General features: G+C 58.1%; 89 protein-coding genes and 4 pseudogenes. 42 read left to right on the forward strand and 51 right to left on the reverse strand.

Features of this window, described 5'->3' with window-relative positions:
- The first annotated feature begins 478 nt into the window (after positions 1–478).
- Positions 479–3,385: an NACHT domain-containing protein gene (locus E1958_RS03090; protein WP_133510563.1), complete on the forward strand. Its 2,907-nt coding sequence runs from the start codon at positions 479–481 to the stop codon at positions 3,383–3,385.
- Between the two features lie 680 nt (positions 3,386–4,065).
- Here E1958_RS03090 and E1958_RS03095 read toward each other — a convergent pair.
- Complete coding sequence (locus E1958_RS03095; RefSeq protein ID WP_133510564.1) at positions 4,066–4,797, reverse strand: ion transporter; 732 nt, start codon at positions 4,795–4,797, stop codon at positions 4,066–4,068.
- A gap of 523 nt (positions 4,798–5,320) precedes the next feature.
- Here E1958_RS03095 and ampD point away from each other — a divergent pair.
- The 6 genes from ampD to lptB all read left to right on the forward strand — a co-directional run bounded on the left by ampD (position 5,321) and on the right by lptB (position 10,069).
- Positions 5,321–5,890, forward strand: coding sequence for a 1,6-anhydro-N-acetylmuramyl-L-alanine amidase AmpD (gene ampD / locus E1958_RS03100; protein ID WP_133510642.1), 570 nt, complete (start codon positions 5,321–5,323; stop codon positions 5,888–5,890).
- Between the two features lie 120 nt (positions 5,891–6,010).
- Positions 6,011–7,357 (forward strand): OmpP1/FadL family transporter, encoded by a 1,347-nt coding sequence (locus E1958_RS03105; RefSeq protein WP_133510565.1) that lies wholly within the window; start codon positions 6,011–6,013, stop codon positions 7,355–7,357.
- 1 nt (position 7,358) lies between these two features.
- A complete protein-coding gene (gene kdsC, locus E1958_RS03110; protein ID WP_133510566.1) occupies positions 7,359–7,880 on the forward strand; it encodes a 3-deoxy-manno-octulosonate-8-phosphatase KdsC in 522 nt (173 codons plus the stop codon).
- A gap of 307 nt (positions 7,881–8,187) precedes the next feature.
- The gene (gene lptC, locus E1958_RS03115; RefSeq protein ID WP_133510567.1) at positions 8,188–8,823 is read left to right on the forward strand and encodes an LPS export ABC transporter periplasmic protein LptC; all 636 of its coding nucleotides are present in this window, start codon (positions 8,188–8,190) and stop codon (positions 8,821–8,823) included.
- Positions 8,820–9,347, forward strand: a complete 528-nt coding sequence (gene lptA, locus E1958_RS03120; RefSeq protein WP_133510568.1) for a lipopolysaccharide transport periplasmic protein LptA — start codon at positions 8,820–8,822, stop codon at positions 9,345–9,347. The genes lptC and lptA overlap by 4 nt, the downstream gene beginning before the upstream one ends.
- A complete protein-coding gene (gene lptB, locus E1958_RS03125; protein WP_089725385.1) occupies positions 9,344–10,069 on the forward strand; it encodes an LPS export ABC transporter ATP-binding protein in 726 nt (241 codons plus the stop codon). Before lptA ends, lptB begins: the two co-directional genes overlap by 4 nt.
- A 210-nt stretch (positions 10,070–10,279) precedes the next feature.
- Here the strand turns inward: lptB and ruvB are convergent, their stop codons facing one another.
- From ruvB to E1958_RS03250, 25 genes are all read right to left on the reverse strand, one after another.
- Positions 10,280–11,338, reverse strand: a complete 1,059-nt coding sequence (ruvB, locus tag E1958_RS03130; protein ID WP_133510569.1) for a Holliday junction branch migration DNA helicase RuvB — start codon at positions 11,336–11,338, stop codon at positions 10,280–10,282.
- Positions 11,339–11,722: 384 nt separating this feature from the next.
- Positions 11,723–12,331, reverse strand: coding sequence for a Holliday junction branch migration protein RuvA (ruvA, locus tag E1958_RS03135; RefSeq protein WP_133510570.1), 609 nt, complete (start codon positions 12,329–12,331; stop codon positions 11,723–11,725).
- On the reverse strand, positions 12,328–12,897 hold the full coding sequence (ruvC, locus tag E1958_RS03140; RefSeq protein WP_243725228.1) for a crossover junction endodeoxyribonuclease RuvC: 570 nt from the start codon (positions 12,895–12,897) through the stop codon (positions 12,328–12,330). Before ruvC ends, ruvA begins: the two co-directional genes overlap by 4 nt.
- Entirely contained in the window at positions 12,878–13,228 is a 351-nt protein-coding gene (locus tag E1958_RS03145; protein ID WP_133510571.1) for a hypothetical protein, read from the reverse strand. Before E1958_RS03145 ends, ruvC begins: the two co-directional genes overlap by 20 nt.
- A gap of 174 nt (positions 13,229–13,402) precedes the next feature.
- Positions 13,403–14,056, reverse strand: a complete 654-nt coding sequence (locus E1958_RS03150) for an apolipoprotein L family protein (protein ID WP_133510572.1) — start codon at positions 14,054–14,056, stop codon at positions 13,403–13,405.
- 38 nt (positions 14,057–14,094) lie between these two features.
- Positions 14,095–14,556 (reverse strand): Panacea domain-containing protein, encoded by a 462-nt coding sequence (locus E1958_RS03155; RefSeq protein WP_133510573.1) that lies wholly within the window; start codon positions 14,554–14,556, stop codon positions 14,095–14,097.
- Between the two features lie 1,173 nt (positions 14,557–15,729).
- On the reverse strand, positions 15,730–16,032 hold the full coding sequence (locus tag E1958_RS03160; protein ID WP_133510574.1) for a DUF1318 domain-containing protein: 303 nt from the start codon (positions 16,030–16,032) through the stop codon (positions 15,730–15,732).
- On the reverse strand, positions 16,029–16,316 hold the full coding sequence (locus tag E1958_RS03165) for a YnbE family lipoprotein (RefSeq protein ID WP_243448282.1): 288 nt from the start codon (positions 16,314–16,316) through the stop codon (positions 16,029–16,031). Before E1958_RS03165 ends, E1958_RS03160 begins: the two co-directional genes overlap by 4 nt.
- 45 nt (positions 16,317–16,361) lie before the next feature.
- Positions 16,362–19,655, reverse strand: coding sequence for an intermembrane phospholipid transport protein YdbH family protein (locus E1958_RS03170; RefSeq protein ID WP_133510575.1), 3,294 nt, complete (start codon positions 19,653–19,655; stop codon positions 16,362–16,364).
- Positions 19,656–19,685: 30 nt separating this feature from the next.
- Complete coding sequence (locus E1958_RS03175) at positions 19,686–20,201, reverse strand: hypothetical protein (protein ID WP_133510576.1); 516 nt, start codon at positions 20,199–20,201, stop codon at positions 19,686–19,688.
- Positions 20,194–20,664, reverse strand: a complete 471-nt coding sequence (locus E1958_RS03180; protein ID WP_133510577.1) for a hypothetical protein — start codon at positions 20,662–20,664, stop codon at positions 20,194–20,196. Before E1958_RS03180 ends, E1958_RS03175 begins: the two co-directional genes overlap by 8 nt.
- Positions 20,665–20,839: 175 nt before the next feature.
- Complete coding sequence (locus tag E1958_RS03185; RefSeq protein ID WP_133510578.1) at positions 20,840–21,940, reverse strand: AAA family ATPase; 1,101 nt, start codon at positions 21,938–21,940, stop codon at positions 20,840–20,842.
- Positions 21,937–23,025 carry a DUF262 domain-containing protein gene (locus E1958_RS03190; protein WP_165741521.1) on the reverse strand — a complete coding sequence of 363 codons (1,089 nt, stop codon included), beginning with the start codon at positions 23,023–23,025 and terminating at the stop codon, positions 21,937–21,939. The genes E1958_RS03185 and E1958_RS03190 overlap by 4 nt, the downstream gene beginning before the upstream one ends.
- A gap of 787 nt (positions 23,026–23,812) precedes the next feature.
- Positions 23,813–23,995, reverse strand: a complete 183-nt coding sequence (locus E1958_RS03195; RefSeq protein WP_133510580.1) for a PIN domain-containing protein — start codon at positions 23,993–23,995, stop codon at positions 23,813–23,815.
- A 132-nt stretch (positions 23,996–24,127) separates the two neighbouring features.
- Positions 24,128–24,865, reverse strand: a complete 738-nt coding sequence (locus tag E1958_RS03200; protein WP_165741523.1) for an FkbM family methyltransferase — start codon at positions 24,863–24,865, stop codon at positions 24,128–24,130.
- A gap of 32 nt (positions 24,866–24,897) precedes the next feature.
- Positions 24,898–25,116 carry a nitroreductase family protein gene (locus E1958_RS03205; protein WP_089725362.1) on the reverse strand — a complete coding sequence of 73 codons (219 nt, stop codon included), beginning with the start codon at positions 25,114–25,116 and terminating at the stop codon, positions 24,898–24,900.
- Positions 25,109–26,116, reverse strand: a complete 1,008-nt coding sequence (locus tag E1958_RS03210; protein ID WP_207787551.1) for an NAD(P)H-quinone oxidoreductase — start codon at positions 26,114–26,116, stop codon at positions 25,109–25,111. Before E1958_RS03210 ends, E1958_RS03205 begins: the two co-directional genes overlap by 8 nt.
- Before the next feature lie 178 nt (positions 26,117–26,294).
- Positions 26,295–26,885, reverse strand: a complete 591-nt coding sequence (locus tag E1958_RS03215; RefSeq protein ID WP_133510582.1) for a Uma2 family endonuclease — start codon at positions 26,883–26,885, stop codon at positions 26,295–26,297.
- A gap of 177 nt (positions 26,886–27,062) precedes the next feature.
- Positions 27,063–27,572: a hypothetical protein gene (locus E1958_RS03220; RefSeq protein WP_133510583.1), complete on the reverse strand. Its 510-nt coding sequence runs from the start codon at positions 27,570–27,572 to the stop codon at positions 27,063–27,065.
- 82 nt (positions 27,573–27,654) lie between these two features.
- Positions 27,655–28,710, reverse strand: coding sequence for an AAA family ATPase (locus E1958_RS03225; protein ID WP_133510584.1), 1,056 nt, complete (start codon positions 28,708–28,710; stop codon positions 27,655–27,657).
- A gap of 648 nt (positions 28,711–29,358) precedes the next feature.
- Positions 29,359–29,685 (reverse strand): type II toxin-antitoxin system VapC family toxin, encoded by a 327-nt coding sequence (locus E1958_RS03230; RefSeq protein WP_243725229.1) that lies wholly within the window; start codon positions 29,683–29,685, stop codon positions 29,359–29,361.
- Between the two features lie 66 nt (positions 29,686–29,751).
- On the reverse strand, positions 29,752–29,967 hold the full coding sequence (locus E1958_RS03235; protein WP_133510585.1) for a type II toxin-antitoxin system VapB family antitoxin: 216 nt from the start codon (positions 29,965–29,967) through the stop codon (positions 29,752–29,754).
- A 129-nt stretch (positions 29,968–30,096) separates the two neighbouring features.
- A complete protein-coding gene (sucD, locus tag E1958_RS03240) occupies positions 30,097–30,972 on the reverse strand; it encodes a succinate--CoA ligase subunit alpha (RefSeq protein WP_133510586.1) in 876 nt (291 codons plus the stop codon).
- Positions 30,972–32,141, reverse strand: a complete 1,170-nt coding sequence (sucC, locus tag E1958_RS03245) for an ADP-forming succinate--CoA ligase subunit beta (protein ID WP_133510587.1) — start codon at positions 32,139–32,141, stop codon at positions 30,972–30,974. Before sucC ends, sucD begins: the two co-directional genes overlap by 1 nt.
- Positions 32,142–32,499: 358 nt before the next feature.
- Positions 32,500–33,528, reverse strand: a complete 1,029-nt coding sequence (locus E1958_RS03250; protein ID WP_165741525.1) for an Rpn family recombination-promoting nuclease/putative transposase — start codon at positions 33,526–33,528, stop codon at positions 32,500–32,502.
- Positions 33,529–33,982: 454 nt separating this feature from the next.
- Between E1958_RS03250 and E1958_RS03255 the strand changes: the two genes are divergently transcribed.
- From E1958_RS03255 to E1958_RS20755, 3 genes are all read left to right on the forward strand, one after another.
- Positions 33,983–34,165: a hypothetical protein gene (locus tag E1958_RS03255; protein ID WP_133510589.1), complete on the forward strand. Its 183-nt coding sequence runs from the start codon at positions 33,983–33,985 to the stop codon at positions 34,163–34,165.
- A gap of 216 nt (positions 34,166–34,381) precedes the next feature.
- Positions 34,382–34,630, forward strand: a complete 249-nt coding sequence (locus tag E1958_RS03260) for a hypothetical protein (protein ID WP_133510590.1) — start codon at positions 34,382–34,384, stop codon at positions 34,628–34,630.
- An 86-nt stretch (positions 34,631–34,716) separates the two neighbouring features.
- Positions 34,717–37,947, forward strand: a complete 3,231-nt coding sequence (locus tag E1958_RS20755; protein WP_207787949.1) for a toll/interleukin-1 receptor domain-containing protein — start codon at positions 34,717–34,719, stop codon at positions 37,945–37,947.
- Between the two features lie 473 nt (positions 37,948–38,420).
- On the opposite strand, the gene E1958_RS03270 is transcribed toward E1958_RS20755, so the two are convergent.
- The 3 genes from E1958_RS03270 to phoR form a co-directional block, all read right to left on the reverse strand.
- Positions 38,421–38,735, reverse strand: coding sequence for a nucleotidyltransferase domain-containing protein (locus E1958_RS03270; protein WP_133510591.1), 315 nt, complete (start codon positions 38,733–38,735; stop codon positions 38,421–38,423).
- Entirely contained in the window at positions 38,732–39,142 is a 411-nt protein-coding gene (locus tag E1958_RS03275) for a ribonuclease HepT family protein (protein ID WP_133510592.1), read from the reverse strand. Before E1958_RS03275 ends, E1958_RS03270 begins: the two co-directional genes overlap by 4 nt.
- Before the next feature lie 322 nt (positions 39,143–39,464).
- Positions 39,465–40,805, reverse strand: coding sequence for a phosphate regulon sensor histidine kinase PhoR (gene phoR, locus E1958_RS03280; RefSeq protein ID WP_133510593.1), 1,341 nt, complete (start codon positions 40,803–40,805; stop codon positions 39,465–39,467).
- 15 nt (positions 40,806–40,820) lie between these two features.
- Here phoR and E1958_RS20090 point away from each other — a divergent pair, with 15 nt between their 5' ends.
- A complete protein-coding gene (locus E1958_RS20090) occupies positions 40,821–40,988 on the forward strand; it encodes a hypothetical protein (RefSeq protein WP_166664583.1) in 168 nt (55 codons plus the stop codon).
- A gap of 268 nt (positions 40,989–41,256) precedes the next feature.
- Here the strand turns inward: E1958_RS20090 and phoB are convergent, their stop codons facing one another.
- The 4 genes from phoB to E1958_RS03300 all read right to left on the reverse strand — a co-directional run bounded on the left by phoB (position 41,257) and on the right by E1958_RS03300 (position 44,983).
- A complete protein-coding gene (gene phoB / locus E1958_RS03285) occupies positions 41,257–41,943 on the reverse strand; it encodes a phosphate regulon transcriptional regulator PhoB (protein WP_133510594.1) in 687 nt (228 codons plus the stop codon).
- 291 nt (positions 41,944–42,234) lie between these two features.
- Positions 42,235–43,737: a sodium/proline symporter PutP gene (putP, locus tag E1958_RS03290; RefSeq protein WP_133510595.1), complete on the reverse strand. Its 1,503-nt coding sequence runs from the start codon at positions 43,735–43,737 to the stop codon at positions 42,235–42,237.
- Positions 43,738–43,964: 227 nt separating this feature from the next.
- Positions 43,965–44,666 (reverse strand): hypothetical protein, encoded by a 702-nt coding sequence (locus E1958_RS03295; RefSeq protein ID WP_207787576.1) that lies wholly within the window; start codon positions 44,664–44,666, stop codon positions 43,965–43,967.
- Positions 44,667–44,755: 89 nt separating this feature from the next.
- Entirely contained in the window at positions 44,756–44,983 is a 228-nt protein-coding gene (locus E1958_RS03300; RefSeq protein ID WP_133510596.1) for a hypothetical protein, read from the reverse strand.
- A gap of 66 nt (positions 44,984–45,049) precedes the next feature.
- Between E1958_RS03300 and E1958_RS03305 the strand changes: the two genes are divergently transcribed.
- The 6 genes from E1958_RS03305 to E1958_RS03330 all read left to right on the forward strand — a co-directional run bounded on the left by E1958_RS03305 (position 45,050) and on the right by E1958_RS03330 (position 50,419).
- A complete protein-coding gene (locus E1958_RS03305; protein WP_133510597.1) occupies positions 45,050–45,604 on the forward strand; it encodes an NUDIX hydrolase in 555 nt (184 codons plus the stop codon).
- Positions 45,605–45,743: 139 nt separating this feature from the next.
- Complete coding sequence (locus tag E1958_RS03310; protein WP_133510598.1) at positions 45,744–47,507, forward strand: TAXI family TRAP transporter solute-binding subunit; 1,764 nt, start codon at positions 45,744–45,746, stop codon at positions 47,505–47,507.
- A 24-nt stretch (positions 47,508–47,531) separates the two neighbouring features.
- Positions 47,532–48,215 carry a hypothetical protein gene (locus E1958_RS03315; RefSeq protein WP_133510599.1) on the forward strand — a complete coding sequence of 228 codons (684 nt, stop codon included), beginning with the start codon at positions 47,532–47,534 and terminating at the stop codon, positions 48,213–48,215.
- A gap of 17 nt (positions 48,216–48,232) precedes the next feature.
- Entirely contained in the window at positions 48,233–48,997 is a 765-nt protein-coding gene (locus E1958_RS03320) for a hypothetical protein (RefSeq protein WP_133510600.1), read from the forward strand.
- A 139-nt stretch (positions 48,998–49,136) separates the two neighbouring features.
- Positions 49,137–49,829 (forward strand): type 1 glutamine amidotransferase, encoded by a 693-nt coding sequence (locus E1958_RS03325; protein WP_133510601.1) that lies wholly within the window; start codon positions 49,137–49,139, stop codon positions 49,827–49,829.
- A 260-nt stretch (positions 49,830–50,089) separates the two neighbouring features.
- Complete coding sequence (locus E1958_RS03330) at positions 50,090–50,419, forward strand: UPF0175 family protein (RefSeq protein ID WP_089723950.1); 330 nt, start codon at positions 50,090–50,092, stop codon at positions 50,417–50,419.
- Between the two features lie 47 nt (positions 50,420–50,466).
- On the opposite strand, the gene E1958_RS03335 is transcribed toward E1958_RS03330, so the two are convergent.
- Positions 50,467–51,414: a Gfo/Idh/MocA family protein gene (locus E1958_RS03335; protein ID WP_133510602.1), complete on the reverse strand. Its 948-nt coding sequence runs from the start codon at positions 51,412–51,414 to the stop codon at positions 50,467–50,469.
- 43 nt (positions 51,415–51,457) lie between these two features.
- Positions 51,458–52,987: a glutamate synthase-related protein gene (locus E1958_RS03340; RefSeq protein ID WP_133510603.1), complete on the reverse strand. Its 1,530-nt coding sequence runs from the start codon at positions 52,985–52,987 to the stop codon at positions 51,458–51,460.
- A gap of 490 nt (positions 52,988–53,477) precedes the next feature.
- Here E1958_RS03340 and darT point away from each other — a divergent pair, with 490 nt between their 5' ends.
- Together darT and darG are read left to right on the forward strand one after the other, a co-directional pair.
- Positions 53,478–54,119 carry a type II toxin-antitoxin system toxin DNA ADP-ribosyl transferase DarT gene (gene darT / locus E1958_RS03345; RefSeq protein WP_133510604.1) on the forward strand — a complete coding sequence of 214 codons (642 nt, stop codon included), beginning with the start codon at positions 53,478–53,480 and terminating at the stop codon, positions 54,117–54,119.
- 13 nt (positions 54,120–54,132) lie between these two features.
- Positions 54,133–55,179, forward strand: a complete 1,047-nt coding sequence (gene darG / locus E1958_RS03350) for a type II toxin-antitoxin system antitoxin DNA ADP-ribosyl glycohydrolase DarG (protein ID WP_133510605.1) — start codon at positions 54,133–54,135, stop codon at positions 55,177–55,179.
- 21 nt (positions 55,180–55,200) lie between these two features.
- Here darG and treZ read toward each other — a convergent pair whose 3' ends face one another.
- The 3 genes from treZ to E1958_RS03365 form a co-directional block, all read right to left on the reverse strand.
- Entirely contained in the window at positions 55,201–57,051 is a 1,851-nt protein-coding gene (gene treZ, locus E1958_RS03355; RefSeq protein WP_133510606.1) for a malto-oligosyltrehalose trehalohydrolase, read from the reverse strand.
- Positions 57,052–57,055: 4 nt separating this feature from the next.
- Entirely contained in the window at positions 57,056–59,200 is a 2,145-nt protein-coding gene (locus E1958_RS03360) for an HAD-IIB family hydrolase (protein WP_133510607.1), read from the reverse strand.
- A 166-nt stretch (positions 59,201–59,366) separates the two neighbouring features.
- The gene (locus E1958_RS03365; protein ID WP_243448301.1) at positions 59,367–59,999 is read right to left on the reverse strand and encodes a DUF2934 domain-containing protein; all 633 of its coding nucleotides are present in this window, start codon (positions 59,997–59,999) and stop codon (positions 59,367–59,369) included.
- A gap of 447 nt (positions 60,000–60,446) precedes the next feature.
- Here E1958_RS03365 and E1958_RS03370 point away from each other — a divergent pair, with 447 nt between their 5' ends.
- The 4 genes from E1958_RS03370 to E1958_RS03385 all read left to right on the forward strand — a co-directional run bounded on the left by E1958_RS03370 (position 60,447) and on the right by E1958_RS03385 (position 66,297).
- Positions 60,447–62,177: an alpha-amylase family protein gene (locus E1958_RS03370; RefSeq protein ID WP_165741562.1), complete on the forward strand. Its 1,731-nt coding sequence runs from the start codon at positions 60,447–60,449 to the stop codon at positions 62,175–62,177.
- Positions 62,178–62,489: 312 nt separating this feature from the next.
- Positions 62,490–64,595: a DEAD/DEAH box helicase gene (locus tag E1958_RS03375; protein ID WP_207787577.1), complete on the forward strand. Its 2,106-nt coding sequence runs from the start codon at positions 62,490–62,492 to the stop codon at positions 64,593–64,595.
- A 62-nt stretch (positions 64,596–64,657) separates the two neighbouring features.
- Complete coding sequence (locus tag E1958_RS03380) at positions 64,658–65,275, forward strand: DUF2290 domain-containing protein (protein WP_208108566.1); 618 nt, start codon at positions 64,658–64,660, stop codon at positions 65,273–65,275.
- A gap of 215 nt (positions 65,276–65,490) precedes the next feature.
- A complete protein-coding gene (locus tag E1958_RS03385; RefSeq protein ID WP_133510612.1) occupies positions 65,491–66,297 on the forward strand; it encodes an HAD-IIB family hydrolase in 807 nt (268 codons plus the stop codon).
- A gap of 232 nt (positions 66,298–66,529) precedes the next feature.
- On the opposite strand, the gene E1958_RS03390 is transcribed toward E1958_RS03385, so the two are convergent.
- Positions 66,530–66,871: a hypothetical protein gene (locus E1958_RS03390; protein WP_133510613.1), complete on the reverse strand. Its 342-nt coding sequence runs from the start codon at positions 66,869–66,871 to the stop codon at positions 66,530–66,532.
- Between the two features lie 50 nt (positions 66,872–66,921).
- Between E1958_RS03390 and rfaE1 the strand changes: the two genes are divergently transcribed.
- Positions 66,922–68,379 carry a D-glycero-beta-D-manno-heptose-7-phosphate kinase gene (gene rfaE1, locus E1958_RS03395; RefSeq protein ID WP_133510614.1) on the forward strand — a complete coding sequence of 486 codons (1,458 nt, stop codon included), beginning with the start codon at positions 66,922–66,924 and terminating at the stop codon, positions 68,377–68,379.
- Between the two features lie 61 nt (positions 68,380–68,440).
- Here rfaE1 and E1958_RS03400 read toward each other — a convergent pair whose 3' ends face one another.
- On the reverse strand, positions 68,441–68,998 hold the full coding sequence (locus E1958_RS03400) for a Uma2 family endonuclease (RefSeq protein WP_133510615.1): 558 nt from the start codon (positions 68,996–68,998) through the stop codon (positions 68,441–68,443).
- A 297-nt stretch (positions 68,999–69,295) separates the two neighbouring features.
- Here E1958_RS03400 and E1958_RS03405 point away from each other — a divergent pair, with 297 nt between their 5' ends.
- A complete protein-coding gene (locus E1958_RS03405) occupies positions 69,296–70,165 on the forward strand; it encodes a class I SAM-dependent methyltransferase (RefSeq protein WP_133510616.1) in 870 nt (289 codons plus the stop codon).
- 169 nt (positions 70,166–70,334) lie between these two features.
- Here the strand turns inward: E1958_RS03405 and E1958_RS03410 are convergent, their stop codons facing one another.
- Together E1958_RS03410 and trkA are read right to left on the reverse strand one after the other, a co-directional pair.
- Entirely contained in the window at positions 70,335–71,786 is a 1,452-nt protein-coding gene (locus E1958_RS03410; RefSeq protein ID WP_133510617.1) for a TrkH family potassium uptake protein, read from the reverse strand.
- Positions 71,787–71,792: 6 nt separating this feature from the next.
- Positions 71,793–73,166, reverse strand: a complete 1,374-nt coding sequence (gene trkA / locus E1958_RS03415) for a Trk system potassium transporter TrkA (protein ID WP_133510618.1) — start codon at positions 73,164–73,166, stop codon at positions 71,793–71,795.
- A 354-nt stretch (positions 73,167–73,520) separates the two neighbouring features.
- Between trkA and folP the strand changes: the two genes are divergently transcribed.
- Positions 73,521–74,330: a dihydropteroate synthase gene (folP, locus tag E1958_RS03420; protein WP_133510645.1), complete on the forward strand. Its 810-nt coding sequence runs from the start codon at positions 73,521–73,523 to the stop codon at positions 74,328–74,330.
- A gap of 64 nt (positions 74,331–74,394) precedes the next feature.
- Positions 74,395–74,520: an addiction module protein gene (locus tag E1958_RS20760; protein WP_207787579.1), complete on the forward strand. Its 126-nt coding sequence runs from the start codon at positions 74,395–74,397 to the stop codon at positions 74,518–74,520.
- A 906-nt stretch (positions 74,521–75,426) separates the two neighbouring features.
- Here the strand turns inward: E1958_RS20760 and E1958_RS03430 are convergent.
- Positions 75,427–76,182: a M15 family metallopeptidase gene (locus E1958_RS03430; RefSeq protein ID WP_165741564.1), complete on the reverse strand. Its 756-nt coding sequence runs from the start codon at positions 76,180–76,182 to the stop codon at positions 75,427–75,429.
- Between the two features lie 416 nt (positions 76,183–76,598).
- Here E1958_RS03430 and glmM point away from each other — a divergent pair, with 416 nt between their 5' ends.
- On the forward strand, positions 76,599–77,939 hold the full coding sequence (glmM, locus tag E1958_RS03435; RefSeq protein ID WP_133510620.1) for a phosphoglucosamine mutase: 1,341 nt from the start codon (positions 76,599–76,601) through the stop codon (positions 77,937–77,939).
- Positions 77,940–78,068: 129 nt separating this feature from the next.
- On the opposite strand, the gene pyrF is transcribed toward glmM, so the two are convergent.
- The gene (gene pyrF / locus E1958_RS03440) at positions 78,069–78,791 is read right to left on the reverse strand and encodes an orotidine-5'-phosphate decarboxylase (RefSeq protein ID WP_133510621.1); all 723 of its coding nucleotides are present in this window, start codon (positions 78,789–78,791) and stop codon (positions 78,069–78,071) included.
- 810 nt (positions 78,792–79,601) lie between these two features.
- On the opposite strand from pyrF, the gene nagZ reads away from it, so the two are divergent.
- From nagZ to soxZ, 12 genes and pseudogenes are all read left to right on the forward strand, one after another.
- Positions 79,602–80,648 (forward strand): beta-N-acetylhexosaminidase, encoded by a 1,047-nt coding sequence (nagZ, locus tag E1958_RS03445; protein ID WP_133510622.1) that lies wholly within the window; start codon positions 79,602–79,604, stop codon positions 80,646–80,648.
- Between the two features lie 28 nt (positions 80,649–80,676).
- A complete protein-coding gene (locus tag E1958_RS03450) occupies positions 80,677–81,234 on the forward strand; it encodes a hypoxanthine-guanine phosphoribosyltransferase (RefSeq protein ID WP_133510623.1) in 558 nt (185 codons plus the stop codon).
- A gap of 84 nt (positions 81,235–81,318) precedes the next feature.
- Positions 81,319–82,059 (forward strand): S-methyl-5'-thioinosine phosphorylase, encoded by a 741-nt coding sequence (locus E1958_RS03455; RefSeq protein ID WP_133510624.1) that lies wholly within the window; start codon positions 81,319–81,321, stop codon positions 82,057–82,059.
- 639 nt (positions 82,060–82,698) lie between these two features.
- Entirely contained in the window at positions 82,699–82,923 is a 225-nt protein-coding gene (locus E1958_RS03460; protein ID WP_133510625.1) for a DUF433 domain-containing protein, read from the forward strand.
- Positions 82,923–83,300, forward strand: a complete 378-nt coding sequence (locus E1958_RS03465; protein ID WP_133510626.1) for a DUF5615 family PIN-like protein — start codon at positions 82,923–82,925, stop codon at positions 83,298–83,300. The genes E1958_RS03460 and E1958_RS03465 overlap by 1 nt, the downstream gene beginning before the upstream one ends.
- Before the next feature lie 1,118 nt (positions 83,301–84,418).
- A pseudogene (gene tnpA / locus E1958_RS03470) lies at positions 84,419–84,649 on the forward strand (IS200/IS605 family transposase); the annotation flags it as partial.
- 292 nt (positions 84,650–84,941) lie between these two features.
- A complete protein-coding gene (locus E1958_RS03475; protein ID WP_207787580.1) occupies positions 84,942–85,469 on the forward strand; it encodes a DUF6398 domain-containing protein in 528 nt (175 codons plus the stop codon).
- 30 nt (positions 85,470–85,499) lie between these two features.
- Positions 85,500–85,586 (forward strand): annotated as a pseudogene (locus E1958_RS21145) (type II toxin-antitoxin system RelE/ParE family toxin); the annotation flags it as partial.
- A gap of 15 nt (positions 85,587–85,601) precedes the next feature.
- Positions 85,602–85,820: pseudogene (locus E1958_RS03485) on the forward strand (HigA family addiction module antitoxin); the annotation flags it as partial.
- A gap of 167 nt (positions 85,821–85,987) precedes the next feature.
- A complete protein-coding gene (locus tag E1958_RS03490) occupies positions 85,988–87,325 on the forward strand; it encodes a M48 family metalloprotease (protein WP_243448302.1) in 1,338 nt (445 codons plus the stop codon).
- 330 nt (positions 87,326–87,655) lie between these two features.
- Entirely contained in the window at positions 87,656–88,129 is a 474-nt protein-coding gene (gene soxY, locus E1958_RS03495) for a thiosulfate oxidation carrier protein SoxY (protein ID WP_133510629.1), read from the forward strand.
- 39 nt (positions 88,130–88,168) lie between these two features.
- Positions 88,169–88,483, forward strand: a complete 315-nt coding sequence (gene soxZ, locus E1958_RS03500) for a thiosulfate oxidation carrier complex protein SoxZ (protein ID WP_133510630.1) — start codon at positions 88,169–88,171, stop codon at positions 88,481–88,483.
- A gap of 48 nt (positions 88,484–88,531) precedes the next feature.
- Here the strand turns inward: soxZ and E1958_RS03505 are convergent, their stop codons facing one another.
- Together E1958_RS03505 and E1958_RS03510 are read right to left on the reverse strand one after the other, a co-directional pair.
- On the reverse strand, positions 88,532–89,464 hold the full coding sequence (locus tag E1958_RS03505) for a lysophospholipid acyltransferase family protein (protein ID WP_243725230.1): 933 nt from the start codon (positions 89,462–89,464) through the stop codon (positions 88,532–88,534).
- Between the two features lie 420 nt (positions 89,465–89,884).
- Positions 89,885–93,241: a leucine-rich repeat domain-containing protein gene (locus E1958_RS03510; protein ID WP_133510632.1), complete on the reverse strand. Its 3,357-nt coding sequence runs from the start codon at positions 93,239–93,241 to the stop codon at positions 89,885–89,887.
- 1,042 nt (positions 93,242–94,283) lie between these two features.
- On the opposite strand from E1958_RS03510, the gene E1958_RS03515 reads away from it, so the two are divergent.
- Positions 94,284–94,892, forward strand: coding sequence for a hypothetical protein (locus E1958_RS03515; protein ID WP_133510633.1), 609 nt, complete (start codon positions 94,284–94,286; stop codon positions 94,890–94,892).
- A gap of 32 nt (positions 94,893–94,924) precedes the next feature.
- Here the strand turns inward: E1958_RS03515 and E1958_RS03520 are convergent, their stop codons facing one another.
- Positions 94,925–95,740 carry a symmetrical bis(5'-nucleosyl)-tetraphosphatase gene (locus E1958_RS03520; RefSeq protein WP_133510634.1) on the reverse strand — a complete coding sequence of 272 codons (816 nt, stop codon included), beginning with the start codon at positions 95,738–95,740 and terminating at the stop codon, positions 94,925–94,927.
- Positions 95,741–96,056: 316 nt separating this feature from the next.
- On the opposite strand from E1958_RS03520, the gene E1958_RS20095 reads away from it, so the two are divergent.
- Positions 96,057–96,230, forward strand: coding sequence for a hypothetical protein (locus E1958_RS20095; protein WP_165741566.1), 174 nt, complete (start codon positions 96,057–96,059; stop codon positions 96,228–96,230).
- A gap of 179 nt (positions 96,231–96,409) precedes the next feature.
- Here the strand turns inward: E1958_RS20095 and E1958_RS03525 are convergent, their stop codons facing one another.
- The 4 genes and pseudogenes from E1958_RS03525 to E1958_RS20100 form a co-directional block, all read right to left on the reverse strand.
- Positions 96,410–97,075 (reverse strand): protein-L-isoaspartate O-methyltransferase family protein, encoded by a 666-nt coding sequence (locus E1958_RS03525; RefSeq protein WP_133510635.1) that lies wholly within the window; start codon positions 97,073–97,075, stop codon positions 96,410–96,412.
- Between the two features lie 349 nt (positions 97,076–97,424).
- On the reverse strand, positions 97,425–99,503 hold the full coding sequence (locus E1958_RS03530) for a glycosyltransferase (RefSeq protein WP_243448303.1): 2,079 nt from the start codon (positions 99,501–99,503) through the stop codon (positions 97,425–97,427).
- Between the two features lie 4 nt (positions 99,504–99,507).
- Positions 99,508–99,759, reverse strand: a pseudogene (locus E1958_RS03535) (integrase core domain-containing protein); the annotation flags it as partial.
- A gap of 25 nt (positions 99,760–99,784) precedes the next feature.
- Positions 99,785–100,444: hypothetical protein (locus E1958_RS20100; RefSeq protein WP_166664584.1), on the reverse strand; the 660-nt coding region annotated here is incomplete at its 5' end.

Here is a 100,444-nt window from a genome sequence, read left to right on the forward strand (position 1 = left end):
CTGTGGTTATTGCTGGGTTTTGGCCGTCCCTGGCCGTAACCCAGCCTACGGCCTACGGTCCCTTTTTAGACAGTCTCTCAGGATTTGATGGGCACGCTTCGCTTTATCTCTCTATGGGGAACCCTGGTTTGCAGGGCTTCATGCCATGACAAAGCCCGCGACCCTATTGCTCGGACGCTCCGCTTTGCCCATCCTACCCGGCTCCCTCGCCCCCTTGGAGGGTGTCGCAAAAGGGTAGGGCGGGAAAGCGCAGCGCATCCCGCCTTCCGTGGTTTTCTGATCGGATGGTGACAATCCATCAACGGCGGATGGCATCAGCGGCGGATGGCGGCCAGGCTCCCTCCTGCGTCGGGACGGGGCCTGGCCTTATCCGCCCTACGGGCTACGGGCTCACCCTATCCTACACCCGATGAGAGGCCCGCGTGGGCCTGGTAATGAGCGCCATGAGACCACTTATTGACCATAGGAAACCGAACTAATGTCACTGCTCGACTGGTTTTTACTCGTCTTGCTGGTAGCCGCCGGCGGCATGGGATTGTGGGCCTTTTATTTCTGGTGGAAGCGAGATCGCTATACCCGAGAACGCTTTGCCTTTTCCGGCTTTTCCGCCCTCCTGGGTTTCGGGATATTGATCCTGGGCGGCCTGTCGTTCAATACCTCCATCGTCGGCGGCCCGCTGTTTATATTGCTCAAGCTTTTCGAGCTGACCCCCTGGTCCGCACCGCCATCCTTGACCCCCCTGGAAGCGGTGTTGATCGTCCTTCTATTCGGCAGCCTGGTTTATGCCTATGTCCGGGTCTTCACCGCCTGGACAGGCCGCAAGAGCCTGGCGCAGCACGAACAGGAGCAGAACCGCGAAGCCGCCAGTGTGTTGCGGGACATCAAACTGCTGCTCAGTCCCAGACCGGAAGCCCGGCAAAGACGGGCGCCCTATCAGGGGGCTGCCGAACCGGACCCCGACCTGTTGGAACGGCCAGAATCCCTGGTCTGGCACGAACGGGCCCGCCAATTGTGGCTGTTACGCAACCGTAGCTATCGATTCGAGGGCGAATACGACCCGGCCCATAACTGCTGGCTGGGCGAAGAAAAGCACACCGGCGCACTGGCGGTGCTGGCCTGTTATCACCAGGCCCCGCAAGACCTGTCCGAATTGGTGGACTATGCACGCAAGGTCGCAGACAACCAAGGTCGAGCCGGGATCGAGCTGATTGTGGCCTTGAAAGACCAGGCCCCCGCGCCTGAGGAGACCTTTGCGGATTGCAGCCTTACCTATACCAGTGAAGCGGCATTGCTGGTAGATTCAGTGGATTTCTCGAATTATTTCGAGGACATCCGCTACCGGGTCGAACGCGCCCGGCTGACGGACAGCGATCTGACCTTGCAGGATGTTTACACCCCGTCGTCCTATCGCCTGGAAAGCGAGAAAAACAAGATCCGGGACCAGACCCTGGAGGCATTCATCCATGACTGGCTGCAAGCTAATACCCAACGTCAATTGGCCCTGTTAGGCGAATACGGCCAGGGCAAGAGCACGGCTTCACTCCTGCTCTGTTATCACCTTATCAAACAAGCCGAAACCGGAGCCGATGTCCGGATCCCTGTCCTGATCGAGCTGCGGGGCAAGAATCTGCGCACCCTGACGCCGGAGGAATTATTGGCAACCTGGGCCTATCACTATGATATCAGCGTTCAAGCCTTGCTCCATTTACATCTGGCTGGACGCCTGTTGTTGATCTTCGATGGGTTCGACGAAATGGATCTGAGCGGCGATACCGAGGCCCGGATCAATCACTTCCGCACCCTATGGCGTCTGAATTACCCGGAAGCAAAGATCATAGTCACCGGGCGCCCCAATTTCTTTCTCGGTAGCAAGGAGTTCAGGCGCGCCCTGGGCAACGCGGAACAGACCCACACCCTCTATCTGGCCCCTTTCAATCTCGACCAGATTGCCGATAGCCTGCGCAAGGCGGACGCTTCCACCCGCACCGAGATCCTGGAGCTGGCGCGGCGGGACGGGAAATTTCATGAGGTAGTGGCGCGACCCTCCTTGTTGTATGCCGTGTCCCTGCTATGGCGACAGGAACAGCTGTCCGAGCGCCGCCATATCGACTCGGCCCTGGTGATCGATCTCTTCATCCGCCAAACCCTGAAACGCCAGCAGGGAAAACAGGACGAACGCCCCTTCATGATACTGAACAGTGCCGAGCGACACTATTTCATGACCGGAATCGCCGCCTATATGGCGGCCAAGAATCTGCCCAATCAGATCGATGGACACCAACTAGAGGAGGCCGTGGACCGGTTGGTCGCCGCAATCCCCGATACGGTGTCCCAAAGCGTGGGGGCGGTAGGGAATGAGGATTCCCATCCACTCCGCAGTACAGCGCGCCGCGAATGGCAAACCAAGCGATCTGAGATCATGCACGCAATCAATACCGACGTGCGTTCTTGCGGCTTGCTGGTTACGGATCCGACCAAGGACGGGAATTTTAAATTCGCCCACAAATCCTACCTGGAGCTCTTACAGGCCCAGACCATCAGCCGCCGCTTCTCGACGAATGAAACGGAACAGCGCAGTGGACATTCCATTGCCAATACCTGGAAGCTAGGCATCGGCAATCTACAGGGGTCGGACGAGGCCATGGGTTTCCTCGCCGAGCTCTTGCAGGAAACCCTGCATAAGCGGGGGATATCCGAGGAGCCGGCGGTAGCAAAAGGTCTATGGGACATCTTGGTTGTCGATAAATCTTCATCCCGCCAGACGATTGTCGGCTTTTTCAAATCCAAGTGGACGGCAGCAGCCGACAGCCTGGCCTGCCAATTGGTCAGCCGGTTCGGTATAGAGATGAGTGACATTCAAGCGGATGGGGTATTCGTACTTGTAAGCAAAATCGCGAGCACAGCCGCAACAGTAGTCGCAGCCGCAGTCATAGCTTTTATCGCAGGTTTAGTCATAGTCAAAGGCACAGTCGTAGGCATAATCGCAGCCTTGGTCGTAGCCTCGCTTGCACTTGCAGGCGCAGTAGCAGTAGCAGGTGAAATCATCGCACTCGTAGGCACATTCACAGCTGCAATCATGGGTATGGTCATGGAGCCCAGGACGAATGCTGAGTTGTTGCCTGTTCTGGTTGTGATGGCAGTTGGGGCATTGTTATTCAGCTTGGTCATGGGTTTGGCAGCAGATTTTTTAGCAGATCATAAAACGACTATTTTTAAGCGCCTGCAATTATGGTATCGGGCCTGTCAGGATCTAGGTCTGCCGTCCAGCGCGATTGAGAAAACCGCAGGCAAAGGCATGACGGCATTACTGGAGGATGCGCAGGCCCGGCATGACGGGGGGACGTCAGATCAACCGGACAATGATATAAAGCAACCGGTTGTGTAATTTGAACCCTTTAAGAGGCAGAGGGCTTCCGGGTGTCGGCTGGCTCCCCTTGTCATTTCAAGCCTAGCGAGAAATCCTTGTCCCGATGGAGGAGGGATCTTGTGCCTAATCAATACCACTAGGATGAATCCTCGGTGTGAGTTGGGTTTGAAGATCCCTCGCTACGCTCGGGATGACAGGACCGTAGGGCGGGAAAGCGCAGCGCATCCCGCCTTCAGCGCTGAGTCCGCTGGAGCGGACAAGACGACGTTCCCACGCTGGAGCGTGGGAACGAGCGCAGGGATCTGGCGCTCCAGCGTCGATTAAGCGCCTCGATAGGCTAACAGCCGACGCCTATGAGCACAGAGGAGCTGAGTCCGCTGGAGCGGACAAGACGGCGTTCCCACGCTGGAGCGTGGGAACGAGCGCTACAATCACCGCGGCCAATGCAGCTTCATAGCAGGCGCGCCTTACCCGACCTACGCGGGCTCACCGCATCATTGATGCGGTTCGCGCCATCTCGCGGTGCCATCCTGTAAGACCTACTGCGCTCACCGCATCCTACGGTCGATGCGAGTTCGTAGGATGGGCAAAGCAAGCGTCCATCAAATTGATCGCAAGGTTTTCGGCTGGCTCCCACGCTCCAGCGTCATGAACCCTTGGCCGCTGACACTACCCTTTTGACGACTACTCGGCGGTGATTATGGCTTGTCATCCAAAGCGGTCGATTCCTTCTCGTGGTCTTCCAGTTTGACCCTTGACAGCGCGGATGCCAGCAATCCTGTCGGAATGGCGACGATACATAGACCAAGCATTAATATGATAAAGGTAAATAGCTTGCCGCCTATCGTTATCGGATACATATCACCATAACCCACCGTTGACAAAGTGGCGACGGCCCACCATAGGCTGTGGAAGATGCTTTTGAAGGTCTCGGGTTGGGCCTCATTTTCGAAATAATAGATCCCGACGGCCGACAGGTATAACAGCATGAGGGTGATCAGGCTGAATAGGATAATCTCTTCTCTGGCGATGGTAAGCGCCCTTGATAATTGATGTATGGCCTTGTTGTATCGGAGCAGCTTCATCAACCGAAACAGGCTTAACAGACGAAACATCCTTAACGACCGCAGGTCGACGCCGGGTAAAAGATAAAAGGGAACGATGGCGATCAGATCGATGAGCCCGTAAAAGCTCAGGGCATAACTCATCTTGCGCTCCGCCACATACAGCCTGAGGAAATATTCACAGGTAAAGATGATTGCTATGATGACTTCCGTAACCTCAAGCAATTTTCTGGTGCCGGCATCGAGATCGGGCAAGGTTTCGATGGAAAAGGTGATGACAGAGAACAGGATCAAGGCTTGCACAATCAAATCGAATGTGCGACCTGGTAGGGTATCGTTGCTCTCCACGATTGCCTTTATATCCACGGTTGGTTCCTCGTGCTTTCTATTGGGGATAAGATAATAAAATGTTACTGCCGCCGGTTACCCGACGCCACTTCCCGTTGCAGCTCGGCTCGGGAGTAGCATGATTCAGTAGGGTACAAAACCAGAATCCTGGATGGGCAGTAAGCACAGCGAGCCACACCGACCAGTCGTCGGCGGTGTAGGATAGGCCCGGCCCGGCCACGGACCTACCCAACTCGATGAGGCCAAGGCTGTGGGCTGCGGAATAGCTGAAGGCTGGCGACTGGTTAAGGCTATTTCATGGCGGTGGGATAGTCCGGCTTGGATTGAGTATGGGAAACTTGTATCCTATTCGACTCGGATCTGGAAGTCCCCCGGTAGTGGTAGCGCGGTCCGGGGTTATTTGGCGAGATCCCTCCTGCGTCGGGACGAGTCCGGCGGGTTGGGTTAGGGCGCGTTCAGCCCTGTCCCTGGGCTTCGGGATCGAACAGGTTCCCGTTTGAAACTTGCCCATCACCGCTCCCCGAACATTGAGGGACTGAACATGCCCGACGGCTGGTTGCCCCAAGCCCGGCGCGCGCCTTGCCCGAACTGGGATGAACGTCCCCCGGGCGTGGCCGTGGAGCTGCTGGTGATTCACGGCATCAGCTTGCCGCCCGGGGTGTTCGGTGGCCCCTGGATCGATGATCTGTTTCAGAACCGCCTGGACCCGGAGGCCCATCCCTGTTTTCGGGCCATCGCCGGGCTGCGCGTCTCCTCCCATCTGCTCATCCGCCGCGACGGCGAGTTGATTCAGTACGTGGATCTTTACAAGCGCGCCTGGCACGCGGGGGTTTCGCGCTTCGCGGGCCGCGCGGCGTGCAACGATTTCGCCATTGGGATCGAGCTGGAGGGTACGGATGAGGTTCCCTACGCGGAGATCCAGTATCGGGTACTGGCCCAAGCGACTCAGGCTATCCGGGCCCGTTTCCCGGACATCGGCTTGGAACGCATCGTCGGCCACAGTGACATCGCGCCCGGCCGTAAGACGGATCCGGGAGCGGCCTTCGACTGGGAGTATTTTCACACCCTCATCGGAAGGGTTGATGAGGGTAGCGTCCTGCATGTAGGGTAGGCGGAATGCGGTGAGGCGGGAGTTCATGGAAGCACCCGCGTTGCCGAGGCGGCAAACGGTTACGGCATCATATGCCCGGCGCCGGGACAACCCATAACGATAATGAAGAGGTGATGAATCATGAGGCAATCGTCGGCGTTCCGCCGGACTCAAGCGGCTATGCTGGGTGGGCTTGTGGGCGGGCTTTGTCTGCAATTGGGAGCGACGGCCGCAATGGCCTCGGGCTTTTCCATCCCGGAGGCCTCCGCCCTGGGGACCGCCATGTCCAATGCGGTGGTCGCAAACCCGGAAGAAAAGGGAGCATTCGCCTACAACCCCGCCGCCATGGGGTTCCACGACCGGACGAGCGTCTCTCTGGGGGCCCTCTTCATCGGGCCGAGCTTCAGCGTCGACACGGCCACGGGACACCATGACGGCGCCGGTGCCGACTGGGTCACCGCCCCCCTGTTCCAGGCCGCCATCCGGGTCCATGACCGCTGGCGGATCGGCCTGGGTATCAGTGCCCCGTTCGGATTGGAGACCCGTTGGGAAACCGGGACCTTTCCCAAGCTGAGTGGGGCGGCGCCGGTTACGGTGGCCCCGGGCGTCACCCTGCCGCTACCCTTCGGTGCCCACCCGACGAACAGCAAATTGGAAACCGTGGCCTTGGTTCCGACGCTGGTCTACAAGGTGAACGAGGATCTCAGTGTGGCGGCCGGTCTGGACTACTATAAGACCAACTCCGCACGGCTCGATTCTCAGCTGACCGGCATGAGCGGGGACGGCGACGGTTGGGGCTGGAATGCCAGCGTCCTGTATCGCCGTGGCGCGTGGAGTTTCGGTGCCGTCTATCACTCCTCCTCTACCTCGAAACTGACGGGACACTATAAGCCCCTGAATTCCACGCTCGCCTTCCTGGGCACGATAAAACCGGGCTCCGGCTTACCGGTGGCCCAGGCGGCAAAGCTGGACCTCAATCTGCCCTGGCGTCTGCAACTCGGCGCCCGCTATGCGTTCACCGATAGGTTGGCGGTCGAGTTCGACTGGACCCGGATCGGCTGGAGCGAGTTCGACCGGATCGAGATCAAGAGCAGGGCCACCGGCAGGACCCTGTTCTCCGAGGTCAATGCGTGGGAAGATACTAACGCCTACCGTCTGGGCCTGACCTATGATGTCCTACCCGGCACCCAGCTACGCTGCGGCTATGCCTTCGACGAGACGGGGCAGAAAAAGGACCACTACAGTGCCCGCGTACCCGACAACGATCGCCATCTCTTCAGCTTCGGTGTCGGTCAGGATCTGGGTCAGGGTTGGGCCCTTGACGTCGGCTACATGTACGTGAAGTTCAAGGACCGACACTACCGGAGCAGCAACACCTATACCCCGGTGGCGGATCTCGGGAAAGAAATCAACGGCACCGACGCCATCAACGGCAATTACGAGGGCAACGCCCACCTGTTCGCATTGGAGCTGAGCAAGACCTTCTGACATGCAGGATATTCTCGGGCGGGCAAGCCAGGTCCGGTTGGTGATCTTCGACGTGGACGGGGTCCTGACCGACGGCAGCCTCTTCCTCGGCGATGACGGTCAGGAGTACAAGGCGTTCCACTCTCGGGACGGTCACGGCATGAAGATGCTGCAACAGACCGGCGTCACCCTGGCCGTCATCACGGGCCGGACCTCGGAAGTGGTGCGCCTGCGGATGGAGCACCTGGGGATAACGCATGTCTATCAGGGACAGGACGACAAGCTGCGGGCCTATGAAGCACTCAAGACGATCCTGAACCTGAGCGATGAACAGATCGCCTATGTGGGAGACGACGTGGTCGACCTGCCGATCATGCGCCGAGTCGGTCTCGCGGTCGCCGTCGCCGATGCCCACCCCCTGGCCCGGAACCATTCCCATTGGCAGACCCACTTCCCTGGTGGACGGGGCGCCGCGCGTGAGGTGTGCGACCTTATCATGGAGGCCCAGGGTACCCTGGACGGGATGATCGCGCCTTATCTCTAGTACAGCAGTACCGAAGTGCCGATAACATGGGAATCATTTTTTGCCGCAAATGAACGCCAATCGGTCGCAAAGGATCACATGATCTTTTCTGTCCACAGATTACGCAGATTCTCACAGATTGTTTCGTTTTTAATCTGCGAAAATCTGTGTAATCTGCGGATAGATCGAAGCGACAGCGATAAGACAACCCCTAAAGTTACAAGATCCCTCCTCCGTCGGAACAAGGATTTCTCGCTTCGCTCGAAATGACAACCAGAAAAATTACATGAAATGTGGTACTAGCCCAACGACGACAAGGTAACCTGGTATGCTGTCGGCGCGCCAACGTATTCTGGTCCTGGCCATGGCGTCAGTGGGAGCACTTGCCTGGTGGCTACGCCAGGGCGGGGAGACACCGAGTCCGAATACAGACGGCTCGGAACGCCGTCCCGATTACACAGTCGACAACTTCGATGTGACGAGGATAGACGAATCCGGGGCACCACATAGGCATCTGACCGCTACTGAGCTGCGCCATTACCCCGACGATGACACCAAAGAGCTGGAAATCCCCCGCCTGACCCTGTACGTGGAAACGGGTCCGCCCTGGCTGGTACGTTCCGAGACGGCCTGGATCTCGAGTGACGACAATCTGATCCGGATGCATGGTGAGGTGCACATCGACCGCGCGGCCGGGGTCGGGACGCAGCCGGTGCATATGAAGACCCGCGAGCTGGTGGTGAAGCGGGACGAAAATTACGCCCACACGGACCAGCCGGTGCGGATCACGAGTGAGACCGACTGGGTGACCGCGGAAAACGGCGCCCAGGTGTGGCTGGAAGAGAAGTTGCAGATCAAGCTGTTGGGACGGGTTCGAGGCGAGCTGGTTATCTCCCGAGCCGATGAGGAAACGCCCCCAAGGTCGAACAACCAGTCGAACGACCACCCGAGGCAACCGCAATGATGCCAAGAATCGCCTCCCGCGCCCTTACCGTCCTGGCGATGCCGATCCTGGTGCCGGCATTACTCCTCGTCCCCCGGTGCCTGCCGGCCCTCGAAGACGACCCCGAGGGGCCACTCTACCTGGAAGCGGACAGCGCGGAACTCTTCGAGGCCATATCTTTAAGCATCTATAGGGGAGACGTCTTCGCCAGGCAGGGCAATATGGAACTCCGGGGTGATCAGGTCATGGTGCACCATGATCCGGAGCGCAGACCCGAGTTCATCATCGTAATCGGTACCCCCGCGACCTATCTGCAACGGGAGGAAGGAGAGGAGAAAGACATCGAGGCAGCAGCCCTGCATATGGAGTACGACACAGCCAAGGACGAAATCACCCTCATCGGCCAAGCCGTCGTGTTCCAGGGCGAGGATACCTTCCGCAGCGACCATATCATCTATGATCGGGCCCGGGCCCGGATCAAAGCGGGAACCGTCGCCGAGGGGAAGGAGCGGGTAAAGATCCGTATCTCTCCGTCGCCTCAATGACGACCCTCCGAGCAACCCATCTGGTCAAGAGCTACCGTCGTCGTACGGTCCTGAAAGGCGTTAGCATCGGTGTCAACTCGGGCGAAGTCGTGGGCCTGCTCGGACCCAACGGCGCGGGTAAGACCACCTGCTTTTATATGATTGTCGGACTGATTCACGCCGACGAGGGGACCATCTATCTCCAGGAGCGCAACATCACCCTGCTCCCGATGCACGCCCGCGCCCGGCAGGGCCTGAGTTATCTTGCCCAGGAACCGTCGGTCTTCCGCAAGCTCACCGCCAGGGACAACCTGATGGCGATCCTCCAGACGCGCCGGGACCTCAACCGGCAGGCGCAGGAGAACCGCGGGCTAGAGCTGCTCGAAGAGCTGGGTATCGCCCATGTGGGTGAATCGCTGGCCCTGAGCCTCTCGGGCGGTGAACGCCGGCGCCTGGAGATCGCGCGCGCGCTGGCAATGGATCCGCAGGTAATGCTGCTCGACGAGCCCTTCGCCGGTATCGACCCCATCGCCGTGAGGGACATCAAAAACATCGTCGCCCATCTGCGGGACCGCAACATCGGCGTCCTGATTACCGATCACAATGTCCGCGAGACCCTCGATATCTGTGACCGGGCCTATATCATCAATGAGGGCAAGGTCATCGCCGAAGGCGGGCCGCGGGAACTGCTGGAAAACGCGGAGGTGCGTGCGGTCTACCTGGGCGAGCACTTCACCCTGTGAACGGATCGGGAACCTACCCCCGGCGCAACCTGCCCGCGCGGACCTCACGTCGGGTGTAGGATGCGGTGAGCGCGGTGGGTCTTACAGGATGGCACTATGAGAGGACGCGAACCGCATCAATGGATGGCCCGCTCAGCGTCCAAAGATGCGGTTCGCGCCACCCAGCAGTGCTATCCTGAAAAATCTCCCGCGCTCACCACATCCTACGGGCTAGCCCTCTTCTCCGCTCCCGAACAAGTCCCGCATCTCGGCCTGCGGTAAGACCCCCGGTGGCGCGGCTAGGCCGAAGTGCCCATAGGCCGCCGGGGTCGCCATCCGTCCCCGGGGCGTGCGCATGAGAAATCCCTGCTGGATGAGGTAGGGCTCGAGTACATCCTCGATGGTGCCCCGTTCCTCGCCGATGGCCGCCGCCAGGCTCTCCACCCCGACCGGTCCGCCAGCGAACTTCTCGATCACCGCCTGCAGCAGCCGCCGGTCCATGTGGTCGAAGCCCAAGCCGTCCACCTTGAGCATGGACAACGCCTGGTCCGCCACTTCTGCCGTGATGCGGCCCCCGGCCTTGACCTGTGCATAGTCCCGCACCCGCCGCAGCAACCGGTTGGCAATGCGGGGCGTGCCGCGGGAGCGACGCGCGATCTCCCGGGCGCCGTCCGCCTCGGTCGGGAGGCCCAGGATAGCGGCGGAACGCTGGACGATAAGGGTAAGCTCCTCCGGCGAGTAATACTCCAACCGCTGCACGATCCCGAAGCGGTCACGCAGGGGCGAGGTCAAGAGCCCGGCGCGGGTCGTCGCGCCTACGAGCGTAAAGGGAGGCAGATCCAACCTGATGGAACGGGCGGCCGGTCCCTCCCCGATCATGATGTCGAGCTGGTAGTCCTCCAGGGCGGGATAGAGGACCTCCTCGACGACGGGGCTCAGGCGGTGGATCTCATCCACGAACAGGACATCCCCAGGCTCCAGATTGGTGAGCAGGGCGGCGAGATCCCCCGGCTTCTCCAGCACCGGACCGGAGGTCTGACGCAGGCCCACCCGCAGCTCGTGGGCGATGATGTGGGCAAGTGTCGTCTTGCCCAGTCCCGGCGGACCGAAGATGAGGACATGATCCAAGGCATCACCACGCCCACGGGCGGCCTGGATGAAGATCTCCATCTGCTCGCACACCGCCGGCTGGCCGATATAATCGACCAGGCGCCGGGGCCGGATGGCCCGGTCCAGAGCCTGGTCCTCGGACTCGGCTTCCGGACGGATCAGGCGGTTGGGATCACTCATGCCGGTGTCGTCTTGGCCTAGGTCCTATTGACATTTAACGCTAACCGACTGTTTTCATATGTTGAATGACTGCAACATTCCGGCGGTCCGCACAGCGGACCCTACAGTCAATCAGATGGTTAGCGTAGGGTCCGCTGTGCGGACCTTCTAAATGTCAACACGACCTAGTACAGATGCTCTTACTTACCGATAACATTGAGAGCAGGCAGGATCTTCACGGAAGATTTAGCCGTAAATAAACGCGAATAGATTAAGAATCATCAATGATAGCGAATCGATTTCTTCCGATTTGCGTTCATTCGCGTTCATTTGCGGCAAAAAAGAATTCCCAATGGAAGAACCAAACCGATGTTATCGCTACTTCGGCACTGCTATACCAGGGTGTCAGGGTGTGTTCACCGCTTTAAGTGCGGCGCGAATGATCTCCTCGGAGGTCTTGGTCCCGTCGTCCGCTGCACGGGCCATACGATTGGCGTCGGCGGGCTTGTAGCCGAGGGCCGTGAGCGCACCGATGGCATCGACTAACGCAGAACCTTCACTGCCACCGGTCGATGGCGAGGACGCAACACCGACCGGCGACCCGGTAGGCACCGCATCTACGCGATCCCGCAGCTCCATAACCAGGCGCTGGGCCGTCTTCTTACCGATGCCGGGTAATCGCATCAAGGCGGTGGTGTCTTCCTGTCGGACACACAGGGCGAACTGCCGGGCGTCCATGCCGGAGAGAATGGCCAGGGCCATGCGCGCGCCGACGCCGTTGACCTTGAGCAGATTGCGAAACAGGGCACGGTCTTCCTCGCGCAGAAAGCCGTAGAGCAGCTGGGCGTCCTCGCGCACGGTCAGGTGGGTGACCAGCGTGACCTGCTCCCCGACGGGCGGCAGATCGTAGAAGGTGGACATGGGGGCCTCGAGCTCGTAGCCGACGCCGTTTACCTCGAGCATAAGCTGGGGCGGATGTTTGGAGACGATCTCACCGCGGAGCCTGCCGATCACGGTCGAAAATCCCTCCAGGATGCTGTGGCCCTGCGGCGCGCCGGTATCCCCATGGAGTGGGCATGACACAGGGCGAGGGCCAGGGCATCGGCCTCGTCCTCCGGTGGCGTTTCCGCGAGGGAGAGCAGGAGCCGCACCATGTGTTGTACCTGGGCCTTCTCCGCACTCCCGGTGCCCACCACGGCGAGCTTGACCGATTTGGGGCTGTACTCATGGACCTGTATATCCCCCTTGAGCCCGGCGCAGAGCACCGCCCCCCGGGCCTGACCGAGCTTCAGGGCGGCGGTCACATCGCGGGCAAAGATGAGCTGCTCCACCGCCATTTCATGGGGCCGATACTCCTCCACCACCTGGGCAATGCCGTCGAAGAGCACACCCAACCGCCGCGGCCAGGGCAGATGATCGACCCGAATACAGCCGCCGGCAACGCGGACGCTACGCCTGCCGTCCGTGTCGATTATCCCGAATCCGGTCGTGCGGGAGCCTGGATCGATGCCTAAGATGCGGTGGCGCAGCTGGGGTTGGGGCAGTATTGGTTTGGTTCTTTCAGCTGCCAGCAGAGTCACTGACCTCGGTGCTTGGTGTAAGAACCTGCTTTAAAAGCAGGTACGAGACAAAACCAAACAGCACATTTACTCCGAAAACGATTAATACAGGCATGGGAAATTGCAGACTGAAAAAATGAGAAAGCGATAAAAAACCGAACGCAATTATTGTTTTCAACACACCTGCGTGCCCTTTTTTCGCTGAAAGCACGAGAAGCAAAGCAAAACATGCCGCTATGATCGCCACGGATAAGGTAGCTATCGGTTGTTGCACATTCAGGAACTCGAAGACTCCGATTATCGTCAGGCCTGAAAAAATCGTAGTTACTACATAGGCAAGACTCATGAGCATTGTCAGCCCTCCAACCTGACTAAATAAACTGCAATACTTTTAATATTACCGTCCAAAACACTCGATAAAAACGACAATCCAGCAGCAATAGAGTCTTTCAAAGATTTGACTGTACTCTGAGAGATAACGGTATTTGCAAGGCGTTTAGGAGCTATACCTGAGCGTATGATTTTCTTAAGCTCCCCATTGGAAATTCCAGGTCTGTTCGCTCTTATGGATTCTCTTGCCAGCTTGGCTCTCGCTTGGCGACTTACCATTCCTGTGACTGCCGTTCGCACACTCACTCCCGCTCTTTATCAGAATATTCATGGCTTTTACAGCAGCTACTGCGGAGGTACCTACCCCAAGTAAAGATATTCCATCGACCACTTTCATAGTCGTTTGGTATGCTGGGCTATTGTCCAAAATATGGTTCGCTTTAGGATCGGTAAGTGCATTATACGTTCGATAGACCGAAGCTGCACAAGAAACGCCGGTAGCGACTGTCGCAGCATAGCCCGATGCTGATATAGCAAGACTCGTACCGCCAGTAAAAGGAGAGGCCGCCGTTGAACCGAATGTCACTACTCCCGCTATTACAGCAGCAGAGCAATTGATTAAGCTCAAACCTGCTTCACCAGTTACTTGTTTATAATTTATCCCGGCTGATTTGACTTTTTCAGTTTCTATTGCAACCACAACATAGTCGGCATCTTGAAAACATGCGCGTGGTTCTCGTAGCTTTATGGATGTTCCATTAAGGTCTACAACTACTCCCCTTGTTGATAACCCTGAGGAATCAATCCAAGCCAATAGTTTTTTTCTAGCTGATTCCGGCAACTTGGTCATGAATATATCCTTTATGGAACACAGAATAATGGCAGAATTCATTCACTTTTGTACGGAATAGGATTTGATGACCCCCGCGGGTCCTCCCATTCAGGGCAATGAGTATGCGTATAATCGCGTAGCACCCAACGCCCCATCGAGCCAAACTGTTCCCACACAGCGTCGAGGACATCCAATTCAGCTTCGCTGAGTTCGTCCAAGTCCTCCGGAGATACGGGGTTCCGTAACCTCAGCTCGTAATCCGCTTGGTCGGAAATCCAATCGGTCCAGCCGCCGGGGGAAGACTCGACATCGCCGTCCATATGGTTGAGCGTGTTCGATAGCGCAGGTCCATGAGGCATGGCAACTAGGAGATCTCCGGAGATTGGGGCACCGTAGCGATCCATTGCCTCTCTATCGGCAAGATACAGCAGCTTCATGAGCTTCAGGTGAGACATGGTCCCACCGCGTTTGTGCAGCAGGTAGGCTGCCATCTGGGCCGCTTTGCGCTCGTTGAACATAAGTAGGCTCTCTCGAAAACATGGAAACGAACCAACAACATCATAGCTCGGTATATAGTCACACGGGACCTGATATTTTCACTTTGCCTTAAAATATCGCCGAGAACCTTTCCACTGCCCACTGGCCCCTTTTGTGACTCCGAGTTCTCCGACTCCACGGATGATTCATTCAGAACATATTCAGTCACACCCTCGAAAATTTGAGAGGATAACGAGTGTAGTTTTCCACGTCCAAGTAGATGAAATTTTTGATCATTTCTTCTTCCTCGCCAAGTATTCATTGTAATATTTCTTTCTGGTGTCGAATAAAGACCAGACAGAAAAAACCACGCCGGCGGCACCGAGGATCAACGAAGCTATTATTATAGCATTTGTCATCATTTTCGCGCCTCAGTAAATAGTTCTGACTTGGATATCCGGTCATAGATAGACAACTGGAAACAAAACACGCCAGGATGACACGCGGTACACCAATCCTATTCTCCGGTCCGTGGACGAAAATTCTTTGTGCCTTTGCGGTTCAAAAAACGGGCCAAATTGAGAATGGGAAAAGAAATCCGGTAGCTTCCGTGAAGCTTAATGCCATTAAGTTAGCTGCCGGCCGCTAGTCGTGGTAGGTCGGGTTAGGCGCACCTTTCAAGGCCAGTATGTGCCAGCGAGGCCAAACGCGCCGTAACCCGACAATGCGGTCTCTCGAATCCGCGGATGGCGCCGCTGTACGCCGCCGGCTTCGATTGAATCCGCATCTTCTACGGAGCAAACAGGTACCCACCATCGAATGTCGGGCTAGGGCGCGTTCGAAAGCGTTTGCATCCCTCACCACCGAAAGACGCGCCTAACCCGACCTACAAGACTTAACTTAACGGCATTGCCGTGAAGCTGAGGAACAGGCAGGGAGACAGTCGTCTATTGTCGGTCACCTTCCTCCCGTAATTGTTCAGAACCCCCTTATTTTTGCCATCCATGGCTCTGGATTCCGGCAATCCCTACCGGAACGACAAGAGAGGGTCTGAACGATTATTTCCTCGGATGGAAAACGAAATTATCTGTGGAAATCTGCGTAATCTGCGGATTAAAAAGATTGCGGCCGGCAGCACCCCCTACCTATCGGGAGTGCTACGCTGCCGATCCTGAAGGGCTAATCGATACCGGGCGCAGGGACGCCCATCTGCATCACCGCCCGCCCAGCTTCTTCCCGAAATCCCGTTCGACCACGTCCAGGCCCACCTTCAGCTGTTTGGCGATCTGACGGTATTTCTGCTTGCGGGCGGCGTTAGTTTGGTTGACCAACCGCTTGACCTCCGGCGTTCCCTTCTGCGCTCGGAGATAGCCTCTGCTGGTTTCGGCGACGAGTCCCTTTTGTTTGGCCTCGCCGACGGATAGGGCATAAGCAACGGCGGGTAACAGGAGTGCGAGCGTCAAGGCGACGACCCAAGCGACCCGCTTGACGCCACTGATACCGACTTGTTTCTTCATGGCTTCGTCTCCGTTCCGAAGAGCTCCGGGTTCTCCGCCAGGGTACGCTCGACGGTCTCGTCGAGCTTGATTCTGACCTCTTGCTCGATTTTCACATTGACATTGATCTCAATGGGCTTGTCAGGCGCCTCGACCTTGACGCGCGGTGAACAGCCTACGCCGACGGTTGCCGCGAGTAGGACCCAGACCATCCTTGACATGCTGGGTACCCCCTTAGATCGGACCCGCAGGCCCCGCGTCATGGTTTCCTGGCTGCCCCACTGGCCGGTGCCGATTATCCGCATAGGCGTTGTCCTCTTGGGTTTAGCCCGTGCAATGATTGCCCCCTTCTACTTGAAATAGCGGGACATGAGTTCCCCGAACCTTTCGGCGAAGGTTGCGATCGCCAGGCTACGGCGGATAATCGTATCAAGCTCCCCGGTCAGATTGAAGTTCAGCTTGAACGGGTGACCATCGTAGAGGTCGGGATTGGCGCCGGCGAGCGAGATCGAGAGCTGCAGGTTATCCTGGGTCCTGCCGTTCAGCCCGATAGACAGAGACTCGTAATGGAAATTCCGCAGGGCCTCGAACAGCAGCTCCGTTTCGCTGCTGTTATCGAAAAACCCTGGTTTTTCCTCGGGTCGATAGCGCAACAGGCCAGGCGTCTCGGCGCTGATCGAGCCCTGGTCGACGGCGATCTCGGAGCCGCGGATGCGCAGCGGCACCCGTCCGCTCAAGAACCCGGTGCCCCACAGCCCATCGACCGGGATCAGCCGGAGCAGGGGATTCAATCTGATGGCCTCGAACTTCAGAACGATGGAGTGCTCCGCCGCAAGCTGGTCGAACTGCAAAGCAAGCGGTTCTATTTGCACCCCACCACCACCCCAGGTGAAGTCGAGCTGCTCGATACGGACGGATGGGGCCTCTCTGGTGTGGAACCGAATCAGGCCATTGCGCAAAGGTATGCCGATGTCCAGGAGATCGACCCGGATTTCCTGGGTGTCCAGCTGGTTTCGAACCGTCCGACCCGCGCGCCGGAGCCGCGTATTGAGCCCCCTGACCGATAGCCCCGGCGCATCGAATCCCAGATCATCCAACGCCAGGCGCAAGTGGGTAGCGGGAACCCCTGCGATCCAGGAAAGACCGCCGCTCACGGCCAAGGAGCCGCGCGCCTCGCTGATGAGCTTTCCCAACGCGGGGACCAGGTCGCCCGGTTGCAGCCCTTGCGGCGAGAATCGGATCTTATCCAGCCGGTAGCTCAGCTCGCCGATGGCCAACCCAAAGTGGTGCTTACCCTTGGCGGAGAGCTTGAACGGCACCCGGCGCCCTCGGGCGACCAGCTCGAACGCCATGGTTTTGTCTAAACGCCCCTTCGCCTTGCCCGCCAGGACCAAGGCCGGGAAATCGGGGGGGCTCGCAAGGCTGGTTGCGACCGCGTGCTGCAAGGTCACCGAGGTCGCTCGATCCTGGAGCAAGGCCAGCCTGATGTCCGAAACGGCCACCGCCTGCTCGGCGAGCTTCAAGTGTCCTCCCTGGGTGTTCAGTACCAGCTTGAGTGCCTGCGTGGTTGGATCGAATGTCGCAGACAGCCTTGCCTGGGGCATGGTACCGGCAAGCTCGAGGGGGTCGTCTTGCCCGTGCTCGACCGCCAGGACCGCAGGATGGCTCGGTAGGGTCAAGGCCAGTGACCAGGTCTGCTTGGTAGGATCGAATCGCAACAGCGGCCTTCCCCTGGCCTGGCGGACACACAGATCGACCGGACGCAGCCACCGGACTCCCCCCAAATCCAGGCGCTTTGCCCGTACCGATACGCAATCCTTCACTGCGAGCACCAGGCCCTCATCCGTATGCGTCAAGCCTCCCTCCAACTCGATTTCACCTCCGGTCAGGCGCTCACCGCCGTAGGTGACGTCGGCGACATCCAACTGCGTGGAGACCCGTCCGCGCATATGCGACGCTGTTCCGGCCAGTCGTGCGTCCAGCGCCCCCATGCGGATTTCCATTCCGTCGTGGGTCCAGCTGATGGGATCGAGCCGGAGCCGTTCCAGATCAAATCGAAACCCGTCTTCCGGGGCCTGCTCCACACGGCCGGATACCGTCCCCGCGATCTTGGGTTGGGACGGAACTTCGAGGGCAAAGCCGACTGCGCCCGCGGCGGTCTGTCGCGCCAGGTCGGTACTCGCTGTGAGCCTGAGGCCGTGTCCTGCAACGTCGGAGAGCCGAAAGCCTGCGGGCGGGTCGAGGCCGACCAGGCGACCGGTTACCTCCCAGGGTGATGCGGGTACGGCCAGGAGTGAGGCCTCGGATAAGGACAGGTCCAGGTCGAGGGCACCCGACGCCTCCGCTACCAAGTCGGGAAGGGCGCCATCCTGGATTCGGAGGGAAATCCGACCGCTCGCTGACGCTGCTTCCAGCCAGCGTTCGGAGAGGATGGGCAAGGCCCCCTCGATCCGGGCCTGCAAGGATGCCCGACCGGCAAGGCCGACACCGGATTCCGCCAGCTCATCCGGAGCAGCCAGATCCAGCTCCGATGCGTCCAGATCCAATCCAAAGGCAAGCCCCTTACCCTGGGTCTTGGCGGCCTGGACCTCGAGCGCGACCTCATCCACCGCCTTCGCTGCCGAGCCAGGAAGGGCCCCATCCTCGATTCGGAGGAAAATCCGTCCGCTCGCTGACGCTGCTTCTAGCCAGCGTTCGGAGAGGACGGGCAATGCCCCCTCGATCCGGGCCTGCAAGGATGCCCGACCGGCAAGGCCGACACCGGATTCCGCCAGCTCATCCAGAGCAGCCAGATCCAGCTCCGATGCGTCCAGATCCAATGCGAAGGCAAACGCCTCACCCTGAGTCTTGCCGGCCTGAACAGCGAGCATCACAGGCGATCCGGCCAGATGCACCGCCAGGCTGCCGGTGCCGGAGAACTGCTCGCCCCCGTTCCACTCCACACTGGCCTGGCCTGCTCCATGGGTGTCCAACCCCTCGGGAAGCCACCCTTCGGCGCCCGCTAATGCCACCTCCAGCTTCGCCGCACCGTCCTGTTCCAGTCGCCCCTTCACTGCGAGCGCCCCGCGCGCCTCCTGCTCGTGCGCCTCCTGCCCACGCTTCTTCTGGTACTGCAATTCCAGGTGGGCGTCGAGTGCCCAGGCCCCCACATCTATTTGCGTCAATGTGCCGCGCAGCGGAATCCGCAGCGCCCCCATCCCCGTTTCCAGGTTCAAGCGACTGGCCCGCAGCTCCAGGCTCGCGACGGGGAGCGCAGGCATCTTCAAATTGGCCTTGTGCCCTGGCGTCTCGGGCAGGGATACCCCCGCGAGCTGGGGGACACCGTCATCCCCTGAGATGAAACGCAGCTCCGCACCCTCGACCAGGACCTTGTCCAGGGATTGATCGCGCACCAACCGGATCGGATGAAACAGCAGGGTAAGCCGCTCCACATTTTGCTCCCGGCCCAACCCGAAGCGGATGTCCGAGAGCGACAAGCGGCCGGGAGAAAGACCTTCGACGGCGAAATCCAGATCGCCGAGGCCGCTCGCGGCGAGCTGACCCTTCGCCCAATCCAGCAGGAACACCCCGGCCAGGATCAGGGCCGCGGCAAAGGCGGCAAGGGCCGACAAGGACAACGCCAGGACTCGGAGCCTTCTTTTCATCCCCCATGAGCTCTCGCGATTCCAGAGCTATCACTGCGCCTTGTGCCTGCTCGTCTCCAGGTGTGGTCCGACATAGCCGATACAGCACCTGTGCTCCTCCCGGTTCTCCAGCCAATAAAGCCGGGATCCCTGCGGCCGGATGTCGCAGTGCATCACGAAGTAGACTTCGCCTTGCCGCGGACAGGTGGCCAGGCGTTGCCTCGCAAGTTCCTTATTGTCCATGGTTTTCCGGGATTCCGGGCGCGCGCGAAAACCATACTCCGGACCGCCCTCAGCACGGTCGGCCCAACGTTCGCATGTGTGGTTCAAGGCATACAAACGTCCCGTCACGGAGTACAAGGTGCCCGGTTTGGATAGCTTCCACAACGTCTTTTCCTGATACTCCACGCAAAGATCCAGCCGCGGAAACAGCAGTTCCCAATGCTCGATCAGCTGGGCTACCCCGGTCACCTTGGCGCTCGCCGACTTTCGCCAATCATCGATAACCCGGTCCACATGATCCGGCATCGAGGCATGACGTACCCGATGCCGAACCAGGTCACACACTATGAGAGCCGTGTCGTGCAGATACTGAAGAGATCGGAATCTCCGTTGCCCGCCATCGCTCCTCCGAGGGTAGGCTGACGGCGATGCCGTCCCAGGTCAGGGCCACGCCGAGGGCCTCGCAGCTGATCGCTTCATCGATGCGGAAATCCGAGCGTTCGAATTCGCCGGTTTCCGCGGACGACTCGAAGAGTCCTTTTGCGACGGGTGACTGATCGATCAATCCCGCGGCAAGTATCCGCAAGTCATCATGTGGACCCTCGAACACCCATTCCTGAAAACCATATTCGTCCGGTATCAGATCGAGCTCGTAGAGTGGCCGATTCGTATGGATCGTCGTGCCACACATCCCCTCGTCGATCAGATCCGCGATGGTCTGCACCATGTCAGACAACCATTGCGCAGCCGTCGCCCGAGACTGCGCCTCGCGCACGGAAAGATCATTGAACACCAGTTGCGGCCTCACTCCGCTACCTCCTGTTACAGCAGCACCGAAGTACCGATAACCTGGGAATCATTAGATAACGCCAATCAACGCCAATTGGTCGCAAAAGATCACATGATCTTGCTCTGTCCACGGATGACACGGATAGGTCGAAGCGACCGCATCATTTTCCCATACTCAACAGGACCTAGCGCCGTCACCCCCGAGCACGCCGCGATGACAGGGCCGCCAGGCTCTTGATGCCTTCGTCGAAGAAGCCCTCCGGCCAGCGGTCGAGCCTGCCTTCCGCATCGATGCGGGGCGAGTCGATCTCGATAGCGCCGAGCTCCGTGCGGGTGAAATAGTGAAAAACCGCCAGCTCCGGGGCCAACAGGCCCGCTTTCACCGCGATCCGAATGCCGTTGAGCACATGGTCGCTGTGGGTCTCCACGACCACCTGGACCCCGGCCGCCGCCGCCAGCGCCATCAGCTTGCCGATGATGGTCTGCCCCCGCGGATGCAGATGGGCCTCCGGATTCTCCAGCATCACCAATCCGCCGGGTGGCAGCGAGAGTAGTGCCACGATGATGGGCAAGGTATAGCTCAACCCGAAGCCCACGTTGGTAGCGCGATAGCTACGCGAGTAACCGAGTTCCCCACGGAACGCGAAGGTCAATGTGCTCTCGTCCAGCTCCCTGAATATCTTTGGTTCCAGGCGGGTTCCCGGCGATAGCTCGTTCAGCCATGCCTGCACCTGGTGCAGCAGATCCTTGCCCTCGTCGGGATTGCGGACCGGCAGCTTCGCATTGATCTCCGGGAGCCGGCGGCCACCGAAGGCCTCCAGATAATGGGCCGTGTACTCGCCGTATTTCCCGAGATTGCCGTGAGTGATGTCGTGCCTCGACATCGGCAGCAATCTGCGCGGTCCCCAACGGTCAGCGGAGAGGTAGTGGCACTCTGGCCCGAACAAGGCGCAATCGCCCAGGTCATTCGGCGCCTCGACGCGTTCGAATCTGTCTTCGGTAAACCGATAACGCCAATCGAGCTGTTTGCCGGGCTGCAATGTCAGCGCGAAACGCAGCTCGTCATCCTCCGCGTCCGCGCAAAAGGCGTCGCCGGGTTGGCCCAGCTCCAGCAAATCACCGTTCAGCCGCAGCTCGTTCCAGTCCGGGTACGACTGCCGTGCCAGCAGAAACCCCTGAATCAGGGAGCTCTTACCGACCCCATTGACGCCCGCTAACAGGGTGACAGGCCCCAGCGCAAAGTGCTGGTTCCCCCGGAAGCATTTGAAATTCTTTACCTCCATGGATTCGATCATGACCCCTCCAAAACACGAGCGATGAGCTCATGAATACGAGAGAAACGCGCCTTTACGCCTGTGACATTCCAAATCCTATTGGAAATTGCAGAGACAAAATCCCAATCGAGTTCCAGTAGCTTGATAAACGCCTCGTTCACAGCCTCCTTACGTCGAATCAATCGCGCTGCCTGCTCGTTGTCCAAATCACCCAAAGCTACGCTCCAGGTCTCGAATAGCGCCTTGTTGATGGGAGATTTTCCGGAACCACCTCGTTGCTGCCTTCGGAAGCCAAGGCCTCCGAAGATCCGGAACGCACGCTCCATGGCCTGCTCGAAGCCGGCGCGGTAACCGACAAAAGATTGCTCATCCGCTTTGTTGAGTTGCTCCATGGTATCGGACAAAAATTTATCGAGATCCGGTTTGTCGTAGGCATCAATGCCTCGAATACTGAAGGCCAGGTAGCGGAGTACACACTCACGATCGGCCATGCGATCGTCTTTCATGCTCCCGCCGGTTGCCTTGCGGAACGCTTCACTAGCGGCCAGCTCTTTGAGGAGTTTGGTCACAGGGCCTTGGTACAAGGCATGGCGGATTTCCTGGGCCGACAGTGGCATCCCGCTGGTGTTGATGCGCTTGAAGATGGTTTTAATGACGCCCTTCGGACTGCCGGGTTGGATGATGTGGAAGACCGGCTCGGATTCGAGAATCCGGCGTTTCATGGGACGGGGAAGATCGCCGAAGCGTTGACCGTTGAACTGATTTAGGAACTCCAACTTCTCCAGAGCGAATGCCTGTTCATGAATAAACTGATTGAGTGCCGTCAAACGTTGCAGCCCGTCGACGACAATCCAGTTTCCCTCCGCATCCGAGGCCACATAGAACACCGGCAGTGGGATGTTCAGGAGTAAGGATTCGATCAGGCGGCTCTTATTCGATTTCGACCAGATACCGCCTTTGCGCTGAAAATCCGGATTCAGATCAATCTCCTTGTATTCGATCCGTTTCATCAGGCTATCGACACTCGGACTCCTGGTCATGATGTCGATCTCGGTGGGATCAAAAGGGGAAAGGATTTCGGTGTCCCCATCCTGCTCGCGTTCCACGCCGCCGGCACGTCCCTCGGAATCCAATTCCTCTTCGATCGGTTCGTTCAGGTTTTCGTTCATGGCTGGCTGTCAAGTCCCATGAGGCTAGGTATCAAGTCCCGCTCGGTTATCGGCTTGTTTTTTTGCTCGTTCCCACGCTCCAGCGTGGGAACGCCGTCTTGTCCGCTCCAGCGGACTTTGCTCCTCCGGACTTAATAGGCGTTTACGCTAGCATCTAGTTTCGACTTATGTTGCAAGTTCATAGTATCTGCTGGCTCACACGCTTTGCTTACCCGTTCTAGTGTGGGGACTAGCAATATCGATCGAAACTAGGTACTAGGTCCTGTTGACATTTAACTAACCGACTGTTTTCACATGTTGAATGACTGCAACATTCCGGCGGTCCGCACAGCGGACCCTACAGTCAATCAGCTGGTTAGCGTAGGGTCCGCTGTGCGGACCTGCTAAATGTCAACACGACCTAGCCTATCTGGCCGCTTATCGACGCTGGAGCGTCTGGATTTGCTCCCACGCTGGAGCGTGGGAGCCAGCAAATTCCGAAGGTACCAAAGCTACCAGTCACTTGTCACGGTAGGTCGGGTTAGGCGCGCCTTCGGAGGTTGGTGTGTACCGGCGAGGCCGAACGCGCCGTAACCCGACAAGGCGGTGTATCGAATCCGCGGATGACGCCGCTGTATGCAGCCGGCTGCGTTTGAATCTGCGTCTTCTACGGAGCAGGCAAGCCGCGCACGATCGCTTGGCCGCTGGTCTCCGGTCTCGATCTCCCAGGGATGCAGACCCCGGGTTACTTGGTCGGCGACTTGAATGGATTCATGATCATGAGTTCACCGCAGGTCTGGCCGTCCTGGAGGTCCTCGGTCCAGAGACGCCGTGCATCACTTTTGATCGCGGACTCGATGATCAGGCTATCCCAGAAGGAAAGATTGGCGGTTTCGACTCGTCTCGTGGCAGCGACAATCAGCGGCACTGAAATGGAAACAATGAAAAAATGATATAAAAGTAGTATAACCACTACCTACATTGGGCCAATGCTGTACTACCTATCAACTCAAAATTTAAACAGATCTTTCCTCATAGTACCGATTGAATCGGCAACGGTTCAGGGGTATGCCAGAAAATAATAATTGGTACCATTATAGAATTGATCCAGAAGGTCCTGTCTTGAGAACGGTGGCTTTTTCGCCAGCCAGTTTTCCATAAGGGTCAATTTCAGGTCGCATTGCTCCACCAGGATTTCATAGACATCCGCTGGCCCGTCTCCATAGTAATCGGCGCCGCCTGTACCATGCTCAAACACGATATAGGGTCTGTTGTTTTTTATGGTTTGCAGGACGCCGCGAAAAAAACCCACCTCACCGCCTTCAATATCCACCTTGATGAAGTCAATGGGGGTTCCCGGCGGCAAAAAGTTGTCGAGCGTATCCGTTTGCACGCTGATTTTTCCTATGACCTCGTTGTCCCGGTCGTAACGCCGTTTTTTCAGACCACTGTATCCCGGGTTGGATACCACGTGCTGGAATTCGGAGGAACCGACTTTGTCACTGAGGGCGGCACAGGAAACGCTGACATTGGGCAGAACGCCGAATTGCTCTTGCAGTCCTTGACATAACTCGGGTATCGGCTCGAAGGCATAGTGTTGTCCACGGGGGGAGAAATCCAGCATCTTTTTCAAAATTTCTCCCACGTGACAGCCTACATCCACGCAGTTTGATTTCTCCGAGATGACCTTTTTCATGACCGAAAAGGTTTGTTGGTCATAGATAACATTCAACGGGGGAAGGTTCTCGGTTTCCTGTGGTGGGAGTTCAGTCTTGCGGAAGAGTTTGAACAGGTTCATTGCAAACGGATACCTCATGCGATCACCTTATACTACTCTTGGTACAATGCCGAGCCTTCGCTTGACGGCTTGGGATACTCGGCCAGGGTCTGCTGGGGACAGTTTGCCAGTCCCTCCTTGAGGGCAGCCAGTATCAGCGATTGCAGGAAGATACCGAGAGCCACATAGGCACCAGAGGACCCGTCGCCAGGTGGGATTCCATATAGATAGAGCACGACCGGCGCGCTGAAGGAGCGATAATATTTAAACAAGTGACAGGACGATCTTGCCGAAATGGGCGCTCGCTTCCATTTCACGCTGGGCCTGGGCCACGTCGTCCAGCCGGTAGACCTTGTGAATCAGGGGCACGACCTTGCGCTCCGCCAGCAGGGGCAGCACGCGGTGTGAGAACTCGGCGACGATCGCCGCCTTTGCGGGCACCGGCCGCGATCTGAGCACGGAGCCGATGACCTGCTGGCGTTTGACCATCATCAGGGCCAGGTTGAGCTCCGCCTTGATACCACTAGTCACGCCGATGAGTACCAAGCGTCCGCCGACAGCGAGCGACTTCATGTTGGAGGCCAAATAGGCGGCGCCGATATGGTCGAGAATCACCTGCACCCCCCGCCCGTCCGTAACGCGTCGGACCTCCTCGGCGAAATCCTGGGATCGGTAGTCGATGACCGGATCCGCCCCCAGCTCCGCGACCCGCTCCAGCTTGCCCGGCGAGGCCGTGACCAGGACCTGCGCGGCGGGCGTCAAGGCCCGGCAGAGCTGAACGGCGGCGGTATTAACACCGCCGCCCCCGCCGTGCAGCAGGACGCCGTCACCGTCCTTGAGGCCGCCGATCATGAAGACATTGAGGTAGGCAGTAATATAGGCCTCGCAGATACCGGCCGCCTCCTCGAAATTCATAGTCTCCGGGATCTGCATCAGGTGATCCGCGTAGGCGACGGCATATTCCGCATAGCCCCCGCCGCCCACCAGGCCCATCACCCGGTCGCCGACGGACCAGCGGTCCACCCCCGCGCCGAGCGCCCGGACGGTCCCGGCCACCTCCAGGCCCAGGAGCTCCGAATCCCCCTTGGGCGGGGGATACTTGCCCTCACGCTGGACGATGTCCGGGCGGTTGACCGAGGTGGCCGCCACCTCCACTAACACCTGGCCGTTACCAGGCGTTGGTCGCTCCGCCTCCCCGATGCGCAGGACCTCCGCCCCGCCAAATTTATCGATCAGTACCGCTTTCATCGTCGCATTCGTGGCCGTTGACATTTATCTGATCTCGGGTAATTGCAGGGCTTTCGGGTGGTGGTTGAATTTTAGGTTGTGAAGATTGCCGGATGCTCTTCATCTCAACCGAGCCTGTCATCTCGACCGCAGGGAACTGTCATCCCGAGCGTAGCGAGGGATCTTCAAAACCAATCCACACTGAGGTCTCTCCAGTGAGGATTCATCGTCTCTCTACGATTCTCGGCCGTCCAGGCAACCAGAGGCCCCTGAGGTCGATCGATACCGCTTCGAATGGTGGCGCAACCACCTGATCGGCAGCGGCGAAGCGGTCGATCTCGAGCCAGGCCCCAGCGTCGAGTTGGTAGACCTCCAGCGTGCGTGCGACCGGATCGATCAACCACGCATACGGTACGCCATAGTGGGCGTACAGCGGCAGCTTGATCTCACGATCCCTACTCGCGGTAGAGGGAGAAAAGATCTCGCATACCCAGTCGGGAACTACCTCGAAGCGATGATCCTCCGGGGGTATCGGCATCCGCTCACGCCGCCAACCGGCCAGATCCGGCACGGTTACCTCCGCATCCCGCAGAAAGTGCACCTCCGGCTCGGTGAAGATCCACCAGCCGCCGGGGCCACCGTCACCAAAATCAAAGTAGCGACCAATGATACGGTCCAGACAATTGGCAGCGCGGCCATGTGGACCCGACGGACGCGGATGGGTGTGCAGTTGCCCATTCAGGATTTCTCCGGTCACCCCTGTGGGCAAACCCTCCAGGAGCTCATAGAGCGTCGGTTGGTTTGCTGGTTGCATGATGGTTTATCGCTTAGAGGTTGTCTAAAAACTAACCAATTGATTCTAAAGCGGTAGGCGGGGTCGAGGGACAAGACCCAGCAAACCAGACTTGCCCGTAAATGCTGGGTTTCGTTCCTCAACCCAGCCTACTCCCGACTCTGGCCTACGGCCCTTTTTTGGACAGCCTCTGAGAGTTTATCCTGTCACCGTCCAACTCATTTCCGGTTTCAGACTGTGCTGATCGACAACACAGGGATGCGCATCGACGCCTCTTAATAGCTGCTTCATTTTGGCGAGGACCTTGGAAGGATCGATGACACGCGGGAAAAGCTTCGAGTGTTTTGTGGGCTGCTCCAGGTGCAACACCACACGCAACTCGTCTTTTGCCAACGCCTTCCGGGCTATTGTTTGCTCTTGCGGATCATTGGCATTACTCCTGGCTGCGACCAGACCTGCTAGGGAATCTCGGACCTTGAGGCCGACTTCTTTCCAGATATCGTCAGATTTCGTTCTGGGGTAGGCTCGATAGTCTTTCACTTCAATCAGCCAAGTCTGTCGCTCGTCCACATACACGAAATCGACGGCCTTGGTGCCACCGAAGGCCTTCCCGAATTGATTGTGATAAAACGCCCAGCCATCGTATTTGCTTACCACAGAGCCTTTAGGAAACTCGAAGGTGAGGCGTCCTTCCATCAGCCGTTTCATCCTGGTATCCCCGCTTCAGAACATTCCGCCCATGAATCGGCGTAGGGTCCGCTATGCGGACCTTCTCATATATCAACACGGCCTAGGCACCGGCATCCATATAGCGATCGGATTGGGCCAACTCCTCGTCCAGCAGAAGCAACGTCTGTAACTCTTCGACATCATCGCCTTGCTCGACCTGGACACCCTTTTCGGTCGGCTTCAGTGCGAAATAACGTTGCCCCACCCCTTTGAACTCCTTCCCTTGAGAGAGCACCTCGAATTCACGGAGTAAAAAGAGCGAATGGGTTGCGACGAATACCTGAATGCCGTGCCGGCAGAGCTCCAGGATCGCCTTGGCGACAAGCTTGATCAATTTTGGATTCAGATTGGTTTCCGGTTCATCCCAAAACAGATACCCCTTATCGAAAAGAGAGCCGGTGCTGATCAACCGTGCCAGCATCCCCAATTTACGCAACCCCTCGGCGACGAGCGATATTTCCATTGTGCCCTGCCTGGGAATATGCAGATAGAAGCGACCGTTCTTATCCAGCACAACCTTGCCACCCATGGCCTCTTCGAGGGGGGCCAAGAGCTTCGCTATTTGTTTTTCTCTCGGCCCTCTAAGGGCCAGGGCACCTAGCAGTACGCAGGTATCCCGATAGGTCTCCTCAAACTCCAGATAGTGGTTCTCGTAAACGGAAACGAAATTGGGATAAAGGGTCAGCAATTCTCTGGTCGACAAAAACACCGGCGCGTCGGGATGCCAAGCGCTTGGCAGCTGTTCGATCTGAACCTCCGATTTACTGGAAGTGGCAAAGTCGAATCGGCAATCCAGGTCTTGATTATCGAAACGGAAACCGAGCTCACATCGTTTCCGTCCTTGCCTGCGACGCGCCAACCTCCCCAGAGACTTCGGACGCAGGACATGGACCAGCTTCTCTGCCCACGCCTTCTGTAATACCAGCTTTTGGGGCTTGTCGGTCGTCGGCTTGTTCTTGCCCCCCTCCGCACTGGCCGAGATCACGGCATAGGCCACCTTGAGGAGATGTGACTTTCCACATCCGTTCTCACCAATAATGACGTTGAGGCCAGGAGAAAACGTCAATTGCGCATTTGGAAAGACGCTCAGGTTTTTTATCGAGAATTCTTTCAACATGTCCACTACTCCTTCCGGGAATCAGTCTCCAATTCGATCCGTGTGTCTTGACGCCCTACCTACTGCGAAGCCAATGCCACCAAGTATAAGTGTTACCGGTCGGCAAACGAGCTGTTGCTCTATGATCCCCCAACACCAATGTAGATAGAAATTATGGTATTAAATGGCAATGTGCCGGAATCCAAATAGTTGTCAGGTCCTGTACATAGCGTCGAATGGGTTCTCCGCTGTGTGGATCAGTCAGTGTTAGTTTAGACAGGGTTACGACTTCTGCTTGATAGGTAGACTGCATGATCTTTGTAAGATCAACCATCTCGACCCTGCACGGTTCAGCGTGGGTCGTAAATGCAAGAGAAAGATGAAAGGCCAGAGTTTATTCATGATTGAGGTATCGGTTTCTTCTCCGGCTTCGACGTGATTTCAATATGTCAACACGTATTTGATTTATATATTATCATATTAAGCCTGCGAGAAAGCACAGAGTTCCAGGTCAATCGTGCGGGATTGTTAGTCACTTTGCACTAGTATCGGTTTCCACATTTTCCCAATCTTTTTTCTGGCGATAATCAGCTATTTTAATATTTAATGAAATGCAAAGAGGTGCTAGAGTGTAAAAGCTGACAGATAGCGCCATTCCTCAATACCGATTCAAGTCCCGGCAATCACCAAGTCGGTTTGCGAGAAGTCTCGGCCTTTGAACAGCAGTGGCTCGCCGAGAGATTTTGCGAGCGCATAGGAAAAACAATCGCCGTAGTTCAGTCCTGCCGGATGCCTCCCCTTACCAAATCGGCGAAAGGCCTGACGGGCAATGTACGCCTGGTCGGAGTCTACCGGTATGAGCACGATTGCCACCCGACTTAAAAACAGGTCGAGGTCCCTGATGCCATCGGGGCCGTAACGGGACTGGATGATGATGGAAAGCTCGACAAAACTGGCGGGCAGAGAATGCGCGCGTGTCAGCGGATTCGATGGCACGGTTGAAGGTAGGGCGTTCGGGCTCGTTCTGGAGAATCGCGAGCAGGGCCGAAACATCTATGACCATCAGCGCGGAACACCCGAGTCGTCGTATCCGAGAATCTCCCCTTCCGACCTGTCATCGAGTACGGGCAGAGAGGCACAATGCCGGGCGATGGCATCCAACTCGTTCGCCAGGCCACGGTCGGACCCTTTGCGCCGCTCTACCTCGAGCCGATCATAGCGCGCTCGGGTGACGGCCTGGGTTTTCGTCTCTTCGGTCAACTCAGCCAGGGTATTCATAAGTCGCTCGATAGCCTACAGGCCAACGTTAGGGTAAACCCCGAGGCAGACCCGCGCCGGACCGCCGTGGATAGCCGGGTTTCCCACGGCATCCAGGCGGCCCGGCGCACAGACATGGCCGCGCGGTCGCTACCCACCCAGGACCGCTTTCAGGGTGGTGCCCAGCTCGGACGGCGAGGCCGAGACATGGATGCCCGCGCTCTTCATCGCCTCGATCTTTTCCTTGGCACCGCCCTTGCCGCCAGCGATGATGGCGCCCGCATGGCCCATGCGGCGGCCCGGCGGTGCGGTCAGCCCGGCGATGAAGCCCACCGTCGGCTTCTTGGTCTTGGACTGCTTGATAAAATCCGCGGCGTCTTCCTCTGCCGTGCCCCCGATCTCGCCGATCATGATGATGGACTCGGTCTTGGGGTCCTTCAGGAACAGATCTAGGCAGTCGATGAAGTTGGTGCCGTTGACCGGATCACCGCCGATGCCGATGCAGGTAGACTGCCCCAGACCCACCACCGTGGTTTGCGCCACCGCCTCATAGGTCAGGGTCCCGGAGCGGGAGACGATACCCACACTCCCCGGCTTGTGGATGTGGCCGGGCATGATGCCGATCTTGCACTCATCGGGGGTGATGACGCCGGGGCAGTTGGGCCCCACCAGCCGGGTCTTGGAGCCGGTGAGCACCCGCTTCACCTTCACCATATCCGCCACCGGAACCCCTTCCGTGATGCAGACCACCAGCGGAATCTCGGCATCGACCGCCTCCATGATGGCGTCCGCGGCGAAGGGCGGTGGCACATAGATGACAGTGGCCGTGGCGCCGGTCTTGGCCACCGCGTCGGCCACCGTATCGAAGACCGGGAGCCCCAGGTGCTTGGTGCCTCCCTTGCCCGGGGTGACGCCGCCGACCAGCTTAGTCTTATAGGCGATCGCCTGTTCCGAATGGAAGGTGCCCTGGGCGCCGGTGAAGCCCTGACAAATGACCTTGGTATCTTTATCGACGAGAACTGACATTAGTGTGCCTCCTTCAGGGCCGCGACGACCTTCTTCGCGGCGTCGCCGAGACTGTCCGCGGATACGATGTCCAATCCGGATTTGTCGAGGATCGCCTTGCCCTTATCCACATTGGTGCCTTCCAGCCGCACCACCAGGGGCACATGGATATCGAGCTCCTTGGCCGCCGCCACGATGCCCTCGGCGATGGTGTCGCAGCGCATGATGCCGCCGAAGATGTTGACCAGGATGCCCTTTACGTTCGGATCGGAAAGGATGATCTTGAAGGCGACGGTCACCCGCTCGGCGCTGGCGCCGCCCCCAACGTCTAGGAAATTGGCCGGATCGCTGCCTTCGAGCTTGATGATGTCCATGGTCGCCATGGCCAGTCCCGCGCCGTTGACCATGCAGCCGATGGAGCCGTCCAGCTTGATGTAGTTGAGCTCGTGCTGGCTCGCCTCCAGCTCGGCCGCGTCCTCCTCGCTCTCGTCCCGCAGGTCGGCGACCTCCTTCTGGCGGAACAGGCCGTTGTTGTCGAAGTTCATCTTGGCATCCAGGGCCACCAGATCCCCCGCGCCGGTCACCACCAGCGGGTTGATCTCCACCAGGCTCGCGTCCAGCTCCGTGTAGGCCTTGTACATGCCCTGCAGAAACTTTACCGCCGAGCGGATCTGCGGACCCTCCAGGCCCAGCCCGAAGGCCAGCTTGCGGGCATGAAACGGCTGCAGGCCGACGGCCGGGTCGATGGCAACCTTGATGATCTTCTCCGGGGTCTTGGCGGCCACCTCCTCGATGTCCATACCGCCCTCGGTGGACGCCATCACGGTCACCCAGCTGGTGGCGCGGTCCAGCAACACGCTCAGATAGAGCTCGCGGGCGATGTCGCAGCCCTCCTCGATATAGACCCGCTTCACCTCCTTGCCCCCAGGTCCGGTCTGATGGGTGACCAGCTTCATCCCCAACATCTGGTTGGCGGTCTTCTTGACCTCTTCGCGGGATTTGACCACCTTCACCCCGCCGCCCTTACCACGGCCGCCGGCGTGGATCTGGGCCTTGACCACCCACACCGACCCACCCAGGTCCTGAGCGGCCACCTCCGCCTCGCTGGCCGTGAACGCGACTTGACCCCTGGGTACGGCTACGCCGAACTTGGCTAGGAGCCCTTTAGCTTGATATTCATGGATATTCATGCGTTCGTCATCCTCATGTATCCGCCCGAATGCAAAAAGGAAACCCCGGCTGTTGGCACCAGGTGTACCAGTTTCCTCCTGTCGCAAGCAGTCTGATCGGACCCAAACGGCGGTTGCGGATCGGGCGGCATCGGCTTGATGAGATTTTTCGTTTGTCGGAATCCGGGAACCCTTGCCGCGCTGCGGCAACCCCTAAAAATACCCTACCGACAGGGTTTAGCGCCAGTCCAAATCAGTCGTCGGCTCTGTTTTTTCCATATTCGATCCGACCTGGGCCGCGACGCGGCAGGGAGGCGAGCAGCGGATCGGGTCAGGCGCGCTTGGTGATGCGAACGTGGGTAACCGAGAGAAAAATGGGTTATTCCGCAAACACATCTTCCAGGGATTTGGCGTCCAATACGCGATCGGCCCACTGTTCGATGGTATTCGGGTCGGCTTCGTAGATCCGCTCACAGATTTCGGCAGGTAAGGGTCCAAAACGACGGGGAAGCAGGCGAAGCAACAGCTTGGCTTCCCCTTTCGCTTCCCCCTCCAGCAGACCTTTCCGCATACCTTGTTGCATACCTTGTTGCATGCCTTGTTGCATGCCTTGCTGTATACCTTCCTGCAAGGCTTGGTGGCGAACCGCTTTCTCAATATCCTGGGCGAATTGGGACATCATGGTTTCTTCCTCCTCCGGTCGTACCTCTCGGATAATTCTGCGCAGCGTCTGTTCATCGTAACAATAGACATAGACCAGGTACCGGACGATGGGATGAAGATCTTCGGGCGCGTTTCGGAGCGCCTCGATCAAGCGCTCCCTGATCGCCATCTGGTGTGTCTTTCTGGTAGCGTATTTCAGGGCCAAAAGCCGGGCGTGCAAGCGGCGATCTTGGGACAATTTTCGATCCGGAACCCTGCCGAGGTCCAGCACCGAAAATCGGAAATTGAGCAGATAGGGCCGCCAGCTTTCCTCGAGATCTACAAGATGCAGGAATTCGTCGGGGATCTTCCATTCATCGAGACCGTGATAAAAAACGAATGGCACGATAGCCGGGAGACGATCCCAATTGCGATGTTTCTTCTCCCACTGTTTGAGGATCTCGACCAGGTATTTGAGCAGCTGCCAGCCAACCTGGTTATCCGGCGTGCTCTTGTGCTCGATAAGCACATAAAGGAACGCGGTTCGGCCGTTGATGGTCTCTACCTTGAATAGCCGATCACTCAGGTGCCCGCGTAATTCCTCGTCCACGAATGAACTCGAAATCAACTCGGGGGGCTTGGCGGAGAGGAACTTCACCACCGCTTCCGGCAGGCGTTCCCGCAACAAGGCACCTGCGGTCTCCGGGTAGGAGAGCAGTTCCTTCATGAAGTGATCGTGGGGGTGGGGAATTCTGGTGTCGGTCAACGGCTACCTGAAATCTGTCGGGGGCGGATGACGCACCAATAATACATCAAGGCTCTTTATGGATTCCGGACAGCTAACGATCATAGAAGGGATCCCCCGGACGTTTTGGAATGCGGCCTGTCTGCCGCCAGGCAGGCGGCCACTTCCCCCCGCTGCTTACCGGAACCGACAGCGCGAGGCATAAGCCGGGGGTCGGTCAAGTGGCACCATCCTGCCGCCGCTTTGGATGTGGCGAGGTATCCGTTCTCGGCCAAGGTGTTGTGGCCAGAGGAAAGCGCCGTCGCCGCGGCGCGGGTGGAACCGAAGGGTCCGGATTCCCGGCCAACGCCGCTGGTATCCCCCGTGGCTGAGGTTCGATGCAGCCGCGCCGCTTTGCCGGCGCACTCCAAAGCAGTCCGGAATCCATAAAGAGCCATCCAAGAAATTTCCCGCTGATCCGAGGGAGTGGGCACGGGTGATCGCACAGGCACCGGGCGAAGATCGGCTGGCGACGGTGGCCGAGCGGGCTGCGTGGTCCGCTGCCGTGGTGGTAAAGGAAGGTGGCTACCCGGCAGTCCGTGAGGCACTCGCTAAGGGACGCGCCCCACCGTCTTCATCAGCTACGCCACGGCAGCCCGCGGAGGACAGGAAAGCGTAGCGCATCCCGCCCATTGCTCTGGATTCCGGCGTCCCAGCCGGAATGACAGCCTGATGTTTTGGAGTTTTTCTCGTTCCCACGCGCTGCGTGGGAATGCGGAAGCTCCGCGCCGCGGAGTGTCTCGAAGACGCTATGAGCCGTAACCGCTGCCGTTTACAAGAGAGGAGGGTTTGATTCCCGTGTTAAAGATACGGGTCACTCAGAGTTCGCGGCGGGATGCGCTACGCTTTCCCGCCCTACGGCCCTGAAGACTCAACGGAGAGTCCTGAACACTCGGTGGAGAGTCTTGAGGACTCAACGGAGAGTGTTGAACACTCAACCGAGAGTCTTGAAGACTCAACGGAGAGGTTCGGAACCTCGATGGAGAGCTTGGGTAGGGCTAGGGTCCTTAATTTTGAACCACAGAGAACACAGAGAATTGACCGGTTCCTCTTCTCGGTGTCCTCTGTGTTCTCTGTGGTTTGATTATGAACCGGTTTAAACTTGACACCCTTTGCGTCCTGTGCGCCTTTGCGGTTCAAATACCGCTCTTTATACCGCCGGAACCACCCATGGACCGATCCACCGTCTTCGTCAGCTATAGCCAGGAAAGCCAGGAGCACGCCGAGCGGGTGCAGGGGTTGGCCGCCAGCCTGGAGCGTGACGGCTGCACCTGCCATCTCGATGTCCACAAGGAGACGGACGAGGACTGGCCGACTTGGATGACCCGCCAGCTCACGAAAGCGGACACCGTTCTCTGCGTGGTGACAGCCACCTACGCACGACGCTTCCGCGACCAAGAGCTACCCGATGTGGGGCTGGGCGTCGGCTGGGAGGCCGGGCTGATCCGGCGCTTGCTCTACAAGCAAAAACTGCACAACGACCGCATCTTTCCGGTCCTCTTCGATGCCGCGGACCGGCGACATATCCCACTCGAACTCGATGGATACGACCATTTCCTGCTCGATGGACAGGATGGATACGAACTCCTGCTACGCAAGCTCCTGGGCCGTCCGCTCCACGAACGGCCCCAACCCGGCCAAGCGCCGCATCTGCCGGCCCGAACGATCGAACCCCGGTTCAAGCGGCCCGGCGGGTCCGAGTCGGTCGAGCCGGACAAGCCACAGACCGGCCCGACGTCCACTGCTTCCCTGCCCCAACGGATCGCCCATTCCCGGCTGCTGGATCTGGGCGTCGCCAGTCGCTTCGATGAGCTGGTCGGACGCGAGCAGGAGCGCCAAATCCTGGATGCTGCCTGGCAGGATCGAGACACCCAGATACTGATCTTTGTCGCCGCGGGCGGGGTGGGCAAGACCGCCCTGATTACGGATTGGGTGGTGGATATCCTCCACAACCACCGAGGGTATCGCAAAAGCCTCTCTCCCGGCCGGGAGAGGGGTTGGGGAGAGGGGGTCAAAGGGCGAGAGAGGGTCAAAGGGCGAGAGGGGGTCAAAGGGCGAAGATCGATACCTTTTGCGACACCCTCCCACCGGGAGGATTTGGATGCCTTCTTTGACTGGTCCTTCTACAGCCAGGGCACTCAGGACCAGGGCGCGGCCAACAGCGGCCCATTCCTGGACGCCGCCCTACGCCACTTCGGCGAATCCAAATTGGCCGACAGCCCAACCCCCGCCGATACCAAATCTGACCGACTGGCCGAGCGCATAGCGGAGACCCGGACCCTGCTCCTGCTCGACGGCGTCGAGCCCCTGCAGCACCCCCAGCGCGCAGGCGGGCTGGAAGGCCGGCTCAAGGATTGGGGTCTGGAACGCCTGCTCAAGCGCCTGGCCCAATTGCCTAGCGCGGGCGGTTTGTGTGTCCTCACCAGCCGACTGCCCCTGACGGACCTGAAGCGCTTCCACGGCATCAGCGTGCGGGAAGAGCGGCTCGACAATCTATCCACGCCGGCCGCTGCCCGACTCTTGCACCGGGCCGGCGCTCGCCGTGCCGCCGCCGCCGCAATCGATCCCGACGACCCGGAGCTAGTCGCAGCGGCGCGGGAGCTAAAGGGCCATGCCCTGACCGTGCAACTACTGGGGGGCTATCTCAAGTACGCCCAGCAGGGGGACATCCGCCGCCGGGACCGCTTAGACTGGCCCTCGGTCCTCGACCAGGAGCAGGAGGGCCATGCCAGCTCCCTGATGGGCGCCTACGAACGCTGGTTCGAGCAGCAAGGCGACCGCGGCCGTCGCCAACTGACTGTTTTACGGCTGCTCGGCCTCTTTGATCGCCCGGCGCGTCTGGACCTGCTGGATACCCTGCGATCCGACCCAGCCATCCCCGGTCTCACCGAGCCCCTGGCTGGACCGGATTGGGGGCCGGAGGACTGGAACCGGGTACTCATAAGTCTGGCCGAGGATCACCGGCTGATCTCACTCCAACACGCCGACAGCGGCGATATCGAACAGATCGACACCCATCCCCTGATCCGCGCTTGGTTCGCCCACCGGCTGCGGCACAGTAATAAGGCCGCCTGGATCGAGGGCCACCGGCGTCTGTACCAATCTCTATGCGACGCTACCGAATATCGGCCCGATGGTCTGGAGGGCCTGCAACCCCTGTATCAGGCCGTGGCACATGGCTGCCAGGCCGGACTGCATCAAAAGGTCCTGAACAAGGTCTACGACGAGCGCATCCTGCAGGGTACGGGAAGCGACGGCTTCTACAGCTCAAAGAAGCTCGGGGCGGTCGGCGCCGATCTGGGCGCGGTGGCCTGTTTCTTTGATCGGCTGTGGGACCGACCCTCGCCCAACCTCTCAGCCCCGGACCAGAGTTGGCTGCTTCAAGAGGCAGCTACCCGTCTACGTGCTCTGGGCCGGTTGGCCGAAGCCCTGGAGCCGATGCGAGCGGGATTGGAGATGCCTATCAAGCGGGAGGACTGGAAGAACGCCGCGATCAGCGCCTCCAATCTGAGTGGGCTGGAGCTGACACTGGGTGAGTTGGCTGCTGCCACTGCCGATGCCGAGCGGTCGGTTGGCTTCGCCGACCACAGCAAGGACGCCTTCCATCGGATGTCCAAACGCGCGACCCACGCCGATGCCCTGTATCAGGCGGGCCAAACGGACGAGGCCCGGCGCCTATTCGTCGAGGCCGAATCCATACAGGCCGAACGGCAACCGGAGTACCCCCGACTCTACTCGCTACAGGGCTTCCGCTATTGCGATCTGCTGCTGTCCGATGCCGAACGTGCCGCTTGGCGGCGGATACTGGACCCCGAGGCCCAAATCCCGGATCTTGCTGATCTACAAGATGTCTGTGATCGAGTCGCCGAGCGCGCCAAACAGACCCTCGCATGGATGGAACAGGCGGAGGCTCCGCTCCTCACCATTGCACTGGACCGGCTCAATCTGGGCCGGGCGGCGGTCTATCAGGCCCTCCTGACCACACAGATTCGGGGGCGTAAGGACCCAGCGGATTCGGCCCCATCCGCAATCCAGATCCCCCCGGCCGCTAGCGACCATCTGGACAAAGCGGTTGCCAGTCTCCGCGAATCGGGCAACATGGACTACCTTCCCCGCGGATTGCTCACACGGGCCTGGCAGCGATGGCTGACGGGCGACGGCTCCGATTCCAAGCGGGGCGCCGCGGCGGATCTGGACGAGGCCTGGGAGATCGCCGAACGCGGTCCCATGCCCCTCTACCAGGCCGATTGCCTGCTCACCCGCGTCCGGCTGTTCGGACGGCAGAACCACTACCCCTGGGACTCGGCGCGGGAGGATCTTGCCCAGGCCCGCCACCTGATCGACAAGCACGGCTACCACCGCCGCGACCGGGAGCTCGCCGATACCGAAAGCTGCCTTTGAACCTCTCTCTCTGGCTCCCACGCTCCAGCGTGGGAGCAAGTCTTGACGCTCCAGCGTCATGGGAATCCGACCATTGCGAATAAGCCCTTGGAAGGAACCCGGAAGACCGCTGGAGCGGTCGGACTGCATTCCCACGCTGGAGCGTGGGAACGAGCCACGAAAAAGACAAGCATGAAGGTTCGTGTCCTTATTAGAACCACGGAATTAGAACCACGGATAGACACGGATAAACACAGATTGTGATCCGTGTTTATCCGTGTCTATCCGTGGTTCTTTTTCTGGCTCCCATGCTCCAGTGGGAACGAGTGCAGAACGCAGAGAATTGGCCTGTGCCCTTCTCTGTGTTCTCTGCGTCCTCTGTGGCTCGATTGCCCGTAAAAGCTGGGTTGGGATGTTGGGCACGGCGCGATATAGGCCGTCGGCTCGATTGCCGGCCAGTAGTGCGCGCCTTTGCCCAACCTACGGCTTGAACCTTAACCACCAGCCTGCGGGGGAGCGGCAATGGGCACCGCCGTCTTCATGATTTCTATGACAAAGGGGTCTGAATGGCGTGCGGAAAAAGGCCTGATTGTCAAATCGATCTTCTGCTCCCCGAGGATGTCTTTGATTTCCACCAGGGCTGTGATCTTGTCGGAAAAGGTCAGCTTGTCACTGAAGACAAGCAGGTCGATGTCCCCACCTCTCAGGGCGTCATCCGCGCGGGAACCATACAGGTAAATCTCACAGTGGCCATCGAGTTGCGAGAGCACATTGAAAATGGTGCCCCGTTCTTGGGTGGAAAGTCTCACAGCAGCTTTGCAATCTCCAAAATAGTCGGCGCTAACGAAACCAGTTCTTGATAAAGCATATCCACGTCATCCGTTGCATATTCATGAGCCGCCACGTTTCTTAACGCGCGAATGCGCTTCCACGTCTCGGCAGAGCCGATATGGCCGGATTTTTCACCAAGGTTCAGCGTATCGACAAGCGATCCGCGAAAGCCGGGATCGGCCTCCAAACACAGGATGCGCAAATAACGGGACACAAATATATCGGAAGTTCGCGCAAACCGACTGGAGAAGCTTTCCAGGGTCTCCAATTCCGCTTCCGACCATTCGTGGCCATCAAATTTGAAGTGCCTGACTTTTTGGTAGCTGTAGTCAAGGTGTCCAAGAGATTTTTTCAAATCCTGAACCACCTGACCCTTCAAGCTCACGGATACCAAGGTATCTACCCCTTGAAAATGCAGATTTAGAGACTGTCTAAAAACTAACCTATTGATTTTCTACTGGCATTGATTTTCGGCTGGCTCCCCAGGCTCCAGCGTGGGAGCAAACTGGTCCCGACGGAGGAGGGATCTGACGCTCCAGCGTCGATTAAGCGCCTCGGTCAGCTAACCGCCAACGCCGATCAGCACGGAGGAGCTGAGTCCGCTATAGAGCGGACAAGACGGCGTTCCCACGCTGGAGCGTGGGAACGAGCGCGAAATTTACAGATTTTATGCCTTAAAATCAGTATCTTAATTTTTAGACAGCCTCTTAACTTAATAGCATTGGGGCTGGCAGGTCGCAAGGATGGCGCTCCGACCGCTTAAGTCCCGTGCCCGCGGGAAAACGGCAGGTAAAGGTGCTGCCCTGTCCCGGCTCGCTCTCGATGGTCAGCCGCGCATCATGGCGATTCAGCACGTGCTTGACGATCGCCAGACCCAACCCGGTCCCTCCCGAGGTCCGGGAGCGCGCCTTGTCGACCCGGTAGAAACGTTCGGTCAGGCGCGGAACATGCTCCCGCGCAATCCCCTCCCCATCGTCCTTGACGGCAAACAGGGGTCCGTCCTCGTCCTCCCGCCAGGTGATCCAAATCCGGCTCTCCGATGGTGTGTGCTGGATGGCATTGAACACCAGGTTGGAAAGGGCGCTGCGCAGCTCGAGCCGGTTCCCTTTCAGGAGCAGATCCGGGGCAATGTCTACGGTCAGCTCATGTCCGCCCGCGTCCAGCAGCCGGGCCTCATCGAGAATCAGGCGCAGCGTTTCCGGTACGTCTACCGGCTCCGACTGGGTTGCAGCCTCTTCCATCTCCAACCGTGAGAGGGTAAGCAGGTCCTCGACGATGGAGCGCATACGCTCGGCCTGGCTGCTCATCAGCTGCAGTGGCCGCCGGTGATGCTCGGGCGTGCGCGGGGAATCCATCAGGTTCTCCAGAAAGCCGGAGATCACCGTCAGCGGTGTTCGCAACTCGTGGGAGGCATTGGCCACGAAGTCGCGGCGGATCAGATTGAGGTGAAAGACCTTGGTGATATCACGGCCGACGACGAGCCGCTGTCGCTTGCGCTCGCCGAAGGGCGTGATGCGCACCGAGAGGGTGATGGCGCGATTGTGCTCCGGTGCCAGCTCGATGGGCCGCAAATACTCGTCGGCGACCAGGAACTCCCCGAGCAAATCGTGGTGGAGGCTCTCCGTCAGGTAACTGCCCTCGTCCTGGGGCCAGTGAACATTCATCAGCTCGGCGGCCATCGGATTCGCCCATTCGATACGTCGGTGCCGGTCGAGGATGACCAGGGCGTCCGGCACCGAGATCGCCGCCTCGCGAAAGCGCCGGATGAAACGGACCTGACGCTTGCGGCGTTTGCGCCCGCTCTGCTGGTGCTGGGCAACGGAGCGGTAGATCACCCCCCAGAGACCGCGGGGAAAGGGTGGAACCATCCGATAGCGGCGGCGGATGAGCAGGGTCAGATGACCCAGGTAATAGAGGTTGCGCCCGAGATAGGGCAGGATCGCCAGGAGCACCGCCAGGGCCAGGTCGAGGCCCAGCCAGGGTAGGAACAAGGCCACGGCCAGGGAGACCAGGAGAAATAAGACCTCGAACAGAAGGGATTCGAGCATGTCAGATCCAAGACGGTGCGCAGGCGGCGTGCCGGCGCGGAGCGGGACGAGCGCGGGCGGTTCCGCGGTGTGGTGGAAGCGACCGGCTCGCTTTTCCCATATCAATCCGATCCGGGCAATCCGATCCGGGCTGTCCCGTGGCCGGCGGTCGGCTCCGGCGATGCGGTTTGTCCGATGGCCTAGAGCCACGAATGGACACGAATAAATACGAATCCTAGTCGTTCAGCCCCCCGCTGTTTTACCATCCATGGCACTGGATTCCGGCACTCCCTGCCGGAATGACGAGGTGGGGGCTGGATGGTTACCACGAATCGTGATTCGTGTTTATTTGCGGCAAAAGATCATTTCCATGGGAGTGCACCACCGCGCGCGTGGGCCCGCCAAGTTGATCTTAAGCAACGGAAGAGTGAGCCGCGACGAACCCCTCGCCCGCGGCCGGTATGCCGCGGGTTCATATCCTGTGAGAGAAGCGGTAGCCCACACCGCGCACGGTCTGCAACATGTAATCGTGTTTAGTGGGCTCGAGGGCTTTGCGCAGGCGGCGAACATGGACATCCACGGTGCGCTCCTCCACGTAGACCTGATTGCCCCACACCTGATCGAGGAGCTGCGGGCGGCTGAATGCCCGGTCCGCATGGGTCATGAGGAAGTGCAGGAGCCGATACTCCGTAGGGGCGACATCGACACGCTTGCCGTCGGCGCTGACCCGATGGCTGATATTATCGATGTACAGGCCGGCGATCTCGATCTGATCGGCCCGTTCTCCCGGCCTGGCCCGCCGCAGCACGGCATTGACCCGGGCGACCAACTCCCGCGGGGAGAATGGTTTGGTGATGTAATCGTCCACCCCCGTGTCCAGCCCCCTGACGCGATCCTCCTCTTCACCCCGGGCGCTGACCATGATGATGGGGATGGCGCAGGTTGCGGCACTCTGTTTGAGCTGCCGCGCCAGCTCCAACCCGGAGCGCCCCGGCAACATCCAGTCGAGCAGCATCAGGTCGGGGTCTTCGGACCCCAGGAGCTTGCGGGCCTCCTCGGCATGGCCGGCCTCGTGCACGCGAAAGTCCGCTCCTTCCAGGGCAAATCGAAACACTTCTCGGATATCGGGTTCATCATCGACAACCAGGATACTCGCCATAGCTGAAAATCCCCATGTGGGAGAAAGACGTCAAACTGTAATCGTTCGGCCCCACCGCGTCATTCCGGCAGAGATTACCGGGACCCAGCCCGCGTAGGGCGGATAAGCTTGCGCCATCCGCCGGATGCCAGCCACTCAGTCGAGTGGCGGCCAGGTTTCCTCCTGCGTCGGGACGGGGCCTGACCCGCCCTACGGGCTGCCACCTGCGGCCATCCGGCGGGTGACGGCGCGCCCACCGCCGCGGCAATCGCGGCGCCTGGCGCACGCGCCTGACCCGCCCTACGGGCTAGTTTATTGCCGGGAAGTTAACGAAAGATTACCGAGCGCCTGCTTGAAGCCTGCCGCGAGCCCAGCGCGCGGTGCGGGATCGCTCACAGAGGCAATCCAGATCGCCGCCAGGGAGAGCAGAAAGCCGGGCAGGAGCTCGTAGACATCGAACAGGCCACCCTCGATCTGCTGCCACACCACCACCGTGATGCCGCCGGTGATGATACCTGCCAGTGCGCCCCGACGGGTCATGCGCGGCCAGTAGAGGGAGAGGATAACCACCGGGCCGAAGGCAGCGCCGAAGCCGGCCCAAGCGTAGCCCACCAGATCCAGGACCATGGTCTCCGGGTCCAGGGCCATGATGAAGGCCAGGCCCGCAAGTATCACGACCGATCCGCGGCCGATCGCCACCAGCTCCCGCGGCCCCGCCTCGGGCCGCAACCGGGCACGGTAAAGGTCTTCGGTGAAGGCCGAGGACGAGACCAACAGCTGTGAGTCCGCCGTGCTCATGATCGCCGCCAGGATGGCGGCGAGACAGATGCCGGCGAGCACCGGATGGAACAACAGGTTCACCAGCTCGATGAAGACCCTTTCGCGGTCGTCCGCGGTCAGCGGTGCATCCAGCACCAGGACCCCGGCAAGTCCGGCGAGGATGGCACCGGTGAGGGTAATGGTGACCCATGAGACGGCGATGCGTCGCGCCTTTCCTACGTCGGCGACGACTCCGATGGCCTGAAAGCGCGCCAGGATGTGGGGCTGACCGAAATAGCCGAGACCCCAAGCGGCGAGCGACAGGATTCCGAGCAGGCCCAGGGCCGTGCCATCTGCTTCGGTAAAGAGTTTGAACAGGTCCGGATTGACCGCTTCGATGCGCGTAAGACCAGGTCCCAGCCCACCGGCGTTGCCGAAGGCCATCACCGGGACGGCCACGAGGGCCGCGGCCATGAGTAGCCCCTGCAGGACATCGGTCCAGGAAACGGCGAGAAAGCCGCCCACCGCGGTGTACAGCAGGATGACCGAGGCCCCGGCCGCGACCGCCCACAGGTAGGGCAGGCCGAACACGGACGCGAACAGCTTGCCCCCCGCCACCAGCCCGGAGCCCGTGTAGATCAGGAAGAACAACAGGATAAAAAAGGCGCTGATTCCGCGTAACCAGCCGTCCTCGTCACCAAAGCGGTTGGCCAGGAATTCCGGCAGGGTAAGGGCGTTGCCGTAGGCCTCGCTGAAGACACGCAGGCGCTTTGCCAGCAAGAGCCAGTTGAGCCAGGTGCCCAACAACAGGCCCCCCGCCAACCAGAGGGATTGAACCCCCGTGGCATAGGCCAGGCCCGGGAGACCGAGCAGCAACCACCCGCTCATATCGGAGGCACCGGCGCTCAGGGCCGCGGTGCCGCCGCCCAGCCGCCGCCCGCCGAGGATGAAGTCGGTCAGATTCGCGGTCCGCCGAAAGGCATACCAGCCGATGACCAGGACCAACATAAAGTAGGCGCCAAAGGTGAGGGCGATGACAACTGGGTCCGGTTTCATCGTTGCTTGACCTCATTCCTACTTTGTCACCTTGAAGTCCAACTCATCGATTCCGGGCTGGGGCCTGTTGACATTCGATTCTGACCGACTGTTTTCATATACTACTACGCTGCTTCACCTTAACTTTCAGGTCGAGTAGGGAATGGCCTCCGTGCCGTTCCGCAGGCCGTTCGGAACGCCACAGAGGGCGTTCCCTACGAACATGCAGAATAGTTTGAAATGATGTACTACCAAGCCAGGGCAAAATCTTTCGGTCGGAAGGCGTCGTCATTGAGCAGGGTGACCAGCTCCTCGCGACCCATGGTCAGTACGAACAGCCCTTGGCGATAGGCATATCGGTCCGCCTCCTCTTCGATGGCCAGTGCGGCGACCGCCCCGAAGCGGCGATAGTCCCGGTATTCGGGGAAGAACTTCGGAAATGTCTTCAGATCCTCGATCAGTGCGCGTACGTCGTCTACCCGCAGGGTGCTCTTGACCTCCACCACCACCAGGGCCTCACCGTTCACCAGCAGCAGATCGAGCTCCATCTCCTCCCCGCCTTGGCGTGCCCGCACCCGTTCCAGGGTGCGGTTGACAGGGATCCCGCGGGCTTGGAACAACTCTGCCGCCCCCGGCCGCACCAGGGCTTCGAGCAACCGGCCCCACTTGCCGATGAAGAGATTTTCGGCCGCCCGGGTCTGGGCGGAAAGGGCCGCGATTTCCCGCTCCGTGGCCTCGAAACGCCGGTCGAGACGGCGGTCGGTCTCTTCGAAGCGCTGGTCGAGGCGGCGGTCGGTTTCCCGAAAACGCTGGTCGGTCTCTTCGAAGCGTTGGTCGGTCTCCCGGAAACGTCGGTCGGTCTCTTCGAAGCGTTGATCGAGGCGCCGGTCGGTTTCCCGGAACAGCGCCCAGATGGATTCGACGGTTTGTTCTATCTCGAGTCGAGTCATGGTTCTACACCCAGGGGCCTATCAATTGGAGCAATCTATCGGGAGCAGCCTTGAGTGGCAAGCCTTCTTCATTGCAAGTTTGCTGTGCTCTAGTGAGTGAATCCGACTGCTTGCGCCATTTGCTTGGCGGTGACCGTGCGCTCATCGGCATTGAAGTGAAAGGTGAGCATGGCAATTTGTGTTTGGCTGAGTGATAGACGCCGCAACGCGGCGGCGTACTGGTCAGCCGAGGGTGCAACAGCGGCACTGCGTGTTTCTTTGTTGCTCATGGTAAGGTCACATTGTTGGGTTTCGGGCACTTTACCGTCAGTGGTCATGGTGCTCCTATCATAGGTATAGTCTAAAGATCACGGGAACGGGCTTCCATTGGGGAGGGGAAAAAGGTGACAGAAGACAACCATGTGCGGCGCCGGCCTGTCTATCAGGGCAAGATCGTCGACTTGGGCCTGGAGACTATCGATTTACCCAACGGCGAGGCGGCGGAGCTGGAGATCGTCAGACACCCCGGCGGCGCGGCCGTGGTGGCCGTGGATCACCAGGACCGAGTCTGCCTGTTGCGCCAATACCGGCACGCGGCCGACGGTTGGCTCTGGGAGCTGCCGGCCGGGAAGCTGGAGCCGGACGAGCCCCCCCTCGGCACTGCTCGACGCGAGCTCTCCGAGGAGGCCGGGGTGGAAGCGGAACGATGGACCGAGCTGGGTACTCTGCACAGCTCGCCGGGGGTCCTGACCGAGATTATCCACCTCTACCTGGCCGGCGGCCTGCGGCGGGCTGCCCACCACCACGAGACCCACGAGGTCATCGAGATCCACTGGCTGCCTTTCAGGCAGGTCCTGGATTGGTGCCTCGACGGCACCGTCACCGATGCCAAGACCCTGATCGGCCTGTTCCGTGCCCAGGCGTTGCACGGGAAAACGGGCCGATCCGGGAACGGATGAGTCGGCCGCAAATAAAGGCAACGGGATCAAAAACCGCTGCTTGGGTTGCCCAATCCAAGGTCGTCGAGATCGCGCTGCAACTGGCCTGGGATAGGGGAACGGAGGTATACTTGCCGTCTTCGCTAAGAGGCATGATTTTATGAAAAAACCTTATGTAGGTCTGCTTGCTGGTGTTCTGGCATTTGGGATGGGCGCAGTACCGCTCGACCCTTTGGTAACGGATGTCGAAGCCAAACGGTTTGGAGGAGGATTTGGACGTAGCTCGTTTCGATCCGGGAAAGGTGGGAGATTTAAACCTTTCTCTATTTCAAGCTCGTCGAAAGCCAGGAGGACTGGTAAGCCGAAAAGGGGCATAAAAACCGAAAGACCCAGGGGGACTGGTAAGCCGAAAGGGAACATAAGAACCGAAAAACCTAAGGGGACCGGTAAGCCGAAAGGGAACATAAGAACCGAAAACCCCAGGGGGACTGGTAAGCCGAAAGGGAGCATAAAAACCGGTGGTAGAAAAGGAAGAATTGCTACGAGTGGACAAAGCGTAAGGACAAAGGCGGCGATTAATGCAAAACGGATGCGCGATAAATTCAAGAAAAAGCCTTCACCGGTTGTTTCCGGTCGAGCGGGTAAAGCTCCGACGATCGGAGGGCAACGTCATGCAACGATTGATAAAACCTATGGTGATAATCCGATTTATCGACGTGCTCGTAAAACCGATAGGGGAAGCTATTGGAAGCGTCGTGAGCAGTTCTATGGTAGGAATTATGAGCCACCGGCTTATGTATACAACATGGCGTCTTCATATGGTCTATTCGGGACGATCTTCCTTGCTGGTTTATTGAATAATGTTTCAAATGCGGGGGCATTTGCTCATCACCATCAAAATGATCCGGGTTATCAGGCGTGGCGTAGAGAAGCGGATGAGTTAGCCAAACAGAATGAAGATTTGCGTAACAAACTCGTCGCAATGGATGCCGAGGCTGCTAAACTCGATGGGACACCTGTTGATCCGGCTTATTTGCCAAAGGGTGTCGATCCTGATATTGTTTTGGCATCGGGTGTCCGTGCTGCAACATTGCCTCAGCTAAGGGTTTGTGTCGGGTCGCAATCAGGGGCTTATTATCGGGTGACTGAGCAGGGCCTTGGTTTGAGTCTTGGTGATACGGTCAATGTCGTACCAGTGGAGACGGTTGGATCGAACCAGGCACTTGAATTCCTTGTTGATGGAAAGTGTGATAGTGCATGGATCCAGAGAGATAGCTACTGGAATTACATCGAGGCGACAAAAACTAACAACCTGCCGTTTGTACGTGTTGTTTCACCTTACAAAGAGGCTGTTCATTTGATCTGTCATGCGTCTGGTCCAAGTAAAATCAGTAGGCTTACCGAAGATCACAAAGTCTGGTTTCCAAAAAAGTCCGGTGCAGCGGAGACCTGGAAGAATTTTATCGGTGAGGATGCCGGCTATGGGGAAGTCCAAACTGTTTTGAATACTCCCTCGATGGCAGTCGCCTCGAATAAAGAGGCATTATTGAAGGTGACTGATGCCAAGTCCTGCATGATGTATGTCGCAGCTCCGGGAGAGACCGGGTTTATGAAAGTGGTCGAGGAGATGGCTGTAACCAGGAATCTTGTTATGATTGATGTCAGTGATGGCGATCTTGAAAATACGACTGATCCGGCTGGTGAAGATGTGTACGAGTACAAGGAGATCGATTCATCTGTGTACCCGAGTCTTGCACGTCAGAATGGAGTGGTTTTTGGGAGTGGTGACATTGATACGCTATACGTGAGGGCCGATTTTGTCATCGCCAATGCATGGAAGGATGCAAATCCTGAGCTTTATCCATCACTTGCCTTTGATATTGCCTCGCTCGAGGATGAGATCAGAACGGTAGTGGGTCAGTAACTCGTCCAGGGAGAAGTTGTTGAAATGATTGGTCAGTATCTAAAAAAGAAGCTTGGAATCGGGGGCAAGGAGATCCCTCCCACTGAAGCCTTTCATTCTCCGTTAAGGGTGGCACTGCATAGCACGATCAGATTGGAGACGGTCGATCTATTGGTGTTGAAATCAGTGCTTCATCCGAACTTTGTGGTCCCGAATGGCGATCTGCAAGTGCTTGCCATTGGCAAGTTTGAGCTGGATGGGATGCCGGTCCATCAGCTCTATGTCCAGGACCAGGCGGGGGAAGAGTTTGTCCTCCAGCTTGTCGAAGGCAGGGAGTATCGCTCCCAGACACCAATCGTCAATGAGATCACGTTATTTAAGCAGATTGTCACTTTGGAGCCTGAGACTGAGACCTCGCTTGACCGGGAGCTTGCGAATATCGGGTTTCATGAATTGACAGTGGACGATGTTGTCTATCACCGGTTGTGGGGAGACTCTTATACGGAGAAGGCGGAGTTCCGGACTTATAATGAGAGGGTGATAACGCCAGCTGGTGTTGAGACCTATACAAACCAATGGCTATTATATGGTCGTGAAGTTGAGAGTCCGGTTGGTAGTAATCCGATCAGTGAGTATCTACTGGTTGGGATCGAGGAAAACGAATCGGCTGCACAGCTGATAATGCAGAGTGGGATAGCACTTAATCAAAATGATATTTCGGTTCAATAAAAAAGAGGAGAAAAACCATGTTTGGTCGATTTATAAAGAACTATGGAAAAGGTAAGCTCACCGATGCCGTTGGTGGGCTGCGGGATGCGATTGTCGGGTTTGACCCGGAAGGGGCAACCGAGGCAGAAATCGCTACTATGGAGGAGAATTTCGATAAGGTTAATCGAGAGTTCTCCAAAGCGAAGCAGGATTGGCTCCGGGAGAAAAAGGAGGCCGATACGATCGAGGATCTGTACCAACAGCGGTTAGCTGCAGCTGAACATATTCAGCAGCAGCTCGATGCACAGCCTGACAATGCCGATCAGCTGAATGCCGCATTGAGCCAGTTGGTCGAGACGCTGGAATCGATGGCATCCGAGGTCCAGCGAGAGAAGGAAGAGGCCGAAGACGCAAAAGAAGTGATGGATGATCTCGAGGCAACGGTAAAGCTATACGCTGAGAATCTGAGGACAGCACGGAGTCAGCTAAAGGCTGCTGCACGTACCATGGAGAAGGCAAAGCGGGATGAGGAACGTGCTGCTGTGAAGGCGGAGCGGGCTGCACGGCTTGCTGGTCTGAAGCAAAACAGCTCGATACTCGGATCGGCGCTGGAGAGCATGAACAAGCAAGCGGCTGAAGCGCAGGCGCGTGCGGATGCCGCAAAGCATAAGGCGGAGCTGCTTGGACCGACTAAGGTTGAGGATAACGCTATTGTCAAGCAGGCGCTTGCAAGCGTTTCCGGGGTTTCTCCTACCCCATCATCGATTTCCGAGCGGTTGGCTGCTTTGAAGAAGCAATCCTAATCCGTTCAGAAGATTGATTGGAGCCATTATTGAACTTTTTCAGTTCAATAATGGCTTTTTTGTATAAATAGGGTATCTAGCAAATACAATTTAAGCACGATGTACATTATGGAGTGCACGGAATCCGGGGGCCATTCACATGCGCATCCATGTCCTTCAACACGTCCCCTTCGAGGGGCCTGCCGGGATCGGTGACTGGGCCGCGGGCAAGGGGCATTCCGTCACCATCACCCCCCTGTTTGAGCATGGGAGATTGCCGGATCGGGGGACATTCGACTGGCTGGTCGTCATGGGTGGACCCATGGGAGTCCGGGATGAGGCCGACTATCCCTGGATGGCAACCGAGAAGGAACTAATCGACGCGGCCATTGCCGCGGGTAAGACCGTGATCGGGGTCTGCCTGGGTGCCCAGCTGATCGCCGCTGCCCTCGGGGCCCGCGTGTACCCGAATGCCCACCGGGAGATCGGCTGGTATCCGATCGAGCTGACCGACCAGGGCCGAGCGTCGGACCTGTTTGCCTTTCTGCCCCATCGGTTCGAGGTATTCCACTGGCACGGAGACACCTTCGACCTGCCGGATGGGGCGGTCCATCTGGCACGCAGTGAAGGCTGTGGGCATCAGGCCTTCCTCTACGCGGACCGGGTGCTGGGACTCCAATTTCATCTGGAATCGACGCCCACAAGCGTGGCGGACCTGGTCGCCAACTGCGCGGACGAGATCGTTCCCGGAAGGTATGTGCAGGACGCGGAACGAATGCTCGCGGCGACGGGAGAGGACTATGCGCGCATCAACCGGGCCCTGTTTGGTATCCTCGACCGGCTTCCGGCCTGACAGTGGTTGTCTGTAGGGTGGGCTGTGCCCACCAAGTGGGATAGGCTGTGCCTACCGGTGGCTCACTCGGTGGTGGGCGAAGCCCACCCTAGGCTGCAACGAGGCCGCGGTTTTTGGCCGCGGGACAGTTTGAACCGCAAAGACGCGCAGGACACAGAGCATCGGATCGCGTTTCTTTAACTCCCTTCGTCGCAATTCAGCGCGCAGTGAAATCGCCATGCATCTATCGGATATGACCTTAAAGTATAATTGGGGGTCACATGAAGAACTTGGACGTATTTACTACCCAGGATCTGCGTCAGCGTTTCGGCGAACTCCTCTCCGATGCACAGCGGGGACAACTGTCGCTGATTATGGAGAATGACCGCCCTGTCATCATTGCGATTCCCTTTGATCAGCGGTTGCTGGAGAACGGCGTCCATCGCGCCCTTGCTCTCAATCTCTTTGAAGCAGGCCAGCTCTCACTTGTCCAGGCTGCGAAGGTAGCCGCCCTCTCTCCGGAGGCATTCATGGAGGTTCTGGAAGAAACGGATATTTCCGCCGTCGACTATCCGCCGGAAGAGCTTACAGGAGAGCTGGAAGTGGCCTGACGAACCGGATGAAAGGAAAAACTACGAAACCGAATGGATGTGGCTTTTCAGCCTCCTGTATTGGTCCGAATACCTGATCGCACCTCGAGGGCTACCTTCAGGGCCTCGAGTCCGACCCGACCGTCGACGAGTGGAGGACGGGAAGCTCGCACGCATTGGACGAAGGTCTCGAGCTCCCGGTCCAAGGGCTTGACCGGCTCGATCTCGATGCGTTCACGCACGATCTCGGGTCGCTCTACGCCCCGAGTCTCCTTGGGATAGGCGATGTCGATCGTCTGGGTGATAAAGTCCAGGGACAAGTAGCCGCTGGGCTGAAACACGCGGATACGCCGCATCTTCTTGTCCGAGACCCGGCTGGCGACCACGCTTGCCACCGCCCCGTCGGCAAACTCCAGACGGGCGTTGGCAATGTCGATATGCTCGGTCAGCACCGGCGTGCCCACCGCCGCGATGTGCCGGATCGGCGAGCCCATCAGCGAAAGGATAATATCGATGTCGTGGATCATGAGATCCGAGATGACGTCCACGTCCGCCACCCGCTCAGTGAAGCCCCCCATGCGTTGGGCCTCCATGTAACGGGGCGCGGAGATTCTCCGGGCCAACGCCATGACCCCCGCGTTGAAGCGCTCCAGATGGCCGATCTGCAGGATCGCACCGGACCGCGCCGCAAGCCGTACGATCTCCTCGCCTTCCTCACCGGTGGCGGCAATCGGTTTTTCCAGCATCATGTGGACCCCGCGCCGCAGGAAGGGAGCCGCCACCTCCAGATGGACCCTGGTGGGGGCAACGACACTCACGGCATCCACCCGCCCGAGGAGCGCCTCCGCATCCGTAAAGGCGGCGCAGTCCGCCTCCGCCGCTACGGCTTGCGCGCGGTCGGCGTCCGGGTCCACGACCCCCACGAGTGCCACCTCGGGCATGCGGGAATAGATCAGGGCGTGGAAGCGCCCCAGATAGCCAACACCCACAACGGCGACACGGAGCTGATTCGTCATTCAAGATCCCCCGGTTGGGTGGATGCCTTTCGCCAATCGGAAACTAGGAAGGATACCCGTTCACCCCACCGAATCTCACTCCCGAGAGGTCACTCATTTCTTTCTTCCAGGTCGTCAAATCCCTCAGAGAGAATTGGCTGAAGTGGCGATGGCCACACGCCCGAGCCAGAAGCTTCATAAGCTCGACCGAAGACTCAAGAAACCGCGCCAGTCTTTTTGATGCGACCCCAGGATCGACCTGTTTCCTAAGTTCGAGCCTTTGAGTCGCGATTCCTGCGGGGCAATTATTGGTATTGCACATTCGGGCGGCGACACATCCGATAGCCTGCATTGCTGCATTGGATAGGGCGATTCCGTCAGCTCCGAGACAGAGGGCCTTGACGAAATCGGCCGGGGTCCTGAGGCCGCCGGTGATGATTAAGGAAACATGAGCATACTCATTCTTGTCCAGGTAGCTCCGGGCCCTCACCAATGCCGGAATGGTGGGAACGGAGATGTGATCCCTGAAGATCAACGGGGCCGCACCGGTTCCGCCGCCGCGTCCATCGAGAATGATGTAGTCGGCTCCGGCCTGTATAGCAAATTCAATGTCTTCTTCAATATGTTGGGCCGAGAGCTTAAACCCGATGGGAATGCCTCCGGTCAAGGCTCGAACCCGGTCCCCGAACGTTCGAAAATCATCGACGGATGATAAATCAGAAAATGTCGCCGGTGAAACGGCATCGGTTCCTTCCTCCAGCTGCCGAACTGCGGCAATCTTGCCCTTTACCTTGTTTCCCGGTAAATGACCTCCGGTTCCGGTCTTGGCACCCTGTCCGCCCTTGAAATGAAAGGCTTGTACTTTCGGCAGCAAATCTTCCGAGTATCCGAATTTTGCTGACGCAAGTTCATAGAAGTATCTGGAACACTGAGATTGTTCTTCCGGGAGCATCCCACCCTCTCCCGAGCAGATGCCCGTACCGGCCAACTCCGCGCCCCTTGCCAGGGCGACCTTGGCCTCCTCGGACAGGGCCCCGAAGCTCATATCAGACACCAGGAGTGGAATCTTGAGGACGAGCGGTTTTTCGGCGTTCCTGCCGATAATGAGATCAGTTCCGATCTCCACGTCATCGAGAAGCGGTTTGGTTGCCAGCTGTGCGGTCAGGATCTGAATATCGTCCCACTTGGGGAGTTGTGGACCTGGAATGCCCATGGCTCCAACCTCGCCGTGGTGCCCGGTTTTGCTCAATCCGTTCTCTGCCAGCTCATGAATAAAGGCGACCTGGGGCTCTTCCGGTGTCGGGGTGGCCAGGTTCGGCGTCTTTGTTTCTGTACCTTGGTCCAATGGTATCTCGCCGATGGATTTATGGCTGCCGTCGCAGTAGGGTGGATGCTTGGTCAGCTTGCACATGCATAGATAGGCAGCTTCCGATTCCTCCGCCTTAAACGGCTTTGGCGTGAAAGATGAGCCCTTATGACTTCCGTCGCAAAAGGGCTGCTTGGCCGATTTTCCGCATGCGCACCAATAATAGGTTTCACCAGCCTCGAGCCTTGTTTCAATGGACTTATTGTCCGCAGCAATGGGTTTTTCCATATCGTTCTCCCCAGAGATGTCGGTATGCTGTCAGAACCAGTACAATAGTAGAGTTGTTCCGTTTGTTCAATTTGTTAATTTGTTGATTTTCAATACATTCTCATATTCCATAGGCCGACTGAGAGCAAAAAGAACCGATTCTTTCCACTCCCAGCCGGCCTTGGAATTTAGAAACACCCTGAAACATCAGCAAGTTATCGACAGGAACAACTCTAGTATCGAAGTGCCGATAGCACGGGAATCATTTTTTACCGCAAATGAACGCCAATAACGCAAATCGTCGAAACCGACTCGCGTCTGAACCGCTTAAGACGCTAAGGACGCAGAGAAGGCGCTAACAAGTCGGTTTCTGGACTAACACTCTGTGCGATCAGGGCAGACCGGATCACTGCTACAGCGGTTGGCGACCGGAGACTGGAAGTTAGCTGCAACTGTTGGATAGGGAGAACGCCGACATGGTTGAAGATGGAGCGGAAATAGAGGTCGAGGCATGACAGTACCGACGCAGCCGAAAATTTACCACATCGTGCATGTAGATCGGTTGCCTTCGATCATTCAGAGCAAAGGGCTATGGTATGATGCGGAGATGGTGAAACATCCAGGGCTGGGTACGACCATAGGGATGAATACGATCAAATCACGGCGTCTCTATGAACTGACATTAAATAGCCGCCCAGGATTATATGTGGGTAATTGTGTGCCGTTCTATTTCTGTCCACGCTCGATCATGCTCTACCTGATCCATCGCGGTAATCACCCAGAGCTTTCGTATCGCGGTGGCGAAGACCCAATCGTGCACCTGGAGTTCGATCTTCGTGACGCCGTTGCATGGGCCGAAGCGAATGATCGGCGTTGGGCTTTCACACTTTCGAACGCGGGTTCTTCTTTTTTTGAAGACCGTTGTGATTTGTCGCAGTTGGATGAAATCGACTGGGAGGCTGTACAAACCAGGAATTGGCAATCCTCCAAGGATGCCAAACAGGCAGAGTTTTTGGTAGAAACCAGTTTTCCCTGGGAGTTGATTGAACGTATTGGGGCACGTACAGATCTAACCTATCGTCAAGTAGCCCATGCACTGGTTGCGAGCGATCACAGGCCGCGATTAGAGATAAAAACTGACTGGTATTATTGATGGGGATCTCAGAATGATCGAATACAAGACAGGCGACATCCTCACCGAGGATGCCGAGGCCATCATCAATACCGTCAACTGTGTCGGCGTGATGGGGCGTGGTATTTCGCTCCAATTCAAGAAGGCATTCCCGGAGAACTTCCAGGCCTACGCCGCTGCCTGCAAGCGCGAGGAGGTTCGGCCCGGCCGAATGTTCGTCTTCGCTATGGGTGGACTGACCAACCCGCGCTATATCATCAATTTTCCGACCAAACGCCATTGGCGCGGCAAGAGCCGTGTGGAAGATATCGACGCGGGTCTCGAAGCGCTGGCTGGAGAAATCAAGAAGCGGGGTATTCACTCCATTGCTATTCCACCGCTGGGTAGCGGCCTTGGTGGATTGGAATGGTCGGAGGTGAAACGACGTATCGAAGGAACGCTTTCTAATCTGGACGATGTACGAATCATCGTCTTCGAACCCAAGGGCGTACCAGCCCCCGAGGAGATGGTTCGTAACCGGGAAGTGCCCAAAATGACTCCGGGCCGGGCGGTTTTAGTAGAGCTGATGCGCTGCTACCTTGGTGGACTGCTCGATCCGTTCGTAACGCTGCTCGAAGTCCATAAGTTGATGTATTTCATGCAGGAAGCCGGCGAACCCTTACGACTGAGTTACAAACAGGCGCCTTATGGTCCCTATGCCGAGAATCTCCGTCATGTCTTGAATGCTATCGAGGGGCATCTGATTTCCGGTTACGCCGATGGTGGTGACACGCCGGATAAGCCCCTCCAGCTCGTGCCTGGTACCACGGAGGATGCAATGGCTTTTCTTGACGGACACGCTGAGACGAGAGAACGGCTCGCTCGTGTAACCAGGCTGGTGGAAGGGTTCGAATCGCCTTTCGGATTGGAGCTGTTGGCTACCGTGCACTGGGTGATAAAGCACGAGAAGGCTGACTCCCTGGAGGCAGTGGTTCACCGCATTCATACCTGGAGTGACCGTAAACAGGGGTTCACCCCGCGTCAAATTAGTCTTGCGGTCGATGTGCTGTCACAACAAGACTGGATCGCCGAATTCAATTGATCTGGAGATTTTCAGATTAGATTACGGCAGCGCCGTTTGGAGAAACCACACAACACACCAAGGCGGTAGCCGGTCGGTCGCCGAGTCGATTGTCAGACCGGGAGGATAGGTGTAAAAGGGTTTGCTGGCCGGAAGTTCCATGGCCGTGATCGGTAGGGGCGAATCGCCCAGATTGACCACTAAGGTCAATCCGGAGCCATCGCCTAGACGCCACTGAATCCATAGCCCTTGCTCGCGGATCTGACGGAAGGCCCCGGCGTTTCCTTGCATACCGGCTAGACGCGGAATGATTTGGTTGTGGCGCAACGTCAGCAGATTCCGATAGAACCCGAGCCAGTCGGCGTGCGGTGCCCCGTTCAGGCATCCCCAATCCAGCTTGCTGCGATCGAAGGTGTTCGGGTCATTGGGGTCGGGGGGTGCCCGATGTTTCAAGCGCTGCGCGAACCCCTCAAAACAGGCAAATCCTCGGCGGCGACCCGCGGCGACCGCCGCCGCCAGCTCGGGGCCGAAATCGCAGAAGAACTGAAAGGGCTGCGCGGCGGCGAATTCCTCGCCCATGAAAAGCAACGGGGGTGCCGGGGCGAGCAGCACCAGGGCGATTGCAGCCCGTAGCCGCTCCGGGTCGGTGAGGCAGTGGATGCGTTCCCCGAATGGGCGATTTCCCGCCTGGTCGTGATTCTGCAGAAAAGAGACGAAGGCCACCGGCGGCAATGCTCGGCTGGGCTCACCGCGCCTGGCGCCGCCACGGTAGGCGGATGGCTCGCCCTGGTAGCCGAAGCCTTGGGCCAGACAACGCCCCAGGTACCAGACGGGCCGCACCTTGAAGTCCCCATAGCAGCCGTCCGCCTCACCGGTGAGCAGGATATGCAGCGTATGCTGGAGGTCGTCGTTCCATTGGGCGGTGTAGTGTCGCGGACGCCCGTTCCGGTCGCGGAGGAGATAGTGGGCCGCGTTGTGGTCATTCTCCAGGATCAGGTGGACGTGGCGTTCACGGCCAGGGCCTTGGCGCACAGCGGCCGCCAGCTCTTCGAGGAAATCCGGCGCCGAATCGTCCCTGATGGCATCTACCGCATCCAGCCGCAGGCCGTCGAAATGGTATTCCTCCAACCAATAGAGGGCGTTGTGGATGAAGAAGCGGCGCACCGTCTCGCTGCCGGGCCCATCGAAGTTGAGGGCCGCGCCCCAGGGGGTGTGATGGCGTGCGGTGAAAAACTGGGGGGCATATTGGTGCAGGAAATTGCCCTCGGGACCAAAATGGTTGTACACCACATCCAGCAGGACCATCAGCCCCTTGCGATGCGCCGACTGAATCAGCGCCTTCAGGTCCTCCGGCCGGCCATAGCTGCTGTCGGGGGCGAAGGGAAGCACCCCATCGTAGCCCCAGTTGCGCGCGCCGTGGAAGTCGGCGATCGGCATGAGCTCGATAGCGGTGACGCCCAGCTCGGCCAGGTAGTCCAGGCGCTCGGTGACGGCGGCGAAGCTGCCTTGCGGAGAAAAAGCGCCCACATGCAGCTCGTAGATGACCGCCTCTTCCCAAGGTCGTCCGCGCCAATCCGCATCGGTCCAGCGCCAGCCCCGCGGGTCGATGACCTGGCTGGGGCCATGCACATCCTCGGGCTGAAACCGGGACGCGGGGTCGGGCACCCGCAGGCCGCCATCGATGCGGTAACGATACCGGCTCCCGGCTGTGGCCCGATCCGTCACCAGGCCGAACCAGCCTCCCGGCTCGCCGATCAGGGGTAGGATAGATTCACCCGTGTCCTCTTCGAGGCAGAGCTCGACCCGAGTGGCCGCGGGGGCCCAGAGGCGGAAACGCACCCGGCCATCCGTCAGCACCTCGGCGCCGAAGGGCATGGGATGGACCGAGTGCATCGGATCACGAACCCGTCGTCGGAAGCTCGCAGCTCCCGAAGAAGTCGTAGTGATCGACGGCCTCGAGAATGCCGAGCGCGTAGGGTTGGCCCGCAAAGTAGATCCGCTCCAGGTCTGCGAGCTGCGACAGCTCCTCGCCATGGCGGTTGGCGACGACCACCGCCAAGGTATTGCCGCGCATCATGTCTTCGTCCGCCCCGGAGCCGCCGGCGACCAAGATCCGTTCCAGCGGGATGCCCCAGCGTTGGGCGACGTAGCGCAGCGCTTGGCCCTTGCTGGCTCGGGATGGAACCACATCGAGGAATCTGCCGAAGGACTGAATCAGGTTCGCGGTCACATCCCGGCTTCGCAGCAGCGAGGTAAGCTCCTCGATATCGGGGGGCTGATCCGGGTCGTAGTGGTAAGAGACCTTGAAGTGGGTCTGTTCGCGCTTCGGTTGGGGCTCCAGTCCGGGAAACTCGGACAGGACCCGAAGCACCGTGGCGGGTCGCCACAGATAGTCGATGTGTTCGTTCCAGTATTGGTCGCGGGCGAGCCGCGGGGCATAGTGGATCTCGGTACCGAGACTGGTGATCAGGACATCAGGGTGGGGAATGCTATGGCGCTTAAGCTCCGCCAGGGCCGTATCCAAGCGGCGACCGGTCGCGATGCCGAAGGTCGCGCACTTGCGGTGTCCGTGCATCGCTGTGACGAATTGCCGTATGCCTTCGGCATCGCCGAGCAGACTCTGGTCGATATCCGTGAATAGGGCCCGGTCACGATACCGTTTACCGCGCTTCGGCGCCAGGGGGATGGGTTCGTGACGCTTCAGGAGCGGCCTGGCGCGCCCCAGATAGCGCTCGGCATGGGCCGGCCAGGAATAGTGCTCGCGGACCTTGACGACGCCATTGTCGCGCATGCGACGATAACGTCCCGGATCGGTAAGCAGCTTCAGCAGGGCCTGGGCGATGGCCGCCTTGTCGAGCGGATCGACCAGGATGCCATTGTCGCAGTTGCCGATGATGTCCACCGGCCCGCCGTTCTCCGTCGCGACCAGCGGCAGCCCGCTCGCGGCCGCCTCGAGAAGGGTCAGACCGAAGGGCTCGGTGAGGGCGGGATTGACGAATATCCCACCCCGCTCGGCCGCCAGGCGATAGAGCTCCGCGACCTGGTCCTGGGGGAGGTGCTTCGGCATGGCGACGCGTCCATAGAGATTGTAGGCGTCGATCCCGATCAAGAGCTCGGTCAGCACGGAGCGCGCACCCTCGTCGAGGTCCCGGATATCGTCACGATTGCCGGCGACGATCAAGAGGTTCGCTATTTCCCGCAGGTCGTCGGACTCCCCATAGGCCTCGAGCAGGGTCTGGTTGTTCTTGCGCGCATCCGCCCGCGACAGGGCCAGGATCAGCGGCTTGTCCGGGTCTTGCAGGAAGCGCCGGATCTGGTCGGGAACCACGCTCGGCGGATCGCCCCTTGTTGAGACTGAGGAGGCCGGCGGATAGAAGCGACTCAGGTCGGTACCCGGCGGGATGACCGCCATCCGCCCGGGTTGATAGTAGTCGTAGAGACCATACTGCTCGTCGATCTCGTGGTTGGTGCTGGCAATGACCAGATCCGCACCGGCGAGCACCTCCTCTTCGGCATCGACGCGGCGGTCCATGTGGTAGGTCTGGTTGATGATCTCCTCACTCACGCCCGCGCTCAGGAGCCGCTGGCGTTTATCCCGCCCCAGGGAGTGTCCGGTGTGGACCAGAGGCACGCCGAGCAGGTTCGACAAACGCACGCCCACGTAGCCCGCGTCCGCGTAGTGGCTGTGGATCAGATCCGGCATCCGCCCCCCGGCGTTCAGGGTCGTAACCAGGTTGTCCATGAAGCCGTCGAGGTGATCCCACAACCGTTCCTTGGGGATATATTCATCGGGACCGGCGTCGATGCGCAGGATGCGCGCCTTTTGGGACAAGGGTTCGACAGGCTCGGCGTAGTCGCCGGATACCGCCGGATCGACGATCCGGCGCGTGACCAGATCCACCTGGTCCACATCGTCGCGTTCGGCCAGCGCACGGGCGAGATCGACTACGTACAGCGTCTGTCCCCCAGTATCCGCGTCGCGTCCCAGCTCCAGCTCGTTCCCGCGTATCAGACCATGGATGCTCAGCAACAGGATATACATGATCTCGGTTTGCCCCGCTCCAGTTCTACGTTTAGCCTATTAACCTACAGATTTTCGGGGGGTACGTCGAGTCGGATTCCGGTGCTGGCGACCGCGGCGCTGGTATGGAGTTTTCGCTAGTCCATCTGCGAAAACCTGCGTAATCTGCGGATAAAGGATGAGGCGTTTACGGCTCGGAGGAGCGGTCCTTCCTGTCCCCGGGAGCGCTCCCGGTCACCGCCTCGGTCAAAGATTTGACCAGCGATAAGGTATTTTCTACGGCCTTTATCGACAGCTCGGCCTGTTTGGCTACTCCATCCGTGCTCAATTCGCCCTGGGCGACGGATTGCAGCGTCTTTACGGCCTCGCTCAAGGCGTCTTGAACCAGGGCCGTCTGTTCGGATGCCAGTTCGAGCGAGCCATCCACCAGTGCTGCGTCGATAGCGGCCAGCTTCTTCATCCCCTCACGGTGATCTCTCAACAGGGTATCGACACTCAAGCGACCTAACCCGTAACCGGCAAGCACCCCCTTGATCTGATGCGTGATCTCGGCGGGATCGCTCAGCGAAAGCACGCTACGGAAATCCGTGACATACCGAGCATCGATCTCTTCCTCGGCGTCCAGCCAATCCTGGAAGGGATTGCCGCCTACGAACCCGCGCTTTTGCGCCCGGGCATAGGCATTCTCGCGGACTCGAAGCCAACGCGCGACGGGTGAAATCGTCTGCTTCTCCGTGTCGGGAGAATCGGACCCGGCCCCGATCGGCATGGTTTTCCCCGAGGCCGTTTCGCTGCTGGAGGCACTGCTTTCGATGGTCATTGCTCCGCTCTCCGAATGGATCTTCTCGATAAGTATAATCGCTTCCGCCGGCTCGAAGCACCCTGGGAAATTCAAGACACCCGTGCAGGACAAGGATGTCCCAATCATTGTTGTGCGCTTAAGCCCATGAAAATAAAGGCGCTCGGAGGCCACGCTCGGCGGACATCGGGGCCGGAAATCCCCCGGAAATCCCATAGAAGAAAGGATTGATCCAAATCCCCATTGGACGGATGGTTATCCCGCGGACAGGGACCAAGCCGAACAGGCATATTGCCCCGAATCGAGGAAATGGGGTAACGTTGATATACTTTCGGCTGCCCGGATGCGGGAAGGGTCGGCTATTTCCCATATTCCCCATCCCACACGGCTGTTTGATTTTTCAATTCGGCTCAAAATCGTCGTAAGAATCAAGAATAACAGGTTGCTATGAATACTAAGGCCACTTCCATGAACAGAGACCTTCCAAATGGGGTTATGCTGAATGCCTATCCTGACAGTATCGGCGGGACCCTATCCGATGTCGTAAGGATGCTGGAAAAGCCGGAGTTTAAAGACACCTTCTCCCTCTTCTATATTCTACCGACCTTTTTCAACAGTGACCTGGATCGCGGATTCTCTATTATCGATTACAACCTCAATCCCGAGCTGGTTTCCCGGAAGCACCTGGATGCCTTTGACAAGCTCAACATCAGATTGAAGTTCGATCTTGTTCTAAATCACCTTTCCGTGGGCTCTCCCCAGTTTCAGGACATGCTCAAATATGGAGACGAATCGAAATATAAAGACTTCTTTATCGATTGGAACGAATTCTGGCGCACCCACGGCGAGCTGGGCGCCGAAGGTTACGTCATACCCAGAGAAGACTGTTTGCAGATGCTCTTTATGCGCAAGCCCGGCCTTCCGATATTGAAAGTGCGGTTTCCGGATGGGACGGACAGGCCCTACTGGAACACCTTCTATCAGGAAGTGAAACATCAGCGGATCTCCCCTCAGGATCTAGCGGGTATCGAAGGGATCGGACCGGATCAGGCAGAGGAAATTGCCGCCACTGTCAACGCCGCAATCGACGCGAGGAGGGCACCTGCCGCAATCGATTTGGGCAGGTTTTCCGATTACAGGGAAGACGTCATTTCAGTGGTCGAGAGGAAACGCAGCTACCTGGGGCAAATGGATCTGAATGCCCGCTCGGAAGGCGTTTGGGATTTCTACGACGAGACCTTGAAAAAGCTGCGCGACTATGGCGCGACCCTAATCCGGCTGGACGCATTCGCCTATCTGCACAAGCAGCCAGGTATGGTCAATTTCTTCAACAAGCCGGGCACCTGGGAGTATCTGGAGCGACTGAAGCGGATAGCCGATAAGTACGGCCTGGTCCTCCTGCCTGAAATCCATTCGGAATATGGCTACGGGCTCCATGAAGAGGTGGCGGGCAACGGATTTCCCATTTATGACTTCTTCTTTCCGGGCCTGGTCATCGATGCCCTGGACCGCGGCAAAAATGAGCACCTTCTGCGCTGGATCGAGGAGCTGACGCAAAAGGGCATCAAAACCGTCAATATGCTGGGATGTCACGACGGCATCCCGGTACTCGACTTGAAAGGGAAGGATATCGGCTTCTCGAATGAAGGACTCTTATCGAACGAAGAGATCGATGCCGTTATCGAAAGGATCCTCGACCGGGGCGGTCGAGTGAAGAACCTCTATGGCCCGGATGGAAAGAAGATCTCCTATTATCAGGTCAACGCGACCTTTTTCAGCGCCTTGGGTGAAGACGAGCAGAAGCTACGTCTCGCCCGGGCGATTCAACTCTTCATGCCGGGTATTCCGCAGGTATGGTACCTCGACTTATTCGCGGGCAAGAATGATTACGAAGCAGCCGATAAAGGCGGTACCGGGGGCCACAAAGAAATCAACCGCACATCGCTGACCATGAGCGATATCGAGCAGGGACTTGCCAAACCGATTGTGCGGGACCAACTGCGGCTCATAAGGCTGCGTAACATCTCCCCCGCGTTCAACGGCAAGCTGGAGGTTATGGATACGGAGGCCCACCGCCTGCACTTGAAATGGGAAAACAATGGAAACACGGCCATATTGAAGGCCGATCTGCGCGACTACGGCTTTAGCGTTGTCCATAAGGATGCCGCTGGTGAAGAAGAGGTGCTCTCGTATCCTTAGAAGCCATGAAGCCCGCGTAGGATGCGGTGAGTAACACGAACCGTATCAGCATGAACGAGTACAGATGCGCACAAAAACCGGAAGCAAGAACCACGAATGCACACGAATGGACACGAATATTTCCACCGGCCCTAAAAGCCCCTCTCCCGCCGGGAGAGGGGCTTTGAGGCTTAACTTAATGACATTGCAGCTATCCCCTGATGTATTACAGGTCGTGCTTGCTGTTGCCGCCGAGGTCATGCGGGAAGAGACGATAAGAATATGAGGTTGACATTTGTTCATGGCGCAAACGGCAAACCGGTTGCCAGCCGAATGCTCGAAAACTCGTTATCAAATAGCGCCGATTTCCGTGGCGAGTGCTTCTTCGGCTATCCCCTGATCGCCACGCCGGAAGGCAAGTTCGCTATCGATGCCACTTTGGTCTCACCCGACAAAGGGATCATCCTCTTTGATCTGGTCGAAGGCACCCGGTTAGGGTCCTACGGCGAGCGGCAAGACGATATCGCCAATAAGATCGAGGCACGCCTGAAGGTCCATCGTGAGCTGGTCGTCGGGCGCAAGCTCGGCGTGGAGATTCACGTCATCACCTTTGCCCCTGCCGTAACGGATACGGCACAGTATCGACAGGACGGCTATCCGATCAGCAATGCCGATACGCTTAGGAGTGTTATCGCACAACTGAGCTGGCCTGACGCAAACGAGACAAAATCTCGCGCGGTGCTGTCGGCCATCGAGAGCATCTCCTCGATTCGCAAAAGCCGCACCAGGCGGGAAGTGGTTCGTGAAGACTCCCGCGGCGCCAAACTCAAGCGACTGGAAGACGCGATCGCCACCCTCGATCATCGCCAGAACCGCGCCGTTATCGAAACAGTCGATGGTGTGCAGCGCATCCGTGGTTTGGCCGGTTCCGGAAAAACGATCGTCCTGGCGCTGAAGGCCGCCTATCTACACAGCCAACACCCGGATTGGCGTATCGCTGTCACCTTCAATACCCGATCCTTAAAGGGACAATTCAGAAAGCTCATTAACAATTTTTGTATCGAACAGACGGGCGAGGAGCCCGACTGGACTAGCATTCGGGTCGTCAATGCCTGGGGGGCACCGGGAGGGGAGGATCGCGACGGCATCTATTATGAATTCTGTCATGCGTCCGGCACGGAGTTTTTCGACTTTCGGAGTGCAAGCAGCCGGTTTGGGGGCTCTGAGCGCGCATTCGATGGCGCCTGCCGCAAGGCATTGACCGAAATCAGCCAACCCATCACCCTTTACGATGCGATACTCGTCGATGAGGCGCAGGATTTTTCGTCCGCATTCCTGCGCTTGTGCCACGCCATATTGCATGAACCCCAACGCCTCGTGTATGCCTACGACGAGCTGCAAAGTCTGTCCGGGGAGTCATTATCCTCGCCGGAAGACGTGTTTGGCAGAGATGAGAAGGACAGACCTTACGTTACGCTGGGTGACGACTCCAGGCGAGACCTTATCCTGGAAAAATGCTACCGCAACTCGCGTCCCGTGCTCGTTACCGCCCACGCCCTCGGTTTCGGCATTTATCGGCAGCCGCCCCAGGACCGTGAGACGGGCCTGGTACAGATGTTCGACCACCCGCGCCTGTGGGAAGAAATCGGTTACCGCGTCAAGGAGGGAGAGCTTACCGCAGGACAACACGTCGTGCTGCAACGCACGGATGAGACGAGCCCTAAATTCCTGGAGGAACATTCGTCGATCGATGATCTGGTCGAATTCTATGAGTTCGGGAATGAAGCCGAGCAGAACGAATGGCTGATCCGGGCCATTCGGATGAACCTCGAACAGGACGAGCTCCGCCACGACGACATCGTCGTTATTCACCCCGATCCGTTCACCACCCGTGAGAAGACCGGACCAATCCGAAGCCGGCTATTCGATCTGGGTATTCCATGTCATCTGGCCGGCGTCGATACCAGCGCCGATGTCTTTTTCAAGACCGAAACCCAATCCATTACCTTCACCGGCATCTTTCGCGCCAAGGGAAACGAGGCCGGGATGGTGTACATCATCAATGCCCAAAGCTGCCATTCACAAGGGCGGGACCTCGCCGGCCTGCGGAACCGACTGTTCACTGCCATTACGCGCAGCAAGGCCTGGGTACGGGTATTCGGATACGGACCGGGCATGGCTGCGATCAAGCAGGAATTCGAGACCCTGAAGGAGCATGCCTTTATGCTCGGTTTCGTCTACCCGACCAAGCTGCTGCTTGAAAAGCTACGGGTCGTACATCGAGATCTTTCACCAGACGAGCGTAAACGCTTGGAACGAGGGACCCGAGGCCTGAATGAGCTGGTCCGAGACCTGGAATCTGGGAAGATTCATGTAGAAGACATCGATGCGGAGACACGGGAGAAGTTAAAGAAGCTGTTGCTTGAGAGTTCGGAATGAGGGTCCCTACGCACCAATCGATCAGGCGTCAGATAGACGATCTGGTCTCCAAGCTGGTCAAGTTGGGGCTAGCCGATGATTCAAACCACACTGTACCCAAGCAAATGGCTAAAGCCGGATTCAAAATCGGCTTCCCCGGTATGTCCGCCATTTCCGCTGCATTGAGGGAGCGTGATTATGCGGAGGTCTATGAGGAGCTGGCCGACGCCCGCGCCTACAATATGAAGCTGCTTGACGGTGCGATGGTACAGATGATGTACGAATTTCGAGACGGTGCGCTGCTACGTCATCGTTTGGCATTCTTCCCGTCGCCGCGTCTGGCGCCTTTCCAGGAAGAGCCGGAGATCTATCTGCAAGATACCCTGTTTGCGGAAATCGTTTCACGTCGGATCGTTCCTGTTCCGTTCCGGTTCGATTTCGACGCGCGTGAGGGAGTATTCGCAGAGCTCGTGCATCCCAAATGCCACTTCACCCTTGGTCAATACGAAAATTGTCGAATCCCTGTTACTGCACCACTAACGCCCCGGTGGTTCATCGATTTCATACTTCGGAATTTCTACCACACGGCGTTTCACCAGTATGCGGAGAAGCTGCCTGTGCACGGCGCCCTATTCGAGACATCGATTTCCCCTAAGGAACAGCAGATCGTCCATGTCCTGGCACCGGCGGCAACGCGTTAAGAAGCTGTTTGGTTAAAACGGATCCTCGTGGAAATAGTCCAAGAGATTGTTTTAACCGTGAATTACATGACCCGACGCGAATGTTCCGCCGGCACAACATCCGATTCGCGCAGATTTGCGTGATTCGTCGTTTTTCTCTCGTTGGGGTTCGTCCCTCACCCCAACCTACGCGCTAGTGCATGCAAAACCCAACGACTATTCACGTGGAGAAAATAATGAAAATATTAGCTACCGACTTGGATCGAACCCTGCTACCGAATGGAAAATGGGAGGGCGACGAGGGGGCCATTGAGTTGTTCAACGCGCTTACGGAAAAACACGATGTCCTGGTGGTCTATGTCACCGGAAGAAACCTGAAGCTGACGGAGGATGCGATCCGGGAGTACGGGGTCAGGCATCCCCATGTGCTGATCGGCGATGTGGGCACGACCATAAGGAAATATAAGCAAGGAGACTGGCGCTTCGATGAGGGATGGGTAACCCACGTCAAGCGCGCGAGTCCCAAGTGGGATGCCGCCCGGATCAGGGAAGCCGTGTCCGGTGTCGATGGCATCAGGGAGCAGGGGAGCGAGCACCTCAATCAGTTCAAGCAGAGCTATTATGTGGAACACGACGGAAGCGACGAGATACTGAAAAGGATCGATGGGCTGGTCAAGGGAAGGTTCGACGAAGTGATCGTATACAGCTTCGATTCAGTGGATAACAAAGGGCTTCTCGACTTTCTACCGAACAGCGCGACCAAACAAACGGCATTGGAATATGTAGCCGAGGAGTTCGGAGCGGAGAAGGGGCAGGTCGTATTCTGCGGTGATAGCGGCAACGATATTTTTCCGTTGACGGCGGGATTTTGTGGCGTGCTGGTAAAGAACGCCGATGAACAATTGGTAAAGAACGTGAAGGCGGTGATGGATAAGAACCCCAATCTCAAAGCCTATTTCGCGCGAGGAGATTGCAAGGGATTGAACGGATACTATACGAGCGGCGTGATCGAGGGGGCCTATCATTACGGAATATTTCAGTGACACCTATTGGACAAGAACTCTGGGCAGTGCAAGTGCGTATAATGCTTCCAGCTACCAGTCGCCAGCTTCCAGCAGGGGAGTCGATGAGATGGTCTCCTCCCGCTTCCGGACCGGTGTCGAATGCGCCGAGATGGAAGCATAACTAACCATCCAGCTGGAAGCGGGGAAAACCCTGAGCGAGATTACGACTGAGTTGCAAAGAAATTTGGCTCTTTATGGATTCCAGACTGTTCTATCCTCCCTCCCCGGCACGACCGTCGAGTGTGGTGAGCACCTGTCTGCGTGCAGGGACGCACCGGCAGGCGGCGACCTTAATCCCGGCATTGGTAGAAATCCACGCTACCTGGTGTAACCGCGGGTGCCGGCATGTACACTGCAAACCCGCCGCCGCTTTGGATTTGACAACGCCTCTATCCCCGGCCAGGCGTTGCAGCCAGGGGAAAGCGCCGTCGCCGCGGCGCGCGTGGAACCCGCTGCCCAGGTTCTTGGCAAGCGCCGCTGGTATCCCCCGTTGCTGAGGTTCGATTCGGTCGCGCCGCTTTGCCGGCGCACTCCAAAGCAGTCCAGAATTCATAAAGAGCCAGAAGTTTTTACCCGCCCACCCTGGGCACCGAGTATAGCCACATGGCATTAGTGCCCACCGAGGTCTTCGATCGCTTGGCCGATCGCAAAGTGGTCGTGGTCGGTGACCTGATGCTGGACCGTTTCTTGTGGGGACGGGTCCGGCGGGTCTCGCCGGAAGCACCCGTGCCGATCATCGAGCTGGAGCGGGAGACGCAGTCTGCAGGCGGTGCGGCCAATGTAGCGCGGAACCTGTCAGGGCTGGGTCTCCAAGTCGCTTTGGTGGGGGTGACGGGCGCGGACCCCGGCCGTGATCTGCTGCTGGCGGAGCTGACCACAGCCAACCTGGATAGCGACGGGGTACTAATCGCGCGGGATCGCGGGACCACCATCAAGACCCGGGTGCTGGGCAATCGCCAACAGATGGTCCGAATCGACGCGGAACAGGCCGCCCCCCTGCCGGAGCGCGACCGGGAACGCCTGCTCGCCGTCGCTATCCCGCGCCTGGCGCAGGCCGATGTCCTGCTCCTTTCGGATTACGCCAAGGGGGTCCTCACTGAGGACCTGTGTCGAGCGCTGATCGCGTTCGCCCGCGGCCGCGGCCTGCCGGTGCTGGTCGATCCCAAGGCCAAGGACTTCAGTCGCTATGCCGGGGCAACCTTGATCACCCCCAATCGCGACGAGCTGGCCCTCGCCACCGGTGTGGCCGCGCAGGATCTGGACGCCCTGATAGCGGCAGGCTCCGCAATGCGCGAGACGCTGAATCTGGAATCCCTGGTGCTGACGTTGAGCGAACAGGGCATGGTGCTCATCGATGCGGACGGCAACCATCGAATGCTGGCCACCGCCCGGGAGGTGTACGACGTCTCCGGGGCCGGAGACACCGTCATTGCCACCTTCGTGGCTGGTCTCGCCGCCGGGCTGGGACGGGTCGCTACCGCTCACTTGGCGAATCTCGCAGCAGGGATCGTGGTCAGCAAGGTAGGCACCGCACCCATCAGGGCGCAGGAGTTGCTGGCGGCACTCAATGAGGAGGCCGCCTACGGGCAGGCGGCGAAGATCCGCGATCTCGAGGAGGCCCAGGCCCAGGTCCGCCGCTGGCAGGCCGCCGGCGAACGGGTGGTCTTTACCAACGGCTGCTTCGACCTGCTGCACGTGGGCCACGTGACCTATCTGGAACGGGCCCGCCGCTACGGCCACCGGTTGGTGGTCGGGCTCAATGCCGATGCCTCAGTGCGCCGCCTGAAGGGACCCGAGCGCCCCCTCATCGGCCAGGAAGACCGGGCGCGCGTGCTGGCGGCCCTGGCTACCGTCGATGCGGTCATCCTGTTCGACCAGGACACGCCGCTGGCGCTCATCGAGCAGCTACGCCCCGACGTGCTGGCCAAGGGTGCGGACTACCGGGAGGAACAAGTGATCGGGGCCGCGGAGGTCAAATCTTGGGGCGGCCAGGTCGTGCTCGTGCCCCTGGTGGAGGATCGCAGTACCACGGGCATCATCGCGCGAATGAATGCTAATTGAGCGCGTGCCATCCCGCCTGGTATCCGCGTTCGTAGTTTTCCCTTATTTGTCAGATCACCGGTCAGTCAAGTCCCACAACTTCGGCCAGATCCCGGCGAAATCCAATCGATAAGAGTTCGAGCTCGTCCTCCGGATTCAAGCAGATACGTGTCCAGAAAGCGCCGCTACGGCGGTAAAGTATGGCCTCGTGCGTTTTCGGGTCCAGCAACAGGTATTCTTCCAGAGAATCCAGGGTCTGGTAATTGACCCGTTTTTCACCGTCGTCGATAGCGGCCGTCCGAGGTGACAGGACCTCCACGATCAGTTTGGGGTCCGTCTCGAAGTAATCGTCGGCATCCGCCGTCAACGGATTGCAGCACAGCAGGATGTCCGGATAGTAGAAGCGGTTCGCGCGCTCTATGCGAACCTTCATGTCGAATTGGAAGATCCGGCACGGGGAACCTGTAAGGTGGTTGCCGAACAAACGTGCCACGCGCGTCGCGAGCAGATTGTGCGCCCGCGAGCCACCGGCCATTGCCACCAATTCACCGTCGAGGTACTCGTGACGCCGTTCGGCATCCCGTTCGATTTCCAGGTATTCGTCCGTCGTCAGACGGTTGACGGGGGTAGCGAGCGACATAGCAGGCGTACCAGCATGATTTACATTACGTAAACGCTATCCCCCGTTGAAAACCAGGTCAACCCCTGAGGTATCCCCACATTATTGCAATCTAAAACAACGAGTTATGGAGCGAATGAGCGGCCACGATGCCCTGATGGCTCGTTCCCACGCTCCAGCGTGGGAATGCCGTTGTGGCCGCTCCAGCGGCCAAGGTTTCATGACGCTGGAGCGTCCAGATTTGCTCCCACGCTGGAGCGTGGGAGGCAGAGGCCGTAGTGTAGATACCCTGTTCCAGTGTTTGAGAGGATTTCGCTCATGTCTCCAAAGAAGACGAACGACTCTTTTTCAGAAATCGTACGGGAAGAGTGGACGGCCGATCGCACGGTCAATGCATGGCGCCGCTGGCACAAAAAAACAGTTCCCCACCTCCAACAGATGACGCAAGCCTTACTTGAGGCAGCGGAAATCGCTTCAGGGAGTAAGGTCCTGGATCTCGCCAGCGGTTCAGGCGAACCGGCAGTTACGATCGCATCCCTCGTGGGTCCCCAGGGCCAGGTGGTTGCGACGGATTTGTCGGAAGGTATGCTGGCCGTTGCCAGGGAAAACTGCGGAGATTCCGATAATATCGAATTCCGGGAGGCAGACGCCCATGATTTGCCGTTTGCCGACAATCGCTTTGATGCGGTGACCTGCCGGTTGGGTGTTATGTACTTTTGGGATTGTCAACGCGCGCTGAAAGAAATCTTACGTGTACTCAAACCTGGCGGTCGAGCCGCATTCGTGGTCTGGGGACCGGTTGAGAAGAACAATTTTGCGCGCATCGTGATTTCTCCTTTCGCAAAACGAAAAGCCTCTCCGATATTACCACCCGAGGCGCAACACCCTTTCCGCTTTGCCGAATCCGGCAGTTTGTCGGCAGCGCTGAATAACGCCGGATTCTCGCAACTGATGGAACAGCAAAAAGTGGTGTCCTGCCCATGGCTGGGCCCTCCCGAAGAAATGTGGGAGCAGATCTACGAGCTGGCCGCTCCACTCCAACCCTTCTTTGATTCTTTCGACCCTGATGAACGTAATGCCGCTGTACGTGAAGTCATCGAAGAATTCGGCAATTTCTACGATGGAGAATATACCGACCCTACGACGAGTATTATTGTAGCCGCGGGAATTAAATCGACTTCGTTATGAAAGATGATGTATTGAGGCGCATGGGTTTCGGCATGAATACCTAATCGGCGGGAATTTACCATGACCGGATTAGTGACGGGAGAAGAGATGGTTCCGTTCTATTCGCGGCCATCTCGCGCAGCTACTGCGCAATTGCTGGAAGCTAGTGACTGGTAGCTGACGACTGACCTCAACGCCGCCAAAACGCCGGGGTGAGGAGTACCAACAGGGTGAAGATCTCCAAGCGGCCGAGCAACATGGCGAAGCACAGGATCCACTTGGCCGGATCGTGCAGGTCGGCATAGCTGGCGCCGACGCGGGCGAGCCCCGGCCCCAGGTTGTTGATGCAGGCCGCCACGGCGGAGAAGGCGGTCACCAGATCGATACCCGTCGCCGCCAGGGCCAGGTACATGACGGTGAAGCTGGCCACATAGAGGGAGAAGAAGCCCCAGACCGCGTCCACCACCCGGTTGTTGACGGTCTTGGATCCCATCCGCACCGGCAGCTGGGCACTGGGGTGGATCAGGCGTGCGATCTCGCGCAATCCCTGTTTGATGAGCAGCAGAAACCGGATCACCTTGATGCCGCCGCCGGTAGAGCCGGCGCAGCCTCCGACAAAGCTGGCAAACAGCAGCAGGATCTGGAGAAAGGGTGGCCAGATGTAGAACTCGGCCGTGGTGAACCCGGTGGTGGAGCCGATCGAGACCACCTGGAACAGCCCCTGGGTGAAGGCCTCCGACCACAGGTCGTAGGTACCCGTGTAGTAGAGCGCCAAGGTAACGACGACGGCAGAGGCACTCATGAGGAAAATGTAGAAACGGAACTCGCTGTCGTGCAGGTAGGCAGTCGGCAGCCGGCGGTTCCAGGCTATGAAGTGGAGGGCGAAATTGACGCCCGAGAGTAGCATGAAGACCACTGCGACCATCTCGATCGCCGTATTGTCGAAGAAGCCGATACTCGCGTCGTGGGTAGAGAAGCCGCCGATGGCGACGGTAGAGAAGGCGTGGCCGACGGCGTCGAACAGGGGCATGCCGGCGATACAGTAGGCTCCAACACAGGCGATGGTCAGCCCCAGGTAGATGTACCAGAGGGCCTTGGCGGTCTCGGTGATGCGGGGTGTGAGCTTGGAGTCCTTGATGGGCCCCGGGGTCTCGGCCCGATAGAGCTGCATGCCACCGATGCCGAGCATGGGCAGCACGGCGACGGCCAGCACGATGATGCCCATCCCGCCCAGCCATTGGAGCTGCTGGCGGTAATAGAGGATGGAGCGGGGCAGCTCGTCGATGCCGATGATGACCGTTGCCCCGGTGGTGGTGAGTCCGGATATGGACTCGAAGATGGCGTCGGTAATGGACAGGTGGGGGCTATCCGCCAGCATAAAGGGCAGCGAGCCGCTGACTCCGAGCACGGTCCAGAACAGGACCACCACCAGGAAGCCGTCGCGCAGGCGCAGGTCGTCCTTACGCCGGATAACCGGCACCAAGATGAGCAGACCGGTGCTCAGAATGAGCCCGAAGGCACTGAGAAAGGGCAGCACCGCACCATCCCGGTACCACAGGGAGACCAGCACCGGTGGTAGCATGCTGAGGCTGAACAGGGTCAGCAGCAGCCCCAGGACCTTGCGCACCGCGGATGATTTCATACCCCTTCACAAAAAGGTCGGGCTCACCTGGAACAGCTGCTCGACTTCCGGTACTCGCCGTTTATCCTGCAAAAACAAGATCACGTGGTCCTCGGGCGCGATGACGGTATCGTGGTGGGCAATGATTACCTCATCGCCGCGCACGATGGCACCGATGTTGGTCCCCTTGGGCAGCTCGATGTCCTCGATAGCGTTGCCGATGACCTTGCTGGAACCTGCATCGCCGTGGGCGACGGCCTCGATGGCCTCGGCCGCGCCGCGTCTGAGGGAGTGCACCTCCACCACGTCTACCCGCCGCACATGCTTCAGTAGGCTGCCGATGGTGGCCTGCTGGGGTGAGATGGCCACGTCGATGGGACTGCTCTGGACCAGGTCCACATAGGCGCTGCGGTTGATGAGCGCCATCACCTTACGGGCCCCCAGCCGTTTCGCCAGCATGGCCGAGAGGATGTTGGCCTCGTCGTCATCGGTCACGGCACAGAACACGTCCGTGTTCTCCACGTTCTCCTCGATGAGCAGCTCTTCGTCCGCCGCATCCCCCTGGAGCACGATGGTCCGTTCCAGCCCCTCGGCGATGCGTTTGCAGCGGTCCCGGATGCACTCGATGACCTTGACTCGGTAGTTGCGCTCCAAGGCGGTGGCCAGTCGGGTGCCGATGTTACCACCCCCGGCGAAAATGAGCCGCCGGTAGGGTTTTTCCAGCCGGCGCAGCTCGCCCATCACGGCCCGGATGTGCCGCGGTGCCGCGATGAAGAAGACCTCGTCGTTGGCCTCGATGACCGTGTTCCCTTCCGGCTGAATCGCTCGGTCCTGACGGTAGATGGCGGCCACCCGGGCATCCACGTTGGGCATGTGGTCGTAGAGGGCGCGCAGCTTATTGCCCACTAAAGGACCCCCGTGGTACGCCTTCACTGCCACCAGACGCACCCGGCCATTAGCGAAGTCCTGCACCTGGAGGGCCCCGGGATTTTCGATCAGGCGCGTGATGTGCTCGGTAACCAGCCGCTCGGGGCTGATGTGCACATCGATCGGCAGGGCCTCAAGGGAGAAGAGCTCGGGATGGTCCAGGAAGTCCTGGGAGCGTACCCGGGCGATCTTGGTGGGCGTCTTGAAGAGCGTGTAGGCGACCTGGCAGGCCACCATGTTCGTCTCATCGCTGTTGGTGACGGCGATGATCATATCCGCATCCCCGGCGCCGGCCCGCACCAGCACATCCGGATGGGCCCCGTGACCCTCTACCGTGCGCAGGTCAAAGCGGTCCTGCAGCTCCCGCAACAACTCCGGCTTCAGGTCGATTACCGTGATGTCGTTGGCCTCGCTGACCAGGTTGGCCGCTACTGAAGAACCCACCTGGCCGGCGCCGAGGATGATAATTTTCATTTTGAACGTCCGGCTGTCAGCTACCAGTCACTAACCCGCATATCTCACCGGAGCGGCTGGCGGCACTTCAGTTCTCAATTTATTTCAATATGCGGGCTAGTCAGCCGTAGTATAGGATAGGCTGCCTGCCCGGTGGTAGAGGATCCGATCGGGATGCGGTTCGTTGCCTGCCTGTCTGCGTGCAGGGATGCGTGGGCAGACACGCAGAAGGCGTTCACTGCATCCTACGGATCCTGTTCACCGAACCGCAATTTAAGTCACGCGGAAAAGGGCCGCAATCGGACCGTGAACGATGAATATCAACAGCCCCTAAACTGCGGGGGCAGGTCGCTGGATCTGTCCCGTCCCTGTGTGATGGGCGTTTTGAATGTCACCCCCGATTCCTTTTCGGACGGGGGTGATTTTTTCGGCGTCGACCGTGCGCTGCGTCGCGCGGAGCGCATGGTGGAAGAGGGCGCCGATATCCTCGATATCGGCGGCGAGTCTACGCAGCCGGGGGCCGCCCCGGTCTCGGGGCCCGAGGAGATCGAGCGGGTGGTGCCGGTGATCGAGGCCCTCGGTCCCCGCGTTTCCGTACCCATCTCCATCGATACCAGCAAGCCGGAGGTCATGCGCGCCGCGGTGAATGCCGGGGCCGGGATGATAAACGATGTGCGCGCCTTGCGCGGACCGGGTGCCCTGGAGGTCGCAGTCGAGGCCGGCGTGCCGGTGTGCCTGATGCACATGCAGGGAGAGCCGAGGACCATGCAGGCGGCGCCGGTCTATCGCGATGTGGTGTCCGAGGTTCGAGATTTCCTGCGCCGGCGGATCCAGGTCTGCGTCGGTGCCGGTATGGACCCCGAGCGTGTGTTGGTAGATCCCGGCTTTGGTTTCGGAAAGACACTGGCGCATAATCTGGCGTTACTGGCGGGACTTGGCGAGCTATGCTCGCTCGGGCCTCCGGTCCTGGTAGGCCTGTCGCGCAAGTCCATGATCGGTACCCTCACCGGCAGGTCGGTCACTGAGCGTCTGGCGGGGAGCCTGGCGGCCGCGGTGCTTGCGGTCGAGCGGGGTGTCCGCCTGGTGCGGGTGCACGATGTAACCGCCACGGTGGATGCCCTGCGGGTGGTCCGGGCGGTACGCGATTTCGGGTCACCCGCACCCCAGTCCGAGTTTTCCATATAATCGGGATCGAAGCTTGGACGTTATGGCATGAAAAACCATCCGTTGGAATTCAATGGAGGACAAAATGGAGCTAGAAAAAATCAGAAACGAGATTGACGGGCTGGAATTGTCGGAGAAGCTGTTTCTGGTAGAAGATATTTGGGACTCCATTGCTGCCGGCAATTCGGAAATCCCAATACCGGAGTGGTAAAAATAAGAACTGGATAAAAGATACAAAGAGTACAAGGAAGGGAGGCTCGGACTTCATGATTGGAAATCGGTGCACAGGGATTTGCGCGATAAATACAAATGAAATTAGCTTATACGGATAGAGCAAAGGATGATATGGAATTCGCCTTTGTATGGTATGAAAGGCAGAGACAGAGGCTGGGCTTTGAATTTCCGGATTGCGTCGAGATTGCTGTAAAGTCAATCATCGAGAACCCGGAAATGTATAGGATTCATTATTTGGTAGTGGTAAACCTATAAGTGAAGAAGTAGAGCGATTCATCTTTTTGGTCCCCTCTCCCCAACCCCTCTCCCGGCGGGAGAGGGGACAGAGTAGCCAGTACCGCTGGTCATGTTATCACTTATACATTAGCCATTACCCATTATTTGAATTTCAGAGGTTGTGTGATAAGGCGGTTCCCATTCTCTGTATTTTACACTATTGAAGATAGTGAAATAGTCGTGCATTCGGTTTTTGACAACAGGCAAGACCCTAAGAAAAGGCCATAACAATTGCATGTACTCGGACGGTAGAAAGCATCGCTCTTTCGTCACCCTGCTTTTTCGCTTTCGGTGATGCGGAGCGTTGGACTGAATAATCGGGATCGCTATCGGAATCGAAACGTACAATGGGACTTGGACACAAAAGACTTGACGTTCTCTTCCGCACCACGGGGTTATCGATGAACCAATGGATCCATGCCCTCTCCTCTGTCAGCACTTTACAGCGTTACCTCGCGTTCTCTGACAGGGGAACCTTCATATCTTAGAACACTTATCAGAGCATTTAGCTTGAAAAGAAGGCATGGCGTCAGTTTTGTCGGGCGCACTCTTTTTTCCCATAATTAAAATTTCAGCGCGTCTTTAGAAAGCGGTTTCAACTGGTTGCTTAATTACACTCTCTTGGAACCGCAGGTTCCTTTTGAAAGTGCTGATAGTCGAGATTACATCGTTTAGATAGCCAATCTTGGGTGCCACCCCAAGTCCAACCATGTTTCTTAAAGGCCCTGTGAACAGCATCGCCTTCTTTTATCATGCCTTTATGACTAGTAGTTCTATCAGCATATTTTTTACCCCTTCGCGGTAAAACTTTGTCCTTTTTTACATAAGGATTATATACAGGATTTATATCTATCGCTGTACCATAACTATGTAGAGAGAAAGTACCAGGCTGATCTGTTATTGGCCTACAATTAAATGCTGATGTGTTGTTCGCATCCATTGAATCATCATCACTACCTTTGTATTTTTCAATAAGCTCCATTCTCTCGATAGGGAATTTGTTTTCATACATTATCTTGAAAGCATCAACTACTTCATCAGCAATATCAGCTTTAACAATCAACTCACCGGTGTGATGTTTCGAGTCATATCCCCAGTAAGACAATTCAATGTATGCAAGCTTATCTATTGGTACTGGGCAGCTTTCTTGCCATGAATATTTTTTTATCTGGGCCACTATATTTTGAGGTATTTCATTAACTTCTGATTTAAATTTCCTTGGCGCCCCTCCCTCTGTCGCTATAGGCTTAACCTTATCGATGGATTGATCTACCTGAGTGGGGAGATCACCCTCTTCACAATCGCCTATACAATCTTCGGCATTCCCTTGTGTAAGTGGCAGCAGCAAAAAGAATACAATCATTATAGTACGCATTGAAGACCGGCCCATAACAATTCCTCCCGCAGTGAAATATTGAACATTGTTCAATACAATTTTATTAAAAGTCTTAATCTAAAGTCAACTTATTGTGTAGTGTAGGCAGTGGGCACCTCGTCATTGCCGCCAGCCTATCACCGCCCTGGCGGTTTCTCGCCCGCTCTCGCGTGGTCGAAGCTTAGGCCCTGGGAGTGGCTACGAATTTCGCTCACCACAAAGCGGGAACGGCCGCGAATTCCACCAGGACAGCAATCCCCGGCTGAGATATGCGGGTTAGGCGATTTCCATTCTCTGTATGCTATATGGTTGAATATGGTGAAATAATCGTGCATGTGGTTGTTGACAACCGGCACGACCCTGAAAAAAGACCACGACAACAGATGTGATAAACAGGTGAAAAGGTGACGCGCAAATATTTCGGTACCGACGGCATTCGGGGGCGGGTGGGCGAGGGGAATATCACACCGGACTTCGCGCTCAAGCTAGGTTGGGCCGCGGGGCGTGTACTCGGCGAAGGGCGGGGCGGCAAGGTGCTGATCGGTAAGGATACCCGCATCTCGGGCTACATGTTCGAATCCGCCCTAGAGGCTGGTTTGGTCGCCGCCGGCATGGACATCCGATTGCTCGGCCCGATGCCCACCCCCGCCATCGCCTACCTGACGCGTACCCTACGGGGGGTTGCCGGCATCGTGATCAGCGCCTCTCATAATCCCTACCAGGACAATGGTCTCAAGTTCTTCTCGGCGGATGGCGATAAGCTTTCGGACGCGGTCGAGTCGGCGATCGAGCGTGAGTTCGACCGACCGCTGCATACGGTCGGTCCCGCCGAGTTGGGTAAGGTCAAGCGGGTGGACGATGCCCGTGGCCGCTACATCGAGTTCTGCAAGGGCACCATCCCGGCGGCCATGAGCTTCCGGAATCTGAAATTGGTGGTGGACTGCGCCAATGGGGCGACCTATCACGTGGCACCGGACGTGTTCGAGGAACTTGGGGCGCGGGTTATAACCATCGGGGACGAGCCCGACGGGTTCAACATCAATCGGAAGGTCGGCTCCACCAGCCCCGAGGCGCTCATGGAGGCCGTCGTGCAGGAGGGTGCGGATCTCGGGGTAGCCTTCGACGGGGATGGAGACCGGGTGCTGATGGTGGACAGGGATGGCAATCTGATCGATGGTGACCAACTGATCTACATCATCGCGAAATCGCGTCTGGAGCAGCAATACCTCAAGGGCGAGGTCGTGGGTACCTTGATGAGCAACCTGGGGCTGGAACACGCCCTGCGGCGACTTGACGTAGGCTTCGTGCGTACCCAGGTGGGCGACCGCTACATTATGGAGCGTTTGAAGCAGGATGATGGGATCCTGGGAGGTGAACCCTCAGGGCACATCATCTGCCGGGATCGCACCTCCACCGGCGACGGCATCGTGGTGGCGCTCCAGGTACTCGCAGCGATGGAAGATGCGGACAGGGATCTGGGGGATCTTGCAGGTGAAATGCAGAAGTATCCCCAAAGGCTGATCAATATCCGGTTGGATGAGCAGAGAGACATCGTCGGCTTACCCGAGATACGGGATGCCGTTGGATCGGCGGAGCGGGAGCTCGGTGAATGCGGGCGCGTGCTGCTGCGTCCATCCGGTACCGAGCCCCTGATCCGGGTCATGGTGGAGGGTATAGACGAGGCCCAGGTGGATTCCATCGCCAACCGCCTGACGGATGTGGTACGGGCCCGGATAGCCGGCTGAGCAATCCTGAATTATTTGGCGCGGTTTGGTGAACCGGGCTTTCTTTATCCACAGATTAAGAACGAAATAATCTGTGGAAATCCGCGTAATCTGCGGATTAAATAGGTTTCTTGTCGGACCGGACTTAGCTCAAGCAAAAACAGCCGCGATTTCAGCTTGGATCGCTTCGGCCCTGGCGCGTGGATCCTCGGCGTCACGGATTGGTCGCCCGACGACGATAAAATCGGCACCCCTTTGGAAGGCCTGGGTGGGGGTAACGACACGCTTTTGGTCGTCTACCGGGCGGTTCTGCACCGGACGGATGCCGGGGACGACGATCATGAGCTGATCGCCCACATCTTTTCGGAGGGACGAAATCTCCAGACCGGATGAAACTACGCCATCACAGCCGATTTCCAACGCACGTTGCGCGCGCGAGCGTACCAGCGCCTCTACATCACACTGGAAGCCAAGGTCTTCCAGGTCACCCTGATCCAGGCTGGTCAGCACTGTGACGGCGAGAATCTTCAGCCCGTTCTTCTCGCCGACGGCGGCCCGCAACATCGAGTCATTGCCGTGCACGGTCGTAAAGTCCACGCCGCGGTCCTTGAGTTGACGCACCGCACGGGCTACCGTTTCCGGTACGTCGAAGAACTTCAGGTCGCAGAAGATGCGCTTACCGTGGTCACGTAACTGCTCTACCAGATCGAAGTAGCTGCCGGACATGAAGAGTTCCAGGCCGAGCTTGTAGAAGTTGACCGAATCGCCGAGCGATTCCACCGTCTCCAGAGCGGTATCCCTGTCAGGCACATCCAGCGCCAGGATCAAACGGTCTCTGACCGGAATGTCTTTCCGCGAACCTTGGTTGCTCATAAATGCCCACTTTTACGGGAATCCCTGCCAGTATGGCCTTGGGGATATTGGAGGCGAGGCTAGGTGCGTTACGACGCCCAAAGACTACGCCCAAAGACTCGCTGATCTACGATGGTGCCGGCGTCTTAACGCAACCTACCCTTAGAGTTGCCCGCCGTGCTGCTGGCCCGCGCGGACCTCGCCTTGTGTGTAGGGTACGTTAGCCGCGCGAGAAAACGTCTCGGAGGCACGGGGTCGAACACAACGTAATGCAACACGACGCCTTCTCGGGCAACACCAAATAAGCCAGGATCGGACAAGCAGGGCGGCGGGAGAGAGGCCACCCCCCGATGGCGCACGCAGTCTGTCACGCTGGACCGATCAGCGCCGACCATAACCAGTATATCCCATGGTACTCTAGGCTGCAGAGCCACCAATAGACACGAATCGACACGAGCTGTCATCCCGAACCGAGGAGAGAGCGCTTGATGGAAAAGTCTGAAAACACCGTTTGGGTCTGCGACCTTGACGGGACCCTGGCGGATATTTCGCACCGGGTGCATGCCTGGCTGGGCAAGAGGCGTGGAAGGAATTTTTCTCTCCAGTCCATTCGGACGAGCCGATAAGGGAAACGGTTTTTGTCTGCTGGTTTAAGAAGGGACGAGGGATGAAGTGGACGAAGCCTGGCAGCGGTTCGGGGATCGGTGATCAGGCCCCACAGGAGGGTGTCGCAAAAGGCACCGATCTTCGCCCTTTGCCCCCCTCTCCCCAACCCCTCTCCCGGCGGGAGAGGGGCTTTTGCGACACCCTCACAGGGGGAGGGCTGAGTTAATGTCTCTGGGACCCGTGATGTTGGATCTGGGGGGCGTCGAGCTCGACGCGGAGGAACGCGAGATTCTCCGCCACCCAGCGGTGGGCGGGGTCATCCTGTTTACCCGCAACTTCGAGCATCCGGAGCAGGTCGCTGCGCTGACTACCGCCATCCACGACTTGCGCGATCCTCACCTGTTGGTGGCCCTGGACCAGGAAGGCGGCAGGGTACAACGCTTTCGGGAAGGATTTACGCGTTTGCCGCCCGCCCGCCATTTCGGTGAACTGAGTCGTGAGCATCCGGTGAGCGCACGGCGTGCCGCGCATTCCGTGGGTTGGCTGATGGCCGCCGAACTGCGCTCCGTAGGTGTGGACTTCAGCTTTGCGCCGGTTCTGGATCTGGACCGAGGGGTGAGCCAGGTGATCGGAGACCGTGCCTTTGCCGCCGGCGCCGATCGGGTGACGGAGCTTGCCCTGGCGTGGCGCGAAGGTATGCACGAGGCCGGCATGGCCGCGGTAGGCAAGCACTTTCCCGGACACGGCGGCGTGGCCGCGGATTCCCACACCGAGCTGCCGGTTGATGACCGACCCTTCGACGACCTCGAGACAGAGGACCTGACCCCCTTCGAGCGCCTGATCCGGCGTGGTCTGGAGGCGGTCATGCCGGCGCATGTGGTCTATCCCCAGGTGGATCGAAACCCCGCGGGTTTCTCGGCGTTCTGGTTGCGCCGGGTCCTGCGCGAGAAGCTCGGCTTTCAGGGCGTTATCTTCAGCGATGACCTGGATATGGCCGCGGCCGCAACCGGCGGTGGTTACGCGGAGCGTGCCCGGTCGGCCCTGGATGCGGGTTGCGACGTCCTTCTGGTATGCAACAATCGTCCCGCCGCACTGGACATAATCGAGTCCCTGCGTGGACACGACGACCCCACCGCGCATCTGCGCTGTCTGCGCATGCACGGTCGCGGCGGCCTCGAACGCGCGCGTTTGCACCTGGAACCGCGTTGGCAGCAGGCCCTGCGCGTCATTGGGGAGCTCGAGGCCTTGGACGCCCCGAGCCTGGATCTTTGAATATCGGCGATTGAGAGGGATAAGCACGATGCGGCTGTCGCGGGAGCGGTACACCGCCGTCATGGGCCGGGCGGAGCTGCTCGTATCCGGCGCGGAGATGGAGCGGATTCTGGACCGGCTGGCGGGGGCGATCACCAAGGTCTTGGCGGAACGGGACCCTGTGGTGCTGTGCGTCATGAACGGCGCAGTCATCGCCGTCGGTCGTCTGCTGCCGCGGCTGGGGTTTCCCCTCACCCTCGACTATGTCCACGCCACCCGCTACCGTGGGACCACCAGCGGCGGAGACCTCCAATGGCTGCATCGGCCCGCGGCCTCCGTGCGTGGTCGGTATGTGCTGGTGGTGGACGATATCCTCGACGCGGGCGTTACCCTGGATGCCGTCGTCAAGGCCTGCCGGGAAGACGGGGCGGCCAATGTGCATACCGCGGTCTTGGTGGAAAAAACGCGCGAGCACACCAACAATTTCAAAGCGGATTTCGTCGGCATACAGCTCCCGGATCGTTACCTGTTCGGCTATGGCCTGGATTATATGGGCTACTTCCGCAATGCCGACGGTATCTATGCGGTGGCCGATGAGGACGTTTGATAACCCTTCAGCAGGCCCTTTAGATCCCAATAAATCCTAAGGTAATGTGGCCGCCGCACTCCAAGTCTGCCGGAGATGTTTGACATGAGCCGACTGGCTGTCATCGGCGGCTCCGGTTTCGCTGCCATGCCGGGACTCCAGGTCCTCGATCACCAACAGCCCGATACCCCCTATGGTCCGGCTTCGGCACCGGTCACACGGGGCCTTTTAGGCGGTGCCGAGCTCTTCTTCCTGCCCCGGCATGGGACGGGGCACAGCATGCCACCGCACCGGATCCATTATCGTGCCAACCTCTGGGCACTCAAGGCCTGCGGTGCCGAGCGGGTCGTCGGATTAGCGGCGGTTGGCGGTATCGGCGGTGCCTTCGGTCCCCGGGTCCTCGCCGTCCCGGACCAGATTATCGACTATACCTACGGGCGGGCCCATAGCTTCTCCGACGGGGATCAGGGCGAAGTTCTGCACATCGATTTCACCCGGCCCTATTGTGAGGATCTGCGCCAAGCCCTGCTCAGAGCGGCGAGGGACTCTGATCTGGCAGTGGAGGACGGCGGTACCTACGGCGCGACCCAGGGCCCGCGCCTCGAGACGGCGGCCGAAATCATGCGCTTGGAGCGAGACGGTTGCGACCTCGTGGGTATGACCGGAATGCCCGAAGCGGCCCTAGCCAGGGAGCTCGGACTCTGCTACGCCTGTTTTGCCTTTGTGGTCAACTGGGCGGCCGGTAAGGCGAGCGGAGAGATACGCATGGAGGAGATTGAGACCAATGTCGCAGCTTGCAGCGCCCGTATCGAGCGTATTCTTACGGCCTTGACCGGTGCGGACTAGGATCCTTGAGGGACCTGCATCTTTACCAATGAGTCAAGTTTGTGCGCTGCACAAAAACATTTCTGCCTCTTGCTTGGGCGGGAATCGCAAATCCTTTGAACCACGGATGGACACGGATCAACACGGATCACATCCGTGTTTATCCGTGTCCATCCGTGGTTCTTCGGTGCGGTTCGTTACCCAACCTGACCTGGATTAGCCAGCGAAGTTGGGAGAGCCGGAGCCCTTCTTCCCCTGGGGGAGGAGGGGGTCACGCCTCGTCGGTCTGAGGCGAAGCCTCGCTAGTTGTATATTTTGCATAGCCTGTAGGGTGGGCTGTGCCCACCATCTAAGCACGCGAGTGGTGGGCACAGCCCACCCTACAGGTAGTGGACCTGTTTAACGAGATCAGGCGGGAAATCCGAGCGGTCTCCTCTCGATTCCGCAGTAGAACAGTCATAATCAGACAGACTCCCAGGTGCGTTGATGGAGATAGTCATGAATTTGAAAAAGAAGCAATAGTTGTGGTATAGAAGGTGTTTCGACGTACTTAAACACGGCGACTTGTCGTCTACTACCTGTTAGGCGATAAACAGTAACGAAGAAGACAAATTTAGTCTTAATAATACAGATAACTCAACAAAATCAAGTGAGGAAAAAATGAATGTAGCATGGCAAAACCATATAGAAAGCTCGTATAGTGTCATTCGTGGAAAACCAAGAATTAAAGGGACAAGAATACCTGTTAGCCTTATACTAGGATACCTGGCAAATGGATATGCCACAGACAAAATCATTGATGAATTTCCAGATATAGATAAAGATAAAATTGCCGCTTGTCTTGATTATGCTCGTGAATTAGCAGAGTTTGAAGTGGCCGCGTGATGAGTTTAAGGTTCTTTGTTGACCAATGTGTTCCTAACTCAGTGGTTAAACCTTTATTTGAAGCCGGCTATGAAGTTTTTATTCTTAAAGAACATATCTCACCTACTTCCGGGGATCCTATTGTTATTGGAAAAGCTCAGGAACTGGATGCAATACTAATTTCTCTAAATGGTGATTTTTCTGATATAGTCACTTACCCGCCATCAAATTATAATGGCATAATTGCGATCCAAATTAAAAATCACCCAGAAATTATACCAAAACTGATGAAAAGATTAATGAATTATCTATCAATTCACCAAAGCATGGATCAGTACAAAGGGCTTCTATTATTAGTAGAAGTGCATAGAATAAGGATACGCAGATGGAAATCCTAGTTCTTCAGCATCACGTTGGGGTTCATTCCTCACCCCAACCTACAAAAATGGGGACAGGCCCTGAAGTATCCCCACAAATCAGCCTCTGGCTCCCACGCTCCAGCGTGGGAGCAAATCCAGACGCTCCAGCGTCATGAAACCTTGGCCGCTGGAGCGGCCACAACGGCATTCCCACGCTGGAGCGTGGAAACGAGCCAGATTGAGACCAATATCGCAGCTTGCAGCGTCCGCATCGAGCGTATCCTTACAGCCTTGGCCGGTGCGGACTAGTACTCAATTTCTGTATATTTTGCGTATAACCTGTAGGGTGGGCTGTGCCCACCACTCTCGCGCCTAGCTGGTGGGCACAGCCCACTACAGGTCAGAGAACGTAAAATAAGGCGGAACCACGTATTGGGGGGCGTTCTCGATCGATAAATGGTAGTGCCTAATGTGTAGTGATGGGTTCACTACTGAGCCTTTTCCCTCTTTGATGGGATAACTACACGGTCACTACATATTGAGCACTACCGATAGAGATATTCATGAATTTGAAAAGGAAGCAATAGCTGTGGTATGTAAGGTGTTTCGATGTACTTAAAACGGCAACTCGCCGTCTATTACCTGTTATGCGACAGATTACTTACAAGACAGAGAAACGAAAAGCATCTCATATATTTGGTACTATAAATGAATCAAAAACCTCAAATTTATTTTGGTGCTACAGACCGCCAAATGGAGTTTTTTCTAGATAATAAGGAATTTTCACGCTTATTCGTACACGGAGTGTTATTTCATGGTGACTTAGTCATACCCGATATCTTTTTATACATTAGTAACTTACTACGTAATTTTGCAAACAACCCGCAAGGCCAAAGATTCATTAAGTCTTGCATTCGAAATGGCTCAATTATTCCAGCTTTTCGGAATGATACTCAGGGGAGTTTTCGTGATAACCTTAACCAGAAACGGGAAATCCCCCGGCTTTGCCGGGGAGACAGTAAAAGTTTGACATTTTCGGGAGTTCGTCTGGGATGCTCCGAACGTGACCGTCAAGCACACGATTGAGAGGAGGTCACAATGGGTAAAGCCAAGAGCTTAAGCACTCCGGGTAGGAGAATGAATACCACGTCGTTTCCATTCCGGAATGCCGTCGCCGGGTCTTGTACGAGCAATTGCAACGCCATCTCGGCGAAGTTTTCCGCGAGTTGGCTCGACAGCGAGAGAGCCAGATCGAAGAAGGATACCTGATGCTTGACCATGTTCATATGCTGATTTCTATCCCGCCCAAGTATACGGTGTCGCAAGTGAGCGGGTACACCAAAGGGCAGGGTGCGATCCATTTGGCACAGGTTTACCATCGAGGGCGCGTTAGCGCCCTCGAATAGCCGCTTTGAGCGGCTCACAATCGAAAGCCCCCGGCTTTGCCGGGGGATTGTTACTAAGTGGGTGAACACCGAAGCCAGTCAAACAGAAGAAACGGAGGTGGCCCGCGTAGGCTGGGGTGAGGTACGAACCCCAGCCTACGGCCCTACCTTGTGAAGTTCGAAGTAATAAAAAGTCTATGATAGCGCCTAACCACTGGCTCCAGTCGACGCTTGCTTCGCTGCGCGCGACTGAGCCATAGCGTTATGTGCAATATAAAATCTAGGAGATTGAATAATGGGCGTACCTAAAAAATCAGAGAATGTTCCAAAAAACATGCAGAGAAAATTTAACCAAATAATAACCATTACTGATCAATTTTCTGAAACGCACCTCAATAAAGAATATGCACAATTAATACGATATGCTGTCGCTGCACTATGTAGAAAGCGTCCATCACCATTAGAAAAAGGTAAAGCTGCCACTTGGGCTTGTGGTGTTACGCACGCAATTGGCATGGTTAACTTTCTTTTTGACAAAAGTCAAAACCCTTATATTAGTGCTTCAGATTTATATAAAGCATTCGGCGTTGGTCAAAGTACGGGTCAAGGGAAATCAAGGTTAGTACGTGATTTACTTGATATGTACCAAATGGATCCAAATTGGTCTCTTCAAAGTAATATTGATAAAAATCCACTCATTTGGATGCTTACCGTCAACGGTGTAATGGTAGATGTAAGAGACATGCCGCTTGAAGTTCAAGAAATTGCTTATAAGAAAGGCTTAATACCATATATTCCAAAAGAGGAAGTCACAGGCACATAACAATGCAAATACACTCGGACGGCAAAAAGCGCCAATTCCATCAACGATCAGTGGCGGATATGTTTCAGGTTTGAAGATGGCGACGCATATGACGTTGAAGTCTGCGATTACCACTGAATGTCGGAGGTCAGGGTGAGCATTGCTAACACGGGTATCAAGCGCCGCCCCACACATCCCGGAGAGATATTGCGGGAGGACTTTCTGCCGGATTATGGACTGACAGTGAGTGGTCTCGCAGGGGCAATTGGTGTGTCGCGTCAATCGGTCAACGAGCTCTTGCGGGAGCGCCGCGCTGTCAGTCCTGAGATGGCGCTGAGGCTATCGCGCCTTTTTGGAAACAGCGCGGAGTTTGGATTGCTTTCCCACGCTCAAAAGACATGAAAAATCCCCCAATCTCACGGTCGCTGCGCGGTTTGACACCCGCTGTGGTAGTCGCGCTCACTTTGCTCTTTCCCGCAACCTGGAGTCCGGCCCAGCAACTCCACCTCCCCGATTTCGGGAGCTCCGCGGAGCTGGTGATGTCCTCGGCTCAGGAGCGCCGTCTGGGGAGGGAGTTTATGAAAAGCGTGCGCAAGGCCTTATCGGTCATCGACGACCCGATACTCACCGACTACCTGGAGGGCCTCGGCAATCGGTTGGTCGCCGCGAGCACAACGGGGGCGGGTAGATACAACTTCTTCTGCGTCGAAAATCCAGCGATCAATGCCTTCGCCGGACCCGATGGTCATATCGGTGTCTTTTCCGGCCTGGTGCTCGCCAGCGAGAACGAGAGTGAGCTGGCAGCGGTGTTGGCCCACGAAATCGCCCATGTGACCCAGCGTCACCTGATGCGTTTCTTCGAGGACCAGAAGCGTTTGAGCATTCCCGCGACCGCCGCGCTCATCGCCGCTACCGTCCTCGGGGCGCAGGTCGATGCGGACCTCGGAGCAGCGGCGGCCGCCGGCATTCAAGCCGCCACGGTGCAGCGGCAAATCAACTTCACCCGCGAGAACGAGAAGGAAGCGGACCGTATCGGTATCGCTACCCTGGCTGCCGCCGGATTCGATCCCTATGCCATGCCCGGCTTCTTCGAGCGTCTGGGCAGGGCAAGTCGTACCCACGAGATCAGCGCCCCCGAGTATCTGCAAACCCACCCGGTTACCAGCAGCCGCACCGCTGACGCCCTTGGCCGTGCCGACCGCTACGGACACAAGCAACGACCGGACGATTTGCGCTTTCACCTGATACGTGCCCGTCTGCGCGCGCGTTCGTTCAGCAACGCGCAAAAGGCGATCGCCCATTTCCGGTCCCAGCTCAAGAGCAAACGCTACCGTAACGAGCTCGCCGCGCGCTACGGCTATGCCCTGGGGTTGGCCCTCGGCAACCAAATCCGCGCGGCACGCGAGATGACGGAGAAGTTGATCGCCCGGTACCCAAACCAGGCCGAGTTCATCATTTTGGAAGCGCGGATCGATGCCAAGAGCGGTGCCAGGGACCGCGCCATCAAGACCTTGCAAACCGCCGTCGGGCTGCGACCATCGAATATCCCACTGCGTATCGCCTACGCCGATACCCTCATGGCGGCGGGACATCCCGCGCGCGCGCTCAAGACCTTGGAGGAGGTCACACGCAGGAGACCCGGCCAGGCATTGATTTACCAACGGATGTCAGATGCTGCCCTCAAGGCAGGGCAAAAGGCGGCAACCCATCGCTACCGGGCGGAAAAGCTCTATGCCGATGGCGACCTGGAACCGGCGATCCATCAGCTCGAGATCGCCCTGCGACAACCGGGACTGAGTTACCACGATGCATCCAGGATTCAGGTCAGGCTCGACGCGATCAAACGGGAAGCAAAAGACGCCAAGAAAAGGCGTTGATGGTGACCGTAGAGTGGGCTGCCGGTCGCCCTGAACCGCAGAGTAGGCATAGGGTAGGGAGAAGCATTAGGGTGTGTTGACACTAACGCAACTTACACCCAACGCGAGGTCCGCGCAGGCCAGCAGATTCCTTTAACCAGACAGCTTCTCAGTGGGCACCGACTTGGGTTAAGCTTAGTGGAACTTTCGTTTCCCCCGCTCAACAAGCGGTCTTAATAACAGGATGCCTTGCTACGACGGGAGCGGGGGCTCGTCGCGGTCAGGGACCACCGGACCGTTCGTTGGAATCCAATCCGTAACCCTCAATCGTTTCTCGACTGGAGATTGTCAATGACTGACCCGAAACGCAGAATCCTGCTCCAGGGATCCTTGGCCGCGGGCGCGGTCGGTGCCGCAGTGGGAACCGGCCTGCTCACATCGGGTGCCGTGCTGGCGGCCTGGCCGGAAAGCGCCTTCACGGCCAAGCAGCTGGACGACGCCTTGAAGGAGCTCTTGGGCACCAATACCTATGAGCGCAGCGACCGCGTCAAGCTCAAGGCCCCGGATATCGCCGAGAATGGCGCCGTGGTCCCGGTGACCGTGGAAGCCGACGTGGAAGACATCGATTCTATCTCGATTATCGCCACCGGAAACCAGACGCCCCTGGTCGCCTCTTTCAATCTGGGCGCAGGCGCGCTCGGCTTCGTGTCGACCCGAATCAAGATGGCCAAGACGGCAACCGTCATCGCCCTCGTCAAGGCCAAAGACCAGGTCCTGAGCGCGTCCAAGGAGGTCAAGGTGACCATCGGCGGCTGCGGCGGCTGACGCCCTTTAAACGAATACGAGGTGAGAGGTAGCTGAAGAATGGCAAATCCAATCAAGATTCGCGCCAAGCTCAAGGGCGAGGTAACCGAGGTAAAGGCGCTGATGAGTCACCCCATGGAGACCGGGCGGCGCAAAGACAAAGCGACCGAGAAGCTCATCCCCGCCCACTTCATTCAGGAGGTGGTCTGCACCTGGCAGGAAAAAGAGGTCATGAAGGCCCTGTGGAGCGGCGGCGTATCCAAGAATCCCTACATTGCCTTCAGGTTCAAAGGTGCCAAGAAGGGTGATACCATTCGGCTTTCCTGGACCGATAACAAGGGCGAGAGCGGTTCGGCCGAAACCGAGATCAAATAAGCCCTTGGTCAACCGGCAGCGGTTGACCATCCAACTATCACCCGTTGCTTACAGCGGCCCCTGGTAGAGGTTCGGCATACCCGGCGGGCGTCTGCGGAATCGCTTATAGGCCCAGAGGTACTGCTCCGGACAAGTATTGACGGCATGCTCGATACCTCGATTGAGTGCCGTCGCGCCGGTGGTTTCGTCTGCGGAATCGACTCCTACGGGCGCCGGTAGGCAATGGATGTGAAAACCCCGGGCCCGGGGGAGCCGCACCGCGAACAAAAAAATCACGCGCGCCCCCGTCTTGCGCGCCAGCCGATTGATCAGCAGCATGGTCAAGGCAGGGACCCCGAAGAAGGGAGCAAACACCGAGCCGGGGTTCATCCTGGGCTCCTGGTCGGGGAGGATCCCGACATACTCCCCCCGCCGCAGGGCCTGCATGAGTTTGCGGATCCCCTGGCGATCGGTGGGGACCAGCTCGGCGCCGGCGCGCCCCCGGACCTCGCGTATCAACCAGTTCAGCTCGGGTTGAGGTTTGTAGAGCGTCGTTGTCGGTCCTTGGGCGGAAAGATACAGCCCCGCCAACTCCCAGGCGCCCAGGTGTGGGGAGAGGACGATCACCCCCCGCCCATCGTCGCGGTGCAACAACTCCCGGCCCGAAACCGCACGCACCAGCGCTAGAACCTTCCGGGTCGGACGCAGCCACAGGTAAGCGACCTCGCTATAGGTCTTACCGTATTCGAGGAATGAGCGCCGGCGAAAGGCAAGGGCCTGGGCAGCTTGGAGGTGCGGGAAACAGAGCCGAACGTTGATCAGGGCATTGCGGCGCTGCTTGTTAGGGATCTTCAACATCAACCAACCGACACAGACCCCAAGCAGGTGGACCAGGGACAGGGGAAGCCGGGATATGGCCCGCAAAACCGATAACGCAAAGCGTTCACGCAAGCTGCTGGGACCGCATTGTCCACGCCCTTTCTCGTCCTTTTCCGTTGCCACCCTGTGATTCATGGTTACCACTTATACTGCCACACGGCACAATCTGCGCATTTCACTCCCTCTCCCTCCGGGAGAGGGCCGGGGTGAGGGGGAAATTCAAAAGCTCGGATTGTGCCGTGTGGCAGTATAGAGCCTGTCTGGCTTAGAGGCTGTCTAAAAACTAACATATTGATTTCAAAGCGGTAGGCTGGGTCAAGGGACTAAACTTAAGCAAACCAGACTTGCCCGTAAACGCTGGGTTTCGTTCCTCAACCCAGCCTACCGTCTACTCTGGCCTACGGCCCTTTTTTAGACAGCCTCTTACAGGTTTGTATCTGTATTTTCCTATACTCAATATGTGCCCTTGAGGTTCAAACTGTCCCCCGGCTTCATCGCAGCCGGATGAGTCGGTGGGCACAACCCCGGTGGGCACAGCCCACCCTACGTCTTGTCGGACTTGGGAATCGGGTTAGGGATGGGCGGCATACCGAACAGGGGGGCGAGCTTGTTATAGAGCTCAATGGCCATGTGGGCGGTTTCAGCGCTGCCTGCAACGGCCTTAACCAGCTTGCCGAGACTGGTTTGGGCATCGGCGATCTTATCCACAAGATTCTTGAGCCGCTGTAAGGGACCGCGGACCTTTTGCTTATCATCGAGATCCTGGTTGTCCTCCAGCTTTTTCAGCGCCCCTTGGGCCTTGTCCAGCTCCGTCTTGAGCCGCTTGAGCTCGGCGGGATCGACATCGGACGCCTCGGCATCCTCGGCCAGATTGTCGAGCAGACCACCGAGCGCATTGCAGACCTGGTTTTTCTGCTCAATGCGCATTTCAATGCTGACAGTCGTTTCCTGTCGCACGGACACTTCAGGACTGACCTGCACATTGAGTGTTGGCGATACCTCTACCCGGAGCGCCTCTGAGCGCAGCCGTTCAAGGGTTGAATAGTCCCTATCAGACAGTCGATCCAGTTCATTGCCCGCCCCTGCTGTGCCGCTGCTGAGTGCCGGCGGTCGTGCAGCGGCCGTACCGACCAACCCCTCCAGCATTGCAGAGATGGAAACATCGACCTGGCCTTCGGGACAATAGACGGTGCCGCGGCCACCGGAGACATATTTCTCCAGCTCGCTATAGTCATACATCCTAGGCTCGGCGGCCTTGCCACAGACCTTACAGCTGCAAGGCACCCGCTCATTCACCTCCAGACCACGGAAAGACCGGAAATGGGTCTGCTCAATCTCATAGCGCAGCACAGCCAGCAGTTGCCGACGCGCCATGGTCCGCTGTGCCATCCGCCCTGCCACCCGCAGCCGCAGGACCTTGCCGCCTCTGGGATCTTCCGTCTCCACCAGCTCGGCGCGGGCACCTTCAGAACTCAGGATTGCGCCTTTGCGCCAGATCAGCGGCTGGTCGTCATTACCAACCTCCAAGAGTTCATGCAGGCGCACGATCAAGCGCGCCAGCAGGCCCTTGGGCATGAAGGGATATTGATACTCGAAATGGAGATTATCCCGGTCCTCCCAGTCATATTCTGGCCTAATGGTAGGGATGAGCTGGGGCACAATATGCAGCTCGCCGTCGCTGCCTTCCAACGGAAAACAGATCTCGAACTGGTCCTTCTGCAGCAGCCGGAATAGCCGGTCGATCTCGTATTCTTGGTAGCCCTCGGCGGCAAGTACCTCATAGAAGAATCGGCGGCGTAGCCGTCCCCGTCGGTTCTGCACCTCATCCCGATCCAGCACCCGGTACAGGGCGTTTACGGCCCACTGGGGGTCGGTGATGATGAAATCCTTGAGCAGCGGGTCCCGGTCGAAATAGACACAGCTGCCCACAAAGCTCAGATAGCGCACCAGCACCCGCGCGGCCTCTTCCTGGTCGATGCCGTGCTCGGTGCAGAGCGCGCGAAACCGCTCAAAGCTCAGATGGTGCTCCGCCTGTCGCTCTTCTACCGCCGCGCGTATCGGGCGCCAAGCCGCCGGCTGCCGCTCGCCCACATGGGGCAGTTTGGAGAGCAGCTGCTGGATGCGAATGCGCAGGTTCTCGATCCGGCCATCCGCCAGGTTTGCCAGATCCGCCTCCGCGGTCTCGATGACCAGCTGCGGAAAGCGCCGCCGATAGGCCCCCAGATCGAAATCCGTCACCTGCCGATTCGCTTTCTCGTGCAGCAATACCAGCACCTGGGTCTTGCGCCCGGATGCGCTGTCCTGGCCCAGCAGCCGGATGATCTTGAGCCAATAGTCATAATCCGTCTCCTGCCGACGCACATCCACTACCAACACATAGAGGGCATTCGGGGTCAGAAAGAACTGGTGGGTGGCGTATTGGATCTCCTGGCCGCCGAAATCCCAGATATTGGCGGACATCTCTTGAGCCTGCTCGGACGCTTGGGAATTACTAAGAAACTCGCAAGTCATGCCCTGTTGGCTCCCTCGCCCCTTGGGAGAGGGTTGGGGAGAGGGGGGATCAATGGCCTTAGCTTCGATACGGTTAGTCGGTGCATAGGGAAAGCGCCAATCCCGATACACATTGATGCCCAGTGTCGATTCGTCTTCCCCCGGCAATTGTGCCACCGGGTCCAGCAGCTTCCGCGCCAATGTCGTCTTGCCGGCACCGGCCTCGCCCACAATCAGCAGCTTGGCCTCATACAAGCGGGCGGCCTTCGCGCGCAAATACGCCAACACAGCGCCCGGACCAGACCGGACAGCGGCGGTGAGGGAATCGGATAAAGGGTTGCCATCTAGCTCCAGTTCGCGCAGATCCTTCAGATCGCCAATCCCGTCAGGCAGCTCCGAGAGCCGGTTGAAGCTGAGATCAAATCTGGTAAGCCGCTGGAGCTGACCGATAGACTCGGGCAACTCCGAGAGCCGGTTATAACTAAGATCAAGGCGAATGAGTTGCCGGAGCTGACCGATGGATCCAGGCAACTCCAAGAGTTGGTTATGGCGTAGATCAAGGCGAATGAGCTGCCGGAGCCGGTCGATAGATTCGAGCAACTCCGAGAGCTGGTTATAGCTGAGATCGAGGCGGGTAAGCCGCTGGAGTCGACCGATAGATTCGGGCAACTCCGAGAGCTGGTTATAGCTGAGATCGAGGCAGGTAAGCTGCTGGAGTCGACCGATAGATTCGGGCAACTCCGAGAGCCGGTTGCCGATTAGATCAAGGTTGGTGAGCTGCTGGAGCTGGCCAGTGGATTCGGGTAGATTCGAGAGCAGGTTGCGGCTGAGATCAAGGCAAGTGAGTCGCTGGAGCCGGCCGATGGATTCGGGCAACGCCGAGAGCTGGTTGTGGCTAAGATCAAGATGAGTAAGCTGTTTTAATCGCCAAAGCGCATCTGGAATCCGGCCTTTTAGCACTCGGATCAAGCTGAGCCGGAGAATGCCTCGCCGCTCTATTTCGGAGAAGAAATCGATATCGCCATGCAATCCCTCCGGCAAGATCTGCAATCCAAAGATTGTGCGATCTTCGAGCTGATCGCGTAGCTGCCGCCATTGCCGGGTGTCGATAATCAGCGAGGGTAGCGGTACATCCGGCAATCGCCGGATCGGGTTGCGGCGGATATCCAGATAGGCCAGCCCAGCGAGCCGTTCCACTTCCCTGGGCAGAGATTCCAGGCCATTGCTGGAAAGGTCGATCGAGCGCAGTGCCGGTAGCTGCGAGTCACCGTTGGGATCGAGTTCTACCAACAGATCCAGCAAGACCGACAGGTGAAGACCCAGTTTGCGGGCGGACAGATCCAGATGCTCGGTCCCATCGGCACGGGCTTGGTCGATGTGTCGGCGGATCAGCGGCGAGAGATGGTCCATAGCGGTCGGTTATCTGGTGTTGGTAATTGGGCGTGGCGCGGATGGTCATGCAATCAGGCATGGAATTTTAGGGTCTGTGGACATTCAACGCCAACCGATTGTTTTCATGGGCCGAATGGCTGCAACACCCCACTGCTTTGGAGTGCGCCGGCAAAGCGGCGCGGCCGCATCGAACCTCAGCCACGGGGGATACCAGCGGCGTTGGCCGGGAATCCGGGCCTTTCGGTTCCACCCGCGCCGCGGCGACGGCGCTTTCCCCTGGCCGCAATACCTTTGCTGGGGACAGATACGTTGCCAAATCCAAAGCGGCGGCAGGATGATGCCACTTGACCGATCCCCGGCTTATGCCTCGCGCTGTCGGTTTCGGTAAGCAGCGGGGTGAAGTGGCCGCCGCACTCCAAAACATCCGGTGGAACCCTGCTATGATCGTTAGCAGTCCGGAATCCATAAAAAGCCGAATTTGCAATCGGCTCGCTGTCACCTCTGGCTCCCACGCTCCAGAGACTGTGAAAGTATTCGCTTTCCCCGGAGGTGGTGGGATGAAATCACCATATCTCACGCTGAATTCAGTATCACGTGGGGCTTAGGAGAAAGATTTTCGGATAAATTATGGAAATTATGTTGCTCTGTCCCTGACACTCTGAAAATCCAGTAATACTTTCACAGTCTCTGGAGCGTGGGAACGAGCCAAACTCCGTACTAGTACAGCAGTACCGAAGTACCGATAACATCGGTTTGGTTCTTGCATTGGGAATCCTTGGTTGCCGCAAATGAACGCGAATCAACGCAAATCGGTCGCAATCGGCTCGCTGTCATCGACAGTCCTTGCCCGGTTCAGTTTATTTGCGTCCATTTGCGTTGATTTGCGGCTAAATTTCCCGTGGAGATCCTACTCGCTCAATGTTATCGGTAATTGAGAGCATCTGTACTAGCATCCCCCTTGGCATGACACCGGTCTTGCATTCGCCCTCCGTTTGCTCCTATCTTCTCATCCAGCACGCCGCTTGTTGCCGCCGTGGGTTATGCTTTCTCTTGGGCTCCAATGCTACCCTTCAGCCTAACCAATTTCGTCAAGTACCTGATCGGCGTCCTGTTGGTCCAGGGCGTCACCGTGCTGCTGGTGGTCACTGCCTACCGCACCGATCTGGAGCAGACCGGTCTCCTCTTTTTATTGCTCAATCTGGCCATCGGCACACTGACCGCTTTTTGGTTCACCTCTATGGCCGAAGGTGGGCGCAAGCAGGCGTTATCGCGGGCAAAAGAAGGCTTTGCACGCGAACGCGAGAAGCTCCGGGTGCACGCGGAGAAAGAGAAAGCCAAGGAGGTCAAGCACAACCAGCGTCGGATCTCCCGGGAGAGGCAGCGCGCACAGCAAGGCGGCAATCTAAAAACCAGTCTGATGCTGGGCGGGGCGGCCGGATTGGGCGTGGTCATGGTGCTGGCGCAGTTTGTAACCTTGGGCCTGCTCACCCTGACCACGGCCGGCGGTGCTGCCTTGGGGTACGGTCTGCGGGCCCGTCAGGACCGGCTGGGATTCGGGATCGGCAAGCTATTGCCACGCACCGAAAAACCGGTCCAGGTCATCGAAACACCAGCTACCAAGCAGGCCATCACGAACAAGAAACGAACCCCAAAGGCGGCCAGTGTGTGATCGCAATGGCTCGCCGGGTCGTCAGCCGCGGATCATGTACAAGAGACGGAGATGGGCCCGCTGGGTTTTTCTCGACGGACTCGAATGGCGGTTAGCTGGCCCTTCCACACGCAGCCGGTATCCAATGCCCAGGTGTTGTGCTCAGCCGCATAGCCCAGCGTCGACCAGTGTCCAAAGATGATGCGGGTACTTTTGGTTGCTCGGTTCGGTACGGCAAACCAGGGCAGATACCTGGATGTTTGAGAGCCCGGAGCGGCCTTCTCTTTCAGGGCCAGGGTCCCGTCGGCCTCGCAATAACGCAGACGGGTGAAGCAGTTGGTGATAAAGCGCAGGCGCTCCATACCAGAAAGCGTGTTGGACCAACGGTCGGGCTGGTTGCCGTACATGGCGTCCAGATAGTCCGGATAATCAGGGCCCTGGAGCACTGTCTCTACCTCGTGGGCACAGGACAAGGCGTCGCGGAGATCCCACTGAGGCGGGAGCCCTGCATGGATGAGGGCGAAATGCTTGTGCGCGTCGAAATGCATCAAGGGGCGGTGGCGCAGCCAATGCAGCAGCTCGTCCCGATCCGCTGCCTGGAGCACCGGGGCGAGGGTGTTCTCTTTTGCCCGTCTCGAGTTGCCGGCCGCCAGTGCGAGCAGGTGCAGATCGTGGTTTCCGAGGACTGTGAGGGCACGCTCGCCGAGCTCCTTGACAAAGCGCAAGGTGGCGAGAGAATCGGGTCCCCGATTGACCAAGTCGCCGACAAACCAGAGGCGGTCTCGGCCCGGGTCGAATCGAAGCGCCTCGAGCAACCGCCGCAGCCTTTCGTAACAGCCCTGGATGTCACCGATCGCGTAAGTCGCCATGGATGTTGCACCATCGCCTTATTTCACATCCGAAGATGCTCTCTGGAGGGTGACGGGGAAAAGGGTTCGAGGTCAAGATGGATACCTGTCAGGGCGAGCGCGTATAAAATTTTTTAAAATCAATGACTTTGTATGGCTGCAAGCCGAACATGATAATAAAGTTTAATTATAACTTATTGATTTATAAGGACATACGCCTGCCCTCGGATACCTGTCATGGGAGGTATTATCCCATTCAGAATTATGCTTTATTTGTTTTGTAAGTGTTGTAAACTTTAATCTTCCAAGGACTATAAAAATTCGACATTTCGTCGGTATGTCTATGTTTCAGGAACCTAAACGGCGTAGGCTCGATCTGTTTTCTGTACTCTTGATCCTGGTCACGCTGGGGATGTCCTTCACCCTGGCCTACCAGGTCTCCGTCTACTATGGGGTAGACCGGATCTCCATCGCTAAACGAACCCCCACCGTGAGTAGCATCGGCGGATAGTAGGTTGTCCCGGCTAGTCCTCCTGCGCGGGGTTGGCTGGCCCCCTCTCCGCAGGGTGGGTAGCGCGGATTTTCCCGCTCTGATTTATCCGGCGTGAGCATTCTTGGTGTGGGATGCGCCGGGAAAGACACTGGCTCGGCGGGTCCGAGCCGCCCGCTACGCGACAACCCACATAGGAATCAAAAGACGAAACGCTCCGGCTCCGGGGCCTTCTCCAGCGCCGGCACACTGGTCTCGAACAGTGACTGACGGCGGAAATCCCGGTCAGTGACGCGGGTCACAAGCAGGGCCTCCATGACCGGTTCTTCGCCGACGACGGTAAACAGACGCCCACCGGGGGCCAGCTGTCTTTCCAGTGTCCCCAGCGCCGCAGTGTCCGGTAGGGAGCCGGTCACGGCAATCACATCGAAGGGGTGTCCATTCACCGGCCCCTCGAGCCCGTCTCCGACGCGTACTTCCAGCCGCTGCGGCTGGAGCGCCTGCAGTGCCGTCCGCGCCTGTTCCGCCAGGCTTGCATGGATCTCCATGCCTACGACATGGCCGCCGAGATGGGACAGGCAAGCCGTTACATAACCGGTCCCGGTGCCGATCTCCAGGATCTTGTCGTCCGTTCGGATGTCTAGGGCCTGTAGCATGTGGGCCACCACCTTGGGTGCCAGCATGGTCTGCCCTTCCCCGATGGGGATCTCTATATCCGCATAGGCCAGGTTGCGATAGGCCGCCGGAACGAATTGCTCCCGTGGGATATCCGCCATAATCGACAGCACCCTGTCGTCCGCGACGTTCCAGGGTCGGATCTGTTGCTGGACCATGTTGAAGCGGGCGCTGTCGATGCTGGTATCCATGGGCGGAGAAGCTACCTCGGCTGGTTGGATATGTAGACAATAAGGCTACGGAATATGTGGTCGTTCGGCAAGCCGCCGAGGTTGGAGCCGGTGGGTGGCGAACAAAAGGTAGAACGGAACAGCAAAACCTTGCCATATGTGAGAAGTAAGGTCCCACCTATCCGGCCGGCTCAGGCTTATTCTCCCCAGGCTCAACGCAATGCCATTAAGTTAGCTGCTGACCGCTGGTCGTGGTCGATCAGGATGCGGAAGAGAAAACGACGAAGCGCGCAAACCGGCGCGAATCCATTCGCGAGGATTCGTGTGATTCGTAGTTTTTCCTCTTTTTCGCTGACCGGTAACGCTTAACTTAATGGCATTGAGGCTCAACGAGGTCCGTCAGTGCTCGGCGGGCCGCAGCGAAGCTGAAATGCGCTTCCATCACCGCCAGTCCGTTGCGCGAAAGCCTTTCCCACAGGGAAGGGTCGGCGTAGAGATGCAGCACCGCGGCGGCGAATTCCGTCGGTTCATCGGCAATCAGTACCGATTCCCCATCTTCGAGGAACATGCCCTCGACCGCCTGTCGGGTGGCCACTACCGGCAGGCCGAAGGCCAGGCTCTGATTGATCTTGCCCTTGACCCCGGCCCCATAGCGCAATGGGGCTACGGACAGGCGACAACCGTCGAAGAACGGGGCCACATCGGGCACATAGCCCAAGATACGCACGTTCGCTGCCGCCAGATCCCTGACCTCCGGCGGTGGATCAGCCCCGATCACCACCAGCTGCACCTTAGGCCTCTCCGCCGAGACCAGCGGGAAGATTTCACGACAGAACCACAGGACGGCATCTCGGTTCGGAGGATGGGCGAAGGCACCGATGAAGAGGATATCCTGTCTGCGTGCAAAGGCGTTGCGGCTACCGTGAATACGGTGGACATTGGACAGGACCCGAACGTTCGCTGTGGGTGCCTCCCGCGCCAACAGAGCGCGTTCCACATGGTTTACCACCAGCGTGGTGTCCGCCTGTGCGATCAGCCCCAATTCCTCGTGCCGGCGCCGCTCGGCTGCGGCACGAATGGCCTTGTCCTCGGTCAGCTCAGCCAACCGCCGCTCGCGCAGGAAGTGGAGATCGACGGTGTCGAAGACGATGCGGGCACGGCGGCAGTAGCGGCGAACGCTGGCCATCAGCTGCGCCGCGGTGTCGGCTCGGCTCAAGATCACCAGGTTATAGTCCGCCCCGTGTGCTTGGAGGTGCCTGTCGATCGAGGAGACATAAGGTCGATACAGCACCTCCACGCCACGCTGCTGCAAATCGGAGACATAAGGTTGGGGCGCTTCCAGATTGGAGGCCGCGAAGGTTATCTTGAATCCGAGTTCTTGGAGTACCACGAACAGGTTTTGCATCCGCAGGGAGCCGGATTCCTTGTCCGGGGTCAGCATGTAGGTGTCGCTGACAAAGACCCGGCGCCGGATTCGACGCTCCTTCTGCCGTTCCAGTTGGTCCCCACGCGCGCCGTGCGCCGCGAGCTCACCGCGCCAACGGGCCACGAACCTTTCCCGGTTGATGGCCTGAAACCGCTTCATACCCATGGCCGCGGTCTCGTTCGTCCCGGCGCTTACCCCCTCGAAGTGCACCACCCTCGATAGGGGCGCGTAGAGGACGCGATAGCCGGCCGCGCGGACGCGAAAGGCCAGGTCCACATCCCCGTAATAGGCCGGTGCGAAGTGTTCGTCGAAGCCCCCGAGCTGCTCGAACAGATCGCGGCGGATCGCCAGTGAGGCACCGGAGACATAGTCCGGCTCGCGTACATAACCGTACCGGGGCTTGTAGGGGTCATCCAGATGGCCGTAGTTCCAGAAAGAACCATCCCGGAAAACAATGGCCCCGGCCTCTTGTTGGCGCCCATTCGGGAACAGCAGCCGACTGCCCACGACACCGACCTTCGAGTGCCTGCGGAAGGTCCCGATCAGGGCATCCAGCCAGCCCGGTTGCACCTGGGTGTCGTTGTTGAGAAAGACGATGTATCTGCCCCGTGCCTGATGGGCTCCGGCGTTGCAGGAACGAACAAAACCCAGGTTCCGCGAATTTACGACCAGACGGAGATTCCCGAAGCGGGACAGCTGCGCTCGCGTCTCGTCCGTCGAACCGTCATCGACGACCAGGACCTCGAAGCCGAAGGTACTTCGTTGACGCCTGAGTGCGGCAAGGCAGTGAAAGGTGAAGCGATACTGATTGAAGACGGGGATGATGATGGACACATCCACTACCGACACCACAGGGAACCCGAAGGGCTCGAAAGGCGGATGGAGCGTCAAGAGCTCGGGTTTCCGCTTGACCGAGAGCGGGGGCGTCTGCAGGCGCCGCAACAGCTTGGCGACCAGGACCGGGAGACCTTCCGTGCGGAGTACCTGCCTGGCTCGGGGTAGGTATTTAAGTATGACGCTCAATTGCTTAGTTGTCAGGTCCCGGATGATTACGAGGAATTTTTTTGAACAGTTGAGGCTGCTGAGCGTACCATTTTTGGAGTGTCTGGAGGGGTGTTTGGTGGTGTAAGCTTTTCTGGGGGATGTGGTGATTATACAGATAGACAAAGCGCTTGAGGGTTGCCTGCAGGGAGGCGGAGGAATCGAAGCGGTGGGTGCGCAGCACGTCGGCGATGCGACCATTGAAGCGTTCGATCATGCCGTTGGTTTGTGGGGTTCGTCCCTCACCCCAACCTATGTGCTCCTCAGCGAAAGCCGAACAGCTTGGCAATACCCAATAAAGCCGACTTACCAATCTTATAGGCAGTAGTCACAAGCCCAATGGCGGGATTTAGTCTCGCGAGCACAGCAAAGCCGGCCTTTGTACCAATTTCCATAGCGACCTTGCGAAATGTTCTCCCACTACTGCGCGCTTTGTGAACATTCCTCTTGAGTTCGCGGTAGTCTTGGTAGTTTGTTGCTAAACTTACTGCAGAGCGGATTGCGGAGAAATCGTCGAAAGATACATCGTCTGCAGCTGTTGCGAAGGATTCAAGCTGCTCCGCATATGCAATAAGATTTTGAGAAAGCCTTTCGGTCTCTTGCCGATTCGCTAAGACTGTGTCGCCTATCCGATCAACGGCAGCGAGATACTCTGAAATGTTACGTTCAACATCGGCCTGCCGAAGCTTCAACTCCTCGTAGCGTAAACGTAAATGAGTTGTTTTTTCCTGAAGCCTTGAGACCCGAGCTGCCAGCCTACTCCTGTCCTTGCGCAGTGTCTCCTGCCGCTGTCGTTCTACGTCGCGCTCTTGTCGCAATTTTTGCAGGTCTGACTTCAGCTCCTCACCGCACGAAATAAAACCAAAGAGCCCTATTTTTTCAGGATCACAGTCTCTTGCGGGGGCTACACCGGTTACAGGGCA

It is taken from the genome of Candidatus Thiosymbion oneisti (assembly GCF_004359955.1).
Taxonomy (GTDB): Bacteria; Pseudomonadota; Gammaproteobacteria; order Chromatiales; family Chromatiaceae; genus Thiosymbion; species Thiosymbion oneisti.

Coding starts and splice junctions, on each gene's coding strand:
- E1958_RS03090 (WP_133510563.1), top strand. CDS start 479: ATGTCACTGCTCGACTGGTTTTTACTCGTCTTGCTGGTAGCCGCCGGC.
- ampD (WP_133510642.1), top strand. CDS start 5,321: ATGCCCGACGGCTGGTTGCCCCAAGCCCGGCGCGCGCCTTGCCCGAAC.
- E1958_RS03105 (WP_133510565.1), top strand. CDS start 6,011: ATGAGGCAATCGTCGGCGTTCCGCCGGACTCAAGCGGCTATGCTGGGT.
- kdsC (WP_133510566.1), top strand. CDS start 7,359: ATGCAGGATATTCTCGGGCGGGCAAGCCAGGTCCGGTTGGTGATCTTC.
- lptC (WP_133510567.1), top strand. CDS start 8,188: ATGCTGTCGGCGCGCCAACGTATTCTGGTCCTGGCCATGGCGTCAGTG.
- lptA (WP_133510568.1), top strand. CDS start 8,820: ATGATGCCAAGAATCGCCTCCCGCGCCCTTACCGTCCTGGCGATGCCG.
- lptB (WP_089725385.1), top strand. CDS start 9,344: ATGACGACCCTCCGAGCAACCCATCTGGTCAAGAGCTACCGTCGTCGT.
- ruvB (WP_133510569.1), bottom strand. CDS start 11,338: ATGAGTGATCCCAACCGCCTGATCCGTCCGGAAGCCGAGTCCGAGGAC.
- E1958_RS03145 (WP_133510571.1), bottom strand. CDS start 13,228: ATGCTCATGAGTCTTGCCTATGTAGTAACTACGATTTTTTCAGGCCTG.
- E1958_RS03150 (WP_133510572.1), bottom strand. CDS start 14,056: ATGACCAAGTTGCCGGAATCAGCTAGAAAAAAACTATTGGCTTGGATT.
- E1958_RS03155 (WP_133510573.1), bottom strand. CDS start 14,556: ATGTTCAACGAGCGCAAAGCGGCCCAGATGGCAGCCTACCTGCTGCAC.
- E1958_RS03160 (WP_133510574.1), bottom strand. CDS start 16,032: ATGAAGAAACAAGTCGGTATCAGTGGCGTCAAGCGGGTCGCTTGGGTC.
- E1958_RS03165 (WP_243448282.1), bottom strand. CDS start 16,316: ATGCGGATAATCGGCACCGGCCAGTGGGGCAGCCAGGAAACCATGACG.
- E1958_RS03170 (WP_133510575.1), bottom strand. CDS start 19,655: ATGAAAAGAAGGCTCCGAGTCCTGGCGTTGTCCTTGTCGGCCCTTGCC.
- E1958_RS03185 (WP_133510578.1), bottom strand. CDS start 21,940: ATGATCGAATCCATGGAGGTAAAGAATTTCAAATGCTTCCGGGGGAAC.
- E1958_RS03200 (WP_165741523.1), bottom strand. CDS start 24,865: ATGAACCTGTTCAAACTCTTCCGCAAGACTGAACTCCCACCACAGGAA.
- E1958_RS03210 (WP_207787551.1), bottom strand. CDS start 26,116: ATGTCAACGGCCACGAATGCGACGATGAAAGCGGTACTGATCGATAAA.
- E1958_RS03215 (WP_133510582.1), bottom strand. CDS start 26,885: ATGCAACCAGCAAACCAACCGACGCTCTATGAGCTCCTGGAGGGTTTG.
- E1958_RS03220 (WP_133510583.1), bottom strand. CDS start 27,572: ATGAAACGGCTGATGGAAGGACGCCTCACCTTCGAGTTTCCTAAAGGC.
- E1958_RS03225 (WP_133510584.1), bottom strand. CDS start 28,710: ATGTTGAAAGAATTCTCGATAAAAAACCTGAGCGTCTTTCCAAATGCG.
- E1958_RS03235 (WP_133510585.1), bottom strand. CDS start 29,967: ATGAATACCCTGGCTGAGTTGACCGAAGAGACGAAAACCCAGGCCGTC.
- sucD (WP_133510586.1), bottom strand. CDS start 30,972: ATGTCAGTTCTCGTCGATAAAGATACCAAGGTCATTTGTCAGGGCTTC.
- sucC (WP_133510587.1), bottom strand. CDS start 32,141: ATGAATATCCATGAATATCAAGCTAAAGGGCTCCTAGCCAAGTTCGGC.
- E1958_RS03260 (WP_133510590.1), top strand. CDS start 34,382: ATGCGCTACGCTTTCCCGCCCTACGGCCCTGAAGACTCAACGGAGAGT.
- E1958_RS20755 (WP_207787949.1), top strand. CDS start 34,717: ATGGACCGATCCACCGTCTTCGTCAGCTATAGCCAGGAAAGCCAGGAG.
- phoR (WP_133510593.1), bottom strand. CDS start 40,805: ATGCTCGAATCCCTTCTGTTCGAGGTCTTATTTCTCCTGGTCTCCCTG.
- phoB (WP_133510594.1), bottom strand. CDS start 41,943: ATGGCGAGTATCCTGGTTGTCGATGATGAACCCGATATCCGAGAAGTG.
- putP (WP_133510595.1), bottom strand. CDS start 43,737: ATGAAACCGGACCCAGTTGTCATCGCCCTCACCTTTGGCGCCTACTTT.
- E1958_RS03295 (WP_207787576.1), bottom strand. CDS start 44,666: ATGACTCGACTCGAGATAGAACAAACCGTCGAATCCATCTGGGCGCTG.
- E1958_RS03300 (WP_133510596.1), bottom strand. CDS start 44,983: ATGACCACTGACGGTAAAGTGCCCGAAACCCAACAATGTGACCTTACC.
- E1958_RS03310 (WP_133510598.1), top strand. CDS start 45,744: ATGAAAAAACCTTATGTAGGTCTGCTTGCTGGTGTTCTGGCATTTGGG.
- E1958_RS03315 (WP_133510599.1), top strand. CDS start 47,532: ATGATTGGTCAGTATCTAAAAAAGAAGCTTGGAATCGGGGGCAAGGAG.
- E1958_RS03320 (WP_133510600.1), top strand. CDS start 48,233: ATGTTTGGTCGATTTATAAAGAACTATGGAAAAGGTAAGCTCACCGAT.
- E1958_RS03325 (WP_133510601.1), top strand. CDS start 49,137: ATGCGCATCCATGTCCTTCAACACGTCCCCTTCGAGGGGCCTGCCGGG.
- E1958_RS03330 (WP_089723950.1), top strand. CDS start 50,090: ATGAAGAACTTGGACGTATTTACTACCCAGGATCTGCGTCAGCGTTTC.
- E1958_RS03335 (WP_133510602.1), bottom strand. CDS start 51,414: ATGACGAATCAGCTCCGTGTCGCCGTTGTGGGTGTTGGCTATCTGGGG.
- E1958_RS03340 (WP_133510603.1), bottom strand. CDS start 52,987: ATGGAAAAACCCATTGCTGCGGACAATAAGTCCATTGAAACAAGGCTC.
- darT (WP_133510604.1), top strand. CDS start 53,478: ATGACAGTACCGACGCAGCCGAAAATTTACCACATCGTGCATGTAGAT.
- darG (WP_133510605.1), top strand. CDS start 54,133: ATGATCGAATACAAGACAGGCGACATCCTCACCGAGGATGCCGAGGCC.
- treZ (WP_133510606.1), bottom strand. CDS start 57,051: ATGCACTCGGTCCATCCCATGCCCTTCGGCGCCGAGGTGCTGACGGAT.
- E1958_RS03360 (WP_133510607.1), bottom strand. CDS start 59,200: ATGTATATCCTGTTGCTGAGCATCCATGGTCTGATACGCGGGAACGAG.
- E1958_RS03365 (WP_243448301.1), bottom strand. CDS start 59,999: ATGACCATCGAAAGCAGTGCCTCCAGCAGCGAAACGGCCTCGGGGAAA.
- E1958_RS03370 (WP_165741562.1), top strand. CDS start 60,447: ATGAACAGAGACCTTCCAAATGGGGTTATGCTGAATGCCTATCCTGAC.
- E1958_RS03375 (WP_207787577.1), top strand. CDS start 62,490: ATGCTCGAAAACTCGTTATCAAATAGCGCCGATTTCCGTGGCGAGTGC.
- E1958_RS03385 (WP_133510612.1), top strand. CDS start 65,491: ATGAAAATATTAGCTACCGACTTGGATCGAACCCTGCTACCGAATGGA.
- E1958_RS03390 (WP_133510613.1), bottom strand. CDS start 66,871: ATGAATTCTGGACTGCTTTGGAGTGCGCCGGCAAAGCGGCGCGACCGA.
- rfaE1 (WP_133510614.1), top strand. CDS start 66,922: ATGGCATTAGTGCCCACCGAGGTCTTCGATCGCTTGGCCGATCGCAAA.
- E1958_RS03400 (WP_133510615.1), bottom strand. CDS start 68,998: ATGTCGCTCGCTACCCCCGTCAACCGTCTGACGACGGACGAATACCTG.
- E1958_RS03405 (WP_133510616.1), top strand. CDS start 69,296: ATGTCTCCAAAGAAGACGAACGACTCTTTTTCAGAAATCGTACGGGAA.
- E1958_RS03410 (WP_133510617.1), bottom strand. CDS start 71,786: ATGAAATCATCCGCGGTGCGCAAGGTCCTGGGGCTGCTGCTGACCCTG.
- trkA (WP_133510618.1), bottom strand. CDS start 73,166: ATGAAAATTATCATCCTCGGCGCCGGCCAGGTGGGTTCTTCAGTAGCG.
- folP (WP_133510645.1), top strand. CDS start 73,521: ATGGGCGTTTTGAATGTCACCCCCGATTCCTTTTCGGACGGGGGTGAT.
- E1958_RS20760 (WP_207787579.1), top strand. CDS start 74,395: ATGGAGCTAGAAAAAATCAGAAACGAGATTGACGGGCTGGAATTGTCG.
- E1958_RS03430 (WP_165741564.1), bottom strand. CDS start 76,182: ATGATTGTATTCTTTTTGCTGCTGCCACTTACACAAGGGAATGCCGAA.
- pyrF (WP_133510621.1), bottom strand. CDS start 78,791: ATGAGCAACCAAGGTTCGCGGAAAGACATTCCGGTCAGAGACCGTTTG.
- nagZ (WP_133510622.1), top strand. CDS start 79,602: ATGTCTCTGGGACCCGTGATGTTGGATCTGGGGGGCGTCGAGCTCGAC.
- E1958_RS03450 (WP_133510623.1), top strand. CDS start 80,677: ATGCGGCTGTCGCGGGAGCGGTACACCGCCGTCATGGGCCGGGCGGAG.
- E1958_RS03455 (WP_133510624.1), top strand. CDS start 81,319: ATGAGCCGACTGGCTGTCATCGGCGGCTCCGGTTTCGCTGCCATGCCG.
- E1958_RS03460 (WP_133510625.1), top strand. CDS start 82,699: ATGAATGTAGCATGGCAAAACCATATAGAAAGCTCGTATAGTGTCATT.
- E1958_RS03465 (WP_133510626.1), top strand. CDS start 82,923: ATGAGTTTAAGGTTCTTTGTTGACCAATGTGTTCCTAACTCAGTGGTT.
- E1958_RS03475 (WP_207787580.1), top strand. CDS start 84,942: ATGGGCGTACCTAAAAAATCAGAGAATGTTCCAAAAAACATGCAGAGA.
- E1958_RS03490 (WP_243448302.1), top strand. CDS start 85,988: ATGTCCTCGGCTCAGGAGCGCCGTCTGGGGAGGGAGTTTATGAAAAGC.
- soxY (WP_133510629.1), top strand. CDS start 87,656: ATGACTGACCCGAAACGCAGAATCCTGCTCCAGGGATCCTTGGCCGCG.
- soxZ (WP_133510630.1), top strand. CDS start 88,169: ATGGCAAATCCAATCAAGATTCGCGCCAAGCTCAAGGGCGAGGTAACC.
- E1958_RS03510 (WP_133510632.1), bottom strand. CDS start 93,241: ATGGACCATCTCTCGCCGCTGATCCGCCGACACATCGACCAAGCCCGT.
- E1958_RS03515 (WP_133510633.1), top strand. CDS start 94,284: ATGCTACCCTTCAGCCTAACCAATTTCGTCAAGTACCTGATCGGCGTC.
- E1958_RS03520 (WP_133510634.1), bottom strand. CDS start 95,740: ATGGCGACTTACGCGATCGGTGACATCCAGGGCTGTTACGAAAGGCTG.
- E1958_RS20095 (WP_165741566.1), top strand. CDS start 96,057: ATGTCTATGTTTCAGGAACCTAAACGGCGTAGGCTCGATCTGTTTTCT.
- E1958_RS03525 (WP_133510635.1), bottom strand. CDS start 97,075: ATGGATACCAGCATCGACAGCGCCCGCTTCAACATGGTCCAGCAACAG.